General features: G+C 62.6%; 106 protein-coding genes and 1 pseudogene (2 of these 107 running past the window's edge). 62 read left to right on the forward strand and 45 right to left on the reverse strand.

Going from position 1 to position 115343, the window contains the following annotated elements; translation table 11 throughout:
* Positions 1-2444 carry the 3' portion of a DNA polymerase III subunit alpha gene (gene dnaE, locus RQ479_RS04720; RefSeq protein WP_376704274.1) on the forward strand. It extends 1084 nt beyond the left edge of the window, so the window shows 2444 of its 3528 coding nt (coding positions 1085-3528); the start codon falls outside the window, past its left edge; it ends in the stop codon at positions 2442-2444.
* A gap of 14 nt (positions 2445-2458) precedes the next feature.
* Here dnaE and RQ479_RS04725 read toward each other — a convergent pair whose 3' ends face one another.
* Positions 2459-3340 carry a DMT family transporter gene (locus RQ479_RS04725; protein WP_376704275.1) on the reverse strand — a complete coding sequence of 294 codons (882 nt, stop codon included), beginning with the start codon at positions 3338-3340 and terminating at the stop codon, positions 2459-2461.
* Between the two features lie 173 nt (positions 3341-3513).
* Between RQ479_RS04725 and RQ479_RS04730 the strand changes: the two genes are divergently transcribed.
* A complete protein-coding gene (locus RQ479_RS04730; RefSeq protein WP_376704276.1) occupies positions 3514-4020 on the forward strand; it encodes a hypothetical protein in 507 nt (168 codons plus the stop codon).
* Positions 4021-4169: 149 nt separating this feature from the next.
* Here RQ479_RS04730 and RQ479_RS04735 read toward each other — a convergent pair whose 3' ends face one another.
* Positions 4170-5498, reverse strand: coding sequence for a DNA polymerase IV (locus RQ479_RS04735; protein ID WP_376704277.1), 1329 nt, complete (start codon positions 5496-5498; stop codon positions 4170-4172).
* A 68-nt stretch (positions 5499-5566) separates the two neighbouring features.
* On the opposite strand from RQ479_RS04735, the gene RQ479_RS04740 reads away from it, so the two are divergent.
* Both RQ479_RS04740 and RQ479_RS04745 read left to right on the forward strand, forming a co-directional pair.
* Positions 5567-6142, forward strand: coding sequence for a GNAT family N-acetyltransferase (locus RQ479_RS04740; RefSeq protein ID WP_376704278.1), 576 nt, complete (start codon positions 5567-5569; stop codon positions 6140-6142).
* Positions 6143-6225: 83 nt separating this feature from the next.
* Positions 6226-7764 carry a hypothetical protein gene (locus tag RQ479_RS04745; protein WP_376704279.1) on the forward strand — a complete coding sequence of 513 codons (1539 nt, stop codon included), beginning with the start codon at positions 6226-6228 and terminating at the stop codon, positions 7762-7764.
* Between the two features lie 87 nt (positions 7765-7851).
* On the opposite strand, the gene RQ479_RS04750 is transcribed toward RQ479_RS04745, so the two are convergent.
* Positions 7852-8151, reverse strand: a complete 300-nt coding sequence (locus RQ479_RS04750) for a DUF3572 domain-containing protein (protein ID WP_352448688.1) — start codon at positions 8149-8151, stop codon at positions 7852-7854.
* 171 nt (positions 8152-8322) lie between these two features.
* On the opposite strand from RQ479_RS04750, the gene RQ479_RS04755 reads away from it, so the two are divergent.
* From RQ479_RS04755 to RQ479_RS04790, 8 genes are all read left to right on the forward strand, one after another.
* Positions 8323-8739 carry a response regulator gene (locus tag RQ479_RS04755; RefSeq protein WP_348625950.1) on the forward strand — a complete coding sequence of 139 codons (417 nt, stop codon included), beginning with the start codon at positions 8323-8325 and terminating at the stop codon, positions 8737-8739.
* A gap of 33 nt (positions 8740-8772) precedes the next feature.
* Positions 8773-10146, forward strand: coding sequence for a PleD family two-component system response regulator (locus RQ479_RS04760; protein ID WP_376704280.1), 1374 nt, complete (start codon positions 8773-8775; stop codon positions 10144-10146).
* A 464-nt stretch (positions 10147-10610) separates the two neighbouring features.
* Positions 10611-11345 (forward strand): FadR/GntR family transcriptional regulator, encoded by a 735-nt coding sequence (locus RQ479_RS04765; RefSeq protein ID WP_352466359.1) that lies wholly within the window; start codon positions 10611-10613, stop codon positions 11343-11345.
* Positions 11342-12529, forward strand: coding sequence for a PLP-dependent transferase (locus RQ479_RS04770; RefSeq protein WP_376704281.1), 1188 nt, complete (start codon positions 11342-11344; stop codon positions 12527-12529). The genes RQ479_RS04765 and RQ479_RS04770 overlap by 4 nt, the downstream gene beginning before the upstream one ends.
* Before the next feature lie 30 nt (positions 12530-12559).
* Positions 12560-13837 carry an ABC transporter substrate-binding protein gene (locus tag RQ479_RS04775; protein WP_376704282.1) on the forward strand — a complete coding sequence of 426 codons (1278 nt, stop codon included), beginning with the start codon at positions 12560-12562 and terminating at the stop codon, positions 13835-13837.
* Between the two features lie 173 nt (positions 13838-14010).
* A complete protein-coding gene (locus tag RQ479_RS04780) occupies positions 14011-14934 on the forward strand; it encodes a carbohydrate ABC transporter permease (protein ID WP_376704283.1) in 924 nt (307 codons plus the stop codon).
* Positions 14934-15782 carry a carbohydrate ABC transporter permease gene (locus tag RQ479_RS04785; RefSeq protein WP_352466363.1) on the forward strand — a complete coding sequence of 283 codons (849 nt, stop codon included), beginning with the start codon at positions 14934-14936 and terminating at the stop codon, positions 15780-15782. The genes RQ479_RS04780 and RQ479_RS04785 overlap by 1 nt, the downstream gene beginning before the upstream one ends.
* Before the next feature lie 4 nt (positions 15783-15786).
* Entirely contained in the window at positions 15787-16854 is a 1068-nt protein-coding gene (locus tag RQ479_RS04790; RefSeq protein ID WP_376704284.1) for an ABC transporter ATP-binding protein, read from the forward strand.
* A 68-nt stretch (positions 16855-16922) separates the two neighbouring features.
* Here the strand turns inward: RQ479_RS04790 and rpmG are convergent, their stop codons facing one another.
* The 9 genes from rpmG to RQ479_RS04835 form a co-directional block, all read right to left on the reverse strand.
* Positions 16923-17090, reverse strand: coding sequence for a 50S ribosomal protein L33 (gene rpmG, locus RQ479_RS04795; protein ID WP_006201775.1), 168 nt, complete (start codon positions 17088-17090; stop codon positions 16923-16925).
* A 319-nt stretch (positions 17091-17409) separates the two neighbouring features.
* The gene (locus RQ479_RS04800; RefSeq protein ID WP_376704285.1) at positions 17410-17778 is read right to left on the reverse strand and encodes a YybH family protein; all 369 of its coding nucleotides are present in this window, start codon (positions 17776-17778) and stop codon (positions 17410-17412) included.
* Between the two features lie 52 nt (positions 17779-17830).
* Positions 17831-18292: a hypothetical protein gene (locus RQ479_RS04805; protein ID WP_376704286.1), complete on the reverse strand. Its 462-nt coding sequence runs from the start codon at positions 18290-18292 to the stop codon at positions 17831-17833.
* A 110-nt stretch (positions 18293-18402) separates the two neighbouring features.
* On the reverse strand, positions 18403-19578 hold the full coding sequence (locus RQ479_RS04810) for an MFS transporter (RefSeq protein WP_292657806.1): 1176 nt from the start codon (positions 19576-19578) through the stop codon (positions 18403-18405).
* Positions 19579-19594: 16 nt separating this feature from the next.
* Positions 19595-20329, reverse strand: coding sequence for an NUDIX hydrolase (locus RQ479_RS04815; RefSeq protein WP_376704287.1), 735 nt, complete (start codon positions 20327-20329; stop codon positions 19595-19597).
* Positions 20330-20402: 73 nt separating this feature from the next.
* The gene (locus RQ479_RS04820) at positions 20403-20855 is read right to left on the reverse strand and encodes a DUF983 domain-containing protein (protein WP_376704288.1); all 453 of its coding nucleotides are present in this window, start codon (positions 20853-20855) and stop codon (positions 20403-20405) included.
* The gene (gene rnr, locus RQ479_RS04825) at positions 20855-23161 is read right to left on the reverse strand and encodes a ribonuclease R (RefSeq protein ID WP_376704289.1); all 2307 of its coding nucleotides are present in this window, start codon (positions 23159-23161) and stop codon (positions 20855-20857) included. The genes RQ479_RS04820 and rnr overlap by 1 nt, the downstream gene beginning before the upstream one ends.
* A 6-nt stretch (positions 23162-23167) precedes the next feature.
* Positions 23168-25783 carry a type I DNA topoisomerase gene (topA, locus tag RQ479_RS04830; RefSeq protein WP_376704290.1) on the reverse strand — a complete coding sequence of 872 codons (2616 nt, stop codon included), beginning with the start codon at positions 25781-25783 and terminating at the stop codon, positions 23168-23170.
* A 446-nt stretch (positions 25784-26229) separates the two neighbouring features.
* Entirely contained in the window at positions 26230-26607 is a 378-nt protein-coding gene (locus RQ479_RS04835; RefSeq protein ID WP_376704291.1) for a hypothetical protein, read from the reverse strand.
* Between the two features lie 232 nt (positions 26608-26839).
* Here RQ479_RS04835 and RQ479_RS04840 point away from each other — a divergent pair, with 232 nt between their 5' ends.
* Positions 26840-27586 (forward strand): cytochrome c biogenesis CcdA family protein, encoded by a 747-nt coding sequence (locus RQ479_RS04840; protein ID WP_376704292.1) that lies wholly within the window; start codon positions 26840-26842, stop codon positions 27584-27586.
* A gap of 66 nt (positions 27587-27652) precedes the next feature.
* On the opposite strand, the gene RQ479_RS04845 is transcribed toward RQ479_RS04840, so the two are convergent.
* Positions 27653-28546, reverse strand: coding sequence for an SDR family oxidoreductase (locus tag RQ479_RS04845; RefSeq protein ID WP_376704293.1), 894 nt, complete (start codon positions 28544-28546; stop codon positions 27653-27655).
* A gap of 129 nt (positions 28547-28675) precedes the next feature.
* On the opposite strand from RQ479_RS04845, the gene RQ479_RS04850 reads away from it, so the two are divergent.
* A complete protein-coding gene (locus tag RQ479_RS04850; protein WP_376704294.1) occupies positions 28676-29623 on the forward strand; it encodes an AraC family transcriptional regulator in 948 nt (315 codons plus the stop codon).
* 130 nt (positions 29624-29753) lie between these two features.
* Entirely contained in the window at positions 29754-31115 is a 1362-nt protein-coding gene (glmU, locus tag RQ479_RS04855; RefSeq protein ID WP_376704295.1) for a bifunctional UDP-N-acetylglucosamine diphosphorylase/glucosamine-1-phosphate N-acetyltransferase GlmU, read from the forward strand.
* A gap of 1 nt (position 31116) precedes the next feature.
* Here the strand turns inward: glmU and RQ479_RS04860 are convergent, their stop codons facing one another.
* Positions 31117-31470, reverse strand: coding sequence for an ADP-ribosylation/crystallin J1 (locus RQ479_RS04860; protein ID WP_376704296.1), 354 nt, complete (start codon positions 31468-31470; stop codon positions 31117-31119).
* 227 nt (positions 31471-31697) lie between these two features.
* Between RQ479_RS04860 and glmS the strand changes: the two genes are divergently transcribed.
* Positions 31698-33521, forward strand: a complete 1824-nt coding sequence (glmS, locus tag RQ479_RS04865) for a glutamine--fructose-6-phosphate transaminase (isomerizing) (RefSeq protein WP_376704297.1) — start codon at positions 31698-31700, stop codon at positions 33519-33521.
* Positions 33522-33601: 80 nt separating this feature from the next.
* Entirely contained in the window at positions 33602-34354 is a 753-nt protein-coding gene (locus tag RQ479_RS04870; RefSeq protein WP_292657831.1) for a DUF502 domain-containing protein, read from the forward strand.
* Here RQ479_RS04870 and recG read toward each other — a convergent pair.
* Positions 34306-36414, reverse strand: coding sequence for an ATP-dependent DNA helicase RecG (gene recG, locus RQ479_RS04875; RefSeq protein ID WP_376704298.1), 2109 nt, complete (start codon positions 36412-36414; stop codon positions 34306-34308). The genes RQ479_RS04870 and recG overlap by 49 nt on opposite strands.
* Positions 36415-36505: 91 nt before the next feature.
* Here recG and RQ479_RS04880 point away from each other — a divergent pair, with 91 nt between their 5' ends.
* The 6 genes from RQ479_RS04880 (at position 36506) to RQ479_RS04905 (ending at position 43467) form a co-directional block, all read left to right on the forward strand.
* Entirely contained in the window at positions 36506-36793 is a 288-nt protein-coding gene (locus tag RQ479_RS04880) for a succinate dehydrogenase assembly factor 2 (RefSeq protein ID WP_352491635.1), read from the forward strand.
* 13 nt (positions 36794-36806) lie between these two features.
* On the forward strand, positions 36807-40304 hold the full coding sequence (mfd, locus tag RQ479_RS04885; RefSeq protein WP_376704299.1) for a transcription-repair coupling factor: 3498 nt from the start codon (positions 36807-36809) through the stop codon (positions 40302-40304).
* Positions 40305-40483: 179 nt separating this feature from the next.
* Positions 40484-41857 carry a class II 3-deoxy-7-phosphoheptulonate synthase gene (locus RQ479_RS04890; protein ID WP_352466380.1) on the forward strand — a complete coding sequence of 458 codons (1374 nt, stop codon included), beginning with the start codon at positions 40484-40486 and terminating at the stop codon, positions 41855-41857.
* Between the two features lie 125 nt (positions 41858-41982).
* A complete protein-coding gene (locus RQ479_RS04895) occupies positions 41983-42402 on the forward strand; it encodes a GFA family protein (protein WP_376704300.1) in 420 nt (139 codons plus the stop codon).
* 77 nt (positions 42403-42479) lie between these two features.
* Entirely contained in the window at positions 42480-42839 is a 360-nt protein-coding gene (locus tag RQ479_RS04900; RefSeq protein WP_352466382.1) for a diacylglycerol kinase, read from the forward strand.
* 40 nt (positions 42840-42879) lie between these two features.
* Positions 42880-43467 (forward strand): hemerythrin domain-containing protein, encoded by a 588-nt coding sequence (locus RQ479_RS04905; protein WP_376704301.1) that lies wholly within the window; start codon positions 42880-42882, stop codon positions 43465-43467.
* A gap of 3 nt (positions 43468-43470) precedes the next feature.
* On the opposite strand, the gene RQ479_RS04910 is transcribed toward RQ479_RS04905, so the two are convergent.
* Together RQ479_RS04910 and RQ479_RS04915 are read right to left on the reverse strand one after the other, a co-directional pair.
* On the reverse strand, positions 43471-44058 hold the full coding sequence (locus tag RQ479_RS04910; RefSeq protein ID WP_376704302.1) for a DedA family protein: 588 nt from the start codon (positions 44056-44058) through the stop codon (positions 43471-43473).
* Positions 44055-44618, reverse strand: coding sequence for a DUF1003 domain-containing protein (locus tag RQ479_RS04915; RefSeq protein ID WP_352491628.1), 564 nt, complete (start codon positions 44616-44618; stop codon positions 44055-44057). The genes RQ479_RS04910 and RQ479_RS04915 overlap by 4 nt, the downstream gene beginning before the upstream one ends.
* An 83-nt stretch (positions 44619-44701) precedes the next feature.
* Between RQ479_RS04915 and RQ479_RS04920 the strand changes: the two genes are divergently transcribed.
* The 5 genes from RQ479_RS04920 to gltX all read left to right on the forward strand — a co-directional run bounded on the left by RQ479_RS04920 (position 44702) and on the right by gltX (position 51308).
* Positions 44702-45415: a DNA-3-methyladenine glycosylase I gene (locus RQ479_RS04920; RefSeq protein WP_376705871.1), complete on the forward strand. Its 714-nt coding sequence runs from the start codon at positions 44702-44704 to the stop codon at positions 45413-45415.
* A 65-nt stretch (positions 45416-45480) separates the two neighbouring features.
* A complete protein-coding gene (locus tag RQ479_RS04925; protein ID WP_376704303.1) occupies positions 45481-47163 on the forward strand; it encodes an NAD+ synthase in 1683 nt (560 codons plus the stop codon).
* Between the two features lie 26 nt (positions 47164-47189).
* On the forward strand, positions 47190-47603 hold the full coding sequence (locus RQ479_RS04930; protein ID WP_376704304.1) for a GNAT family N-acetyltransferase: 414 nt from the start codon (positions 47190-47192) through the stop codon (positions 47601-47603).
* Between the two features lie 392 nt (positions 47604-47995).
* Entirely contained in the window at positions 47996-49801 is a 1806-nt protein-coding gene (locus tag RQ479_RS04935) for an ABC transporter ATP-binding protein (RefSeq protein ID WP_376704305.1), read from the forward strand.
* A 133-nt stretch (positions 49802-49934) separates the two neighbouring features.
* Complete coding sequence (gltX, locus tag RQ479_RS04940) at positions 49935-51308, forward strand: glutamate--tRNA ligase (RefSeq protein ID WP_376704306.1); 1374 nt, start codon at positions 49935-49937, stop codon at positions 51306-51308.
* Here the strand turns inward: gltX and RQ479_RS04945 are convergent.
* Entirely contained in the window at positions 51226-52428 is a 1203-nt protein-coding gene (locus tag RQ479_RS04945) for a DUF2865 domain-containing protein (RefSeq protein WP_376704307.1), read from the reverse strand. The two genes, gltX and RQ479_RS04945, sit on opposite strands and share 83 nt — an antisense overlap.
* A 263-nt stretch (positions 52429-52691) precedes the next feature.
* Between RQ479_RS04945 and RQ479_RS04950 the strand changes: the two genes are divergently transcribed.
* The gene (locus RQ479_RS04950; RefSeq protein ID WP_376704308.1) at positions 52692-53312 is read left to right on the forward strand and encodes a DUF1287 domain-containing protein; all 621 of its coding nucleotides are present in this window, start codon (positions 52692-52694) and stop codon (positions 53310-53312) included.
* Positions 53313-53324: 12 nt separating this feature from the next.
* On the opposite strand, the gene RQ479_RS04955 is transcribed toward RQ479_RS04950, so the two are convergent.
* Positions 53325-55649 carry an NADP-dependent malic enzyme gene (locus RQ479_RS04955; RefSeq protein WP_376704309.1) on the reverse strand — a complete coding sequence of 775 codons (2325 nt, stop codon included), beginning with the start codon at positions 55647-55649 and terminating at the stop codon, positions 53325-53327.
* Between the two features lie 172 nt (positions 55650-55821).
* Entirely contained in the window at positions 55822-56601 is a 780-nt protein-coding gene (locus tag RQ479_RS04960) for an SDR family oxidoreductase (RefSeq protein ID WP_376704310.1), read from the reverse strand.
* A 118-nt stretch (positions 56602-56719) separates the two neighbouring features.
* Between RQ479_RS04960 and RQ479_RS04965 the strand changes: the two genes are divergently transcribed.
* Entirely contained in the window at positions 56720-57541 is an 822-nt protein-coding gene (locus RQ479_RS04965; protein WP_352720983.1) for a UDP-2,3-diacylglucosamine diphosphatase, read from the forward strand.
* A 127-nt stretch (positions 57542-57668) separates the two neighbouring features.
* Positions 57669-58886, forward strand: coding sequence for an MFS transporter (locus tag RQ479_RS04970; protein ID WP_376704311.1), 1218 nt, complete (start codon positions 57669-57671; stop codon positions 58884-58886).
* Here RQ479_RS04970 and dgcA read toward each other — a convergent pair.
* Positions 58857-59840 (reverse strand): N-acetyl-D-Glu racemase DgcA, encoded by a 984-nt coding sequence (gene dgcA, locus RQ479_RS04975; protein WP_376704312.1) that lies wholly within the window; start codon positions 59838-59840, stop codon positions 58857-58859. The two genes, RQ479_RS04970 and dgcA, sit on opposite strands and share 30 nt — an antisense overlap.
* Positions 59841-59918: 78 nt before the next feature.
* Here dgcA and RQ479_RS04980 point away from each other — a divergent pair, with 78 nt between their 5' ends.
* The 4 genes from RQ479_RS04980 to RQ479_RS04995 are packed head-to-tail and all read left to right on the forward strand — an operon-like array spanning position 59919 to position 64004.
* Positions 59919-61103 (forward strand): ABC transporter permease, encoded by a 1185-nt coding sequence (locus RQ479_RS04980; protein ID WP_292660916.1) that lies wholly within the window; start codon positions 59919-59921, stop codon positions 61101-61103.
* A gap of 1 nt (position 61104) precedes the next feature.
* The gene (locus tag RQ479_RS04985) at positions 61105-61923 is read left to right on the forward strand and encodes an ABC transporter ATP-binding protein (protein ID WP_292660913.1); all 819 of its coding nucleotides are present in this window, start codon (positions 61105-61107) and stop codon (positions 61921-61923) included.
* 13 nt (positions 61924-61936) lie between these two features.
* Entirely contained in the window at positions 61937-63310 is a 1374-nt protein-coding gene (locus RQ479_RS04990) for an MlaD family protein (protein WP_353025418.1), read from the forward strand.
* 37 nt (positions 63311-63347) lie between these two features.
* Positions 63348-64004 (forward strand): ABC-type transport auxiliary lipoprotein family protein, encoded by a 657-nt coding sequence (locus RQ479_RS04995; RefSeq protein WP_376704313.1) that lies wholly within the window; start codon positions 63348-63350, stop codon positions 64002-64004.
* A 41-nt stretch (positions 64005-64045) separates the two neighbouring features.
* Here the strand turns inward: RQ479_RS04995 and RQ479_RS05000 are convergent, their stop codons facing one another.
* On the reverse strand, positions 64046-64501 hold the full coding sequence (locus tag RQ479_RS05000) for a macro domain-containing protein (protein ID WP_376704314.1): 456 nt from the start codon (positions 64499-64501) through the stop codon (positions 64046-64048).
* A 136-nt stretch (positions 64502-64637) separates the two neighbouring features.
* Positions 64638-71219, reverse strand: a complete 6582-nt coding sequence (locus RQ479_RS05005) for a kinesin (RefSeq protein WP_376704315.1) — start codon at positions 71217-71219, stop codon at positions 64638-64640.
* Positions 71220-71504: 285 nt separating this feature from the next.
* Here RQ479_RS05005 and RQ479_RS05010 point away from each other — a divergent pair, with 285 nt between their 5' ends.
* The 3 genes from RQ479_RS05010 to RQ479_RS05020 all read left to right on the forward strand — a co-directional run bounded on the left by RQ479_RS05010 (position 71505) and on the right by RQ479_RS05020 (position 73402).
* Positions 71505-71873 (forward strand): Hpt domain-containing protein, encoded by a 369-nt coding sequence (locus tag RQ479_RS05010; protein WP_292660938.1) that lies wholly within the window; start codon positions 71505-71507, stop codon positions 71871-71873.
* A gap of 97 nt (positions 71874-71970) precedes the next feature.
* Positions 71971-72291, forward strand: a complete 321-nt coding sequence (locus tag RQ479_RS05015; RefSeq protein WP_023674833.1) for a 2Fe-2S iron-sulfur cluster-binding protein — start codon at positions 71971-71973, stop codon at positions 72289-72291.
* A gap of 82 nt (positions 72292-72373) precedes the next feature.
* Positions 72374-73402: an NAD(P)/FAD-dependent oxidoreductase gene (locus RQ479_RS05020; protein ID WP_376704316.1), complete on the forward strand. Its 1029-nt coding sequence runs from the start codon at positions 72374-72376 to the stop codon at positions 73400-73402.
* 27 nt (positions 73403-73429) lie between these two features.
* Here the strand turns inward: RQ479_RS05020 and RQ479_RS05025 are convergent.
* Positions 73430-74901, reverse strand: a pseudogene (locus RQ479_RS05025) (MDR family MFS transporter).
* A gap of 197 nt (positions 74902-75098) precedes the next feature.
* On the reverse strand, positions 75099-75716 hold the full coding sequence (locus RQ479_RS05030) for a DUF922 domain-containing Zn-dependent protease (RefSeq protein ID WP_376704317.1): 618 nt from the start codon (positions 75714-75716) through the stop codon (positions 75099-75101).
* Between the two features lie 96 nt (positions 75717-75812).
* Here RQ479_RS05030 and folP point away from each other — a divergent pair, with 96 nt between their 5' ends.
* The 3 genes from folP to folK are packed head-to-tail and all read left to right on the forward strand — an operon-like array spanning position 75813 to position 77529.
* Entirely contained in the window at positions 75813-76658 is an 846-nt protein-coding gene (folP, locus tag RQ479_RS05035; RefSeq protein ID WP_376704318.1) for a dihydropteroate synthase, read from the forward strand.
* 3 nt (positions 76659-76661) lie between these two features.
* Positions 76662-77021 carry a dihydroneopterin aldolase gene (folB, locus tag RQ479_RS05040; protein WP_023674838.1) on the forward strand — a complete coding sequence of 120 codons (360 nt, stop codon included), beginning with the start codon at positions 76662-76664 and terminating at the stop codon, positions 77019-77021.
* Entirely contained in the window at positions 77005-77529 is a 525-nt protein-coding gene (gene folK / locus RQ479_RS05045; protein ID WP_352466407.1) for a 2-amino-4-hydroxy-6-hydroxymethyldihydropteridine diphosphokinase, read from the forward strand. Before folB ends, folK begins: the two co-directional genes overlap by 17 nt.
* 24 nt (positions 77530-77553) lie before the next feature.
* Here the strand turns inward: folK and RQ479_RS05050 are convergent, their stop codons facing one another.
* Both RQ479_RS05050 and RQ479_RS05055 read right to left on the reverse strand, forming a co-directional pair.
* Positions 77554-78105: a DUF924 family protein gene (locus tag RQ479_RS05050; RefSeq protein WP_376704319.1), complete on the reverse strand. Its 552-nt coding sequence runs from the start codon at positions 78103-78105 to the stop codon at positions 77554-77556.
* 17 nt (positions 78106-78122) lie between these two features.
* Entirely contained in the window at positions 78123-79958 is a 1836-nt protein-coding gene (locus tag RQ479_RS05055) for a monovalent cation:proton antiporter-2 (CPA2) family protein (RefSeq protein ID WP_352466408.1), read from the reverse strand.
* A 228-nt stretch (positions 79959-80186) separates the two neighbouring features.
* On the opposite strand from RQ479_RS05055, the gene RQ479_RS05060 reads away from it, so the two are divergent.
* Complete coding sequence (locus RQ479_RS05060) at positions 80187-80453, forward strand: hypothetical protein (protein WP_352466409.1); 267 nt, start codon at positions 80187-80189, stop codon at positions 80451-80453.
* A gap of 63 nt (positions 80454-80516) precedes the next feature.
* Here RQ479_RS05060 and RQ479_RS05065 read toward each other — a convergent pair whose 3' ends face one another.
* The 4 genes from RQ479_RS05065 to RQ479_RS05080 form a co-directional block, all read right to left on the reverse strand.
* Positions 80517-81071 carry a hypothetical protein gene (locus tag RQ479_RS05065; protein ID WP_376704320.1) on the reverse strand — a complete coding sequence of 185 codons (555 nt, stop codon included), beginning with the start codon at positions 81069-81071 and terminating at the stop codon, positions 80517-80519.
* Positions 81072-81158: 87 nt separating this feature from the next.
* Complete coding sequence (locus RQ479_RS05070; protein ID WP_376704321.1) at positions 81159-82253, reverse strand: YcjF family protein; 1095 nt, start codon at positions 82251-82253, stop codon at positions 81159-81161.
* Positions 82250-83728 carry a YcjX family protein gene (locus tag RQ479_RS05075; RefSeq protein ID WP_376704322.1) on the reverse strand — a complete coding sequence of 493 codons (1479 nt, stop codon included), beginning with the start codon at positions 83726-83728 and terminating at the stop codon, positions 82250-82252. The genes RQ479_RS05070 and RQ479_RS05075 overlap by 4 nt, the downstream gene beginning before the upstream one ends.
* Positions 83729-83790: 62 nt before the next feature.
* Positions 83791-84294 (reverse strand): histidine phosphatase family protein, encoded by a 504-nt coding sequence (locus RQ479_RS05080; RefSeq protein WP_292653433.1) that lies wholly within the window; start codon positions 84292-84294, stop codon positions 83791-83793.
* Positions 84295-84554: 260 nt separating this feature from the next.
* Here RQ479_RS05080 and dksA point away from each other — a divergent pair, with 260 nt between their 5' ends.
* Entirely contained in the window at positions 84555-84971 is a 417-nt protein-coding gene (dksA, locus tag RQ479_RS05085; protein WP_023717816.1) for an RNA polymerase-binding protein DksA, read from the forward strand.
* Positions 84972-85054: 83 nt separating this feature from the next.
* Here the strand turns inward: dksA and RQ479_RS05090 are convergent, their stop codons facing one another.
* Positions 85055-85801: a hypothetical protein gene (locus RQ479_RS05090; RefSeq protein ID WP_376704323.1), complete on the reverse strand. Its 747-nt coding sequence runs from the start codon at positions 85799-85801 to the stop codon at positions 85055-85057.
* A 203-nt stretch (positions 85802-86004) separates the two neighbouring features.
* Between RQ479_RS05090 and cckA the strand changes: the two genes are divergently transcribed.
* Both cckA and RQ479_RS05100 read left to right on the forward strand, forming a co-directional pair.
* Positions 86005-88578 carry a cell cycle histidine kinase CckA gene (gene cckA / locus RQ479_RS05095; protein WP_376704324.1) on the forward strand — a complete coding sequence of 858 codons (2574 nt, stop codon included), beginning with the start codon at positions 86005-86007 and terminating at the stop codon, positions 88576-88578.
* A gap of 81 nt (positions 88579-88659) precedes the next feature.
* On the forward strand, positions 88660-89370 hold the full coding sequence (locus RQ479_RS05100; protein ID WP_376704325.1) for a purine-nucleoside phosphorylase: 711 nt from the start codon (positions 88660-88662) through the stop codon (positions 89368-89370).
* A gap of 49 nt (positions 89371-89419) precedes the next feature.
* Here the strand turns inward: RQ479_RS05100 and RQ479_RS05105 are convergent, their stop codons facing one another.
* Positions 89420-89815 (reverse strand): hypothetical protein, encoded by a 396-nt coding sequence (locus RQ479_RS05105; RefSeq protein ID WP_352466416.1) that lies wholly within the window; start codon positions 89813-89815, stop codon positions 89420-89422.
* Between the two features lie 300 nt (positions 89816-90115).
* Between RQ479_RS05105 and urtA the strand changes: the two genes are divergently transcribed.
* The 6 genes from urtA to RQ479_RS05135 all read left to right on the forward strand — a co-directional run bounded on the left by urtA (position 90116) and on the right by RQ479_RS05135 (position 96310).
* Positions 90116-91426, forward strand: coding sequence for an urea ABC transporter substrate-binding protein (gene urtA / locus RQ479_RS05110; RefSeq protein ID WP_376704326.1), 1311 nt, complete (start codon positions 90116-90118; stop codon positions 91424-91426).
* A gap of 100 nt (positions 91427-91526) precedes the next feature.
* Positions 91527-93143 (forward strand): urea ABC transporter permease subunit UrtB, encoded by a 1617-nt coding sequence (gene urtB / locus RQ479_RS05115; protein WP_376704327.1) that lies wholly within the window; start codon positions 91527-91529, stop codon positions 93141-93143.
* On the forward strand, positions 93140-94372 hold the full coding sequence (gene urtC / locus RQ479_RS05120; RefSeq protein ID WP_376704328.1) for an urea ABC transporter permease subunit UrtC: 1233 nt from the start codon (positions 93140-93142) through the stop codon (positions 94370-94372). Before urtB ends, urtC begins: the two co-directional genes overlap by 4 nt.
* Positions 94373-94379: 7 nt before the next feature.
* The gene (urtD, locus tag RQ479_RS05125) at positions 94380-95126 is read left to right on the forward strand and encodes an urea ABC transporter ATP-binding protein UrtD (protein ID WP_352466419.1); all 747 of its coding nucleotides are present in this window, start codon (positions 94380-94382) and stop codon (positions 95124-95126) included.
* 70 nt (positions 95127-95196) lie between these two features.
* Complete coding sequence (urtE, locus tag RQ479_RS05130; RefSeq protein WP_376704329.1) at positions 95197-95892, forward strand: urea ABC transporter ATP-binding subunit UrtE; 696 nt, start codon at positions 95197-95199, stop codon at positions 95890-95892.
* 217 nt (positions 95893-96109) lie between these two features.
* Entirely contained in the window at positions 96110-96310 is a 201-nt protein-coding gene (locus RQ479_RS05135) for a hypothetical protein (protein WP_352466420.1), read from the forward strand.
* 46 nt (positions 96311-96356) lie between these two features.
* Here RQ479_RS05135 and RQ479_RS05140 read toward each other — a convergent pair whose 3' ends face one another.
* The 9 genes from RQ479_RS05140 to RQ479_RS05180 all read right to left on the reverse strand — a co-directional run bounded on the left by RQ479_RS05140 (position 96357) and on the right by RQ479_RS05180 (position 104015).
* Complete coding sequence (locus tag RQ479_RS05140; RefSeq protein ID WP_376704330.1) at positions 96357-97163, reverse strand: DUF72 domain-containing protein; 807 nt, start codon at positions 97161-97163, stop codon at positions 96357-96359.
* A 28-nt stretch (positions 97164-97191) separates the two neighbouring features.
* Positions 97192-97662 carry a GNAT family N-acetyltransferase gene (locus tag RQ479_RS05145; protein WP_376704331.1) on the reverse strand — a complete coding sequence of 157 codons (471 nt, stop codon included), beginning with the start codon at positions 97660-97662 and terminating at the stop codon, positions 97192-97194.
* A complete protein-coding gene (locus RQ479_RS05150) occupies positions 97659-98069 on the reverse strand; it encodes a DUF302 domain-containing protein (RefSeq protein WP_376704332.1) in 411 nt (136 codons plus the stop codon). Before RQ479_RS05150 ends, RQ479_RS05145 begins: the two co-directional genes overlap by 4 nt.
* Positions 98069-100990, reverse strand: a complete 2922-nt coding sequence (gene uvrA, locus RQ479_RS05155) for an excinuclease ABC subunit UvrA (RefSeq protein ID WP_376704333.1) — start codon at positions 100988-100990, stop codon at positions 98069-98071. The genes RQ479_RS05150 and uvrA overlap by 1 nt, the downstream gene beginning before the upstream one ends.
* A 699-nt stretch (positions 100991-101689) precedes the next feature.
* Positions 101690-101983 (reverse strand): hypothetical protein, encoded by a 294-nt coding sequence (locus tag RQ479_RS05160; RefSeq protein ID WP_352466425.1) that lies wholly within the window; start codon positions 101981-101983, stop codon positions 101690-101692.
* A gap of 93 nt (positions 101984-102076) precedes the next feature.
* Positions 102077-102682, reverse strand: coding sequence for an ATP-dependent Clp protease proteolytic subunit (locus tag RQ479_RS05165; RefSeq protein WP_254817374.1), 606 nt, complete (start codon positions 102680-102682; stop codon positions 102077-102079).
* Between the two features lie 26 nt (positions 102683-102708).
* The gene (locus RQ479_RS05170; protein ID WP_352466426.1) at positions 102709-103233 is read right to left on the reverse strand and encodes an SRPBCC domain-containing protein; all 525 of its coding nucleotides are present in this window, start codon (positions 103231-103233) and stop codon (positions 102709-102711) included.
* The gene (locus tag RQ479_RS05175; protein ID WP_376704334.1) at positions 103230-103544 is read right to left on the reverse strand and encodes an ArsR/SmtB family transcription factor; all 315 of its coding nucleotides are present in this window, start codon (positions 103542-103544) and stop codon (positions 103230-103232) included. The genes RQ479_RS05170 and RQ479_RS05175 overlap by 4 nt, the downstream gene beginning before the upstream one ends.
* Positions 103545-103625: 81 nt before the next feature.
* Positions 103626-104015, reverse strand: a complete 390-nt coding sequence (locus RQ479_RS05180) for a cupin domain-containing protein (RefSeq protein WP_376704335.1) — start codon at positions 104013-104015, stop codon at positions 103626-103628.
* A 209-nt stretch (positions 104016-104224) separates the two neighbouring features.
* Between RQ479_RS05180 and RQ479_RS05185 the strand changes: the two genes are divergently transcribed.
* Both RQ479_RS05185 and RQ479_RS05190 read left to right on the forward strand, forming a co-directional pair.
* Positions 104225-104740 (forward strand): single-stranded DNA-binding protein, encoded by a 516-nt coding sequence (locus RQ479_RS05185; RefSeq protein ID WP_376704336.1) that lies wholly within the window; start codon positions 104225-104227, stop codon positions 104738-104740.
* Between the two features lie 123 nt (positions 104741-104863).
* Positions 104864-105289, forward strand: a complete 426-nt coding sequence (locus tag RQ479_RS05190; RefSeq protein ID WP_376704337.1) for an OsmC family protein — start codon at positions 104864-104866, stop codon at positions 105287-105289.
* A gap of 8 nt (positions 105290-105297) precedes the next feature.
* Here RQ479_RS05190 and RQ479_RS05195 read toward each other — a convergent pair whose 3' ends face one another.
* Together RQ479_RS05195 and RQ479_RS05200 are read right to left on the reverse strand one after the other, a co-directional pair.
* Entirely contained in the window at positions 105298-105927 is a 630-nt protein-coding gene (locus RQ479_RS05195; protein WP_352720147.1) for a MarC family protein, read from the reverse strand.
* A gap of 74 nt (positions 105928-106001) precedes the next feature.
* The gene (locus RQ479_RS05200) at positions 106002-106532 is read right to left on the reverse strand and encodes a hypothetical protein (RefSeq protein WP_376704338.1); all 531 of its coding nucleotides are present in this window, start codon (positions 106530-106532) and stop codon (positions 106002-106004) included.
* Between the two features lie 86 nt (positions 106533-106618).
* On the opposite strand from RQ479_RS05200, the gene RQ479_RS05205 reads away from it, so the two are divergent.
* Positions 106619-107446: a helix-turn-helix transcriptional regulator gene (locus RQ479_RS05205; RefSeq protein WP_376704339.1), complete on the forward strand. Its 828-nt coding sequence runs from the start codon at positions 106619-106621 to the stop codon at positions 107444-107446.
* A 148-nt stretch (positions 107447-107594) separates the two neighbouring features.
* Positions 107595-110405: a DNA gyrase subunit A gene (gene gyrA, locus RQ479_RS05210; RefSeq protein ID WP_376704340.1), complete on the forward strand. Its 2811-nt coding sequence runs from the start codon at positions 107595-107597 to the stop codon at positions 110403-110405.
* A gap of 56 nt (positions 110406-110461) precedes the next feature.
* Here gyrA and RQ479_RS05215 read toward each other — a convergent pair whose 3' ends face one another.
* Positions 110462-110614 carry a hypothetical protein gene (locus tag RQ479_RS05215; protein WP_376704341.1) on the reverse strand — a complete coding sequence of 51 codons (153 nt, stop codon included), beginning with the start codon at positions 110612-110614 and terminating at the stop codon, positions 110462-110464.
* A 196-nt stretch (positions 110615-110810) separates the two neighbouring features.
* Here RQ479_RS05215 and coaD point away from each other — a divergent pair, with 196 nt between their 5' ends.
* The 7 genes from coaD to tgt form a co-directional block, all read left to right on the forward strand.
* Positions 110811-111311 (forward strand): pantetheine-phosphate adenylyltransferase, encoded by a 501-nt coding sequence (gene coaD, locus RQ479_RS05220; protein ID WP_292653457.1) that lies wholly within the window; start codon positions 110811-110813, stop codon positions 111309-111311.
* A 135-nt stretch (positions 111312-111446) separates the two neighbouring features.
* Positions 111447-111977, forward strand: coding sequence for a peptidylprolyl isomerase (locus RQ479_RS05225; protein WP_376705872.1), 531 nt, complete (start codon positions 111447-111449; stop codon positions 111975-111977).
* A 28-nt stretch (positions 111978-112005) separates the two neighbouring features.
* Positions 112006-112518, forward strand: a complete 513-nt coding sequence (locus RQ479_RS05230) for a peptidylprolyl isomerase (RefSeq protein WP_023717788.1) — start codon at positions 112006-112008, stop codon at positions 112516-112518.
* The gene (locus RQ479_RS05235) at positions 112515-112913 is read left to right on the forward strand and encodes a hypothetical protein (RefSeq protein WP_352899008.1); all 399 of its coding nucleotides are present in this window, start codon (positions 112515-112517) and stop codon (positions 112911-112913) included. The genes RQ479_RS05230 and RQ479_RS05235 overlap by 4 nt, the downstream gene beginning before the upstream one ends.
* Positions 112914-112925: 12 nt before the next feature.
* Positions 112926-114011 (forward strand): tRNA preQ1(34) S-adenosylmethionine ribosyltransferase-isomerase QueA, encoded by a 1086-nt coding sequence (queA, locus tag RQ479_RS05240; RefSeq protein WP_352466433.1) that lies wholly within the window; start codon positions 112926-112928, stop codon positions 114009-114011.
* Entirely contained in the window at positions 114001-114270 is a 270-nt protein-coding gene (locus tag RQ479_RS05245) for a hypothetical protein (protein ID WP_352466434.1), read from the forward strand. The genes queA and RQ479_RS05245 overlap by 11 nt, the downstream gene beginning before the upstream one ends.
* Before the next feature lie 8 nt (positions 114271-114278).
* Positions 114279-115343: the 5' portion of a tRNA guanosine(34) transglycosylase Tgt gene (tgt, locus tag RQ479_RS05250; RefSeq protein WP_292653462.1), read on the forward strand. 66 nt of this gene lie beyond the right edge of the window; the window shows 1065 of its 1131 coding nt (coding positions 1-1065); its start codon is at positions 114279-114281; its stop codon lies off the right edge, out of view.

Raw genomic sequence — 115343 nt, forward strand, 5'->3', positions numbered from 1 at the left:
TGGATTTCGAGCTCGGCGTCATCGAGAAGATGAAATATCCCGGCTATTTCCTGATCGTTGCCGACTTCATCAAATGGGCCAAGGCACAAGGCATTCCGGTCGGGCCGGGCCGCGGTTCGGGCGCCGGCTCGCTGGTTGCGTATTCGACGACCATCACCGACATCGACCCGCTGCGTTTTTCGCTGCTGTTCGAGCGCTTCCTCAATCCCGACCGCGTGTCGATGCCCGACTTCGACATCGACTTCTGCCAGGACCGGCGCGAGGAGGTCATCCGCTACGTCCAGCAGAAATACGGCCGCGACCAGGTCGGCCAGATCATCACCTTCGGCACACTGCAGGCGCGCGCGGTGCTGCGCGACGTCGGGCGCGTGCTGCAGATGCCTTACGGCCAGGTCGACAAGCTGAGCAAGATGGTGCCGTCGAACCCGGCCAATCCGGTCAAGCTCGCCGACGCCATCGCCAACGAGCCGCGCTTTGCCGAAGAGGCGGAGCGTGAGCCGATCGTGCAGACGCTGCTCGACACGGCGCAGAAGCTGGAAGGTCTCTACCGCCACGCCTCGACGCACGCCGCCGGCATCGTCATCGGCGACCGGCCGCTGTCGGAGCTGGTGCCGATGTACCGCGATCCGCGCTCGGACATGCCGGTCACGCAGTTCAACATGAAGTATGTCGAGCAGGCCGGGCTGGTGAAATTCGACTTCCTTGGCCTGAAGACGCTGACGGTGCTGGACAGGGCGGTCAAGCTGATCCGCCGCCGCGGCATCGAGATCGATCTCGCCCACATTCCGCTCGACGACCCCGATACCTACGCCATGCTGTCGCGCGGCGAGGTGGTCGGCGTGTTCCAGGTGGAAAGTGCCGGCATGCGCAAGGCGCTGATCGGCATGCGGCCCGACTGCATCGAGGACATCATCGCGCTGGTTGCGCTCTACCGGCCGGGGCCGATGGAGAACATCCCGACCTACAATGCCAGAAAGCACGGCGAGGAGGAGATGGCGTCGATCCACCCGAAGATCGACCATCTCGTCAAGGAGACGCAAGGCGTCATCGTCTACCAGGAACAGGTGATGCAGATCGCGCAGGAGCTCTCCGGCTATTCGCTGGGCGAAGCCGATTTGCTGCGCCGCGCCATGGGCAAGAAGATCCGCGCCGAGATGGACAAGCAGCGCGAGCGCTTTGTTTCCGGTGCGGTCGAGCGCGGCGTCGGCAAGCCGCAAGCCGACTTCATCTTCGACCTGCTGGCAAAGTTTGCCGACTATGGTTTCAACAAATCGCATGCCGCCGCCTATGCCGTCGTCTCTTACCAGACCGCCTATCTGAAGGCGCATTACCCGGTCGAATTCCTGGCGGCATCGATGACGCTCGACATGGGCAATACGGACAAGCTCGCCGATTTCCGCCAGGATGCGCTGCGCCTCGGCATCGAAGTGGTGGCGCCGTCGGTGATGACGTCGTTCCGGGATTTCGAGGTCGGCGAGAACCGCATCTTCTATTCGCTGGCCGCGCTCAAGGGCGTCGGCGACGCGGCGGTCGAGCACATCGTCGCCACGCGCGGCGAAAAACCGTTCAAGAGCCTCGCCGATTTCTGCGAGAGGGTCGATCCGAAGATCGTCGGCAAGCGCGTCTTCGAAAGCCTGATTATGGCCGGCGCGCTCGACTGCTTCGGTCATGACCGCGCGGCGATGATGGCCGGCGTCGAGCGGATGATGGGGCTGGCGTCGCTGGCGCAGCAGAATGCAGTCACCGGCCAGCATGACATCTTTGGCGCCTCGCTCGGCGCACAATCGCAGGCGCTCTACCTGCCGGCGACCGATCCCTGGCTCGCCGCCGACCGCCTGCACCGTGAATTCCAGGTGGTCGGGTTCTATCTCTCGGCGCATCCTCTCGACGAATACAAGGCGGCGTTGCAGAAAATGCGGGTGCAGACCTGGGGGGAGTTTTCGGCCGCCGTCAAACGCGGTGCTGCCGCCGGCCGGCTCGCCGGTACCGTCACCACCAAGCAGGAACGCAAGACGCGCACCGGCAACAAGATGGGCGTCGTGCAGTTTTCCGACACGTCGGGCCAGTATGAAGCGGTGCTGTTTTCCGAGGGGCTGGCGCAATACCGCGACCTGCTCGAGCCCGGCCGCTCTGTGGTGATCACCGTTTCGGCCGAGGACAGGCCGGAAGGCGTCAATCTGCGTATCCAGACCGTGCAGTCGCTGGAGGACGAGGCAAGCCGCATCCAGAAGGCGTTGCGCATCTTCGTCAGGAATGACGCACCGGCATCGACAATCCAATCGCAGCTTGGCCAGCGCGGCGACAGTCAGGTGAGCATCATCGTTATCAAAGAAGGCGGCGAGGGCGAGGTCGAGATCGAGTTGCCCAACCGCTACCGCGTCTCGCCGCAGATCGCGTCGGCGATGCGCGCGGTGCCGGGCGTGGTTGAAGTGGAGCTGGTTTAAGAGTTAGCGCACGCTTATGAAGCGGCGATCTCCGCTGGTTGCGGTGCTCTCCGCTGCAGGTTGAGCAGATTACCCATGAGGATCAGCAGGGCGCCGCCGGCGGTGAAGGCGTCGATCTGCTCGTGATAGAGCAGCCATCCGATCACCGCCGACAGCGGCACGCGCAAAAAGTCCATTGGCGAGATGACAGTCGCATCGGCATGGACAAGGGCACGGGCCATGCAGAAATGCGACGACATGCCGGTGAAGGCGATCAGCAGGATCCACGGCCAGAGCTCGAGCGGCGGGTTGCGCCATTCGTAAAGCGCCGGGACGAGGCCAAGCAGCGACTGGATGATCAGCATCCAGAAGATGATGCGCACGACGCTGTCCGTCCGCGTCAGCGACTTGACGAGGACCACCGAGACGCCGAAGCAGACCGCGGCTCCCAGCACGATGACATGTCCCGGATTGACCGCGCCCACGCCCGGACGCACGATGATCACAACGCCGATCAGCCCGAGCACGATCGCCGCGAGCCGTGGCCGGGAGAGCCTTTCGCCGAGGAAAGCGACCGCCAGCAGGGCGGTCCAGATCGGCGTCGTGAATTCGATCGAGATCAGCACGGCAAGCGGGATGAGCGTCAGGGCGTAGAGCCAGGCAGCCTGGCCGGTATAGTGGACGACGTTGCGGGCGATATGGGCCAGCGGACGCCCGGTGCGCATCGCCGCAAAACCGCCTGACATCACGACCAGCGGCAACAGGATGAAAAAGCCGATCACCGAGCGCAGCTCGAGGACCTGGAAGACGTTGAGTTCGGCCGTCGTGGCGCGGCCAGCCACCGACATCGCCAGGAACGAGGCGATCGACAGCGCCATCCAGAACGCGGCCTTGGGGATCGAGGGTGCGGGTGCCATGCGCGCTATGTCGCAAGCCGGGGCTTTCATCGCAACCGCTAGCCGACGCATTCGACTGGGCCAGCCGTGAAGCGTTGCAAACAGTGATGTTGAAGCCGGAACCCGCCGCTGGGGGAAGCGTTGGTCCGTCAGTGTTTGCGTGCTGGTTTTGGATACCGATGAGGAGCGGTCCGATGAAATCACTTGCACGATTTGTACTTGCCGGCTGCCTGACGGCCGGGGCTGGCGCAGCGCATGCCGACGATCCGGATTTTCTTCGCTCATTCCAGGGGAATTTCGCCGGCAAAGGCATCGTCAAGGTCACCACCGATGCGCCGACGGTGAATGTCTCCTGTCATTTCAATTCCGACGCGACGTCGAGTTCGCTGTCGCTCGACGGCAGTTGCCGCGGTCTTATCGTGGTAACGCGCGCCATCAGCGCGGATCTCAAGTCCAGCGGGACGAAATACAGCGGCACCTATGTCGGATCGCGCACCGGGCCGGCGAAATTGAGCGGCAGCCGCTCCGGCAACGCGATCAATCTCGGCATCCGTTGGGCCAAGGAGGTCAATGGTGATCGCACGGCGCAAATGACGGTCGAGAAGACCGGCGAGGATGGCATGCGGCTGATCGTAGTCGATACCGATCCGAAAACCGGCAAGAGTGTGGTGACCACCCGGATCGATCTGCGGCGCACGTGACTGGGGTATGTTGAGATTCAGGTCAGGCCGAGTCGAGAAGGGTGGTTTCCGAGAACCGGAGCGGAGCGTACTTGTGAGTACGTGAGCACCGGAAGCGCAGGAAACTGCCTTTCGCAGGCCGGCCTCACCTGAATATCAACTTGCCCGTATCATTCCTCGACCGGTTCGGGCGGGTGCGCATCGCGGCCCTTGCCGAAGGTATAGCCGGTTTCCACCGCCCTGCGGCCGAACTTGCCGCGCAGGGTGTCGATGGCGCCTTCGGCCATGGCGCGCTTGCGTGACTGGACGTCGACCAGGTCGGGCGGGTCCGCCCGGTTATCGTCGGACAGATCGCTGACGCCAATGCCGAGCAGCCGGTATTTCGTGCCATCCGCCTCCTTGCGCAGCAGCTCGAGCCCGGTCTGAAAGATGCGGTCGGCCAGCCGGGTCGGATCGCCGAGCTGGCGATTGCGCGTGCGGATCTTGAAATCCTGGGTCTTCAGCTTGAGGACGACGGTGCCTCCGGCAATGCCGGATTTCTTCAGCCGGGCCGACACTTTTTCCGACAGCGCCCTCAGCACCGAAACCAGTTCGTCGACGGAGGCGATGTCGGTGTCGAAAGTGGTTTCCGCCGAGACGCTTTTCGCGTCCTGGTCGGGAACGACGCGACGGTCGTCCTCGCCGCGCGAAAGCCGGTAGAGCCGGTCGCCCATCACGCCATAGCGGCGCATCAGGTCGCCGCGTTCCATGCGCTGCAACTGGCCGATGGTGCGGATGCCGTCGCGCTCGAGCGTGACGGCAAAGGCCTTGCCGACCCCCCAGATCAGCGTCACCGGCTGCTCGGCCAGGAAGCCGATAGCCTCGGCCTCGCCGATCACCGAAAAGCCGCGCGGCTTGCGGAAGTCCGACGCCACCTTGGCCAGGAACTTGCAGTAGGAAAGGCCGGCCGAAACGGTGATGCCGATCTCCTTTTCCACGCTGAGAGCGAAGCGCGCCAGCACGACCGCAGGAGGCAGGCCATGCAGGCGCTCGGTGCCGGCGAGGTCGAGAAAGGCCTCGTCGATCGAGAGCGGCTCGACCAGCGGCGTCAGCGCCTGCATCATGGCGCGCACCTCGCGGCCGACGCGGACGTATTTTTCCATGTCCGGCGGGAGGACCACCGCTTCCGGGCAGGCTTCGAGCGCCTTGAACATCGGCATTGCCGAGCGCACGCCGTGGATGCGGGCGATGTAGCAGGCGGTGGATACGACGCCACGCTTGCCGCCGCCGATGATCAATGGCCGGTCCTTCAACGCCGGGTTGTCGCGCTTTTCGACCGCCGCGTAGAATGCGTCGCAATCGATATGGGCAAGGCGCAGCCGGTAGAGCTCCGGATGGCGGGCGAGCCGTGGACTGCCGCAGCGCTCGCAACGGCGTGCCTCGCTGCGCTGAAAACTCAGGCAGTCGCGGCAAAAACCGTGTTCGGGATTGTTGACAGGGGCCGCCATCACTGCGAACATAAAGAGAACAAATGCAATGGTACGTCAGGACGGACGCCACGACAAGGCGGTGGGCCGGGAGAGAGCTCATGAATACGACCATAGCGCCGCTAGTGCCCGAGCTTTGGGCGGATTTCGAAGATCTTTTCGGCAAGCAAGGCGCCTGCTACGGCTGCTGGTGCACACATTTCCGGCTGGCGCCGGCAGTGCGCCGCGCGAGCAACCGGGAGCGCAACAAGGACCACATCAAAGCCCGGATCGAGGCCGGACCGCCACCTGGTCTGCTGGCATTCGAGGACGGCAAGGCAGTCGGCTGGATGCAGATCGGTCCGCGCGCCGACGTGCCCGAGTGGAACAATAAGGGCAGGGGGTCGGCTCCCGTCGACCCAGCCGATGCGACCGATCCGGGTGTCTGGGCGATCTCCTGTTTCTTCATCCGGGCCAAGGCGCGGGGTAGGGGCGTGTCGCACCGTCTGGTCGCGGGCGGCATCGAGTTCGCACGGGAAAATGGCGCGCGGCTGATCGAGGCCTGCCCGATCGACCTGTCGAAGGATTCGCGCTCGATCGGGCTGTTCGTCGGCTCGTCGCGGGTCTTCGAAAAAGCCGGGTTCCAGCGATTGGTCGAGCGCAAGCCGGGCCGGCCGCTGGTGCGGCTGGTGCTTTAGCTGGTTGTGTTGTGGCTGTAACGATATTTTCCTGTCAATGCTCGAAGCGGCTTTGAGTTCAGTGATCGAAAATGGGGGTTAGCATGAAGCGTGTTTTGCCATTTGTTTTGATGCTTGCATTCGGTACGCCAGCCTGGGGGCAGGTCGTCGACAGTCCGGGTGCGAAGCAACTGTCGGATGATCTGTCGCGTTACATTGGCAAGAAGGCGCTCGACAGCGGCATTCTGAAGATCTCGGCCGACGGCGATGCCTATCGGATAGCCTTCGACTTCAACGCACTCATTAGGGCAAATCCCAGCAAGGACCCTCTGACATTCAATCTCGCACCCTTTGCGATGCTGATCAAACCGCGCAGTGACGGAAGCTGGAGCGTGTCGTCAGATTTGGCGCCCAACGCCTTCGTCGATGTGGCGGGACCGCGGGGGGTGCGTTTCTCCGTCTCCGGCTCCGCGTTCAGCGGCATCTACGATCCGGGACTGACGGCGTTCACCAGCGGAGCCGGCTCGATGGCCGGCATGCAAGTGAGGTCCAGAGATCCCAAGGAGCCGATGGACCTCAGCGTTGGCGCCGGCACGTCGACCTTGAATGCCAGCAAATCCACAGGCGGCGGCGTCGATTTTGCCATGACGCAGACGATCGCTGATTTCGTCGAAACGGCTATTGTCGACGGAGGTGAGACGGGGCTGAAAGTGCCAGTCACGATGAAGTCACCGAGGGTGTCGGCCGAGATTACCGGGAATGGCGTGCGTACGAAGGCGTTCCTCGATCTTCTCGGTTTTGCCATCGCCAATCAGGACGAAGCTTCACTAAAGGCAAACCAGGCCGAGCTCAAATCTCTACTCACAAGCGCATTGCCCCTATGGGAGCGATTAGAAGAGTCCTATCGCTTTGAGGGCCTGACCTTTGCAACGGCAGTGGGTGATTTCGGGCTCGGTGATTTGAGGGCAACAACCAGCATCGGCGGCATCTCTCGCGATGGAAAGATTGACTACAACATCAGGGCGGCAGGGCTGACTGTTCCTCAGCAGCTCTTACCAAGCTGGAGCGTCGCCTTGCTGCCAACCGATCTCGAATTGAACATCGGAGGCGACAACATTGATCTCGACACGATGGCAAAGAAAGCGATCGAAGCCTTTGATCTCAATAAGGATCCGGCGCTGTCGGACGAGTTTGGTGATGCCCTGGTCGCCGATTTCATGGCCAACAACCCGAAGATCGTGCTCAAGCATAGCATAGTCAAGAATGGCAACGTCGAACTTGCCGTGGAAGGGGAGATGACGTTCCCGGGCGAGAAGCCGGAGGCGACGATGACGGTAAACGTCGCGGGCTACGACAAAATCGTGCAGGCTGTTCAAGCGGCCGCCAAGACTGACCCGCAGGCTGCACAGATTTTCCCGGCCGCGCTCGCCATAAAAGCATTTGCCAAAACGCTGCCGGACGGCCGGTTAGAATGGGTGATCGACGCCAACACTGACGGCTCGGTCACGGTCAACGGCGCCATGCTGAAGCCGGCCGATGCCGTTCAGGATAATCCGATTATGGACCCAAGCGATGCTACCGTTCCGGATCATGGCTCGGGCGAGAATGACAATGGCGGGGCAGGGGCGAAGCTAAAACCTTGAGCCGGGCTTAGAAGCGGCTGGCGTCAAAGCCCGAGTGCGCTCACGATTTTCGGCGGGGCGATCTGCCCGCTGTCTCGGGATCGCCGCTTATATCGAATGCTCATGATTGTCGTCGCCGAGCGGCAGCGCCCGCAATGCCTTGCCGACTGCGGCGGGCGGCGTTCCGGTCTCCTCGGAAAAACGCATCAGCGTCGGCTCGTGGGCAAGGATGAACTGCAGCACGCCGGCGAGGAATCCCGGCTCGCCCGCCGCCTGGCGGATGGAATGGGCTTCGATGCCGGTGATCGCCAGGAAGCGGGGCAGAAGTTCCGGATCGGCGGCGACGAAGCCCAACGCCTTTACGGCAATCGTTTCGGCTTCCTCGCGCATTGACGCTGCGTTTGCCATCGCTACCTTCCTTCGTGGGCGGAATCGTTCTGTTTTCGCAGTAGTGGCAAGTGTCGCCGGCAGCAAGCTCGCCGACCTGGAATCCGAACGCTTTTCGGGCGGCCGGTTTCCGTTTCGTCAATCATATTGCCGTATAGTGGGAACAGGTTTGGTGCGTGCCGACAAGGGCGCATGACGGCACCCTTCGAGTGGAAGGCCAGCCGGGACGGGAAATCGATGCCTAAAAAGGTTATGATCGTCGAGGACAACGAGCTCAACATGAAGCTCTTTCGCGACCTGATCGAAGCGAGCGGTTACGAGACGGTGCGCACACGCAACGGCCTGGAAGCGCTGGATCTGGCGCGGCAGCACAGGCCGGACCTCATCCTGATGGACATCCAGCTGCCGGAAGTGTCGGGCCTCGAGGTCACCAAATGGCTGAAGGAGGACGATGATCTCCACGTCATCCCGGTCATCGCCGTCACCGCCTTCGCGATGAAGGGCGACGAGGAGCGCATCCGCCAGGGCGGCTGTGAGGCCTATATCTCCAAGCCGATCTCGGTGCCGCGTTTCATCGAGACCATCAAATCCTACCTAGGCGATGCCTGATGCGCCTTTCCAGCCGAGCCGGAGCTTTGTGAAATGACCGCGCGGATCCTCGTCGTCGACGATATCCCAGCAAATGTCAGGCTGCTGGAGGTTCGGCTGCTTGCCGAATATTTCGAGGTCCTGACCGCCACCAACGGGCCGGATGCGATCGAGATCTGCGAGAACGGCAAGGTCGACGTCGTGCTGCTCGACGTGATGATGCCCGACATGGACGGGTTCGAGGTCTGCCGGCGACTGAAGGGCGACCCGGCGACATCGCACATCCCGGTCGTGATGATCACCGCGCTCGACCAGGTTTCGGATCGGGTGCGCGGCCTCGAGGCCGGCGCCGACGATTTTTTGACCAAGCCGGTCAACGATCTGCAGCTGATGACGCGCGTCAAGAGCCTGGTCAGGCTGAAGTCGCTGACCGACGAGCTGCGGCTGCGCGCCTCGACGACACGCAATATCGGCATCGAGGAGCTTTTGAGCCGCAACTTCGCTACCGATGACGCCGTGCCGAAGGTGCTGCTGGTCGACGAACGCAAATCCTCGTTCGAGCGCATCCAGAAGATGCTGCGCGGCAGTGCCGATCTCGACGTCGCCAACGATCCGCATGCCGGCTTCTTCCAGGCCGCCGAGCAGCCGTATGAATGCGTGATGATTTCGACGGCCTTCGCCGATTTCGACCCGCTGAGGCTCTGCTCGCAATTGCGCTCGCTCGATCGCACCCGTTTCCTGCCGATCATCCTTCTGGCGGATGAGGGCGAGGAGGGGCGCATCATCCGCGGCCTCGAACTCGGCATCAACGATTACCTGATGCGGCCGATCGACCAGCAGGAGCTGACCGCGCGGCTGCGCACGCAGGTGCGCCGCAAGCGCTACAACGACCAGCTTCGCGCCAGCGTTACCCAGACCATCGAGATGGCGGTGACCGATGCCCTGACCGGCCTGCACAACCGCCGCTATCTCGACAGCCACCTGCAGACGCTGTTCGACCGCGCCGTGGCACGGCGCCGGCCGCTGTCGGTGATGATCACCGATCTGGACCGCTTCAAGAGCATCAACGACGCGCATGGCCATGACGGCGGCGACGACGTGCTGCGCGAATTCGCCCGGCGGCTGCGCAAGAATGTGCGCGGCATCGATCTAGCCTGCCGCTTCGGCGGCGAGGAGTTCGTCGTGGTCATGCCGGACACCGACGGCGCGGTAGCCGAAAAGGTCGCCGAGCGCATTCGCGCCGAAATCGCCCAATTGCCGTTTGCCGTCGGCACCGAAGGCAAGGCCGTCGAAGTCACCGTCAGCGTCGGCGTGTCGTCGGTCCTGAAAGGCGTAGACACGGTCGCGGCGCTGATGAAACGCGCCGACCTCGCGCTCTACGAAGCCAAGAGCGGCGGCCGCAATCGCGTCGTCGCCAAGGCGGCTTAGCACCGAACACCAATTGCCTGGTCAACGCGACAAGGTTACGAATTTACCTTAATCCAAGCGATTTGCGAGGCTTGGTTAAGAAACGGTTGATTTCCATAAGTTGTTGCGCAAATGTGCAGCCCTTAGACGTAACCGGCACGAGGCTAGATCGCCGGTTCGACCCGAAGAATACCCCATGATGCTCAGGTCCGCCGCATCTCCTGGGTCCGTGGGGTCGGCCGGCCGGCGCTGGCACATAGTGGCCTCCTCGTACCGCTGCCAAACGCCGGCCGGCCCCCAATTTTCAAAACACATCAGGATTCTGCGCCAATATGCGGAAAACGTTTGCTTTTTTGTTGTGGCAGATAGACCGCCCCTTGATCCGCACACTGGGGGCGGGTGCGAATGTGCCTGCAGCCGATTGACAGGGCCTGTCTTCTATGCCGAAATTGGTTGGACCATTGAGCCATTTGTGACCCGTTGGCATGACCGAATTCGGCCTTTCCCCCATACAGGCAACTGCTCGCGACGACGCGGTGCTCAAGGCGCTGGCCGGCTTTGTGATGCGCGAAGCCCTCGGGCCCGGCCAGAGACTGCCGACCGAACGCATCCTTGCCGAGCGCCTCAAGGTGAGCCGCAACACCGTGCGCGAGGCGCTGACGCGCTGGGAAGGGCTCGGCCTGGTCGAACGGCGGCAAGGCAGCGGCACCTATCTCAAGGGAGTGGTCTCGCTGGACATGCTGCACATGCCGCTGACGCTGGCCGGCGGCAATGATTTCACCAGCCTGATGCAGACGCTGGAAATCCGCCGGGCACTGGAAGCGGAAGCCGCCGCCCTGTGCGCCGTTCGCGCGGGCCAGGCCGAGATCGCCGAGATCGCGCGTAAGCTCGACATTATGGAGCAGGCCTTCCACGCGCGCGCCGGCATGTCGGCGGAGGAAGATTGGGAATTCCACCAGTCGATCTATCGCACGTCCGGCAATCCGCTGTTCGAGCAGATCATCGCCGCCATGCACGAACTGTTCCATCGTTTCTGGGAGCATCCGCTTGGCGTGCGTGATTTCGGCCACGCCAGCTTTCCTTACCACCGTACGATCTACGAACGCATCGCCGCGCACGATCCGGAGGGAGCCCGGGCCGAGGCGCTCAAGCTGATCGCCACCGTCGAGGACGATCTGAAGCGCGGTGCGGCCAAACTCAAACTTTCAGGCGAGAAATGAGCGACCATTCCGCCGGTTTCGAAAACGACTATCTCGCCGAGGCGGCGACGCTTCTCGCCCATGACGAGCCTTTCCCCGGCGGTGCGGTGGTACCGCCGATCTACCAGACCTCGCTCTTCACCTTCGCCAACTATTCCGAGATGGCCGACACATTCGCCGGCAGGCGACGCCAGCCGATCTATTCGCGCGGCGACAACCCGACAGTCATGGAGTTCGAGGCGCGTGTCGCCGCTCTCGAAGGCGCGGAGGCCGCGCGCGGCTTTTCCAGCGGCATGGCAGCGATCAGCGCCACGGTGCTTGCTTTCGTCGGTGCCGGTGAGCGCATGGTTGTCGTGCGCAATTGCTACGGCGATGCCTATAGGCTGTTCGAACGGCTGTTGCCGCGGCTCAACATCAAGGTGGACTATGTCGACGGTTCCGATCCGGACGCGGTCGCGGCAGCACTTCCTGGCGCCAAGCTGCTCTACCTGGAAAGCCCGACGTCGATGATGTTCGAGCTTCAGGACATAACGCATCTGGCACGGCTGGCCAAAGAGCAGGGCATCGTCACCTCGATCGACAATTCCTGGGCGACCCCGGTGTTCCAGAAGCCGATTTCGCACGGTGTCGACCTGGTGCTGCATTCGGCTTCGAAATATCTCGGCGGCCACAGCGATACCGTCGCCGGTGTGGTGGCCGGTTCGGCGGCCCATATTCGACACATCAACGAGCAGACCTATTCCTATCTTGGCGGCAAACTTTCGCCTTTCGAGGCCTGGCTGTTGCTGCGTGGCCTGCGCACATTGCCGCTGCGGTTGCCGCATCACATGAAGAGCGGGCTGACCATCGCCGAACGGCTGAAGGCGCATTGCAATGTCGAGCGGGTCAACCACCCGGCCTATTCCAACCATCCAGGCAAGGCGACGCTTGCCGGCTATGCCGGGCTGTTCTCATTCGAGGTGACGGAAGACGTTGACATCCCGGCTTTCGTCGATGCGCTGAAACTCTTTCGCATCGGCGTCAGTTGGGGCGGCCATGAGAGCCTGGTCGTTCCGGCAAAGGCCTCGCTCGAGCAGACGCCGGGCCTGAATTCGATGGCGCGCTTCGGCGTCAGCCCGCGAACCATCCGCTTCAGTGTCGGATTGGAGAGTGTCGAAGACCTGTGGGCGGATGTCGCCCAGGCCTTCGACAGAGCAAAAAGATAAAAGGAGCCGTTCAAAATGGGAGTGCTGAACATGAAGAAACTGAGCATCCTTCTTGGTGCCGTCGCGGGTCTGGCGATTTCCGCCGGCAGCGTGCTGGCCGATTCCACGATCAAGATGGTCGAGGTCATCACCAGTCCGCCGCGTACCGAATTCCTCAAGAAGCAGATCGCCGAGTTCGAGACGGCCAATCCGGGTGTCAAGGTCGAGCTGGTGTCGCTGCCCTGGGGCCAGGCGTTCGAGAAGTTCCTCACCATGGTGCAGGCCGGCGACACGCCCGACATCGTCGAGATGCCGGAACGCTGGATGGGTCTCTATGCGACCAACGGCCAGCTCGAGGATCTCGGGCCATACATGGCCAAATGGGACGATGCCAAAACGCTGGGCGAGCGTGCCAAGCAGTTCGGCTCGACGGTCGACAACAAGCAGTACATGATCCCTTACGGCTATTACCTGAACGCGCTGTTCTGGAACAAGAAGCTGTTCAAGGAGGCCGGCCTGGACGGTCCGCCGGCGACGCTCGATGAATTCGTCGAAGACTCCAAGAAGATCTCGGCGATACCGGGCAAATATGGCTATTGCCTGCGCGGCGGCCCGGGCGCCTTCAACGGCATGCACATGTTCATGAACATTGCCGCCGGCAAGGGCGGCTATTTCAACGAGGACGGCACCTCGACCATCAACGAAGAAGGATCGGTCAAGGGCCTGCAGATGCTTGCCGACATGTACAAGAACGGCCTGGCGCCGAAAGATGCGGTGAGCTGGGGTTTTAACGAGACCGTCACCGGCTTCTACAGCGGCACCTGCGCCATGCTGAACCAGGATCCTGACGCGCTCCTCGGCATCGCCGATAAGATGAGCGCCGACGACTTCGCCGTGGCGCCGATGCCGGTCGGGCCGAGCGGCAAATCCTATCCGACGCTCGGTTATGCCGGCTGGGCGATGTTCGCCAATTCCCAGCACAAGGACGATGCGTGGAAGCTGATGGCGACGCTGTTGTCGCCCAAGGACAATCTGGAGTGGGCAAAGGAAGTCGGCGTCATTCCGATCCACAACGGCGCCGACCAGGACGCCCACTTCAGGACCGAGCAGTTCAAAGGCTGGTTCGAGGAACTGAACAACGGCGACAAATACGAGATGGTGACGCCGCCGACGCATCTGGAAAATCTCGGCAATTTCGTCGACCAGGTGGCGATCAAGAATTTTCAGGAAGTGCTGCTTGGCCAGAAGGCGGCCAAGGACGTGGCCGACGAATGGGCCAAGTTCCTGACCAAGGAACAGCAGGGCTGGATGGCCAAGAACAAGAAATAGCTTTTCTCCCTTCTCCCCGTTCACGGGGAAAAGGTGTCACGAAGTGACGGATGAGGGGCGGCGCCAACCCGACTTGGCTCGCGCTGCTTCTCATCTGCCTGCCGGCATCTCCCCGTAAACGGGGAAGGCGCTGTCGCCAGTCCATGCTTGCTCCAGGAGACAATCCGGCACCAATGACCTACGCCGTGTCCGAAATACGATCCGCCGGCAGGCCGCGAAAGAATCGGCTATCCCATGCCGCGATCGAGCCCTGGCTCTATCTCAGCCCGGCGATCGTGCTGCTGGTCGTCGTGCTGCTGGTGCCGCTGGTTATCGGTATCGGTTACTCGTTCCGCAAATTCTCCGCTTTCAAATCCGAATATGTTGGGCTTGGGCAGTATCAGGCGATGCTGTCGGATCCCGTGCTCGGGCAGGCGCTCGTCAACACGCTGTGGTGGACGGCAGCCAGCCTGTTCTTCCAATTCTTCCTGGGACTTGGCCTGGCGCTGCTGCTCGACACACCGTTCCGGGGCAGAAAGATCGTACAGGCCGTAGTCTTCCTGCCCTGGGCGGTGCCGTCCTTCCTCTCCGGCCTGACCTGGGCCTGGCTGTTCAATCCGATCATCGGGCCGCTGCCGCATTGGCTCTACGCATTGGGGCTGAAAGCCGAGCCTACCAACGTGCTCTCCGATCCGTCGACCGCCATGTGGGGGCCGATCGTCGCCAATGTCTGGTTCGGCATTCCCTTTTTTGCCATCACGCTTTTGGCGGCGCTGAAGTCGATCCCGTCGGAATTGCATGAGGCGGCGGCGATCGACGGCGCCTCGCCGTGGCAGCGCTTCACCAAGGTGACGCTGCCGTTCCTGGCGCCGACCATCGTCATTACCGTCATGCTGCGCACGATATGGATCGCCACCTTCGCCGACCTGATCTTCGTCATGACCGAAGGCGGGCCTGCCGGGTCGACGGCCACGGTGCCGGTCTATATCTATGTCAGCGCGTTCAAGTCGCTGGACAAGGGCTATGCCTCCGCTGTGGCGGTGCTGTTACTCGTGCTGCTCATCGTCTATGCGGTTGCGCTGATCGGCATCCGCCGTTCGCTGGTAAGGCACGTCTGATGATTGCCGGACGCTCCGTCTCCTCGCGCATTCTCGGCGGCATCGGCCTTTACGGCGCCATCGGTGCCTATATGGCCTTCGCGCTGTTCCCGATCTTCTGGACGCTGAAGATCTCGGTCACACCCGAGCGGCTGCTCTATTCCGAAGGCATCACTTTCTGGCCGTCACAAACGACGCTGCAGAACTTCATCACCGTGCTCGAAGCCACCGATTTCCCGCGCTACTTCCTGAACAGCGTGATCGTTTCGGTGTCGACGGCAGCCTTCGTAACGGTCATTGCCACGCTTGCCGGCTACGCCATGTCGCGTTTTTCCTTCCGCGGCAAGGCGACCTTGGCCATCCTGCTTTTGCTCACCCAGACTTTTCCGCTGGTGATGGTCATTCCGCCGATCTACCGCATCATGGGGCAGATCGGCCTCATCAACAGCCTGACCGGCCTCGTCATCATCTACACCGCCTTCAATACGGCCTTCGCGACCTTCCTGATGCAATCCTTCTTCGACGGCATCCCGCGAGACCTGGAAGAAGCGGCGATGATCGACGGCTGCACGCGCCTGCAGGCGATGCGCAAGGTGATCGTGCCGCTGACGCTGCCCGGCATGGGGGCGACGCTCGGTTTCGTCTTTACCGCCGCGTGGAGCGAGTTGCTGTTTGCGCTGATGCTGATTTCCAGTGACGACCAGAAGACTTTCGCGGTCGGCTTGCTCACCTATATCGGCAAATTCGCGGTCGACTGGGGACAGATGATGGCGGCTTCCATCCTGGCGCTGATCCCGGTCTGCGTCTTTTTTGCCTTCCTGCAACGCTACCTCGTCACCGGCCTTACCGCCGGTGCCGTCAAGGGATAGATCGATGGCCTCCGTCACACTCGACAAAGTCCGCAAAGACTATGGAGCCGTGCGCGTCCTGCACGCGGTCGATCTCGAAATCGCCGACGGCGAGTTCGTCGTCCTGGTCGGCCCGTCCGGCTGTGGGAAATCGACCCTGCTGCGCATGATCGCCGGGCTGGAGGAGGTCTCCGACGGCGAAATCCATATTGGCGAGCGCCTGGTCAACGACATCGCGCCAAAGGACCGCGACATTGCCATGGTATTCCAGTCCTACGCGCTCTATCCGCACATGGATGTGTCGAAGAACATGGGTTTCAGCCTGATGCTGAGGAAGGCCGGCAAGCCAGCGATCGATGCAAGGGTGGACGGTGCCGCCAAGCGGCTTGGGCTCGATACGCTTCTGCAACGCTTGCCGCGGCAATTGTCCGGCGGCCAGCGTCAGCGCGTCGCCATGGGCCGGGCCATCGTGCGCGACCCGAAGGTCTTTCTCTTCGACGAGCCGCTTTCCAACCTCGACGCCAAGCTGCGCGTCCACATGCGCGCCGAGATCAAGGCGCTGCACCAGCAATTGAAGACCACTTCGGTCTATGTCACCCATGACCAGATCGAAGCGATGACAATGGCCGACCGTATCGTCGTCATGCATGACGGCCTCGTCCAGCAGGTTGGCGCGCCGCTCGATCTGTATGACCGGCCGGTCAACATGTTCGTCGCCGGTTTCATCGGCTCGCCCGGCATGAATTTTCTGCCTGCCGTCGTTGAAAAGGGCGCCAAGTCGGATGCCGTGCTGGCCGACGGCCAGAAGCTGCGGCTGCCGGACGACTTGCCGCTCAGGGATGGCGATGCGATCACCGTCGGCTTACGGCCGGAGCATATCCGGCTTGCCGACAATGGCGCGCTGAAAGGAGAGGTGGGCGTGGTGGAGCCGCTCGGCCTGTCGACCCAGTTCTATACCAGGCTTGCCGGCCAGCAGGTCTGCGTCTTCGCCATGGGTCGGGCCAGTGTGAAACCGGGTGAGGCCGTGCGCCTGTCGGCCGACCCGGCATCGCTGCATCTGTTCGATCCGGCTAGCGGCGGTCGCATCGGCTAGTCCTGTATTCCCGAAACGAAAAACGCCGCCCGGAGGGCGGCGATTCGGTACTGCGAGAGAAAACCCGATTACTTGATCTTGGTTTCCTTGAATTCGACGTGCTTCTTGGCGACCGGATCGTATTTGCGGAACGACAGCTTGTCCGTCTTGGTGCGGCTGTTCTTGCTGGTCACGTAGAAGAAACCGGTGTCGGCGGTCGACAGAAGCTTGATCTTGATGTTTGCGGCTTTGGCCATGATGTTCGTCCGTTAATGTTCGTGGAGTTTTGGCCGCTGGAGCACGGGGAAACACCCGGACGCGGGAAACTTGCCGCGACACATAAAGAACGCGCCCGGAAAGTCAACCCTTGTCCAAGTTCTGTGTCGTGAGCAGATGAGTTGTCCGGATTAGAGTTGTCCGGGTTTGTTGCTAGCCGATGGAGGCTGGGGATGAAGCGGACAATTGATGTGCTACCAAAACCCGACAACTTGATTGGCTGCCGACGGCCGCGGGAGGCTCCTGTGTGCCTCCGGCCGTCCTAAGCAGGCTCCGGGTGCGTCTCAGTTTGAATGCTGGCTATGAGTATCGAGCGATGGACGGCTGATCGATCACCCAAAGCCAGTTCCCGTCACTTTGCCGGCGAGCGATTTCCGCAGTCACGGTGCCATCGGCAAGGCGCGTGGACGTGAGCGCCAAATCTCCGTTGACGATAGCCGGACGCTGATCTCCGAGATCAAACTTTCGTCCCGCTGCCACCAACTTGGCGTAAAATCGGCGGATGGCGTCTCTGCCGCAGGCCAACTGTCCGTTGCCGGTATCGAGGGTGGCACCGGGTTCGTAAAGAGCAGCCATTCCTTCCGCGTCTCCCGCTTGCTCGCGAAAAACCAATAGCCGCGCCAGATCCTGGGGATCGCTTGCCGATTTGCGGTTTGCTTCATCATTCATTGGCAGCCTTCCTGACAGCCAAAATTCAAACCGAGATACGATCAGGTTCCGGTCACTCCGCCGCGACGGTTTCCGGCCGCATCGCCTTCTTCCAATCTCCGGTCGTGTTCCACCAGCGGTTCGGGTTGGCGCGGTCGTCGAGACCCTTGGAGCGGCTGGCAAGCAGTGGCTGGATGCGGATCACCGGCTCCTGATAGCTGTGAACCTGGTAAATCGCTTCGACGACGCGAGCGGCGAGCTTCTGGTCGTCAGGCAGTTCGAACGACACCTCGACAGTGCCCGGCCGCCTGCGTAATTCCGTTTCGGCGCCGGCGGCGGCACCTTCAAGTGGCCGGTAGCGTTCGATGCCGTCCGCCGACTGAAAGGCATTGCTGTCATATTTGCCCATTCTGAGCGGTGCGATCGCGACGACCGCCCCCATAATGCGGTCGACATCGGCTGCCGGTGCCTGAAAGGTCACCAGCAGCAGCAATTCCATCCGCAGCGATTTCGTTTCAAAGCCACTGTCGATCATCCGAGGTCTCCCTGCTTACGCACTTTGAGGGAGCATATACTCGAGCCCTCCTGACATGGTTGTGTCAGTAGTTGGTCAGCAGTGGGAGCGATGTCGGTAGCGGGGCCGACTCAGAGGATTTTGCGGAGCAGCCTGGTGCCGACCAGCACGATATAGCAGGCGAAGAACAGGCCGAGCGCCCAGCCGAAGCCCGACGGCCCGAAAGCGTCCATGCCGATGCCGATTGCCTGCGGGCCAAGCACCATGCCGACGCCGTAGCAGAGAACGAAGGCGGCGTTGGCGGAGGCCAGTTCGTGGCCGGAAAGCTGCGAGCCGAGATGCGCCAGACCGATAGTGTACATGGCAGCGACCACACCGCCCCAGACGAACAGAAGCGCTGCCATCAAATGCCAGTTCTGCGCGAAGAACGGCATGAAGACCGTGCCGGCAAGCCCGACAGTGGCACAGGCCATCAGCAGATAGCGGCGGTCGCTGACGCGGTCGCTGATCATGCCGATGGGGATTTGCAACAGCACGTTGCCGAGGCCGATCATGGTGAGCAACAGGGCTGCGTCCGCCTCGGAGTAGCCGATGCGGTTGCCGTAGACCGGGAACAGGGCAAAGCCGCCGGTCTCGACCGCGCCGAACACCAGCACGGCGGCAGTCGCCGTCGGCACCAGCCAGATGTAACGCAGGAAATTGCTGGTTTCGCCGTCCGAGATGATCGTCGGGCTCTCGTTGCGTGCCGCCAAGACCGGTATGGCAGCGAGCGTAACCAGCGCGATGGTGACGCCGAAGGGGAGAAAACCACTGCTGCCGAGATGGGCGAACAGCCAAGGCCCGGCGGCAAAGCCGAGAGACAGCACGGTGGCATAGATGCCGAGCACCAGCCCGCGACGGTGTGGCGGCGCCGAGGTGCTGATCCAGAATTCCGACAGGATGAACAGCACCGTCAGCGCGATATGCAGCAGCACGCGCAACGGAAACCACATCCAGAAGGCTGGTGCGAAATGGAAACCGACAAAGGCCAGCGCCCCGGCCGCAATCATGGCAAGCATCGTCCAGGCGACCCCGAACCGCATGGCGAGCGGGGTGGCGAGCGGCGCGCCGGCGATCGAGGCGAGGCCGGCGACCGCGGTGTTGAGACCGATCATCGACGCGGAGTGGCCACGCGTTTCCAGGATCACGCTGAGCAGTGGCATGCCGAGGCCGATGGCAATGCCGACGACGCTGATCGACGAGATCGCCGCGACCATCGGCAGCCAGTGTACGCGTTCCTCGACCTCTCGCTGGGTATCCACTGTCATGAAATGCCTGGCTGCTCTAGAGAATTTCGCGGACGAAGCGATTGCGGACAAGCCGGTAGAACGGCACCGGACCGCCGGGGCGCAGCAGCGGATCCCGGGCGAGCCGCGTTTCCAGCTCCTCCAGGATCGTGCGCGTGATGTCTGGAATATCGGCTTGCCTGGCCTTGGCCAGCGGCAGCCAAACGACGTCCTCCAACTCGTTGGTCGGACCGCCATCCGGCAGCTCTACGGCGACGTCGTCGCGCCACGCGGCGAGAAAGCGCGTATCGAAGCGGCGCACCCGATTGGGCGGTGTGATGGCGCGGGCGATGAAGCGCAGCGCTTGCAGCGACGGCATGACGCCGTGCTCGACAAAGCCCTGCCAGTCGCGCTTGGCGCTCGCGAAGGCGCCTTTTTGGCCGATCAGCAGGCCGGCCTCCTCATAGGTTTCGCGGATCGCCGACAGAGCAATGGCGCGGGCGCGGGCAGGGCTGGTGCGGCCGCTGCCCGCGGTCAACCTCGCTTCGTCCTCGGGATGAAGTGCGCTGGCTACGGGGATGCGGCTGTCGGCCGGATCGGTGCGGCCGCCCGGAAACACGAATTTTCCCGGCATGAAGGCATGACGGGCGTGGCGCCGGCCCATCAGCACCAGGAACTCGTCGCCCTTGCGGTCGAGCAGGATCAGCGTCGCGGCGTCGCGCGGGCGTATAGGCTTGGCATCGAGCGCGATCCGCTCAAGCTTGTCGATTTCCGCCTTGGTCATAACGTCCATGCGCTCGACCTAGCGGAATCTTCGCCGATGCGGAAGTGGCGTCCAGCCATGCCGATTTGCGCCAGCCTCGGTTTCAAGCCTCGGGATGCGACTCGATCAGATCTTCTTCACCGCCAAAGCCGTGCATATAAAACGCCCATTGCAGGCCGATGACAGCGCCCTTGACCGGCTGCAGCAGGACGACGGCGAGAATGATGGTCAATGGCACCCAGATGGCGATGTGCTGCCAGGTCGACAGCGTCGAGGTCGCCTCGACGCCCATGAAGGCACCGAGCACGATGTGGCCGACAATGACCACCACAAGATAGGCCGGCAGGTCGTCGGCGCGATGGTGGTGTAGCTCCTCGCCGCAATGATCGCATTTGTCGACGGTCTTGACGAAGGCGCGAAACAGCTTGCCCTCGCCGCAATGCGGGCAGCGGCCGAGCATGCCGCGCTTCATTGCCGTCCAAAGCGGCCGGGCGGTCCGGCCCGAGTGATGTTCGCCGCCGAAAACCCGTTCTTCCACGTGCAGTTCTGTTGGCATTACCGTCTCCTGCCGCGCGAGCCTGGACGCGATTGCGACGCCCGGGCGCGGCCTTTGGCCTTGTGGAACGACCGTTTGGAGCCGGGCAGCGGCTTTGGCTCGGTCAGCATCTCGAAACGCATCGCGCCGGCCATCGGCGCCACCTCGATCAGGCGAACCTCGACGCGATCAGCAAGCTGATAGCCCTTGCCGGTGCGTTCTCCGAAAAGCGATCGAGCAGTTTCGTCGTATATATAGTAGTCGCCGCCCAGGGTTGAAACCGGAATGAAGCCATCCGCGCCATACTGCGGCAATTGGACAAACAGGCCCGATTTGGTGACGCCCGAGATACGGGCGTCGAAACGGTCGTCGATGCGCTCGGCGAGATAGGCGGCGATCAGCCGGTCGACTGTGTCGCGCTCGGCGGCCATCGCGCGCCGCTCGGTCGCCGAGATCAGCGCCGAGACCTCTTCCAGCCGTTCCGCCTCGTCCTTCGCCAGTCCGCCCGGACCAAGGCCGAGTGCGGCAATCAGCCCACGATGCACGATCAGGTCGGCATAGCGGCGGATCGGCGAGGTGAAATGCGCGTAGCGCTTAAGATTGAGGCCGAAATGGCCGATATTGGCGGGCGAATATTCGGCCTGGCTCTGCGAGCGCAGCACCACTTCGTTGACCAGCCCCTCATTGTCGGCGCCGCGCACGCGAGCGAGGATGCCGTTAAACTGGTTCGGCCGCATCTGTGCACCGCGCGCCAGCGACAGGCCGAGCGTCTGCAGGAATTCACGCAGCGATTCCTGCTTGGCGAGCGAAGGCGCATCGTGGATGCGGTAAACCAGCGCCTGCCGCTTCGCCTCCAGCGTCTCGGCGGCGGCGACATTGGCCTGGATCATGAACTCTTCGATCAGTTTGTGCGCGTCGAGCCGCTCCGGCACGACGACCTTGTCGACGGTGCCGTCCTGCTTGAGAAGGATCTTGCGCTCGGGCAGATCGAGTTCGAGCGGCTGGCGCGTGTCGCGGCCGCGCTTCAGGATCGCGTAGGCGTCCCATAGCGGCTTCAGCACCGCATCGAGGATCGGGCCAGTCGTGTCGTCCGGTGCGCCGTCGATCGCCGCTTGCGCCTGCTGATAGGCGAGTTTCGCCGCCGACTTCATCATGACGCGATGGAAGGAATGTCTGAGTTTGTGGCCATCGGCCGAGAAAGTCATACGCACCGCTATCGCCGGACGATCCTGGCCCTGGCGCAGTGAACAGAGGTCGTTCGAGATGCGCTCCGGCAGCATCGGCACGACGCGATCGGGGAAATAGACTGAATTGCCGCGCTTCAGCGCTTCGCGATCGAGCGCCGTGCCATAGCGCACGTATGCAGCGACATCGGCAATGGCGACGGTGACAACCACGCCGCCGGCGTTCTTCTCGTCGGTGTCGGGCATGGCGAACACCGCGTCGTCATGATCCTTGGCGTCGGCCGGATCGATGGTGAGCAGTGGCAGCTCGCGCCAATCCTCGCGGCCGGCAAACGTCGCTGGCTTGACCGCCTCCGCCTCGGCGATGACGTCGGCGGGAAAAATATGCGGAATGTCGTGTGCGTGGATGGCGATCATCGAGACCGCCTTTTCGCTGGTCAGCGACCCCAACACCGCCAGAACCTTGGCTCTCGGCAGGCCGTAGCGGGAGGCCCGCGCCGGCTCGACCTCGACCAGGTCGCCGTTCTTGGCGCCGTTCTGGAATTCCTTGTCGACGACCAGCTCCGGCTGGCGCCTTTCCACCGGCTCGATGCGGAACGTGCCGTCCTTCAGCACACGGAAAACGCCGAGAACCGCATCGGTGCGCTTCTCGAATATCTTCATCACCCGGCCGGTATAGGCCGGGCCTGCCGGATCGTCGGTCGGAAAGGTCTTGGCCAGCACGCGGTCGCCGATGCCCGGCGTCGGGCCATTGCCGCCGCGCGACACGCGGATCGCTATGACCGGAGGTTCGCCATTGCCCACGGCTTCGGTCGGGTGCGCCAGCAGCACACCGTCGGCGTCACGGCCGAAGATGTCGAGCACCGCGACGTGGGGCAGGGCGCCGACACGGGCAAGCCGCTTGCGCTCCTTGGTCAGCAGGCCTTCATCCTGCAGGTCGCGCAAGACGTCCTTCAGCCAGATACGGTCTTCGCCGCGCAGCGCAAACGCCTTGGCGATGTCGCGTTTTCCGGCGCGGTCCGGATTTTCGGCGATGTAACGCAGTATCTCGTCGCGTGAAGGCCGGTAATTGTCCCTGACCTTGGCACGGGTATCGGCGGTGCGCAGATCGCCGTGGCTTCTTCCGGAGACTTTGCGCGCCAACCCGTCCTATCCCTTTTTCCTGGCCGCCGGTTTTTTGGCCGCAGCCGGTTTCTTGGCAGGCGCAGCCGCTTTGCGGAAGGGCTTCCTGGCGCCATTGCCGCCCTTGGCTTCCTTTTCCGCAATGAGCGCAACCGCATCCTCGATCGTCACCGATTGCGGATCCTTGCCCTTCGGCAGCGTCGCATTGACCTTGCCGAAATTCACATAAGGCCCGTATTTGCCGTCGCGCACGACGATCTGGCCGCCGCCGGCAGGATGCTCGCCAAGTTCCTTGAGCGCAGCGGCTGTGCCGCCATTGCGGCCGCCTTTACCCTTCAATTGCTTCTCGGCGATCACCGAGACGGCGCGATTGAGGCCGATTGAGAACACGTCGTCGATGCTGTCGAGATTGGCGTAGGTGCCGTCATGCAGCACGAACGGCCCGTAGCGCCCCAGCCCGGCCGAAATCATCTTGCCGGATTCCGGATGCTTGCCGACGTCGCGCGGCAGCGACAACAAGGCGAGCGCCTTTTCATGATCGATCGAATCGACAGTCCAGCCCTTGGGCAGGCTGGAGCGCTTGGCATCCTTGCCGTCGCCGCGCTGGATATAGGGGCCGAACCGGCCATTGCGCAGCGTGATCTCCTCGGCGGTATAGGGGTCCTTGCCGAGCACCTTGGTGCCGTCTTCGCCACCGCCGTTCTCGCCATTGGGATTGGCGGCGTCGCCGAGCTGGCGGGTGAAGGAGCATTCGGGATAGTTCGAACAGCCAACGAAGGCGCCGAACTTGCCGAGCTTCAGCGACAGGTTGCCGGTGCCGCATTTCGGACAGATGCGCGGGTTCGAACCGTCTTCCCGCGCGGGAAAGACCAGCGGCGCCAGTTCCTCGTTCAATGCATCGAGGACATCGGTTACGCGCAACTCCTTGATGTCGGCGACGGCGCCGGAAAAATCCTTCCAGAAATCGCGCAGCACGTCCTTCCATGCGAGCTTGCCGTCGGAAATCTCGTCGAGCTTTTCCTCCAGCGAAGCGGTGAAGTCGTACTCGACATAACGCTCGAAGAAGCTTTCGAGGAAGGCCGACAATAGCCGGCCCTTGGCCTGCGGCACAAGCTTGCGCTTGTCGATGGTGACGTAATCGCGATCCTCGAGCGTCTTCAGGATCGCCGTATAAGTCGACGGCCGGCCGATGCCCAGCTCTTCCAGCTTCTTGATCAGCGAAGCTTCCGAATAACGCGGCGGCGGCTCGGTGGTGTGCTGGGTGGCGTTGATCGCCTCGCGTGTGAGCTGCTCGCCGGCACGGATCTCGGGCAGGCGGCGGCTCTCTTCGTCTTCCGAATCTTCTTCCTTCTGCTCGATGTAAGCGGCAAGGAAGCCGTCGAAGCGAACAACCGAGCCGACAGCGCGAAGCTCGGCGGTGCGCGGGCCGTTGACTGCCTCGATCTCGACCGTGGTGCGCTCTATCTCGGCCGGCTGCATCTGGCTGGCGATGGCGCGTTTCCAGATCATCTCGTAAAGCCGCGCCTGGTCGGCGTCGAGATACTGCCTGACGGAAGCCGGCGTGCGCATGAAATCGGTCGGACGGATCGCTTCGTGCGCTTCCTGGGCATTCTTGGCCTTGGCGGAATAGACGCGCGGCTTTTCAGGCAGGTATTTAGGGCCGAATTCCTTGGCAATCGCATCGCGTGCGGCAGAGATCGCCTCCGGTGCCATCTGCACGCCGTCGGTTCGCATGTAGGTGATCAGGCCGGTTGTCTCGCCGCCGATCTCCATGCCCTCATAGAGCCGCTGCGCCACCTGCATGGTGCGGTTGGCCGAAAAGCCGAGACCCGATGAGGCTGCCTGCTGCAGCGTCGAGGTGGTGAAGGGCGGGCCGGGATTGCGCCTGGTCGGCTTGGCTTCGACCGACACTGCCTTGAAGCTGGCGCCTTCGAGCATCGCCTTGATGTCGTCTGCCTGCGCCTTGTTGGAAATGTCGAGCTTTTGCAGCTTCTTGCGCTCGAAGGCGGTCAGCCGCGCCTCGAAATTTTCCTTGCGCGGCGTGCCGAGGATAGCGGCGACCTGCCAGTATTCCTCGCGGATGAAGCGCTCGATCTCGGATTCGCGGTCGCAGACCAGACGCAGCGCCACCGACTGGACGCGGCCGGCGGAGCGGGCGCCGGGCAGCTTGCGCCACAGCACGGGCGACAGCGTGAAGCCGACCAGATAGTCGAGCGCGCGGCGGGCGAGATAGGCATCGACCAGCGGCGCATCGATCTGGCGCGGATTGGCCATTGCCTCCAGCACTGACGCCTTGGTGATGGCGTTGAAGACGACGCGGCTGACCGGCTTGTCCTTCAACGCGCGCTTTTGCTTCAGCACTTCGAGGACATGCCAGGAGATCGCTTCGCCCTCGCGGTCCGGATCGGTGGCTAGGATCAGCCCGTCGGCGTCCTTGACCGCCTTGGCGATATCGGCGAGACGCTTTCCAGACGCGGTGTCGACGGCCCAGGACATGGCAAAGTCCTCGTCCGGACGCACCGAGCCATCCTTGGCCGGCAGATCGCGGACATGACCAAACGAGGCCAGAACCTTGTAGTTCTTGCCGAGGTACTTGTTGATTGTCTTCGCCTTGGCCGGCGATTCGACGACGACGACGTCCATACGGTCTCATATCAGTTGTGATGCGGCAGAAGAATTCCGCTGCGCGCGACGAAATCTCGTTCAATGTGTCGCTCACATGGCCGCGCGTTTGCATCCGGTCAAGGCCAAGCAGTCAAAATGCGGCCCTGTACCGAATGCGCAACCCAACGGCGCGCCATGCGATCTTCCGCAATCCTGGACAAGGGAAATGGCCAGCCTATCGCTGAACAAACCCGGCAATTGATCCTGGAGAACGGACGAACTCTCCCGCGGATATAAGAGAAACATCGAGCACGCGCCAGCCCTGCTTGAACAGATGCTGTGAAGCGCGCATTCGGTAGCCCGGCATTTGCCCGGATAGTTGCAAGGAATTGGCGTGCTGAAAAGCTGGCCGCCGGGGCGGTTGGGTCGAGTTCCCAGCGACCAGCCGTGTTACCGCCTGTTACAGCGGATCAGAAGCTCAAGGCTTAGTCGGCCTTGGCGATATGCCAGACGCCGCCGACACCCTCGCCGGTGACATCGCCGGCCTTCTTGTCCTTGATGAACGTGTAGAGCGGCTTGCCTTCATAGGCCCACATCCTGGTGCCGTCGGTGCGGTCGACGATCGTCCATTCGCCCTCGGCCTTGGCGTTGGCTTCAGCTTTCAGCGGCGGCCAATTGGCGGCGCATTTGTCGTAGCAGTTCGACTTGCCGGCCTCGTCCTTGTCGTAGGTGTAGAGCGGCATGCCGCTGGCGTCGGTGTAGATCTTGGTGCCGCCTACCTCCGCTTCCTTCCACGCCTCGGCGGCGAAGGATGCGGCAGTGCCGAGCAAAAGCGCGGCCATGCCAATTGCGATCGTTTTCATGGACTTCTCCCCTGGATCGTTTCGAAAAAGCGCGCGGAACCGCGGCTTCGTTGTGATCAACGCTGCCTGGCGGCCCTTTCTTCCCGGGCTGCTTTCCCGTCGATCAGGCGAGGGCGACGACTTGCCACACGATAGTGACGGGGGCCAGGCTATAGTGATGGGGCCACGCGATGGTGATTGGCGGACGGCCGTTGTCGCGGCTATATGGCTGCGCAGTCATCTGGAGACGGAAATGGCATTGGACGTCGGCTATGTCAGCGCGATCGGGGCGGGAGCAATTTCGTTCCTGTCACCCTGCGTGCTGCCGCTGGTGCCGCCTTACCTGTGCTACATGGCCGGCGTGTCGGTCGACGATTTCCGCGGCGAGGCCGGCATTACGGCAAAGGCCGGTGCGCGAGGCGCGCTGGTTAATTCCTCCATCGCCTTCGTGCTCGGCTTCTCGACCGTCTTCGTCGCGCTCGGCGCCGGCGCCTCGACCATCGGCCGTCTGCTGCGGGTCTGGCAGGAGCCGCTGGCAATGGCGGCCGGCGTGCTGATCATCCTGATGGGGCTGAATTTCCTCGGCGTACTGCGCATCCCTTTGCTTTCACGCGAGGCGCGCTTCCATGCACAAGGCAAGCCGGCCAGCCTGGTCGCCGCCTATGTCATGGGCTTGGCCTTCGCCTTCGGCTGGACGCCCTGTATCGGCCCGGTGCTGGGGCCGATCCTGACGCTTGCCGGCGGCCGCGAGACGGTGGGCGAGGGAGCGCTGCTGCTTGCCGCCTATTCGCTCGGCCTTGGCATACCGTTTCTGATCGCTGCGCTGTTTTCCGGCGCCTTCATGCGCTTTCTCGGAAAATTCCGCGTCCATCTCGGCCGCGTCGAAAAAGCCATCGGTGCGCTGTTGGTGGTCGCCGGCGTGTTTTTCCTGACCGGCGGCGTGCAGGCGGTGTCCTACTGGCTGCTCGAGAATTTTCCGGTGCTGGGGCAATTGGGTTAGGTTTGTCGCCCGGCCGAAGCGCGAGGCCGCCGCTGCGGCGCAAGGCACCGCAGCTACATGGTCCGTTCAACCTTCGAAATAGCCCGGTTGGTCGATATCGGCGATGAGCCCGGGTCCGCTCGGCGCCCACCCCAGCAGCGCGCGAGTCCGTTCGCTCGAGGTCGGGACATCCATCGCCGCGAACATCGCGAACCAGCCAAAATGATCGGCGGCTTCTTCCGCGGACTTGGCGACGACCGGCACGTTCAGGCGCCGGCCGATCACGCCGGCGATGTCTTTGAACGGCACACCTTCTTCGGCGATCGCGTGATATCGCCCGCCACCGGCTCCATGCTCGAGTGCAAGCCGGTAGACGCGGGCGGCATCGAAGCGATGCACGGCGGGCCAGCGATTGAGCCCTTCGCCGACATAGGCCGACACGCCGTTCTTGCGAGCAAGGTCGACGAGGATCGGAACAAAGGCGTGGTCGCCCTGGCCATGGACCGACGGTGGAAGGCGGACAACCGACGCGCGCACCCCGCGTGCCGCCAGCGCGGCGGCTGTCGCTTCGGAGGCGCGGGGATACGAGGCGGAAGCGGGAACAGGCGCATCTTCCTCTGTCGCGATACGGCCCCGCGCCTGGAGCGCGGTTCCGGAGGTGACGAGCAGGGGGCGCTCGGAGCCTTCGAGTGCTCCGCCCATCGCCTCGATGGCACGCCGGTCCATCTCGCAATTTTGCGCGAATTTCGAGAAGTCATGGTTGAACCCGGTGTGGATCACCGCATCGGCGGCTGCCGCGCCCCTGCGCAGGCTCTCGAGGTCTTCCAGGTCGCCTCGATGCACCTCGGCTCCCGCGGCGGCAAGCGACTTGGCCGATGCCTCGGAGCGGGCGAGGCCGAGCACCCGATGGCCGGCGCCGATGAGTTCTTGAACGATGGCAGAACCGACGAATCCGGTCGCTCCGGTAACGAAAACACGCATCACGACTTCTCCTTGTTCATTTCTGACCACGACCATTTCCGCGGCTCAGTTGTGTCGTGATAGGCGCTTGAGAAAATACGATCTATGCGGTAAAGTCCGTATTATCTTCGCAATCGTCCGGAATGACCCGTGGATCCTCTTTCAGATGTGCTCTCGCTGCTGAAGCCGCGAAACTATATGTCGGCTGGTTTCGATGCTGGTGGTGAATGGTCGATCCAGTTCCCCGACCAGCAGCAAAGCATCAAGACCGGAGCGGTGGTCTCCGGCCGGTGCTGGCTATCTGTGGAGGGCGTTGCTGACGCAGTGCGCCTTGAGACGGGAGACTCCTTCCTGCTGCCGAGTGGACGGCCTTTCCGCCTTGCAAGCGACATCAGCTTGGCGCCTGTTGAAGCCGTCAGGATTTTTCCGCCTGCGCGAGCCGGCGGTGTCGTGACCCACAATGGCGGTGGTGATTTCTTTCTGGTCAGCAGCCGCTTCGCGCTTGGCGGCAATCATGCCGGCATCCTGTTGCGGATGCTGCCAGCCATTGTGCATATCCGCAAAGAGTCGGACCAGTCGGCGCTGCGCTGGTCGGTGGAGCGGATGATGCAGGAGCTGCGCGAGCCGCAGCCGGGCGGCTTTCTGGTGATTCAGCACCTCGCCCACATGATGCTGGTTCAGGCGCTGCGGCTGTATCTTTCGGAAGGATTGAAAGGTGGCATCGGCTGGCTCTTTGCCCTCGCGGACAAACAGATCGGCACGGTGATCAGCGCCATGCATGACAATCCGGCGCATGGCTGGACGTTACAGGAGCTGGCGGAACGGGCCGGCATGTCGCGATCGACCTTTGCGCTCAGATTCAAGGAGACGGTCGGCGCGTCGCCGATGGACTATTTGACGCGCTGGCGAATGCTGCTGGCCGGCGACCGGCTGACGAATTCCAGCGATCCCGTCGCCGTCATCGCGCTGTCGCTCGGCTACGAATCCGAAAGCGCCTTCAGCACAGCCTTCAAGCGGGTCATGAATTGTTCGCCACGGCAATACGGCCGTGGCCGAGCCCCCAGCTTCGTACCACGCAACGAGGCGGAAGCCGCCTGAGCCGATCTGCTTGAGCGTGTCGCGGGTTGGAGGTTCCACCGTCTCACCGGAATTTAACCGCATTGGTGCAGCATGGCGCCGGTGCTACTAACGCTTCGATTCCAGACCCCTTTCAACGGTTGCTGTCCCCATGAGCCAGAGATCCTGCCTGTCCATCATCCTCGCCGCTGGCGAAGGCACGCGCATGAAGAGTGCAGTGCCGAAAGTGCTGCACACAATCGCCGGCCTGCCAATGGTTGCCCATGTCGTCAAGGCGGCCGAAGCCGCCGGCAGCGGCGATCTGGCGCTGGTGATCGGCCATGGCGCCGATGAGATGCGCAAGGCAGCACTCAAGTTTGCGCCCAAGGCCGAGGCTTTCATCCAGGAAAAACGTCTCGGCACCGCGCACGCCGTGCTTGCCGCACGCGCAGCAATATCAAAAGGTTACGACGACATCTTGGTGATGTTTGGCGACACGCCGTTGATTGATCCGGAAGCGCTCGCGGCGGCGCGGCTGAAGCTGGCCGAAGGTGCGGCCGTCGTCGTGGTCGGCTTCCGTACAGAGAATCCTTCGGGCTACGGCCGGCTTATCGAAAGGGCCGGCAAACTCGTGGCCATCCGCGAGGAAAAGGACTGCTCGGACGAGGAGAAGAAAATCACCTTCTGCAATGGCGGGCTAATGGCGGTCGCCGGCAGGCACGCGCTGAAGCTGCTCGATGAAGTCGGCAGCAAGAACGCCAAGGGCGAGTATTATCTCACCGATATCGTCGAGATCGCCGCTGCGCAGGGACTTGATGTCGTCGCCACCGAAGCCAGTTTCGAGAACGCGCTCGGCATCAACAACCGTGCCGAGCTTGCCCAGGCGGAAGGTATCTGGCAGACGCGCCGGCGGCGCGAGGCGATGCTTTCCGGGGTGACGCTGATTGCGCCTGAAACCGTGTTCTTCTCGCACGATACCGAGATCGGTGCCGATACGATCGTCGAACCCAATGTCTGGTTCGGGCCGGGCGTGAAAATCGCCACGGGCGCCAAGATCCATGCCTTCAGCCATATCGAAGGCGCCACCATCGCGTCGAATTGCGACGTCGGGCCGTTCGCGCGGCTGCGACCAGGGGCGGATTTGAGAAACAAGGCCAAGGTCGGCAATTTCTGCGAGGTAAAGCAGGCGATCGTCGAGGAGGGCGCCAAGGTCAACCATCTGACCTATATCGGCGATGCCCGCATCGGCGCGGGCGCCAATATTGGCGCCGGCACCATCACGTGCAATTATGACGGTTATTCGAAATTCTTCACCGATATCGGCGAGGGTGCCTTCATCGGCTCGAACTCCTCGCTGGTGGCGCCGGTGTCGATCGGCAAGGGCGGCTACATCGCTTCGGGCAGCGTCATCACCGAAAGCGTACCCGACGATGCATTGGCCTTCGGCCGCGCCCGCCAGCGGACGCTGCCCGGCAAGGGCAAGGAGTTGCGCGAGCGTTTTGCTTCGGCCGCGGCGGCCCGCAAAAAAGGGTAGCCTAACGGAACTCGGCGACAAGCTCAATTTGGCCGACGATTGTATCGTTGAAGGCGGACAGGTCTTCGGCCGGGATCCAGTATTCCAGATGCGCCCGGCTGCCGGCATGCTGGACGCTGTAACGGTTCAGAAAGCTGCGACGCACCTCGAAACGCGTCACGAAACCTGATCCGCTCGCGGGCACGTTCCAGTCCCGGGCGATCTGGGTGGCATAGGCCTCGCTTGTAACCGGATAGAAGATCGGCTGATCGGCAAGTCGAGGCGGAAAGGCGCGCATCCCTGACTTCTGGATCAACTCCAGTTCGCGTGGCCCAACCGGACGCCAAAGCGTCACCGTCTCAATTCGTTCGTTCATGGCCGCATCGTGTCTTTGGCTGATTTCAGGAGCCGTTGAGCCGAGATAGGATACATAAGCGGAGAAACTGAGCAATTGCAGTAACCTGATTGCAAGTGGGCCCTGTCATGGTGCATCTGTGCAGGATAGTCCGGCTGATACCGGACGAAATGGAATGTGATTTTTCGCGGCAACCCGGCAGTCTCTAAATAGCGCCGGTTTGAGGTCGGAATTGGGGGCAAAGCGCCATGTGCGGTATCGTTGGAATTGTCGGTAACTCGCCGGTCGCGCCGCTTATCATCGATGCGTTGAAAAGGCTCGAATATCGCGGCTATGACTCGGCCGGCGTCGCCACGATCGAGCACGGCAGGCTTGACCGTCGTCGTGCCGAGGGCAAGCTGGTCAATCTCGAGCGCCGGCTGAGGGACGAACCGCTCGACGGCATGATCGGCATCGGCCACACACGCTGGGCCACGCATGGCGTTCCGAACGAGAGCAATGCGCATCCGCATTTTTCCGACGGCGTCGCCATCGTCCATAACGGCATCATCGAGAATTTCGCGGAATTGCGCGACGAGCTGATGCGCGACGGCTACAGCTTCGCCTCGCAGACCGATACCGAAGTCGTCGCACATCTGGTGGCGCGCGAACTGGCCAAGGGGCTGAAGCCGGTTGAGGCGGCGCACCAGGCCCTGAAGCGGCTGGAAGGCGCCTTTGCGCTCGCGATCATGTTCAAGGGCGACGAGGATTTGATCGTCGGCGCGCGCAATGGCCCGCCGCTCGCCGTCGGTCATGGCGACGGCCAGATGTTCCTTGGCTCCGACGCCATCGCGCTTGCCCCGTTCACCAATTCGATCACCTATCTGGAAGACGGCGACTGGGCGGTGGTGCGCCGCAACGAGGTCGATATCTTCGATATGGGCGGCAACAAGGTCGACCGCAAACGCCAACAGTCGCTCAGCACGAGCTTCATGGTCGACAAAGGCAACCGCCGCCATTTCATGGAAAAGGAAATCCATGAGCAGCCGGAAGTGATCTCGCACACGCTGGCGCATTATGTTGATTTCGTCGGCGGCGTCTCGAAGCCGCTCGACCTGCCGTTCGATTTCGCCAAGATCGACCGGCTGGCGATTTCGGCTTGCGGCACCGCCTATCTCGCCGGGCTGATCAGCAAATATTGGTTCGAGCGCTATGCGCGGCTGCCGGTCGACATCGATGTCGCCTCGGAGTTCCGTTACCGCGAGATGCCGCTGTCGAAGACCGATGCCGCTTTCTTCATCTCGCAATCGGGTGAGACCGCCGACACGCTGGCGTCGCTGCGCTACTGCCGCAAGGCCGGCATGAAGATCGGCGCGGTCGTCAATGTGCGCGAATCGACCATGGCGCGCGAATCCGACGTCATCCTGCCGACATTGGCCGGCCCGGAGATCGGCGTCGCTTCGACCAAGGCGTTCACCTGTCAGCTTTCCGTGCTGGCCTCGCTGGCGGTGCGGGCGGGCGTGGCGCGCGGAACGATTTCGCATGAGCAGGAGAAAACGTTGATACGCGAGCTGTCGGAAGCGCCGCGTTATGCCAACCAGGTGCTGAAGCTCGACGGCCAGATCGAAAAGATCGCGCGCGACCTCTCGCACTACAAGAACGTGCTTTATCTCGGCCGTGACACCAATTTTCCGCTGGCCATGGAAGGCGCACTGAAGCTCAAGGAAATTTCCTATATCCACGCCGAAGGCTATGCCGCCGGCGAGTTGAAGCACGGCCCGATCGCGCTGATCGACGAGAACATGCCCGTCATCGTCATCGCGCCGCATGACCGCATCTTCGAAAAGACCGTGTCGAACATGCAGGAGGTCGCGGCACGCGGCGGCAAGATCATCCTGATCACCGACAGCAAGGGCGCCGCACACGCCACGGTGAAGACGATGGAGACGATCGTTTTGCCGGACGTGCCGGAAATCATCTCGCCGATCATCTACGCGCTGCCGATCCAGATGCTCGCCTACTTCACCGCCGTGTTCATGGGCACGGATGTCGACCAGCCTCGCAACCTGGCGAAATCGGTAACGGTGGAATAGGTCTCGTTTAAAAACTTCGCCATTCCAAAGCGCCTTCGGGTTCAGTAGTGTCGCGCTGCAAACACACGCTGCGGTGAACCATGTCGGATGCTCTCAAGACCTCAGGCATGACCCGGCTGAGAAACTATTTCCTGACCGGCTTCGTCGTTTGCGCGCCGCTGGCGATTACTGCCTACATTGCCTGGTCGCTGATCGGCTGGGTCGATTCCTGGGTGAAACCCTACATTCCGGTACGCTACAATCCGGACACTTACCTGCCGTTTCCAGTGCCGGGTTTTGGGCTGATCGTTGCCCTGATCCTCATCACCTTCATCGGCTTTATGACCGCCAATATCGTTGGCCGCGCCATCGTCAACTTCGGCGAGCGCCTGCTTGGCCGCATGCCGCTGGTGCGTGGCATCTACCGTTCGCTGAAGCAGATTTTCGAGACCGTGCTGTCGAACAAGGGCGACATGTTCCGCCAGGTCGGGTTGGTCGAATATCCGCGCAAGGGGGTCTGGTCGCTGGTCTTCGTCGCCAGCGAGAAGGAAACCGAGATCAACCAGAAGCTCGACCGGGAAGGCGATCCGCTGATTGCCGTATTCATGCCATGTACGCCCAACCCGACGACGGGCTTTCTGATGTATGTGCCGAAATCCGACATTGTGCTGCTCGACATGACGATCGAGGACGGAGCCAAGCTGATCGTGTCGGCCGGCCTGGTGGCGCCAGCTGTCAAAATGGTGACGGTGAACGGCGAGCAGATCCACGCCGCGCTTGCCAATCCTCCGCTCGACACGATGCCTCAGCCGGCACGCAGGAGCCGCACGGCCTCATCACGGCCGAACAGATAGAGCAGCAGGCGCAGCGCAGCGCCGCGTTCGGACTGCAGTTCGGGATCGCGCGACAGGATCAGCCGCGCATCGTCGCGAGCGGCCTCGAGCAGGTCGGCATGCGCCTCGATGCGCGCCACCTGGAAGCCCGGCGTGCCGGACTGGCGGGTGCCGAGCAACTCGCCTTCGCCGCGCAGCTTCAGATCCTCTTCGGCGATGCGGAAGCCGTCCTCGGTCTCGCGCATCACCGACAAACGGCGTTTTGCCGTCTCGCCAAGCGGGTCCTTGTAGAGCAGCACGCAGGATGAAGGCTTGTCTCCACGCCCGACCCGGCCGCGCAATTGGTGCAACTGGGCAAGGCCAAAACGCTCGGCATGCTCGATGACCATGATTGTCGCATCAGGCACATCGACGCCGACCTCGATCACCGTGGTGGCGATCAGGATACGGGTGCCGCCTTGCTTGAAGGCGCGCATCGCCTCGTCTTTGTCGGCGCCTTTCATGCGGCCGTGCACCAGGCCGACGCGGTCGCCGAACAGCGGCTTCAGCGAGGCAAAACGGTCCTCGGCCGACATCAGCTTGATCTCCTCGGATTCCTCGACCAGCGGACAGATCCAGTAGATTTTCTGGCCATCGGCGACGGCGTCGAGCATGCGTCGAATCAGTTCGTCGAGCCGTTCAAGCGGTAAGGTGACGGTGCGGATCGGCTGGCGGCCGGCCGGCTTTTCCGTCAGCTTCGACACGTCCATGTCGCCGAATGCAGTTAGCACCAGCGTCCGCGGTATCGGCGTTGCAGTCATCACCAGCATGTCGGGCGCATCGCCCTTGGCGGTGATTGCAAGGCGCTGGTGGACGCCGAAACGGTGCTGCTCGTCGACGACGGCGAGCACGAGGTCATGGAACGTCACGGTTTCCTGGAACAGCGCATGGGTGCCGACAACGATGTCGATGTCACCATTGGCCAGCCCGGTCAGCGTGTCGGCGCGCTCGCGGCCCTTTTCGCGGCCGGTGAGGATGGCGACGCGCAAGCCGGACCGTTCCGCCAACGGCGCAATCGTTGCGAGATGCTGGCGCGCCAGGATTTCGGTCGGTGCCATCAATGCCGCCTGGCCGCCGGCCTCGACGGCACGCGCCATGGCAAGCAGCGCGACCACCGTCTTGCCGGAGCCGACATCGCCCTGCAAAAGGCGCAGCATGCGTTCGGGGTCGCCGAGATCGGCGTTGATTTCGGCAAGCGCCATTTCCTGCGACATGGTCAGCGAATAGGGGAGTGCCACGCGCAGTTGTTCGACTATGCGGCCGTCGCCGAAGAGTGGCCGGCCCGATAATCGCCGGACCTTGGCCCGCACCAGCGCCAGCGATACCTGGCCGGCCAAGAACTCGTCATAGGCAAGGCGCCGCCACGCTGCGCCGTCGACGGAGACGTCGATCGGGTCGGCTGGATTGTGGATGCGGTTGAGCGCATCGCTGAAAGCAGGAAAGGCGTGGCGGCGCCGGAACTCGCCGTCCTGCCATTCGGGCAGGACCGGCAGGCGGGCCAGCGCCTGGCCGATGGCCCGGCGCAGCACCTTGCCCGAGAGCCCGGCGGTCAGCGGATAGACCGGCTCGACCAGCGGCAGGCTTTCCGCGTCGCCGGCAAGTGCGATATGGTCGGGGTGAACCATGGTCGGGCGGCCGTTGAACCATTCCATGCGGCCTGAGACGACGACATGCTCGCCGACGGGCATTGCTTTTTCGAGATAGGCAGCATGGGCATGGAAGAAGGTCAGCGCGATCTCGCCGGTGTCGTCATGGGCGTAGACCCGGTACGGGACCGACCTGTTGCCGCGTGGCGGCGGCTGGTGGCGGTCGATGCGTACGTCGAGCGTAACGATGGCGCCCTCGGCCGAACCGGCGATGCCCGGCCGGTTGCGGCGGTCGATGACAGTATGCGGCAGCACGAACAAGAGGTCCCCGGCGCGCGCGTCCCGGTCGCCGAGGTCGGCTGCTACGACTTTTTCGATCAGGGTGCCAACTTTTGGCCCGACCCCGGCAAGCGAGGTGATCGGGACAAACAGCGGATCGAGGAGGGAGGGACGCATGATGTCAGCTTATGTTGCGGCGACTGTAGCGCAAGGCTGACACCGCCTTCTATCCACGCTATATGCGCCGCCTGGGCAAGGATGCTGCACGATGACGGGAACGAAACGATCAAGCGAGGGCCTCGATGCCCGCCGCCGCAAGCTTCTGTTTCGTTCGTGGCACCGCGGCATGCGCGAGATGGACCTTATACTCGGCAGCTTCGCCGACGCCGAGATCGGCGCCTTGACCGGCGACGAAATCGACCAATATGAGAGGCTCCTCGACATTCCCGACACCGAATTCCTTCCTCTCGTCACCGGCGAACGCCCGGTTCCGGCGGATGTCGACTGTGCCGTCCTGCAAAAAATCCTGGCTTCGCGCCGGGAGATGACCTTCTGAACAACGTGTAGCCATGAGCCTTATCCCTACGATCGGTCTGCCGAAAGGCCGCGCAGGCCAGTTCATCGTCGATGGCGTCGCCGACGGCTACGAAGCCTTTGCGCTGGTGCAGGCTGCGCACGAGATCGCACCGGACAAGCCGGTGCTGTTCGTGGCGCGCGACGGCCAGCGTCTGCCGGCGATCGTCGAGGCGCTTGCCTTTGCCGCGCCGGGCCTGCCTGTGCTGGAACTGCCGGCCTGGGACTGCCTGCCTTACGACCGCGTCTCGCCCGGCGCCGACGCCGCCGCAAAGCGGCTCGATGCGCTGGCAGCGATGATCGCGCTGGCGAAGAAGCCTCACCGCGCCGTCATTCTCACCACCGCGAATGCCTTGCTTCAACGCATTCCGCCGGCGGAACTCGTCGAGGCGCAGACCTTTCACGCCAAGCCCGGTAACCAGATCGACATGAACGCGCTGGTGTCGCGGCTTGAGACTTCCGGCTTCGAGCGGGTGCCGACGGTGCGCGGCATCGGCGAATTTGCGGTGCGCGGCGGTATTCTCGATCTCTACGCGCCCGGATGGGCGGAGGCGCTGCGCCTCGATTTCTTCGGCGATACGCTGGAATCGATCCGCGTCTTCGATACCGCAACACAGCGCACCACCGGCCAGCGCAAGTCGATGGCGCTACAGGCGATGAGCGAGGTGGCGCTGACGCCAGAGACGATCAGCCGCTTCCGCCGCGCCTACATCGAAGCCTTTGGCGCGCCCTCGCGCGACGATGGGCTCTATGCGGCGGTCAGCGAGGGCAGGCGGTTTGCCGGCATGGAGCACTGGCTGCCGTTCTTCTACGAGCGGCTGGAAACCGTATTCGATTACCTGCCGGATGCGCCCGTGGTGTTTGATCATCTGGCGCATGAGGCACTGGCCGAGCGCCACACTCTGATCCTCGATCATTACGAGGCGCGCAAAAAACAGGCCGACGGCGCCTTGAAGGATGCCGTGCCCTACAAGCCGGTGCCGCCGGATTTGCTTTATCTGTCGCCCGAGAACCTGATTGCCTCGCTTGGCCCGCGCGAAGCGATCGACTTCACCTCCTTCGACGCGCCCGATGCCGGTGCGAAAAAGGTGTTCCATGCCGGCTCGCGCCATGGTCGCAGCTTCGTCGAGGAACGCGCCGACCCTAACGCCAACGTCTTCGACGTCGTCGTAAAACACATTTCCGACGAGCGCGCTGCAGGCCGCCGTGTCATCGTCGCCGGCTGGACTGAAGGTTCGCTCGACCGGCTCGGCCAGATCCTGGCCGAGCATCACCTTGGCAATCTGAAGCCGGTGGCGACGCTTGCCGAAACCGGAAAGCTTGAGCCAGGGCAGGCGGGACTGGCCGTGCTGCCGCTCGAATCCGGCTTCGAGACGGAGAAACTGGTCGTCGTCGCCGAGCAGGACATTCTCGGCGACCGGCTGATCCGGCGCTCGAAGCGCAAGAAGCGCGCGTCCGACTTCATCGCCGAGGCTTCGGCATTGGCCTCAGGCGATATCGTCGTCCATGCCGATCATGGCATTGGCCGCTTCATCGGGCTCCGCACCATCGAGGCGGTCGGTGCGCCGCACGATTGCCTCGAAATCCACTATGCCGGCGACGATCGGCTGTTCTTGCCGGTGGAAAACATCGAGCTGCTGTCGCGCTATGGCTCGGATTCGGCCGAGGCGACGCTCGACAAGCTTGGCGGCGGCGCCTGGCAATCGCGCAAGGCGCGGCTGAAGAAGCGCCTGCTCGACATGGCCGGACAGCTGATCCGTATCGCCGCGGAGCGGCAGATGCGGGCCGCACCGACGCTGGTGCCGGCGGAAGGCCTCTATGGCGAGTTTGCAGCGCGTTTCCCCTATGAGGAAACCGACGACCAGCAAACGGCGATCGATTCGGTCATGGATGATCTGGGCGCTGGAAAGCCGATGGACCGGCTGATCTGCGGCGATGTCGGCTTCGGCAAGACCGAAGTCGCGCTTCGTGCCGCCTTCATCGCGGCGATGGAAGGCTTTCAGGTCGCGGTGGTGGTGCCGACGACATTGTTGTCGCGCCAGCATTTCAAGACCTTCTCGCAGCGCTTCTCCGGCCTGCCGATCCGCGTCGCCCAGGCCTCGCGGCTGGTCGGCGCCAGGGAACTGGCCGAGACCAAGAAGGGCGTCGCCGAAGGCCAGGTCGACATCGTCATCGGCACGCACGCACTGCTCGGCTCCGCGATCTCGTTCAAGAATCTCGGCCTGCTGATCATCGACGAGGAGCAGCATTTCGGCGTCAAGCACAAGGAGCGGCTGAAGGATCTCAAGACGGACGTCCACGTTCTGACGCTGTCGGCGACGCCGATCCCGCGAACGCTGCAGCTTGCCTTGACCGGGGTGCGTGAGCTGTCGCTGATCGCCACGCCGCCGGTCGATCGCATGGCCGTGCGTACCTTCATCTCCCCCTTCGATCCGCTGGTCATCCGCGAGACGCTGCTGCGCGAGCGCTACCGTGGCGGCCATTCCTTCTATGTCGTACCGCGCATCAGCGATCTCGCGGAAATCCATGATTTCCTGCGCGAATCCGTGCCTGAGCTGAAAGTGGCCGTGGCCCACGGCCAGATGCCGCCCGGCGAACTCGACGACATCATGAACGCCTTCTATGACGGCCAGTACGATGTCCTTTTGTCGACCACAATCGTCGAATCCGGCCTCGATATACCGACCGCCAATACGCTGATCGTGCACCGCGCCGATATGTTCGGACTGTCGCAGCTCTATCAGCTGCGCGGCCGTGTCGGCCGTTCGAAGGTGCGCGCCTACGCGCTGTTCACGCTGCCCGCCAACCGCAAGCTCACCGATACGGCCGAGCGTCGACTGAAAGTGTTGCAGTCGCTCGATACGCTCGGTGCCGGTTTCCAACTGGCCAGCCACGACCTCGATATCCGCGGTGCCGGCAATCTGCTTGGCGAAGAGCAGTCGGGCCACATCAAGGAGGTCGGCTTCGAACTCTACCAGCAGATGCTGGAGGAGGCGGTGGCCGAAGTGAAGGATTCCGGCGAGGTGCAGGACGGCGGCTGGTCGCCGCAGATCGCCGTCGGCACAGCGGTGATGATCCCGGAAAGCTACGTCCCGGATCTGCAGCTCCGGCTGGCGCTCTATCGCCGTCTTGGCGATCTCGAAAATACGGAAGAGATCGATGCTTTCGGCGCTGAGCTGATCGACCGGTTCGGGCCGCTGCCGGAAGAGGTAAAACATCTGTTGAAGATCGTCTTCATCAAGGCGCTTTGCCGCAAGGCCAACGTCGAGAAGCTCGACGCCGGGCCGAAAGGCGTCGTCGTCCATTTCCGCAAGCGGGAATTCCCCAATCCGGTCGGGCTGGTCAAGCTCATCGGCGAACAGGGCTCGCTGGCCAAAATCCGACCCGACCAGAGCGTCGTCTTCAGCCGTGACTGGGCGACGCCCGAAAAGCGGCTGGCAGGCTCAGCGGTTGTCATGACGCAGCTGGCGCGGCTGGTGGAGAAGGCGGCGTAGCCGGGTGTCGCTGGTGCTCTGGACAACAACCGCGCCGGCACTTTCGCCGCCGGCCGTCATTCGCCAGCGCTGAGATTCCGGTCTAGAATAGGAAATCGGCTTCGTGTATGGAGCCGCGACCCCATATGGGGCGGATTGGCGGGCGATGGCGTCCGCCTGAAAGAGCGTTGGGTGCTTCGATGACGAAATGGTCGCCGAATTCGTGGAGAGCTAAGCCGATCCAGCAGGTTCCTGCCTATCCGGACCTTGTCGCGTTGAGGAACACGGAAACCCAGCTCGCTACCTTTCCGCCGTTGGTTTTTGCAGGTGAGGCACGCAAGCTGAAGAAGCAGCTTGCAGCCGTCGCTGCCGGTGACGCATTTCTTCTGCAGGGCGGCGATTGCGCCGAGAGCTTCGCCGAGCATGGCGCGGATAACATCCGCGACTTCTTCCGCGTCTTCTTGCAGATGTCAGTGGTGCTGACCTTCGCCGGCGCCCAGCCGGTGGTGAAGGTCGGTCGTGTCGCCGGCCAGTTCGCCAAGCCGCGCTCGTCCGACAATGAGACCAAGGGCGGTGTGACGCTGCCCAGCTATCGCGGGGACATCATCAACGGCATCGAATTCGATGCCAAGTCGCGCATTCCCGATCCTGCAAGGCAGGAGATGGCGTACCGCCAGTCGGCAGCGACGCTCAACCTTTTGCGTGCCTTCGCCCAAGGTGGCTACGCCAGCCTGGAGAACGTGCATCAATGGATGCTCGGCTTCGTCTCCGACAGCCCGCAGGGGGAGAAATACGAATCGCTCGCCAACCGCATTACCGAGACGATGGACTTCATGAAGGCCGTCGGCATCACCTCGGAGACCAATTACGCGCTGCGCGAGACCGATTTCTACACCAGCCATGAGGCGCTGCTGCTCGGTTATGAAGAGGCGCTGACCCGCGTCGATTCGACTTCGGGCGACTGGTACGCCACCTCCGGCCACATGATCTGGATCGGCGATCGCACGCGCCAAGCCGATCATGCGCATGTCGAATATTGCCGCGGCATCAAGAACCCGCTCGGTCTGAAATGCGGGCCGTCGCTGACGCCGGACGGCCTGCTGCAACTCATCGACCTGCTCAATCCGGAGAACGAGCCCGGCCGGCTGACGCTGATCGCGCGTTTCGGCTCCGACAAGGTTGCTGACCACCTGCCGAAGCTGGTGCGCGCGGTGCAGAAGGAAGGCCGCAGCGTGGTGTGGTCGTCGGATCCGATGCATGGCAACACCATCGAAGCCGCTGGATACAAGACACGGCCGTTCGATCGCATCCTGAAGGAGGTGCAGACCTTCTTCGAGGTGCATCGCGCCGAAGGCACGCATCCCGGCGGCATCCACATCGAGATGACCGGCAAGAACGTCACCGAATGCACCGGGGGTGCCCGCGCCATCACCGCCGAAGAATTGCAGGATCGCTACCACACCCATTGCGATCCGCGCCTCAACGCCGACCAGGCGATCGAGTTGGCGTTCCTGGTGTCCGATCTGCTCAAGAAGAGCCATCCGGTTCAGCACAAGCAGGCCGTCAACGGCTGATTAGAACGTATTCGATCATCGAGCTGGTCAGCGAAACGCGTCCGGCCGGTGTCGCATTTGCTCGTGCCTAATGCGAGCAAAACTGGAATCCTGCGAAGCGATGGCAATAGCATCGGGAGGCCGACATGGCTGACACTCACACCGGATCATGCTTGTGCGAGGCAGTGCGGTTCCAGACACTAGGACCGCTACGCGGTGTCATCTACTGTCATTGCTCGCAGTGCCGGAAGCAGAGCGGGCATTTTTATGCGGCGACCAACGTTGCCGCCCGAGACATCACAATCACTGGCACGGAGAGCATCACCTGGTACGAGGCTTCTTCGTTCGCCAGGCGTGGCTTCTGCAAGACATGCGGCTCTCTGCTGTTCTGGAGGCCGAGCGACGATGGCTATGTTTCGGTCATGGCAGGCCTGTTCGACGCGCCAACCGGGCTTCAAGGAGAATGCCATATCTTCGTCGGCGACAAGGGCGACTATTACTCCATCGACGACGGGCTGCCGCAGTTCGAGAAGTCGACGCCGTCGATCAAGGTGGCAGGCGACTGATTTTTGAAGAGGTCGCCTTATTCCCTTGGTCCAGCCATTGCGCTAATCCCCTGCCGGTGATTCCGAAGGGTTTTGGCATGCAGCGGCTGATCGACGCTTTTTACAATTCGGTGCGGGCATTTCGCAAACTGGCCGCCAGCGAAAAGGCCTTCCAGCAGGAACTGATGCTGCTCGTGCTTGCCTTGCCGCTCGGCTGGTTTGTTTCGATATCGTGGCGCGGCTATGCGCTGCTGATCGGCGCGGTGCTGCTCCTGATCATGGTCGAAGTGCTGAACACCGGCATCGAGGCGGCGTGCGATGCGTTCAGCCGGGAGTTCAACGTCGATATCCAGCTCGCTAAGGATTGCGGCTCGCTGGCGGTGCTTATTTCGGTGGTGATCGTCGCCGGCGTCTGGGGCATCGCCGTCATCGAGCGGATCCTCGGGGTACCGATCTGACGTCTCAGACACTACATGCCGGTTGATTGAGGAAACCGACATGGCCGATATCGCCGGATTTCTGCTGCTTGAACGTGAGGGCCTGCCGGACGATCTGCGCTGGCTGGTCGAAAAATATCCGCGCGAGGACTGGCAGGCGCACGCCAACATCCACGGCACGGCCAATATGTGGCTGCAGCGGCACGACAGGTTCCGCGAGCTTGGCGGCATGCTCACCAATGGTATTGGCGATTATCGAGAAGGTAGGCTGAACGCGCCGGAGTTCGCGCGCTGGTTCGCGCCGCGCCTCAACCATTTCCTCGGCAATCTCGACGGCCACCACAATGTCGAGGACCATCATTATTTCCCGGTCTTCGCAAGGGCCGAGACCCGTCTGAAGCGCGGCTTCGAGATTCTCGATGCCGACCACCACACAATCCATGAGGGACTGGAGCGCAATGCCCAGGCGGCAAATGCCTTCATCCGCACGCTTCAGGAGAGCGAAGACAAACAGCGTTTCGCCGCCGATGCCTATGCTGACGAGAACAGCCGGCTGATCGCCATGTTGACCCGGCATCTTGCCGACGAGGAAGACCTCATCATCCCGCTGATCCTCGAGAAGGGCGACCGCGCGCTCGGCATTGATTGACGATCAGCTTCCCTTGTGGAGTTCCTTCTTGGCGACGATATGGGCCGCGAGCCAGCCGAGGATGGCCACAACGAGGCCGATTGCCAGAGCGATCAGCAACCGCTCGTGGCGGGCCAGCGCCTGGCCGACGATGTGCTCCGCGCCCAGCCCGAAGACATAACCGACAGTGCAGAACAGTGCCGCCCAGACTACCGACGAGATGGCGTTGAGGATGATGAAGCGCGCCGCGGCGATGCCCGACAGCCCGGCCGCGATTCCGCCGACCAGGCGCAGGCCATAGATGTAGCGGTTCGACAGCACGAAAATGTTGGGATGAGAGGTGACAAGGCGGTAGGCGTGGCTGAAGCCCGGCCGGGCTCGGAGCCTGATCACGAATTTATGATCGGCGAAGCTCCGTCCCAGGATGAAGAAGAACGTGTCGCCACCGAAGGCGCCGAGCGCGGCTGCGAGAAACGCCTGCCACGGGACGAAGACATGCTGATGCGCAAAGAAACCGCCAAGGATGGCGGCGCTTTCGCCCTCGGCGACGCAGCCCAGAAAAACCGCGACCAATCCATATTGCTCAATGAGACGATGGATGACTTCCGTCATGAAGACGTTCGCTGCTTCGACAGAATGTCGTCGATGCGCTTCACCTGCTCGGCCAGCCGGGCGATCTCGTCTCGCATGCCGATGATCTGGCTGTGGCGCAGTTCATCGAGCTTCTCGTGTAACGCCATGATCTCGATCTCGGCCTTGAGATTAACCTCATAGTCGTGGGCGGCGTCGATTCGATCGCGCTCCGTCTGGCGGTTCTGCGCCATCATGATCACTGGCGCTTGCAGGGCGGCGACCATGGAAAGTACGAGATTGAGGAAGATGAAGGGATAGGGATCGAAGGCGGCGCGCGACAAGAGCCAGACGTTGCCTGCCGTCCACAGGATCAGGAAGCCAATGAATGCCAGGATGAAGGACCACGAGCCGCCGATCCGGGCGATGGTGTCGGCCAGGCGATCTCCAAACGTCTGGTGAAAGGCGACGGCCTTGTTGGTGTCCTTGGAGATCGTGGTGCGCTCGAGCGTAGATTGCAGCACCCGGCTTTCGAGCGCGCTGAGGCCGTCCGGCTTTCGCTTCAGCCAGCGGTTTGCCATGTCCTCGATCGTTTTATTCATCGTCGCCTCCGTCGTCAGCGATAGAGGTAGAAGCTGCCGGTTCAAACGGGAAGTGGTAGATTGACGCGATGGGTCAGGAAACAATGGTGGATTTTCGGAAAATTCGCGCCCGTGCAGCGAAACGCAAAGGCGGTGAGGCAGCGCTTACGTCGCTGCTGGGCCACATGCCCGACAATCCCGCGGTGGCAAAGATTGCGGACGACCGGATCCTGTCGACCATGGCCGAGCGGGTCTTTGCCGCCGGCTTCGTCTGGCGTGTTATCGAGCAGAAATGGCCGGGTTTCGAGGAAGCGTTTCTTGGCTTCGAGCCGAAGCGGCTGCTGTTCCAGCCTGACGATTTCTGGCACGATCTCACCGCTGACAAGCGCATCGTCCGCAATCCGCAGAAGATCAAGTCCGTACGCGACAACGCAGCCTTCGTCGAGCGCGTGTCGAAGGAGCATGGCAGCTTCGGCAAGTTCCTGGCCAATTGGCCGGCGGATGACCAGGTCGGGTTGATGGCCTATCTCGGCAAGCACGGCAGCCGGCTCGGCGGCAATACCGGCCAGTATTTTCTGCGCTGGCTGGAGTGGGACGCCTTCATCGTCTCGGCCGACATGGCGGCAGCGCTGCGCGACGCTGGGCTCGACATTGCGGAGAGCCCGACATCGAAGAAGGACCTGGGCAGGATCCAGGTGCAGATCAACGCCTGGGCGGCGGAAACCGGGCTGCCGCGCCGACACATTTCGCGCATTCTGGCAATGTCGATCGGCGAGAACCATCCGCCGGAAGCCTTGCGCGAATATATGGGCGAATAGGACCGATTGGTTGGTCCAAACGAACGCCATTGCCCGACGAATTTTGCCGCGCTAAACCCACGGGCATGACCGACAAGACCGCTCCAGACATATTGCGCATCGCCGTTGCCCAGCTCAACCCGACAGTCGGCGACGTCGCCGGCAATCTTGCCAAGGCACGCGAAGCGAGGGTGGATGCCGCCCGCCAGGGCGCCGACCTCGTGCTGTTCACCGAGCTTTTCCTTGCCGGTTATCCGCCTGAGGATCTGGTGCTGAAGCCCGCCTTCCTGAAAGCCTGCGAACGGGCGGCGGAGGATTTCGCCGGCGATACCGCCGACGGCGGCCCGGGTTTCATTATCGGCACGCCTTTGAAGCGCAAGACCGGCACCCACAATTCGATCATCTTTGCCGATGGCGGCAAGATCCTTGCCGAACGCTACAAGCTCGATCTGCCGAATTACGGTGAGTTCGACGAGAAGCGCGTCTTCCAGGCCGGCCCCGAGATCCAGGGGCCGATCAATTTCCGCGGCGTGCGCGTGGGAGTGCCGATTTGCGAAGATATCTGGGGCGAGGTTGCCGTCTGCGAGACGCTGGCCGAAAGCGGCGCGGAAATCCTGCTGGTCCCGAACGGCTCGCCCTATTATCGCGGCAAGGTCGATGTCCGCCACCAGATCGTCATCCGCCAGGTCATCGAATGCGGACTGCCGATTATCTATGCCAACCAGCTTGGCGGCCAAGACGAGCTGGTCTTCGATGGCGCATCGTTCGCCATAGGCGCTGACAAGACGCTGGCCTTCCAGATGAGCCAGTTCGAGGAGACGGTCAACGTCACCACCTGGAAGCGAAAGAATGACATCTGGGTCTGCACTGACGGACCGATGTCGAAAATCCCGGAGAAGGAGGAGGCCGACTATCGCGCCTGCATGTTGGGCCTGCGCGACTACGTCAACAAGAACGGCTTCAAGAATGTCGTGCTCGGCCTTTCCGGCGGCATCGATTCGGCGATCTGCGCGGCACTTGCCGTCGATGCGCTCGGCGAGGAACGGCTGCGCGCCGTGATGATGCCTTACCGCTACACTTCGACGGACTCGCTCAAGGACGCCGAGGACTGCGCCCGCGCGCTCGGCTGCCGCTACGATATCGTGCCGATCTTCGAGCCGGTCGAGGGCTTCCTGCACACACTGACGCAGCTTTTCGAGGGCACCAAGGAAGGCATCACCGAGGAAAACCTGCAGAGCCGGGCCCGTGGCACCATCCTGATGGCGATTTCCAACAAGTTCGGCTCGATGGTGGTCACCACCGGCAACAAGAGCGAGATGTCGGTAGGCTACGCCACGCTCTATGGCGACATGAATGGCGGCTTCAACCCGATAAAGGACCTCTACAAGATGCAGGTCTATGCGTTGTCGCGCTGGCGCAACGCGCATGTGCCGCCGGGCGCGCTAGGCCCGTCCGGCGAGGTGATCCCGAACAACATCATCGACAAGGCGCCCTCGGCGGAGCTCCGTGAGAACCAGACCGACCAGGATTCGCTGCCGCCCTATCCAGTGCTCGACGACATATTGGAGTGTCTGGTCGAAAACGAGATGGGCGTCGACGAGATCCTTGCGCGTGGCCATGACCGGGCGACGGTGACGCGCGTCGAGCACCTGCTTTACGTCGCCGAATACAAGCGCCGGCAGGCGGCGCCCGGCGTGAAGATCACCAGGAAGAATTTTGGCCGAGACCGCCGCTATCCCATTACCAACCGGTTCAGGGATGGCGGGTAGGCGATTGGCTGCATAACGGTTTAGCCATGGCCAACTTTGAGATCAGCTTCGACCTGTCGCAGATCGACTTCCGGGCGACGTCCGACATTTTGAAGGAGAGCTATTGGGGCAGCGGCCGCAGCGATGAACTGCACCGCCGCGCCTTTGCCAACTCACTGTGCGTCGGCGCCTATGTCGGCGGCAATCAGGTCGGCTTCGGCCGGGCGATCACCGACCGTACGGTATTTGCCTATCTCGCCGACATCATTGTCTGGCCCGGGTATCGCGGGCAAGGCATCGGAATCCGGCTTGTCCAGGCGCTTATCGGTCATCCGGATTGCAAGACTGTCACGCATTGGAGCCTGTCGACCAACGACGCCCACGCGGTTTACGAGAAGCTCGGCTTCAGGCCTTCCACGGACGGCCGCTACATGCGGCTTGACCGTGTCGTGGCAACCTGAACAGAGGCAGCGCACAACCGGCCGTTGTTGCAAAATCGTCTCACTGCTTGGACCAGATGCGTTTTCGGCTATCTACTGACTTGGCGCGGCATTGAGGCGTCTCTATAAACGCCTCTCCGCGATTCCCCTTCAGGAGGAACCGAATGCCAGGATTTGACATCGTCATGCGAGGCCGCGAAGCCTAGGTCTCAATCGGCAAGCCAGAAGGTTCTTACCTTTGCGGCGAAGCCGAGCTGAGAACAGGCGTTCGTCGATGCCGGTCGCCGCCCGTATTCGGGCGAGCCGCCAAATGTGCCGAACCTCCGCATTCCTTTGTTGTTAATTCGCCCGACGCGGTTTTTTCAATTTTCGACCTTTTCCGGGATCGGGCTCGTTTGCGCCCGAATGACATCATGGCTCGTTTTCGAATAGATTTGCGCGCGGGCGCATTTCGCAGCGTTCTTGGCTTCACGCTCAGCCATTGGCGGCGTCAGCCGTGGCGGCTTGCCGGCATTATGGGCGCGTTCCTGCTGTCGACCTTGGCCGACGTGCTGACGCCGCTCTATTCCGGCCGGCTGGTCGACGCCGTTGCCAGCAGTGCCGCGGCCGACGATGTCGCATGGAATGCGGCGATGGCTGCCTTTTCGATGCTGGTTGCCCTGGCGCTCACCGGTGTCGTGCTGCGCAATCTCGCCTTCATGGCCATTGTCGAGCTGACGTTGAAGATGATGGCGGATATCGCCGCCGACGCCTTCTACCGCGTCCAGCGCTTCTCCACCGATTGGCACGCCAACAGCTTCGCCGGATCGACGGTGCGCAAGATAACGCGCGGCATGTGGGCGCTCGACCTGCTCAACGACACGATCCTGATCGCGCTGCTGCCGTCGGTCGTCATGCTCGTCGGCTCGACGCTGCTGCTTGGCTGGTTCTGGCCGCTGATGGGCGCGATCGTCGCCACCGGTTCGGTTCTGTTCATCGCGGTGACGACGATGCTGTCGCTTGGCTATGTCGCGCCTGCGGCAAGGCTTGCCAACGCGTGGGATACACGGCTTGGCGGCTCGCTGGCCGATGCGGTGAGCTGCAACGCGGTGGTCAAGGGTTTTGGCGCCGAGGAACGCGAGGAGACACGGCTTGCCGAGGTCGTCGCCAAATGGCGCGGCCGCACGCGGCGCACCTGGGTGCGCGGCACCGTCAACGGCACCACGCAAGGCACGATGCTGCTGCTTTTGCGGGCAGCGGTCATCGGGTTCTCCCTGCTTTTGTGGTCGTGGGGGCAGGCAAGTGCCGGCGACGTCGCCTTCGTGCTGACCTCATTCTTCGTGCTGCAAGGCTATCTGCGCGACATCGGCACACATATCCGCAATCTGCAGCGCTCGATCAACGACATGGAGGAACTGGTCGACTTCCAGTCCGAACCGCTCGGCATCGAGGATCGGCTCGGCGCCAAACCGATCCGGATCACCGATGGCCGCATCACCTTCGACAACGTCACGTTCCACTACGGTAGCCACCGCTTGCCGCTGTATCGTGACTTTTCGGTGGATATCGCGCCGGGCGAGCGGGTCGGGCTGGTTGGCCATTCAGGCTCCGGAAAGACGACGTTCGTCAAGCTGATCCAGCGCCTCTACGACGTGACTGCGGGAAATATCCTGATCGACGGCCAGGATATTGCCGATGTGGCGCAGGCGTCGCTGCGCGCACAGATCGCGATCGTCCAGCAGGAGCCGATCCTGTTCCACCGGTCGCTGGCCGAAAACATCGCCTATGCCCGGCCGAGCGCCACTCAGGCCGAGATCGAGCACGCGGCGCGGTTGGCCAGCGCGCATGACTTCATCGCCAATTTGCCGAAAGGCTATGGCACGCTGGTCGGCGAGCGTGGCGTAAAGCTGTCGGGCGGCGAGCGTCAGCGCGTTGCAATCGCACGCGCCTTCCTCGCCGATGCGCGCATTCTCATCCTGGACGAGGCAACGTCGAGCCTCGATTCGGAATCGGAGGTGCTGATCCAGCAGGCGATGGAGCGCTTGATGGTCGGCCGCACGACGCTGATCATCGCCCACCGGCTGTCGACGGTGCGCGCGCTGGACAGGCTTCTGGTGTTCGATCGCGGCCACATTGTCGAGGAGGGCTCGCATGACCAACTGATCCGGCTGCAAGGCGGCATCTACCGTAGGCTGTTCGAACGCCAAGCGCTTGAGCTGACCAAAGGCCTGGTGATCTGACGGTTACGGCGCCGCGCGCCTTAATAGACGCGCGGCGCTGCCGTCTTTTCTTCGTCTTCGTCATGTTCTATGTCTGCCGCAGAGCGCGGGGGCGCGTCTTGTCAACAGCAAAACCATCCGGTACGCCCCGCTCATGACAGTTACCGTCCGTTTCGCCCCGTCACCGACCGGCCGCATTCACATCGGCAATGCGCGCACGGCTTTGTTCAACTGGCTGTTCGCCATCAAGAACAAGGGTCGCTTCATCCAGCGCTTCGACGACACCGACATTACCCGTTCGACGCAGGAATTTTCCGACGCCATCCTTTACGACCTGCATTGGCTGGGCATCTTCCCCGATGCCACGGAGTATCAGTCGCGGCGGGTCGAAATCTATGATGCCGCACTGGAAAGGCTGAAGGAGGCCCGCCTCGTCTATCCGTGCTATGAGACGCCTGAAGAGCTCGACCTGAGGCGCAAGGTGCGCCGCACGCGTGGCCTGCCGCCAGTCTATGGCCGCGAGGCGCTGACGCTGACGCCTGAGCAGGTCGCGGAATATGAGGCCGATGGCCGGCGGCCGCACTGGCGCTTTCTGCTACCCAACTTCACCGGCGATCCGCTGCAGCCGGAGCGCACCGAAATCCACTGGAACGACCTGGTGCGCGGCGAGGAGACCGTCGACCTCGCCTCACTTTCAGATCCGGTTCTGCGGCGCGAGGATGGCACCTACCTCTACACGCTGCCTTCGGTGATCGACGACATCGAGATGGGTGTCAGCCATGTCATTCGTGGCGACGACCACGTCACCAATACCGGCGTCCAGATAGCCCTGTTCCGGGCGCTCAGCGCCGAGCCGCCGGTGTTCGGCCACCACAATCTTCTGACAACAGCATCAGGCGAGGGGCTTTCCAAGCGGACCGGCGCGCTGTCCATCCAGAGCCTGCGTGAGAGCGGCATAGAGCCAATGGCGGTCGCTTCGCTGGCGGTGCTCGTCGGCACCTCGGAAAACGTCGTGGCGGTGCCGACGATGGCTGAACTTGCCGAGCGCTTCGATCCGGCGGCAACATCGAAATCCGCCGCCAAATTCGATCCGGACGAGCTCTTCGTGCTCAACCGCACGCTGCTGCACCACATGCCGTTTTCCGAGGCGCGCGACCGGCTGATCGTGCTCGGCATCTCTGGCGAACAGGCCGAGCCTTTCTGGGTGGCGGTGCGCGGCAATCTCGACAGGCTGGCCGATGCGGCGATCTGGTGGCGTACGCTTCGAGACGGTCCAGAGGAGCCGGCGGAGTTTTCCGACGATGACCGCGATTTTCTTCGCCAGGCGTTCGAACTGCTGCCGGAGGAACCTTGGAACGGCACCGTCTGGAAAGACTGGACCGGCAAAATCCGAGCGGCGAGCGGCCGCAAGGGCAAGGCGCTGTTCATGCCGCTGAGGCTGGCGCTTACGGGACAGCCTTCGGGTCCGGAGCTTGCAGAGCTGTTGCCGCTGCTGGGTCGGGAAGGAACGTTGGCCCGACGACCCTGACCTTGCGCTGTTCCGGCGGCGGCAGGGACGTCGGCGAGGGCACGGGTTTGACGGCAAGGCGTCTGATCGCCTCACGGTCGAGGCCGCCTTGCGCATTGGCCAGGGTCTCCGGGTCGGCGCCCGGATCAGGCTTGGCAACCGGCAGCGGAATGAACGAGGTGGTCTCCACATTCGCTTCGGATCGTTCCGGGCTGGGCGGGTTGCCGGCGATAATTTCGAAATTCTGCGCGGCGTTGCAGCCGCAGGCCGGCGGCCGCGGCATGTCGGACTGCTTGTAGAGGTAGGCCGTCGGCAGTTCGATATAAGGCCTGCCGGTCACCGAAGACGTCATCGACGCCGAATCGCCGTTCATGCCGCGCGTGTAGAAAACCTGCATCTCGGTGCCGGGGCAGCTCGATTCGCAATTCTTCCGATCGCGCTCGAAATCGCCCAGCGAGGCCGCATTCGACATTGGGAAGAAATAACCGTCGCAGGTCCGCACGCACATGGTGCGGAATTCGCCTCGGGGCTGGCCCAACTCGTCGGCGTTGTTGAGCATGCTGCGGATGTTGCGCGGCTGACTTAGTTCTTCAGCCTGGTCGGGCTCGTCAGGCTGGTCGGGCGCACCGGGTTCACTGCCCAAAAGCTGGTCGAGCAGGTTTCCGTTGCCGTTTTCACCGCTGGCTTCGCGAACCGGTGCGAGCGTCGGCGGCGCCGCATCATCGCGGCAGCCATTGGCATCAAGCAAGGTCAATATGCGCGCGCGATCGCGTCGCGAACCACCGCCGGCAAGGTCGGCGCGCTTGGCCTGCAAGACGTCGAGATTGGCTGCCATGCGATCGATGGTCGCGTCGAGTGCTGCGCATGCGTTGGCGTTGCGGCGAGACAGCGAAAAGCCGCAGCCGGCGCTGCTGGACTGGCTGACGGCTTTTGAAATCTGCTGGCGCTGCCAGACGATCGCGTCGTCATATTTCCTGAGCAAGGCCGGCTTGCCGCCGCCACGTGAAGCGGCCGCAAGATCGGCTTCAAGTTGGCGGCAGAGGCGCGAAGCGGCCTGCGCCTGAGTGACGGCAATACCGCATAGTAGCAGGGCGCCGAGCAGCGCGGCGGCCCGCGTCAGCTTGCAACTTGCGCCCGTCATCCCTCCGAAACTCCGCCTGCCTGTCGTTCAGAAAGCTACCGCGCTTGCGTTAACCGTTTGTTTAGCATACCGCCGATTCCGGCTTCAGCCCAAATGCGCGATGGCTTGCCTGTGCGCGGCTTCGACCACGACCAATGCTGTCATATTGACCACGCCCCACGACGTATTCGGACAGAGCCAGAACCGCGACATCCTGGCGTTGCACGAAAAAGGCGTATTCGCCCAGAAGAGTGCCTGGATCCAGCAATGCCCGGAGGCTTGGCATGACCGCGATTACCCGTCGAGCCGCACTGCAATTTGGTCTTTTGTGCCTGGCGATGCCGGTTGCCATGGCGCAGGAAAAGCCCATCACGCCGGATTGGGGCACCAAATTGGTCGAAGCCGCCCGTGAGCAGATCGGCGTCACCACGCTCTACGATCCGACCTATACACGGCTGGCCTATCCGGGCGGGGACGTTGAGCCCGAGCGAGGTGTGTGCACGGATGTCGTGATCCGCGCCTATCGCCGCGCCTTCGATCTCGATCTGCAAGAATTGGTGCATGAGGATATGCGGGCCAATTTTGCCGCCTATCCCAAGGCTTGGGGCCTGAAAGCGCCGGATCGCAATATCGATCACCGCCGTGTGCCCAATCTTGCGGTCTATTTCGAGCGGCGCGGTGCTGCCTTGCCCGTCAGCCAAGACCCCGCCGACTATCGGCCTGGGGATATCGTCGCTCAGATGCTGCCCGGCAACCTGTCACATATTGCCATCGTGTCGTCCAATCGCTCCACTTTGGTGCCGACAAGAAGGCTGGTCATTCACAATATCGGCAGCGGAGCAAGGGAAGAGGACACTTTGTTTGCCTTCAGGCAGACAGGGCATTTCCGGTTCAAGCCAGTCTGAGAAAGCCCGCGGCTACCCCAGATCGACGATGGCTTGCGCCTTATGCGCGGCTTCGACCACGGCCAGTGCCGTCATATTGACGACACCGCGCGACGTCACCGACGGCGTCAATATGTGCGCCGGGCTGTCGGTGCCGAGCAGGATCGGGCCGACATGCAGCGCGTCCATCATCGTGCGTAGCGCGGTCAGCGTGATGTTCGCCGAATCGAGATTGGGGAACACCAGCAGATTGGCTTCGCCTTTCAGCCGCGAATGCGGATAGACGCGCTGGCGCAGCTGTTCCGACAGTGCCGAGTCGGCATGCATCTCGCCGTCGCATTGCAGGTCGGGCGCGATGCGCGCCAAGATCGCCGCCGCCTGCCGCATCTTCATGGCGCTTGGCGAATCGCGGGAGCCGAAATCAGAATGCGACAGCAGCGCTGCCTTGGGCTCGATGCCGAAACGCTGAATTTCCTCGGCCGCCAAAACGGTCATTTCCGCAATTTCTTCGGCGGTCGGGTCGACGGAGACATGGGTGTCGGTGAGGAAAATGATGCCGCGCTGCGAGATCAGCATGGAAAGCGTCGACAGGTCGCGATCCCTAATACCGGCGCGCGGTCCGATGATCAGCGTCACGTTGCGCAAATGGCGCTCGAAACGGCCTTCGAGGCCGCAGACCATGGCGTCGGCGTCGCCGCGCTTCAGGGCAAGGGCCGCGATCACCGTATTGTCGGTGCGCACCATGGTGCGCGCCGCTTCCGTCGTCACCCCACGCCGGCCGGCAAGCTCGATCAAAAGGTCGACATAGTGGCGGTAACGCGGATCGTCTTCCGGGTTGATCAAGCCGAAATCGACGCCCGGCTTGATGCGCAGCCCGTAGCGCTTCAGCCGCACCTCGATGACATGCGGGCGGCCGATCAGGATCGGTTCGGCAATGCCTTCCTCGAGCACGACTTGCGCGGCGCGAAGCACGCGCTCGTCCTCGCCGTCGGCGTAGATGACGCGCTTGGCGCTCGACGTCTTAGCCATCGAAAACACCGGCTTCATGACCAGGCCGGAGCGGAAGACGAAGCGGTTCAGCTTGTCGATATAGGCGGCGAAATCGGTGATCGGCCGGGTCGCGACGCCGGTCTCGCAGGCTGCCTTGGCGACGGCAGGGGCGATGCGCAGGATCAGCCGCGGATCGAAAGGCGAGGGGATCAGGAACTCCGGACCGAAGATCGGCGTCTCGCCGGAATAGGCACGCGCGGCGACGTCGGACGGCTCTTCGCGGGCAAGTGCTGCAATCGCTCGCACCGCCGCCATCTTCATCTCTTCGTTGATGGCGCTTGCGCCGCAATCCAGCGCGCCACGGAAGATGTAAGGAAAACAGAGTACGTTATTGACTTGATTGGGGAAATCGGAGCGGCCCGTGCAGATCATCGCGTCGGGCCGTGCTGCCCGTGCTGCTTCCGGCATGATCTCGGGATTGGGGTTGGCCAACGCCAGGATCAGCGGCTTGGGCGCCATGTGGTGAAGCAATTCCGGCTTCAGCACGCCGGCGGCAGACAGGCCGAGAAACACGTCGGCGCCGGGCAGAACGTCGGCCAGCGTGCGCGCTTCGGTATCCTTCACATAGGGGTCTTTCCAGCGGTCCATCTCCTCGACGCGGCCCTTATGGGCGACGCCGAACCGGTCGGTGACCCAGATGTTTTCGACCCGCGCGCCGAGCGAGACCAGAAGGTTGAGGCACGCAAGCGCCGCAGCACCTGCGCCCGACGTGACGATCTTGATGTCGGAGATGGACTTGCCGGCGAATTCCAGCCCGTTGAGCACGGCGGCGGCGACGATGATGGCGGTGCCGTGCTGATCGTCATGGAAGACCGGTATGCCCATGCGGGCTTTCAACTGCTCCTCGACTTCGAAGCACTCGGGCGCCTTGATGTCCTCCAGGTTGATGCCACCGAAGGTGGGCTCCAGAGCGGAGATCGTCTCAACCATGCGCTCGATGCCCGGTGCATCGATCTCGATGTCGAAGACGTCGATGCCGGCGAACTTCTTGAACAGTACGGCCTTGCCTTCCATCACCGGCTTGGAGGCGAGCGGACCGATATTGCCGAGGCCCAGCACCGCCGAACCGTTGGTGACGACGCCAACAAGATTGGCGCGGGCTGTATAGTCGGCGGCGGTTGCCGGATCGTCGCGGATTTCAAGGCAGGGGGCGGCGACCCCCGGCGAATAGGCAAGCGCCAGGTCGCGCTGATTGCCGAGCGGCTTCGTCGCCTGGATTTCAAGCTTTCCGGGACGGGGGTGCTTGTGGAAATAGAGCGCTGCTTCGTCGAGGTCGGATCGCGCCGCCTTCTTGCTTTCGCTTGTCATGACGGGCCTCCCTGCGATCCTGCCTTGAAGCCTTTTAGCATGCAGCATTGGTTTTTCACGACGCCAAATGACGCAACCGCCATTTTGCTTTGCGAAACGAGTAAAATCGATTTGTTTCAGTTAGTTGTGCTAAAATCCTGCCGTGCTATTCAAGTGGTTTCCTCTCCGCCGTTCAGAACGCGCTGATGTAGAGGCCGCCGTCGACCGGTATGTTCTGTCCGGTCAGGTAACCGGCGTGAACCGAGCACAGGAAGGCGCAGATCTGCCCGAATTCCTCCGGCGTGCCGAGTCGCTTGGCCGGAACATTGGCCGCTGCTTGCGCCTTGCGCGCGGCGGCGGCGGCCGGATCTTCGGGTGTGCCGGCCTCGTGCGGGCCGCGTAGCCGGTCGGTATCGAGTTTTCCCGGCAGCATGTTGTTGATCGTTACATTGCGGTCGATCACCGTCCGCGCGACGCCGGCGAGGAACGAAGTGAGGCCGGCGCGGGCGCCGGACGACAGATCGAGGCCGGGGATGGGAACGTAGACCGACAGCGACGTGATGTTGACGATGCGGCCGAAGCCGCGCGCCGCCATGCCGTCGATCACGGCCTGAACCAGCTCGACAGGGGTCACCATGTTCTGAGTGACGCCTTCGAGGATCTTTTCGCGGTCGAGCGCACGGAAATCGCGGAACGGCGGACCGCCATTGTTGTTGACGAGGATGTCGGGATCGGGGCAGGCGGCAAGCAGCGCCTTCTGAACGTCGGGCTTCGATATGTCGCCGACGATCTCGGTCACCCTGACGCCGAATTTCTCGCGCAGTTCGGCGACGGTTTTGGCCAGCACGTCGGCGTTGCGGCCGTTGACGACCAGATCGCAGCCTGCCTCGGCCAGTGCCATGGCGCAGCCGCGTCCCAAGCCTTTGCTCGAAGCGCAGACGATGGCCTTCTTGCCGCGAATGCCGAGATCCATGGTGATTTTCTCCTCTGATTGCCGCGGCAACCTAGCCGTATGGCTGGACCAATCGCAACCGTCATACGGTTGTTGCATGAATCGGGGCATAGCCTCACCGAAAGCAACGGTGACAATGATGTCCGGCGCAGAGCCCCGCACTTTCCGCAGCATGTTCATCTCCGACGTCCATCTCGGATCGAAGGCGGCGAAGGCCGAGTTCCTGATCGATTTCCTGCGCCATCACGATGCCGATATCATCTATCTCGTCGGCGACATCGTCGACGGCTGGCGCCTGAGACGGAGCTGGCATTGGCCGCAGAGCCACAACGACGTCGTCCAGAAATTGCTGCGCAAGGCGCGCAAGGGCGCCAGCATCACCTACATCGCCGGCAACCATGACGAGTTCGCGCGCCAGTTCCAGGGCGTTCATTTCGGCGGCATTGTCGTTGCCGATCGTGCCATCCACGAGACCGCCGATGGCAAACGCCTTCTTGTCATCCATGGCGACCAGTTCGACACAGTCGTCCATAATGCGCGCTGGCTGGCCTATCTCGGCGACTACGCCTATGACGCGGCCATGCTGCTCAACCGTGTCATCACGCGCCTGCGCCAAGTGCTTGGCCTGCCTTACTGGTCGTTCTCGTCGTGGGCCAAGGTCAAGGTCAAGAAGGCGGTGAACTTCATCGGCTCGTTCCAGACCGTGCTGACCGAGGAGGCGCGCCGCTCGCATGTCGACGGCGTGATCTGCGGGCACATCCACCATGCCGCGATCGAAAGCTATGAGGACGTGCAATACATCAACACCGGCGATTGGGTGGAGAGCTGCACGGCGGTGGTCGAGCATTTTGACGGCCGGATGGAGATACTGCACTGGGCGCATGTCCTACCGGAGACTCCGGTCGGCAGCGAGGTGCTCGTGCCGATCGACATCAAGGGCAGGGCAGTCCAGGCGGCTTGACCAGATCCGGCCTCATCTCGCTTTAATCGGTTAGTCCAGCGGTTTCATCGACTTTTTCGCCGTGTTAAGCAGCGGCAGGTGTGGTGGGCCGGCCCGGCTGAATGCCGTGCCGACGGATTGCCTGCCAATGTCCTCGCTGCCGCCGCTTTCGCCCGAACAGCTCGTCAAGCCACGTCATTTCGAACTGCGCATGAGCTTGATCTTCTTCACGCTCTTCGTTCCGCTCGGAACGCATGTGCCCTATTTCCCGCTGTGGCTGCAGGCGAAGGGGTTCCACGCCGAGCAGATAGCCGTGATCCTCGCCGCACCGATGTTCCTGCGCGTGGCGACGACGCCTTTCCTTACCGCGCTGGCGGACAAAGCGAGCGACCGCGCCAATGTCTATGTTGCGCTGGTCGCCGCATCGCTGATCCTGTCTGCCGGCTACTTCCTGCCGCCGACCTACGCAACGGTACTTGCCGTATCCCTGGCGCTGACGGTCGTCTGGACGCCGTATTCGCCGATTGCCGATTCGCTCGCCCTTTCAGGTGTTCGCCGCTTCGGCTCCAACTACGCGGGCATGCGCAAATGGGGCTCGATCTCCTATCTCTGTGCCAATCTCGCCGGCGGTTTCATCCTCTCGGCAAGCGGTGCGCAGGCTGTTCCGGTGATCATCTTCGCGGCGCTGTGTGCCGCGCTAGCCGCCGGACTGATCGCGCCGCGCCTCGGCCGGCCACGCCGCGCCTCGCCGCTTTCGGCCGCCGATATCCAGCAATCGGCACCGAAACTCCTCAACCGGTACTTCCTCTATTTTTCGACAGGAGTCGGCGTCATCACCGCCAGCCACGCATTTCTCTACGGCTTCGTGTCGATCTACTGGAAGTCGATCGGCATCACTGATTCGGTTGTCGGGCTGCTGTGGGGGTGGGGCGTCGTCGCCGAGATATGCATGTTCGTCGTCTTCACCCGGGCTTTCGCCTCCTTCTCGGTCGTCTCGATCATGCTGATTGCCGGGATAGGCGCGATCATGCGCTGGATCGCTTTCCCTCTGATCTGGCCGCTTGGGCTTGGCGTTGGCGGGTTTTTCGCGATCCAGACACTGCACGCCGTCTCGGTGGCACTGGTGCTGATCGGCCTGCAAAAGATGATCGGTGAGACAATCGCGGAAGAACGCACCGGGGCGGCGCAAGGCATCGCCTATTTCTCCAATGGTTTCTTCATGGCGGTGGCAACGCTGATTTCAGGTCCTCTTTACGATCGCTTCGGCGCGAATGGCTTCTTTGCGATGATCCCCATCGCCCTGACGGGCCTGGCGCTGATCGGGCTTGCGGCGCGTTCAGCCCCACAGCGCCGGCTCGGGCGGTGACACCAGCGAACCTTGGTAGACCAGACCGGGAACGCGGTCGCGGGCTAGCAGCAACGGACCGTCGAGATCGACGAAATCGGCATCCTGCGCCAACAGCACGGCCGGCGCCATCGCAAGCGATGTGCCGACCATACAGCCGACCATGACGCCAAGACCCAGTTGGCGGGCGCGGTCGCGAAGCACGAGTGCTGCGGTCAGGCCACCGGATTTGTCGAGCTTGATGTTGACGGCGTCATAGAGGCCGACAAGCGCTTCAAGATCCTTCGCCTCGTGCACGCTTTCATCGGCGCAGATCGGCACCGGATGCGCGATGTGGCGAAGAATACCGTCATGTCCCGCCGGCAGCGGCTGTTCGATCAAAGCGATACCGTGCTCGGCGGCAAAGGCGAGGTTTGCGACGATATTGTCGTCATTCCAGCCCTCATTGGCGTCGAGAATGATTCGGCTGTCAGGTGCCGCCGCCGTCACTGCACGGATGCGTGCGATGTCGTTGTCGCCGCCGATCTTGACCTTGAGTAGCGGGCGCTGGGCGTTGACGCGGGCTTGCGCCGCCATCGCCTCCGGCTCGGCGAGCGACAGTGTGTACGCCGTCTCAAGCGCCCGTAACGGAACGGTTCGTATCGTATGCGCCACCGGTGTTCCGGTGATCTTCGCTTCAAGGTCCCAGAGCGCGCAGTCAATGGCATTGCGTGCCGCACCCGCAGGCATGGCACCGAGCAGGGCGATGCGGCTGATGCTGTGCGCGATCTCACTGCGCATCGCCTCGATCGCGCCGCGCACACCCTCCATGGTCTCGCCATAGCGCTTGTAAGGGACGCATTCGCCGCGCCCTGTACGGCCGTTTTCGGCAATGGCGCAGGAAATCACCTCAGCTTCGGTCTTCGAGCCGCGCGAAATGGTGAATGTCCCGGCGATGGGAAAGCGCTCGGCCTCGACCGAAATGACACGCGCCATATTTTTCTGCTCCGGCTGTGCAACAAGGAGGATGTCGGCAAATCGACAGGTCGGCCCCGTCAGGCTAAACAGGACGCCATGTTGACCATCCGCAAACGCGACGCAAGCGGCCCTGCCAAGGAGCCCGACCACCAGCCGCGCATCGCGATCGGCGAGGAGGGCGACGTTCTCGGCTGCGCTTTCTCGGGAACCTGGACGACACGCACAGTGGCGCTGGTCGACGCCGAGATGCGCAAGATCGAGAAGCGCAGCGGCTTCAAGACGCTGGCGCTAGACCTTTCACAAATCGAGAAGATGGACACTGCCGGGGCCTGGCTGATCGACCGCCTGGTCAGCAGCTTCGAAAAGAAGGGCGTCGAGATCACGACGCAGGGGCAAAGCGAGATTGCCTCGATCCTGCTTGGCGCCGTCGGTGATGCGGTTCGACGCGAGCCCGAATCAGGTCCGGCAAAGCCGCCCAACTTCATCATTCGTGGGCTCGAGGCGGTTGGCCGGCGTGTTTATGAGATGCGCGACGATTTCCTGGCCGCAATGAACATCCTCGGCGCCACGATACGCGGCTCGCAGATGAAGCTTGGCCGCGGCCATGGCGTCAATATGGCGGCGATCTTCAACCAGATCGATCGCATGGGCGTCGGCGCCATACCAGTGGTGGTGCTGATGTCGGCTATCGTTGGCGCAATCGTTGCCCAGCAAGGCGCCTATCAGCTCAGCTATTTCGGCGCCGACATCTTCGTCGTCGACCTGGTCGGCGTGCTGATCCTGCGCGAGCTCGGCGTGCTGATGACGGCGATCATGATCGCCGGCCGCTCCGGTAGCGCGATCACCGCCGAGATCGGCTCGATGAAAATGCGCGAGGAGGTCGATGCGCTGAAGGTCATTGGCCTCAATCCCATCGGCGTGCTGGTGTTTCCGCGGTTGGTCGCGCTGGTGATCGCACTGCCTTGCCTGACGATCATCGCCAACTTTGCCGCGCTCGGCGGCGGCATTCTGGCTGCATGGCTCTACTCCGATATTGCACCGGCAGCGTTCATCGACCGGCTACGTGTCGCAATCGACCTCAGCACCATCTTTGCCGGCCTGATCAAGGCGCCGTTCATGGCCATGATCATCGGCATAATTGCCTCGGTCGAGGGCATGAAGGTTGGCGGCAGCGCCGAATCACTTGGCCAGCATGTGACCGCCTCAGTGGTGAAGTCGATCTTCGTGGTCATTATCCTCGACGGGCTTTTCGCCATGTTCTATGCAGCGATCGAGTTCTGACATGGCGCTGCCGGGCACAAACACGACCAAGGTGGCCGAGAAAGCCAAAGAAGACGAGATCGTGCTGTCGGCGCACGACATCACGGTGTCGTTCGCCGACCAGGTCGTTCTCGACAAATTGACGCTCGATATCTGGCGCGGGGAGATTCTCGGCTTCGTCGGTGCCTCCGGTGCGGGCAAATCTGTTCTCTTGCGCACCATCCTTGGCTTGACGCGCAAGCAATCGGGAACAATCAAACTGTTCGGGGTCGACGTCGAGAAGGCAACCGAAAGGGAGCGCCTTCGCATCGACATGCGGCTTGGCGTGCTGTTCCAGCATGGCGCCCTTTTTTCAGCGCTGACGGTCCTCGAAAACGTCCAGGTTCCGATGCGCGAATATCTCGATTTGCCGAAGAAGCTGATGGACGAACTTGCCATGCTCAAGGTCGAGCTGGTCGGATTGCCTCCGGATGCGGCGCAGAAATTCCCCTCCGAGCTCTCCGGCGGCATGATCAAGCGTGCTGCGCTGGCGCGCGCCCTGGCGCTCGATCCGGATATCGTTTTCCTCGACGAGCCGACGTCCGGGCTCGATCCGATCAGCGCGGCTGAGTTCGACGAATTGGTCGTCAAGCTGCGCGATACGATGGATTTGACCGTGTATATGGTCACGCACGATCTCGACACGCTGTTTACGGCGTGCGACCGCGTGGCGGTGCTTGGCAACAAGAAAGTGCTGGTCGAGGGCACGATTGACGACATGCTCAGGAGCGAGGAACCTTGGGTAAAATCCTATTTCCGCGGAAAACGCGCCCGGCAACTTGATCTTGCGACGCGCGCATAGCCATAAGTGAGCAATGGAAACCAGGGCCAACTACGTCATTGTCGGCATTTTCACGCTGGCCGCGATCCTGGCGGCCTTCGCGTTCGTCTATTGGACGGCCGCGATCGGTGACAGGGGTGAGACGGCGATGCTGCGTGTGCGCATTCCAGGCTCGGCTTCCGGTCTTGGCCGCGGCAGCTTCGTGCTGTTCAACGGCGTCAGGGTTGGTGAGGTCAAGCGTGTCTATATCGACCTTGACAATCCGACTGCGGCCATCGCCGACGCTGAAATCGGCAGGAATACGCCGATCACCAAGTCGACGCAGGCCGATATCGGGATCGTCAGCCTCGCCGGCCAGGCCAGTATCGAACTCAAGGGCGCCGACCCCAAGGAGCCCAAGCTCCTCGACGAGGCGGAAAAGCAAGGCCGTGTCGCCGAGATCGTTGCCAACCCGTCGGCGGTCACCAATCTGCTGCAGACAGCGCAGAACATCTTCACCCGCGCCGACAAGGTCCTTTCGGAGCTCGAAGGCTTTACCAAGGATGTTCGCGGGCCGCTGACGCAGACCGTCGCCAATGTCCAGACCTTCTCCGATGCACTGGCCAGGAATTCCGACGGCGTCGACAAGTTCCTGGCCAGCGTCAGCTCGCTGGCCGACGAATTGAAGGGTGTTTCGGGCAAGCTCGACGGCACCCTGAAGGCGGCGGAAGGGCTACTCAACGCCGTCGACAAGGACCAGATCAAGAGCATCGTCGCCAACGTCGACACGGTCACCGCCAATCTCAAGGAAACCAGCAAGCAGTTCGACACGGTCATCAAGAACGTCGACACGGCGGTCGGGTCGATCAACGACTTCGCCCAGAAGACGCAAGGCACGCTGGCCAAGGTCGACGGCGTGCTCGACGGCATCGATCCGGCCGAGGTTCGCACCGCGCTGGCCAATATCCAGAAGGCCAGCGAAAACGCCAACGAGGCTGCCGCCGATATCGCCAAGGTGACCAACAAGTTCGCCAACCGAGCCGACGACATCGACGAAACCATCAAAGACGCGCACCAGCTCGCAGGACGCCTCAACGATGCCTCGGTGCGAGTCGACGGTATCCTTGCCAAGGTCGACAAACTGCTCGGCTCCGGCCAGGCCGACGGCGTCATGGCCGACGCGAGAGCGACGCTGAGATCATTCAAGCAGGTCGCCGACACGCTGAACGCCCGCCTCGGTACCATCACCGACAATCTGGCGCGATTCTCGGGACAGGGGCTGCAAAACGTCGAAGCGCTGGTCCAGGACAGCCGTCGTTCGATCACCCGCATCGAAGAGGCGGTAACCGATCTCAGCCGCAACCCACAAAGGATCTTGTCCGGCGGCGAGGGCGAGGTCCGGCAGTTCGACGGCAGGGTGCGCCGTTGACTTCGATCCCCGACCACCGCAAGAACATAGCTTGCAGATGCGCGTTGTTTCCACGATCCGGGGGGGATCGCGTTTGAAGTCGATCAGTTCAGGCAGCATCACATCGGGTGGGTCTAAGGTTTGGGCGGTGTTGCTGGCGCTTTCGCTAGCAAGCTGCGCGGCCTTGCCTGGCGGCAGACCGGCGCCGCTGGATACGTTCGAGCTTTCGGCGCCGTCGCTGGAAGCGCGTGCCCACAGCCGTCGCCAGATCCTCATCGCCCAGCCGTCGGCGCTCAAGGCGCTGGATAGCCAGAACATCGTCATCAAGCCATCGCCGCGCTCGATCCAGTATCTCAAGGGCGCGCAATGGGCCGACCGGCTGCCGATGATCGTACAGGCGCGGCTGGCAGAGACGTTCCAGCGCTCGGGCAGCTTCACCGGCGTCGGCAAGCCAGGCGAGGGGCTGGCGATCGACTATCAGGTGATCGTCGAGATCCGCTCGTTCGAGGTGCGTGTCGATGGCGGCGAACATGCCGAGGTCGAGCTGTTCGTGCGCCTGTTGAACGACCGCAACGGTGAAGTGCGCGCTTCGAAGACGTTTAGCGCCCTCGCGCCCGTTTCGGGCGGCGGCAACCAGGCCTATGTCGGCGCGCTCGACGCCGCGTTCGGCGATGCGGCCGGGCAAATCGTCCGCTGGACCGACACTGTGATCTAAACCGGGCTAGCTGCTATGAAGCGGCCAAAGACCGAAGCAACTCACGGAGCATATTCGACGAGCGTGTGATCTTCGCCCGCAAGCTCGTCATCGATGATTGAGCCTATGATCTCCCAATCACCTCCAGCCAGCCCCGCACCAACTTTCGGGTAGCCGATTCTTTTGCCCGCGAATCTGCCTTTGACCGCCTGCATGACTTTTCGGATTGCCTGGTAGTCAGCCTTCACGCCTTTGCCCTGCCAATGGAACTGGGTGTAGCCGTTGACGACCTGGAAAGTGCGGCTGCCTCGCTTGATTTCGGCAACGGATATGCTTCCCAGCTTGGCTGGGTCGCCCTTCAATGTCGCGCAATCCGCAGCATATGCTTCGGGAAAACGCTGCTTTATGGAAAGAGCAATTCCTTTGCCCATTTGGCACTGGCAGTTGCATCCATGCACAATGACATCGAACGTTCCGTCGAGCGCAAGCTGAAGCAGATCACCGCGAACTGTCTGCATTGCCACGACATCCCGGCCTCAGCTCCTGCGCGTAAACATCCGACCAGATCAGATGATTTGCGCAGTGGGACTATCATTTCAGCATCGGGTTCAAACGGAAAGGGCAGAACGCCCTTTCAGTTTTCCTGTCGCCCGCTTAGTGCAGGCGGCCGCTGGCGTGGGCCAGCATGGTGTAGACCTTGCCGGTATCCGAGGTCAGGTAGGTCTGTGCCATGATGTTGTCGCGGTCGTTGCGCGACACGTCCTTGAGCAGCTTTTCGAAATCGTCGCAGTAACGATCGACAGCAGCGCGGAACTCCGCCTCCGACTGATATTTGCGGCGGATCTCGTCGAACGTCTGCTGGCCCTTCAGCGTGTAAAGTCGGCGCGTGAAGACGTCGCGCTCGCCGCGCCGGTAGCGGTTCCACAGCTCGATCGAGGCATCGTGATCGATGGCGCGTGCGATATCGACCGAGAGCGAGTTCAGCGATTCCACGACATGAAGCGGCGAACGCGCAGCGGGTGCCGGGCGCGGCGCTTCGGCAGGCGCTGCCGGCTTGGCGTCGTCTTCGCGCGATGCACCGGTCAGGAGGTCACGCACCCAACCGCCCTGCGGCGTGCGGTCGTTGGGGTCGCGCTGGCGCGGCGCTTGGTCTGCGGGACGTTCGAGGTCGAGCGTACCGCGAAGCGCCGTCTCGCCCGCAGGTGCCTGTGGTGCACGGCGCTGTTCGGGAGCCGGAGCCGGGCGACGTGGCGGTTCGGCGGCGCGTGCAGTAGGCGCTTGCGGCGCCGGACGCAGGTTGCGCTGTTCCGAACTGTCGGTGCTGCGGCCAGATTTGGCAACGATTTCAGAAAGTTCCTTCAGCGCGTTGATCTGCTCGGAAACGGCACGGCGGATAGCCGTGGTTGATTCCTTTGCCTCTTCCGGCATCTCGATGACGCCTTTCTTGAGCTCGGCCCGGGTGAGGTCGAGCTCGCTCTTGATCGAGCCGGCGGTACGCCGCATCTCCTCGGTCGCATCGGCAAAGCGCTTGGTGGCCGAATCGACCACTTCGGAAATCGCGGTACGGATCTTGTCGGCGGATTCCAGCGTCTTGCCTTCGGCGTTCTGCAGCGTCTGGCCGACCAGATTCTCGAACGAGCGCATGACCCTTTCGAGATCTTCCGACTTCTTGACAAGGCCGACGGCGAGGTCCTCCAGCGACGATTGCCTTTCGAGCGTGTGCTCTAGATTGCTCTGGGCCGAGCTCAACAGGTCCGAGGCACTGGAAAGTAACCGGCTGTGCTCGTCGAACTTGGTGGCGATTGAAGCAACCTCGCGCAAGGTCGACGACGACAGCTCGGTGAGCCGCGTCGTGTTCGAATCGACCAGGCGCGCCGAACTGGCGAAGGTCTGCGCGGTCTTTTCCGTGGTCGCGGCGAAGCTTTGCGTGCTGCCGGTCAGGCGTTCGTCGACCTGGCCGAGATTGGTCGCCGCCTGCTCGATCAACTGACCGAGCTGCGAGCTGGAGGTGGTCATGCGGCCGATGAGGTCGGCAACGCTGTCGGCAAGCGTCGAGCGCGCACCTTCGACGGCCGACAGGGTTTCGGCCGTACGGCTGGCGAGGGCGTCGACGAGGGCAGCGTTTTGAGTGCGCAGCTTCTCGGTCGCACGTTCGGTGACCTCTTCCATGCTCTTTTGCAGCTCGGAGCCGCCCTGGGCGAAGCGCTCGACCAGAGGCCGTGCCGTCTCGTCCAGGATTTTCGATATTTCGGCCGAACGTGCCGCAAGCATCGTACTGAGCTCGCGAGTATTGGCACCGATGGTCTTTGCAGCGTCGTTGGTGCTCTGGCCGATATGCTGGCCGACCGCGGTGAAGGTTTCGGCGATCGTGTTGGCACGCGAGACCAGCTGCGCCTCGGCATTCGAAACCTGTTCGTTGAGCTTTTGGCCCATTGTCTCGGCGGAGTAGGCGAGGCGGTTCTCGACGCTGGCGACCTGCTCCTCGACGCGGGCGGCTGTAACAGCAGCACTCGATGCCAGGCGTTCGTCGGCACCGGCAAGCACCTGCTCGATTTCACGGGCATGGACGGCGAGTTCCTGGCCAGTCTGCCTGGCGCGTTCGGCAACCCGCTGCTCGGTGCTGGTGAAGGCGCCAACAATGGTGTCGGCATGTTCGCCGATGGCGGTGCTGCTGTCGGCGATACGGGACACCAGGCGATGATCCGCCTCCTCGAAGATGCGGCCGATCTCGGACGCGCGGGCCGAAAGTGCTTCGGACCCTTCGGCAATGCGCGAGATAAGTTGCTGGTCGGCGGCATCGAAAATGCGACCGAGGTCCGACGCGCGTGCCGCGAGCGCTTCGGCGGATTCGCCGATGCGCACGCCCAGCCGCTCGTCGGCTGTTTCGAAATTGCGTAGGATGTCGCCGGCACGTGCAGCCAGCGACTGGGCCGTTTCGATGGCGCGAGAGACCAGCCTGTGGTCCGCCGCGTCGAAGGTGCCGGCAATCTCACTTGCTCTGGCTGCCAGCTGATCGGCCGTCTCCTGGGCACGCGCGAGCAAGGTGTTCGACGTGTCGTCGACGCGGGCAATCAGTGCGCTCGACGTATCCTCGGCGCGCGCGGCAAGGCGACGATCCGCATCTTCAAAGGTGCGGGCGATGTCCTCCGCCCTGGCGAGCAGAGCCGCCGAGGTCTGCTCGGCGCGCTCGGCGATCTTGCGGTCGGCATCGCTGAATGCCGCGCCCGCCTGCTCATGCAGTGCGCTGGTGACTTCCATGACCTTTTCGCGCAGCGCCCCGGCGACGAAGACCGCGCTTCTTTCGAGCACACTGCGAACGTTGTCGACACCCGTCGACAGCGCCCGCTCCATGGTGCTGGCGCGCTCCTCGATGACGCCTGTCTGCCGGCTGAACACCTGCTCGATCTTTTCTACGTCGGCAGCGATTGCATCGGAGATGTCGGTGCTCCTGGCGGCGATCTGGTCGATATGGCCGGACAGCGAACGGTCGACATCCTTGCGCGTTTCGGCGAGCCTGGAGAGATCGTCCTGCAATGCGCGGGTCAGCATGTCGCGGCCCTCGCTCAGCTTGCCGACATGACCGGCGACGATCTCGTCGACCTCGCTGCGGCTCATTGCAAGCCTTTCCAGGTCGGCTTCCAACGCGCGCCTGAGGATGTCGCGGCCTTCCGCCAGTTTCTCGACCTGGCCGGCAACCAGCCCATCGATGCTCGAGCGGCTTTCGGCCAGCTTGGCGAGATCGTCCTCGAGCGCCTTCGACAGCGTCGAGCGGTCCTGGACAAGCTTCTCTGCGTGGGTTGCGACAAGGTTGTTGACATTGCCGAGATCGGCTTCTAGGGCACGCGAAAACTGTGCGCGATTGTCGGTCAATAGCTGCGACTGGTCGGCGATGGCGCCCCTGATCGTGCTGAGATCGGCCTCCAAGGCCCGCTTGAGAATGTCGCGGCCTTCGGCCAGTTTCTCGACTTGGCCGGAAACCAGTCCGTCGATGCTCGAGCGGCTTTCGGCCAGCTTGGCAAGGTCGTCTTCGAGCGCCTTGGTCAAGGTTGAGCGATCTTCCGCCAGTTTCTCGGACTGGCCCGCAATAACATCCTTGATGGTGTTGAGATCGGCCTCCAAAGCGCGCTTGAGAATGTCACGGCCTTCGGCCAGTTTCTCGACTTGACCGGAAACCAGTCCGTCGATGCTCGAGCGGCTTTCGGCCAGCTTGGCAAGATCGTCTTCCAGCGCGCGCTTCAGGATGTCGCGACCCTCGGCCAGCTTCTCGACCTGGCCGGAGACCAGCCCGTCGATGCTCGACCGGCTCTCTGCCAGCCTGGCGAGATCGTCCTCGAGCGCCTTCGAAAGGGCCGAACGGTCCTCGGCGAGCTTGTTCATATGATCGGAGACGACGCCCCGCACGGCCTCGAGATCGGTCTCCAGTGCCCGCGACAGCTGACCGCGATCCTCCGCCAGCTTCTCGGATTGACTGGCGATGACGCCCTTGACAGTGCTCAGATCGGCTTCGAGCGCGCGCTTGAGGATGTCGCGGCCCTCTGCCAGCTTTTCGACCTGTCCGGCAACCATCACATCGATGCTCGAGCGGCTTTCGGCCAATTTGGCGAGATCGTCTTCGAGCGCTTTCGAAAGGGTCGAACGGTCTTCGGCAAGCTTGTTCATGTGATCGGAGACAACGCCCCGCACAGCCTCCAGGTCGCTCTCCAGTGCCCGTGACAACTGGCCACGGTCTTCCGCCAGCTTGTCGGACTGGCTGGCGATGACGCCCTTGATCGCGTTCAGGTCCGATTCAAGTGCACGCTTGAGGATGTCGCGGCCTTCCGCCAGCTTCTCGACCTGGCCGGCAACCAGCCCATCGATGCTCGACCGGCTTTCCGCCAACTTGGCAAGATCGTCTTCAAGCGTCTTCGAGAGCAGGCTGCGGTCATCGGCGAGCCTGCCAGAATGATCGGCGATCAGGCTCCTGATGTCGGACAGGTCGTTATCGAGTGACTGGGAAAGGCCGCTGCGGTCTTGCGCCAATTTCGCCGAATGCGCCTCGATGAGGCCATTGATGCCGGCGATGTCGGCTTCCAGCGCACTGGCGAGTATGGCGCGACCCTCGGCGATCTTTTCGACTTGACCGGCGACGAGGCCGTCGATGCCGGCGCGACTCTCTGCCAGCTTGCCGAGGTCGGCCTCCAGCGCGCGCGAAAGGATGCTTCGGCCTTCGGCGAGCTTGCCGACGTGCCCGGCAACCATTTCATCAATTATCGTACGAGCTTGCACGAGTTTTCCAGAGTCTTCGTTCAAGGCCTGGGCAAGCCTGTTGCGACCCTCTTCAAGGCTTTCGAGATGGCTGCCCAGCGAAGCGTCGATCGCTGCGCGCGATTCGTTGACCTTGCGCAGATCCTCCTCAAGGGCGCGCGAGATAAGGCTGCGGCCTTCGGCAAGCTTCTGCACCTGGTTGGCCACCGCTGCGTCGATTTCGGCGCGACCCTCGGCGAACTTCGCCAGATCGGCCTGCATTGCCGCCGCCATCCGGTCGCGGCTTTCGGAAAGCTTGTGGCTGTGGTTTTCGACGGCTTCCTCGATGCCGGCGCGAGCCTCGGCAAGCCGCTGGATGTCCGTATCGAACGAACGCGATACGACATGGCGCGCCGCCTCCATGCGCCCGGCGAAATCGCCGGCGCGGGCCTCAAGCATCGTCGAGGTCGATGAAATGATGTCGGCCATGTCGGCGCCGATCTGGGTCTTGCCCTGATCAATCATCGCCGACAGCGTCTCCTTGCTATCCTGGAAGGTGTGGGCGATTTCGCGCGCGCGCTCGACCAGCGTCTCGTTGATCTGGCGTGCGCGAGCCTCCAGCGCGGCGTTGAGCTTCTGCGTACCGGTGTCGAGCGCCTCGGCGCGGGTCTGGAACTCGCTGATAAGCGCCTGGCCACGTTCGGCAAGCGTCCGCTCGATGCCGTTGAGGCTGGCTTCGAATTCGGAATTAAGTGTGCGGGCAGCACCGCCGAGCAGCGACACCATGCCGCTCGTGCGGTCGTCGAGCAGGTCGGTCAGCGACCGCGTCAGGCCATCGGTGGTGTCCGTCAGCTTGGCGATGCGGGTGTCGAGCAGGCTGGCGAAGGCCTCGCCCGACGTCGACAGCCGATCGGTGATCGATTCGAGCCGGCCTTCCACCGAATCGAAGATCGACATCGAGCTTCCGTTGATCCTGTCGATCAGCGTGTCGCCGGATTCGTTGATCGTCATCGACAGCTTGGTCGAGGCGTTGAGAATGCTGTCGCGAATGATATCGCTGGCGGCGTTGATCTCGTCTTTCAGCGTCTCGTGGGCGCCGGTGATCGAGGCGCGCACGCGCTCGGCATGGGTGACGACCGCTTCGCGCTCGCTGCCCAGCCCGTCGACCAGCGAGCGGATGCGCGACTCGTTCTCCGAATAGGAGCGCTCGATCTGGTTCACCTCGCTGTGAACCAGCGTTTCAAGCTCGACGGCACGCGCAAGCGTGCGTTCGATGCCTTCGCCCATGGCCGCCACCTCGCGGCGAACCGCTTGGCCGATCATCATGACGCGATCCTGGGCAAGATTTTCCGGCTCGGCCAGACGGAAGGCCACCTCGGTCATCGACTGCGCGGCAAGGCGCATCTCCTGAGCGCGGCGAATCATCACTGCGAATGCCCAGAACAGGATGACGGGCACGATTGCCGCGACCGCCAGGCCGATCAGCTCGGGACGGGCAAAAAACTGATCGAAGGTGCGGATGTTCCAGATGCCAGGTCCGAACAATAGGTTCGCAAGGCCGCCGGCGCCGGCGATCCAGGCCAGCGAAACGAAAGCCACGACCCAATAGATCGTGTTCGAGGCGCGCCGATTGAGGGTGTGCAGGAGCGTCTTATAGTCTTTTTGACGGTCGTCGTTGGCCGGCGAGAAAGCTGCCGGCTGCGAGCCATTGCGCGTTGCGACAGGACGCAACTCAGCCGGCTTGGCCTTTGGCGCGGGATTTACGCTCTGGCTTTGATTGGCGGCTGGTGCCGCGTTCTGGGTCTGGTCCGGGGCAGGCGGTTCGTTCTGGCTGCGACCTTCGCGCGCCAGCTCGTCGGCGGCCTGCGATATTTGCGCTTCCAGATCTTCCATGGATGCCGCCATGTCGAAGTCGCCGCCGGCATCGCCGCTCAGATCGATATCAAGTGCCTTTTCGAGTTCTCTGGCTACGTCGCTGTCGAGCGTTCTTGTCGTCGTTGGTTTCTTCGCCATGCCTTCGCTACCCTGTACAAGCTGCGGCGGGACTTATGGTTCTGCTTATTGATTCTGCCTAGCGTGTCCCGCGCAGGAGGCTGAAAATGGACCTGTCGTATCGTAATGACACAGCCGGGTAAAGAAAACATGCATTCCGGCCGATACGTAAAACTTTAAATATAAGGTTAACACAGCCGTGATTCCGGCGCCGTTATCGCGACATTTTTCCGGGCCAATCATTAACCCGTTGTCCACCGGATACGCCTAGTTTTTGCGGCGGTCGAAGAACGGAGTCTCAAAGTGATACGTGGCGAAAACGGCATTGCCTTCTCGATGCCCGGCGGCGACGTGTCGGGGACAGCCGGGGCGCGGCCGATCGACCTGGCGCATCTTGCGCGCCAGACGATGGGCGATCGGAGCCTCGAGCAGGAGGTGCTGGCTCTGTTCGTGCAGCAGGCGCTGTCGGTGCGCGACAAGATCGTCGATGCGGATGTTAGGCAGCGGCTGCTATTGGCACACGGGCTCAAAGGCTCGGCGCGCGGGGTCGGCGCCTTTGCCATTGCCGATTGCGCCAGCGCGATCGAATGCCGGCCCGAAGACGCCAGCACGCTGAAGCGGCTTGGGTCGCTGATCGAAGAAGTGCGGGATTTCGTCGCCGCCATCAGCCGATAGGACTTATCTCCAAAACGCCACGCAGCGGCGCTTTCGCGCCGCAGTTGACTTGTCCGGCAGAGTGATTATGTCGGCTCAGACTCCCTTCAGGTGACAAATGACCAAGCTGACCTTCATCGCCCATGACGGCACGCATTTTGACGTGGATGCCGAAAACGGCTCGACCGTCATGGAAAATGCGATCCGCAATGCGGTGCCGGGAATAGAAGCGGAATGCGGCGGCGCCTGCGCCTGCGCGACCTGCCATGTTTATGTCGACGAAGCCTGGACGGCGGAGGTCGGCGAGCCGGAAGCCATGGAAGAGGACATGCTGGATTTCGCCTACGAGGTCCAGCCGAACTCACGGCTGTCATGTCAGATCAAGGTGCGCGACGCCCTCGACGGGCTGGTCGTGCGCGTGCCGGCCCGCCAGGGCTGATGCCGATTTTTGCCGCTGCCGCTTGGCAGCGGGCCAATGGTCATGCAGTGTCGCGCCGTTTTCCCATAAAGGCGCATGCTTCATGACCGCTATCACCAAGACGGACGTACTCATTGTCGGGGCAGGGCCTGTCGGCCTGTTTGCGGTGTTCGAGCTCGGCCTCTTCGACATGAAGTGCCATCTGATCGACATACTCGACCGGCCCGGCGGGCAGTGCGCCGAACTCTACCCGGAAAAGCCGATCTACGACATTCCGGGCTGGCCCTCGATCTCGGCGCAAGGTCTGGTCGACAAGCTGCTTGAACAGATCGCGCCGTTCAAGCCCGAATTCACCTATAACCGCATGGTTTCGAGCCTGGAAAGACTGGAGGACGGCAGCTTCCGCGTCACTTCCGACGAAAACGAGGTGTTCGAAGCCAAAATTGTGGTGATCGCCGCTGGCGGCGGCTCTTTCCAGCCGAAGCGGCCGCCGATTCCGGGCATCGAACCCTATGAAGGCAAGAGCGTGTTCTACTCGGTGCGCCGGATGGAGGACTTTCGCGGCCATGACCTCGTCATCGTCGGCGGCGGCGATTCGGCGCTCGACTGGACGCTGAACCTGCAGCCGGTGGCCAAGAGCGTGACACTGGTGCATCGGCGGCCCGAATTCCGTGCAGCGCCCGACAGCGTCAACAAGATGTATGCCATGCAGGAGATGAAGCAGCTGGAATTCCAGGTCGGACAGGTGACCGGCCTGACCGGCGCCGACGGCCAGCTCGCCTCCGCCATCATCAAGGGGCCGGAGGGCGATATCGAAGTGCCGTGTACGCGGATGCTGCCATTCTTCGGCCTGACAATGAAGCTCGGCCCAATCGCCGAATGGGGCCTCAACCTTTACGAGAACCTGATCCCGGTCGACACCGAAAAATTCCAGACGTCGGTGCCCGGCATCTTCGCCGTCGGCGACATCAACTGGTACCCCGGCAAGCTGAAGCTGATCCTGTCGGGCTTCCACGAGGTCGCCTTGATGGCGCAGGCAGCCAAGCGCATCGTCAGCCCCGGCGAGCGCATCGTTTTTCAGTATACGACCTCGTCGACCAGTCTGCAGAAGAAGCTCGGCGTGGTCGGCTGAACCTCGCCATATTTTCGTCAGGCCGGTCTACTCCGCCAAGGCTGGGGCCACAGCCTCTGCATGGCCGCGAAGCGTTTTTTCCGGCATCAGCCAGAGCGTGATGAGCGACAACAGCAAGATCGCGGCCGCTGCAAGAAAGATCATCACGAACGGCATGGCCGAGGCGATATGGCCGGCCGGCTGCGTGCCTTCGCTGGCCAGCGGCAGCCCGTATCCAAGGGCGACGGCACCGAGCATAGCGACGCCAAGCGCGCTGCCCAGCGAGCGCAGGAACGTGAGCACGCCGGTCGCCACGCCAAGGTGCATACGATCGACGGCGTTCTGGACCGAGACAGTGGCAACCGGAAAGGTCGTGCCTGTGCCCAGCCCTATGCAGGTCGTCAACACCTCGACGACTAACAGTGAGGCATGCCCGGCGACCAGGCTGAGCACGCCGAGGCACAGGATCGAGAAAACAGTTCCGATCATGGCAATGCGCTTATAGTGGAAAAAGCGCGGGATCATTCGCGCGCTGAATGTCGCACCGGCCACCGTGCCGAGCATCAGCCCAAGCAACGCGGTGCCCGATTCGCTGACCGACAGGCCGACGACCGATTGCAGGTAGACCGGCAGATAGACGGACAAGCCGACATTGGCGGCCTGCAGCAGGAACATCGACAGCGTGCCGGCGAGAACGATCGGATTGCCGAGCACTTCGAGCGAGATCAGCGGTTCGGCCGCGCGCATCAGCCGCAGCGCGAACGCGCTCCAGAACACCGCCGAGCAGGCGAGCAGTCCAAGGATTTCAGGCGACAGCCACCGATACTCGCTGCCGCCCCAGTTCAAGGCAAGCAGCAGCAGCGAGGTGGCCGCGACCAGAAGCAGCGCGCCGAGGCCGTCGATGCGGTGATGTTTTGCGGCGATCGGCAGCTTCTTGAGCGGGTTGTTGATGATCGCCATCGCCAGCAGGCCGAGCGGAATGTTGATCCAGAAGATCAGCGACCAATGCAGATGTTCGGCGAAGGTGCCGCCGAGCAGCGGCCCGGCGATGCTGGCGACGGCCCAGGTGCCCGAGATCCAGGCGGCGTAGCGAGCCCGCTCGCGCGGCGGCACGAGGTCGCCGATCACCGTCGGCGTCAGGGCGAAAAGACCGCCGCCACCGGCGCCCTGGATCGCCCGGCCGACAACCAGGACCAGCATGTTGGGGGCCGTGGCGCTGACCAGCGAGCCGGCGAGAAAGATCAGGATTGCAGCATAGACGGTCGGCCGGCGACCATAAATGTCGGAGATCTTGCCGTAGAGCGGCGCCACGGCGGTCGCGGTCAGAAGATAGCCGGTCACGATCCATGGCAGATATTCGGCATGCGTGCCATCGTCGGCATCGCCGGCGCGACGATGGTCTGGTCGAGCGCCGCCAGCAGCATCGACAAAAGCACGCCGCCGATGATGGCGTTTTTCTCGGTTTCGGTCAGCGGCGCGCTGGTTTCCACCATCGCTTGCTTGTCGACAGCCTGGTCCATATCCGTTCATCCATTATGCCTGCGTGCACTTCCGCGACGGGCTGGGAAGCATCCAGTACGTTGGCGTTTGCCGGAGGCTGATCCCTGCGAACCTGGCATATGTCGTTCGCTATAGGCCGATTTCGACAGCGGCTCGAAAGTTTTCCGAAGCTGGCACTATGTTTCGGCAAAATTGGCTTTGTCCAACGACGCGGAGTTCAGCCGGGTGCGAGCCGGCCGTTCTCAATGCGCTCGACGCGATAGTGCAAAAGCCGCAGGATGCGGCTTTGGAAATTGACGCTTTCCACACGATCGAAGCGCATCTGGTCCTGGTCGTGCTTGGCGAGCATGGCCGCCGTGATTTTCGCGGCCTTGGCCTTGGCCAGTTCGCAGGTCTTTTCCGGGTAGCTCGCCTTCAAGGCGTCTTCGAGTTCGCGGCCATGGTTCTTGGCAATCTCGACGTGGCGTTCCTCATGGCGCTTGATGTCGGCGGACAACGTATCCCAGAACAGCCTGACGCCGGCATCGGCTTTGCGCGGGCGGCGCCACTCGGGAAGGATCACCTTGACCTTGACGGTGACGACAGCGTCGGCAATCCAGCACGAGCCCGGCTTTTGCGCATAGCTGACGCGGGTGGTGAACGCCATCTGGGTAGCGCCCGGATGCCGCGACCCGGTGCTTTTCACCTGGGGCCCGAGTTTCGACAGCTGGGTCTCGATGTCGTCGAGCGTCCTGCCGCCAATCGGGAAATAACTATATGTCTTGACGAGAGTTGCAGCGCCGGCCGGGAATGCGGTCAGAGCGAGCATCAGGGCGCAGAGGAGGGATCGTTTCATCGTGTTGCCTCTTTCGCCACCTTGCTTTACCGCCGTCCTCGGCGCAACGGAATTGATACCCGGCCACGCCGCGGGATTGAACATGGTTGATGGGCAATGATGACAGGGCGATGGCAGCTGGCGCATGGGCGCCATCTCGACCTTGGCGGCAAGGCCGTGGTCGTCGGCATCCTCAACATCACGCCTGACAGTTTTTCCGACGGCGGCCTGTTCGATGTGCCGGAAAAAGCGGTGGCCCAGGCGCGCCGCATGGTGGAGGAGGGCGCCTCCGTCATCGACATCGGCGGAGAATCGACACGTCCCGGGGCGTCTGCGGTCTCCGCAAAGGAAGAGCAGGCCCGCATATTGCCGGTCATCGAGGCGCTCGCGACGTCTGGCGGAACGCTGATCTCGGTAGATACCTACCGCGAGGACACGGCCCGGCTTGCCGTCCAAGCCGGCGCACATATCGTCAATGACGTCTGGGGCCTGCAGCGCGAACCGGGCATTGCCCGCGTCGCAGCCGAAACCGGCGCCGGGCTTGTCATCATGCACACGGGACGGGACCGACAGAAACTGCCCGACGTGATTGCCGATCAGCTTTTCTTCCTCAGGAAGTCGCTGGAAATTGCGCGGCGGAGCGGTGTTGCCGACGATCATATCGTGCTCGATCCGGGCTTCGGCTTCGCCAAGGAGACGGCCGCGGAAAATCTTGACCTGATGGCACGGTTTTCCGAGCTTCGTGCGCTAGGTTTTCCACTGATGGCAGGCACATCGCGAAAGCGCTTTATCGGCACCGTCACCGGCCGCGACGCAGCCGCAAGAGGCGCCGGAACCGCGGCCACCAGCGTAATCCTGAGGCTCAAAGGCGCGCATCTTTTTCGCGTACACGATGTCGCAATCAACGTGGACGCGTTGGCCATCGCCGATGCTATGCTGGCACGTGAGATCGGGGAAAGCTGAGCCATGTATGTCATCCGCATGAAGAACTGCGCCTTCTTTGCCCGGCACGGTGTGCTGGACGAAGAAGAGACGCTCGGCCAGCGCTTTTATGTCGATGCGGCACTCACGGTGGATCCCGGGCGGGCACTGGTCGAGGATTCCATCGAGGACACCGTCAATTACGGCATCGCCTTTGCGGTCATCGAGAAGATCATTACCGGCGAACGGCGCTTTCTGATTGAAGCGCTGGCGCTCGAAGTGGCGAGGGCGCTGACGGCGCGGTTTCCGCAGATCAAAAAGGCCGAGATCACGGTGCGCAAGCCGAACGCCCCGGTGCCGGGTGTGCTCGATCATGTCGAGGTGACCGTTGTCTGGCCAGAATAGTAACAACAACAACACCGTCTATCTCAGCCTTGGCGGCAATCTCGGCGATCCGGCGAAGTCGATGGCTGCGGCACTGGGCATTCTGGATGCCGACGAGAGCACGCGCGTCATTGCCGTTTCGTCGCTCTACCGCACGCCGCCCTGGGGCAAGCTCGATCAGCCGGATTTCCTCAACGCGGCGGCCGAAATCTCGACCGCGCTCGCGCCGCGGGCTTTGCTCGACCTTTGCCTCGACGCCGAGCGAAAACTGAAGCGGGTGCGCGAGGAGCGCTGGGGTCCACGCCTGATCGATATCGACATTCTGGTGTTCGGCGACCGCATCATCCACGAGACCGGACTGGAGGTGCCGCATCCGCGCATGCTGGAGCGCGCCTTCGTGCTGGCGCCGCTGGCAGAAATTGCGCCGGAGCTTGTGGTCGACGGCAAGAGCGTGTCGGAGCGACTGGCCGCCGTCGACACATCGGGCATTGAACGGCTGCCGTCGGGCCGGGATTGGTGGAAGGCCTGACGCTGCCGCCATCGGTGCCCGAAGTCAGCCGGAAAACCCACCTCCGTCGAGGAACAATTGTTCGTCTGGTGTCGTCTCGCGGCCAAGCATCCTGTTTCGATGCGGAAAGCGGCCGAAGCGCTGGATGATGTCGCGATGCTCGATCGCATATTTCAGGTAGGAGGGGGCTTTGGCGGCGGTAAGCTCCATCGATCTGAGCTGATCGGCGAGGTCCTCCGAATGCTCGTAGGGCAAATAAAGAAAGACGCGGAGGTTTTCGTCGAGCGCCAGGTCATGGCCGGCGGCGATCGCTTTCCCGGCGAAATGCCGCGCCAGCGGGTCCGTGGCGTACATGTGGCCGGTGCCGCGAAAGCAGTTTCGCGGAAACTGGTCGAACAGGATCATCAGTGCCAGCGACCCTTCGGCGTGTTCAGACCAGCCGTCGCATTCGCGGCGGGCGGCGGCGAAGTGCAGATCGAAAAACCGGGTGCGAAAGTCGATATCAAAGGCGTCGTTCTTCTCGAACCACGCGTCCTCCCCCGCGTCGCGCCAGAATCCGGTGACGGAGAGAGCGCGCTCGTCCAGTTCGTTCATCATTCGCGTCGTTCCAAGGTTTAATCGGCCGGTTCGGATTTCTGCAGCACGCCGGCGGTCTCCTCGTTGAGCGCCTGGCCCGCGCGCCGTGGCGTGCTGAGCGGCGTCGGGATGGGCGTGCCGATATTGCCTTTGAGGAAGCGCCGTCCGGCGCGGATGCCTTCGGCCTGTTGAAGCTCGAAACGGGCAGCGTCGCGGCGGCGGACGTCCTCGACTACCTCGGCGACTTCTTCCGGGTCGACGCCGAGGGCTTCCAGGGTCGAGCCGCCGAAGACAAGCGCCGATTCGAACGTCTCGCGGAGCTGATAGTCGACGCCGGCACGAATGAGCTGCAACGCCGTGCCGCGGTCGAAGGCCCGTGCCAGCACTGTCAGCAAGGGAAACTCCGCCTTGATCAGTTCCGCGATGCGCACGGCGGCATCGGGCTTGTCGACGCAGATCAGCACGGCGCGTGCCCGCCCGGCTCCCGCGGCCCGCAGGATATCCAGCCGCGTGCCATCGCCATAATATACCTTGAAGCCGAAATCGGCTGCCGCCTGGATCATTTCGACCTCATTGTCGATGATCGATACGTCGATCCCGCGCAACAAAAGCGGCTGGCTGGCGATCTGGCCGAACCGGCCAAAGCCGATGATCAGCACGCTGCCGGTCAGGCCCTGCGCGACATCGACGCCTTCAAGCGACTGCTCGTCGCGCGGCGTCAGATACCGCAGGACTATGATCGCCAACGGCGTCAGCACCATGGAAATGATGACGATGGCGGTCAGCATCGCATTGGCCTGGCTATCGATGATCCCGACCGCCGCCGCTGCGGAATAGAGGACGAAGGCGAATTCGCCGCCTTGCGCCATGAAGACCGCGCGCTCGAGCCCTTCCCGGTGGCCGGTTTTGAGAATGCGGGCAACGATATAGATGCCGATCGCTTTCATCACCATGTAGGCGACGACATAAATGGCAATGAGTTGCCAGTTGATGACGACCACATGCAGGTCGAGCGACATGCCGACGGCGAGGAAGAACAGCCCGAGCAGAATACCGCGGAACGGTTCGATGTCGGCCTCCAGCTGGTGGCGGAAGGTCGATTCCGACAAAAGCACGCCGGCCAGGAAGGCGCCCATCGCCATCGACAGGCCGGAAAGCTGCATGGCAAGCGCTGACCCGAGAACGACCAGAAGGGCGGCAGCGGTCATCACCTCACGGGCGCGCGCATCCGCCAGGATACGGAAGAACGGATTGAGCAGATAGCGTCCTGCAAGCACCAGCCCGATGATCGCGGCAAGGCCGATGCCGACCTCCGTCAACCGATCCGACAGGCTCATATCGGCGCCGCCCGGCGCGAGGAAGGCGATCAGCGCCAGCAATGGCACGATGGCCAGGTCTTCCAAAAGCAGGACCGAAACGATGCGCTGGCCCTTGGGCGTGGCCAGTTCGCCGCGTTCTTCCAGCAATTGCATGACGATGGCCGTCGAGGTGAGCACGAAACCGGCGCCGGCGACGAAGGATTGCGCGATAGGAAAACCTCCCGCCAGCCCGACGCCGGTCAGCAGGACCGCGCAGACGCCGACCTGCAGCGCGCCAAGCCCGAAAATCTCGCGGCGCAGGCCCCATAGCCGTGACGGCTGCATCTCCAGCCCGATGATGAACAGGAACATGACGACGCCGAGTTCGGCGACATGAAGAATGGCTTCCGATTCGGAAAAAATGCGCAGTCCGAACGGGCCGATCACGACACCGGCCGCCAAATAGCCGAGGATGGAGCCGAGTCCCATGCGCCTGAAGATCGGTACCGCAACGACGCCGGCGGCAAGCAGCGCCACCACCTGGATCAGATCGCTGTTCGATGCCTCTGCCGCCATGCCTGCCGTTCCGCTCTCTTGCAACAAGCGGCCAAGATAGGGGGTTCGAGGCGGATCGAACAGTGCGAATGCGGCGCATTGTGAAGGCGATATTGCAGGCGCACTGCACAGGATAATGGGGTGCCTGGCGTTGCTTGTTCCAGCGATCCGGCGCTAAGGACGCCCGGCTTCGGCCAGTGGAGGGTGAGCGACGATCAAGTCGCAGCCCTTTTTGAGGAGATGACTGACATGAAGACGTTTTTGCTGGTTGCCGTTGGCATCGCGGCGCTTGCCGGCTCGGCCTGCTCGAAGGCACCCGAGTGCACGACGGAGATACTGACCAAGAAGGCCCAGGACATGACTGCGGCACTTCAGGCTGCGATTACCAAGGATCCAGCCAAGGCAGCCGACCTCGCGGCCAAGGTCCAGGCGGTCACAACCAAATATCAGGGCGGCACGACAGCGGCCGAGGCCTGCAAGGCCTATGACGAGGTGATTGCCGCGATCAAGGGCTGAGCACTTAATTGCAAATCAAATGAGGGCGGCGCCGTCTGGCCGCCGCCTTTCTCACGCTGAAAGTCAGTTCGGAGTTATGGAGCCGACCTCGACTGCATCGATCCGCTTCAACTTCATGCCGATGACCGGTACCAGCTGCTGGTCGACGCGCACGGCAACGGTCACCGTCATCGAATTGTCATCGGGGACAAGCGCCTGCATAACGCCGCGCAACTGATTGCGATTTATCGTGAAAACCACCTTGTGCGCATCGACGACATTGCCACCGATAATGTCGAGGCCGGAGCCGGCGGCCCCGCCCATAAAGCTGCCCTTGTAGCCCAGCCGGCCCTTGTGTTCGATCGTTGCCGACATCTGCTGGGTGAACATGCCTACCCGGCAGCCGCCGTCGAGCGACATGCCAACCTTGCCGTCAGGCGTCGAGCCGATGAAGCTGCAGGTGAATTTCGTGCCCTTGTATTTGCCGGCAACGATTTCCCCTGGGCCGACCCATTTTCCTTCGACCGATCGAAAGAACTGCTTGTCCGGTTCCGCCGCCGAGGTCTTTCCGGCAATGCCGACGGTTGCGACAAGCGCGAGCGCCACGGGCAGCCCGCTGGACAGAATAACGCTTTTCATCGACGACACCCGGCAACAAAGAGACTGGTTTGGACGCTTCCGACCATGGACAAGATTGGTTAATGCTTTGTCACCCCAAGGCGATAGTCACGTTCCGGAAGCGGATGTTTCTTTTTCTTTCTTTGCAGCAAAGGAGGTCAGCGCGGAGAGGAAATCGCCCAATCCGGGCCGCCTGACAGCGTAAAAGGGCAGGGGCCTTGCGGTTTCCATCGCTGCAATGCCGATGCGCGCAGTCATCATGCCGTTGACGACGCCTTCGCCGAGCTTGGCCGAGAGCCTGGCGGCAAGGCCGTGGCCAACAATCTGCTGGACGAAACTGTCGCCGACGGCGATCGACCCGGTGACCGCGAGATGGGCGAGAACGCTGCGCGCCAGGCGAAAAAAGCCAAGCGTGCCGGGGCGACCGCCATATAGCTCCGACAGGCGGCGAATCAGCCGGCCGGCTTCGAACACGACGTAAGCGACGTCGACCAGGGCGCGGGGGCTGACCGCGGTCACCAGGGAGACGCGCTTCGCCGCTTCGAGAATCATCACCCTGGCGCGGGCATCGAGCGGGCCGAGGATCTCGGTCTCGGCCAGCCGCACCAGATTGCCGCCGTCAATGATCTCGCCGCGCAATTCGGCCAGCGAGCGCCTGCCGGCCGCGGTTTCGGGCTTGGCCGCGACAAATGCCGACAACTCGTCGACCACGGCGCGGGCGGCCTTCGGATCGTCGCGGGCAATCGCATCGAGCGCCCGCTTTTGCAACTTTTCGACCTCGGCAAGGCGGGCAATCGCCATGAACTCGCGCACGAGGATGATCAGAAGCGCCAGGATGGCGATCGCGGCCATACCGGCAGCCAGCCAGCCCAGCCACTCGGCGCGCTCGAACAGGTCGCGAATCAGCTGGTCGGTCCAGAGGCCGACGGCGAGCGAAACCAGAACGCCCAGCGCGCCGAAGAACAGGCTGCCAAGCAGCGAACGTTTTCGCGGCGCAATCGCCGGCGGCGGTTCGGCAGCGACGATATCAGGCTCGTCGAAGACGTCGATCTCCGCCGGTGTGACCACGGCTAAATCCGCCTTCACGGTACGCGGCTTTCGCGCCGGCGCGGCCTCGGACGCAGCATGGCGAGCCGTCGAATCTTCCTTTTGCTGGGGCTCCGGCTCGATGCGAAAGGCCGCCGGTCTGCGGGGCGCACTCATGCGAGATGATCTCCAATCAGGAACTGCAGCGCGCGGTCGAGCCTGATATGCGGCAGCGACAGTGTCACGCCCTCGGCGGTGCGCTCGAGTTTCGGCGGGCGAAAGCGCACGAAGCGGATCGCGGGGTCGTCATTGTTCTGGCGGCGAGCCGATTCGGAAAGGTCGAACACCGCATTAACTTTCTCTGGCAAGTCACCGGGAAATATGGCTGTTTCGGTCTTTCCGTCAAAGGTTTCGCCATTGATTTTTTCGCCACGCAATGGCGTGCCGATAATGACCGGCAAAGTCTCGCGGCCCTGCTTGACCGTGCCTTCACGGGTCGCGCGCATGGCCGCCATGGCCACGACGTCGACGTCGGCGCCGGTGAAATTCGCTCGCGCCACGGCGCGGTCGGCTAGCCGCCGCACGATCGCCTGCAGCCGGTCGTGGCTTTCGTGGTGCAGATGGTCGGCCTTGGTCGCGGCCACCAATATGCGGTCGATGCGCCTCGAAAACAGGTCGGTGAGGAAATTGCCCCGGCCGGGGCGGAAACAGGACAGGATTTCGGTGACCGCACGTTCCAGATCGGCCATCGCGCCGGGGCCGGCGTTCAATGCCTGCAATGCGTCGATGAGCACGATCTGGCGGTCGAGACGCGTGATGTGTTCGCGAAAGAACGGTTTGACGACATGCGTCTTGTAAGCCTCGTAGCGCCGCTCCATCATCGCCTGCAGCGATCCCGAGCGGGCGCGCCCGGAGCCGAGCTTCGCAAGCGGCGCGAAGGTGAGAGCGGGCGAGCCTTCAAGATCGCCGGGCATCAGGAAGCGGCCGGGCGGCAAGGTCGAAAGAGCCCGCTCGTCGAGCTTGCAGGCCTTGAGATAGGCCGCGAAGCTCTCAGCGAGACGGCGCGCCGTCATCTCGTCGGCCTCGGCGTTGGGGTCGACCGGATTGGAGAGAGCCCGCCATTCCCGCGAAAGATCGACACGCACCGGCAACACGGCCATCTCGAAGGCCTCACGCGAAAAATCGGCGTAGGACTTGCCGAGCAGCGGCAGGTCGAGCAGCCATTCGCCGGGATAATCGACGATGTCGACCGACAATTTGCCGGCGGAAAACATGCGGCTCCAGCCAGAGGCCGATTCGTATTCGATGGTGAGCCTCAGTTCGGAAATCGCACGCGTCGAATCCGGCCAGACCCGATCGTCGACAAGAGCCGCGATGTGATCCTCGTACTGGAAGCGTGGTACCGCGTCGTCCGGCTGCTCTTCGAGAAAAGCGCGGGCGATGCGCCCCGATTTTTGTGCCTCAAACAGCGGCAAGCGTCCGCCATGGACCAGATTGTGCACCAGGGCCGAGATGAACACCGTCTTGCCGGCGCGGGACAGCCCAGTCACGCCAAGGCGCAGCGACGGAGCGAAAAGCCCGGCAGCGCGGCCTGACAACGTATCCAAGGCAATCTTCGCCTCGTCGGTAAAAGTCGTCAGCGATGATGCCAAATCTGTTCTCGCGGGCCGGTCAGGATCCGATATAGGCTTTGATGCGCGGCTTTGAAATGGCCTCAGATATCGGCAGGCGTCAGGAAGGCTTCGAGATAGCCGGCGCCCGGCGCAGCCTCGGCAAGACTGCCGTTGAACCGGACCGCCGCAAGTGCGGAGGCCGGGAAGCCGTGGTTCAGCATAGCCCGCGCGGTCTCCTCGCCGTCGCCTGAGAGCGCCATGGCGAGATCCTCAATCATCGGATTGTGGCCGATGACAAGCAGGGCATCCAGCCCGCCATTCTGCCGGATGGCAGCGAGGTACGCGGCGGCATCGTCGCTGTAGAGCGTGTCAAGGAACAGCACCCGGCCCGTGTCGGTGTGGCCAGCCAAGCTTTCCAGCGTCTGGCGGGCGCGCCTGGCGCTTGAGCAAAGGGTGAGGCCCGGTGCGTATTTGCGGGAACGCATCAGCGTGCCCATCGCTTCGGCATCGGCGAAGCCGGATGCATCGAGCGGGCGGTCGATGTCAGCCACGCCAGGCAGTGCCCAGCCGGCCTTCGCATGCCTCAGCAGGTAAAGTCTGGTCACCGGATCCCCGTTGTGCCGGGCACCGAACCCGTCAACACGCCGCAGGATTTGCCATCAGAAGAGCTCCGTGCGCAATGGCAAGCGCCCCTCAAGCATAGCGAATCATGTACGGATTCGGTCGTATTCTTCGCAAAAAGGGCATCGCAGATGCTGGTTTGTCCGGGACTAACAATTGCGTGAAACTGTCGTCGATTGATCTTGTGCAGTTTTCGGTCCGCGAATATATAGGCGCCAAATTTGGGGTTTGTTGGGTGAGTCGAATGAACGACATCGTTACCGCCGATTACGTACCCTCCGAAGACGAGCCGTTCATGAACGAGCGGCAGAAATCCTACTTTCGCCTGAAGCTCGTCACCTGGAAGAACGACATCTTGCGCGAAGCGCGCGAAACTCTCGAAATCCTGCAGCAGGAAAACGCTAACCACCCCGACCTCGCCGATCGCGCCTCCTCGGAAACCGACCGCGCCATCGAACTTCGCGCCCGCGATCGCCAGCGAAAACTCATCTCGAAGATCGATTCTGCCCTCCAGCGCCTTGACGAAGGCACTTACGGTTATTGCGAGGAGACGGGCGAGCCGATCGCACTGAAGCGGCTCGACGCGCGCCCGATCGCCACGTTGTCGATCGAGGCACAGGAGCGCCATGAGCGGCGCGAGAAGGTCTACCGCGACGACTGAGTCGGCGGGAAAATCAGCGGCATCGGTAAAGCGTTCAAAATGGCCGGTTTTCCGGCCATTTTCATTGGCCGGTCGCTATCGGCCTATCTTTTCTGATTGGACAACTCGCCGAGGAGCTTCGTCATCTCGTCGTCGAGAGAGGGCGATGCCTTCGCCGCCGGCTTGCTCGGCGCTTGGCTGAAGCGTGGCTCGTCGAGGGAAACCTCCAGCTCTTTCATCAGCGCATCGTCGATCGACTCATGCTGTGCCGGCGGCTCGTATCTTGCCGGGGAGTCCTGTTTTGCCGGCGGCGGCGCATATCGCGAGGCATTGGCGTTGACGGATCCATAACTTGGCAACGGTGTGACGTTCGATGCCGGTTTCGGCGCCGGCATTGTTGCCGGCATCGTCGCCGTCTGGCGGGCTCGGACAGGGGTTGCGGCCACGCTTGCCGGCTGCGGCGGCGCTTGCCTCGCCGGCGCGGCTGTGGTCTGAGCTGGCCTTGCTGCCGGCTGGTGGCTGTTGTCTCCGGTCAATGCCGGGCGCCGCAGCGCCGAGAGCCTGATGTCGCGCTCGACGACGACGTCGGTCGGACCACCGATCAAGAGCAGGTGCTCGATGTCGTCGCGGCGCACCAGCACTAGCCGCCGGTGACTGTCGACCGCTGTGGCATCCATGACAGCCAGCCGCGTCTTGCGGTTCCTGCCGCCGGCGACGAATGTTCCGAATGTCAGGCTGCGGACAAGCCTGATGATAAGAAGAATGATGAGCAGAAGGACAAGTACTGCAAACGTCCATAGGATTGCTGCGGCATAACCAGGACCCGCCACGCCATCCAGCCATTGCAGCATTGGTTCCCCCAAAATCAGCTTTCGAAGAGAGGCGACACTAGACTGTTGCGGCAGGCGACCGCAAGTTGCCTTTCACGCTTCGTGAACAGCTCGAAACACCGGGAGCCGAACGGCGTCATTTTTAGCGGACATCTGCAGCCGGGCCTTTTCCCGACCCTGAGAATATGATTCAACCGACACCGGAATTCACGAGCAGGGGGCACATGGCCAAGGAAGCGCGCGGCGATTTCTATCCGGTACCTATCGTCGACCAGAACACGCGGCCGGGAGCGGTCACCCGGCTCATCGTCTTCATCGTCGTCCTGACAGGGGCAGCGATCGTCTTTGGCCTTTTCCGTGAGCGACTTGGCGATCCATTCCTGCTCGGCATGCTTGGCGTGCTGGCGATGATCGGTGTCGGCTTTCTATTCGCCACTGCAATCGGCTTCGTGCATATCACGCCGCGCTCGACAAGCGACGAACTGTCGAAAGCTTTCGTCGATTCGATGTCGCAAGGTCTCCTGGTCACCGACACCAAAGGCCGTATCATCTACGCCAACCGGACTTATGCTGATATGACGGGTGCCGAGTCGGCCGCCGACCTCAAGACGGTCGAAGGTTTGCTTTCAGACGTTCCCGAGGCCTCGGTGACCATATACCGGCTGGCGTCAGGCCTGCGCGACGGCCAGCCGGGCGACGGCGAGTTTCGGCTCGCGCAGTCCATTCGGCCAGGCGCCGAACCGGGCGCGCGCTGGTACCGCGTCCGGGCCCGCGCCTTCAGCGTTCCCGGCCAGCGGGTGCCGATGCTTGCCTGGCAGCTTGCCGATATCTCGCGGGAACGGGCCGAGCAGGAGCGGTTCTTTCTCGACCTGCAAAAGGCCATCGATCACCTCGACCATGCGCCGGCCGGTTTCTTTTCCGCCGACCAGGAAGGCCGCGTCACCTATATCAACGCGACCCTCGCGGAGTGGCTGGGCATCGACCTGGCCAGCTTCACCCCCGGCGCCATCACGCTGCCGGAGATCGTCGCCGGCGACGGCATGGCGCTGGTCCGTTCGGTCAAGGCCGATGCGGGTACCACGCGCAATGCTGTTATCGATCTCGATCTGACGACGATGACCGGCGAGGCGCTGCCGGTGCGCTTCATGCATCGTGTCTCGGCCAGTCGAGAGGGCCTCAACGGCCCGACTCGCACCATCGTGCTCAACCGGACGCAAGGCGAGGACGCTTCGGCTGACCTCCGCGCCTCGGAAATACGCTTCACGCGGTTCTTCAACTCGACGCCGATGGCGATAGCCGGCGTCGACCACGTCGGCCGCATCCTGCGCACCAATGCGCCGTTTCTGTCGCTGTTTTCCTCGGTCGTCGACCGCGACGCGGTCGATCGGCGTGTGCGGCTGGATACGGTGATCCACGAGCGCGACCGGCCGGCTTTCGCCGCGGCGTTCGAAAAGGCACGCCAGCAACAGGCTGACATCGAGCCGATCGATACGGTGCTGCCCGGCAATGAGGAGCGCCACATACGCTTCTACGTCAACGCGGTCGCAGACGGTACCGGCGGCGAAGGCGCCGAGGAATCGGCCATCGTCTATGCCGTCGAGACCACCGAGCAAAAAGCCCTCGAGGGCCAGATGGCGCAGAGCCAGAAGATGCAGGCGGTCGGCCAGCTCGCCGGCGGCATCGCGCATGATTTCAACAATGTGCTGACCGCCATCATCATGGCCTCGGACCTGCTGTTGACCAACCACCGGCCGTCCGATCCGTCGTTCCCGGACATCATGAACATCAAGCAGAATGCCAACCGGGCGGCCTCGTTGGTGCGGCAGTTGCTGGCCTTCTCGCGCAAGCAGACCCTGCGGCCGGAGGTGCTCAACCTGACCGACGTGCTCGCCGATCTCAGGATGCTGCTTGCCCGGCTGGTCGGCAACGACATCAAGCTCAAGATCGACCATGGCCGCGACCTGTGGCCGGTCAGGGTCGATATCGGGCAGTTCGAGCAAGTGGTGGTCAATCTGGCGGTCAATGCGCGCGATGCGATGCCGGCCGGCGGCGACCTCACCGTACGCACCCGCAACGTCAGCGCCGGAGAGTGCAAGACCTTTTCCTACCGCGAACTTACTCCGGCCGACTATGTGCTGGTCGAGGTCGAGGACAGCGGCAGCGGCATCGCGCCTGATGTGCTGAAAAAGATCTTCGAGCCCTTCTTCACGACAAAGGAGGTTGGCAAGGGAACTGGCCTCGGCCTGTCCATGGTCTATGGCATCATCAAGCAGACAGGCGGCTTCATCTTCTGCGATTCCGAAGTCGGCAAGGGATCCGTGTTCCGCATCTTCCTGCCGCGGCACATTGCGGAGGCAAGGAAGGCGGGCGAGGCTGGAGAAGTGCCGGCCGCCCCTGCCAAGATCGCCGACTCAGCCAAGGATCTGTCGGGCTCGGCCACGGTGCTGCTGGTCGAGGACGAGGACGCCGTGCGCATGGGCGGCATGCGGGCGCTGAAGTCGCGCGGCTACACGGTCCACGAGGCGTCCTCGGGCGTCGAGGCGCTTGAAGTTTACGAAGCGCTCGGCGGCAAGGTCGACATCGTGGTGTCGGACGTGGTGATGCCGGAAATGGACGGCCCGACGCTGCTTGGCGAATTGCGCAAACGGCAGCCCGACATCAAGTTCATCTTCGTGTCCGGCTATGCCGAAGACGCGTTCGCCAAGAACTTGCCGGCCGACGCGCATTTCGGCTTCCTGCCGAAGCCGTTTTCGCTCAAGCAATTGGCCACGATCGTAAAGGACATGCTGGAATCCTGACCCTTCCAATGCTCCGCTTGCGCAATGTCGTGAGACTGCCATGATTGCAGGCGAAACGGGCGACGGGTTGGAAAGCATGCCGTGACGCCACACAACGAGGCAAGCAAGGGCGACTACGCAAGCACGGTGCTGCTGCCGGGCGATCCGCAGCGCGCTGAATGGATGGCGCAGACTTTTCTGGAAGCGCCGCGCTGCGTCAACCGCCGCCGCGGCGCGCTCGGCTTTACCGGGTTGTTTCGCGGCAAGCCTGTCAGCATCCAATCCACCGGCATCGGCGTCTCTTCGTTCCTGGTCTATGTGCATGAGCTGCTGGACTTTTATGGTGCGGAAACGTTGATCCGCACTGGTACCTGCGGTGGCCTGACCGCCGAGATGGCGCTGCGCACCCTGGTGATCGCGCAATCGGTGCGCGGCGAAAATGCGGAGAGCGGCCAGGTTTTTGGGCTCTATCGTGCCGATGCCGGCCCCGATCCGGCATTGTTGGCCCAGGCGTTGGCCCGGGCTACGGAACTCGGCATCGACCATCGGGCCGGGCTGACGATCTGCAGCGATATTTTCTATCATCCGCTGGGGCGCGAACGCTTTGCCGAAGCACAGGCACAGGGCGCGCTCGCCGTGGATATGGAAACCAGCGCACTTTACCGCATTGCGGCCGATTTCGGCGCCCGGGCGCTGTCGATCCTGACCGTCGTCGACAATGTGGCAACCGGCGTGCAGACCGACTATTCCGAACGCCAGGGTCTTTTCACCGACATGACCCGGCTGGCGCTCGACCTGGCGGCGGAGAGTTAGGCGGCTTTCTGCTTCGGAGTACGGAACCTCGCCAGGTTCCGCGCTTTTTTCAACGCTTCGTGCAGGTCGAGGCGGTAAAGGCGCCGTCTGGCTGCTTCATGATGATGTCGAAGGACGGGGTGGTTCCGCTTTCCAGCGTCGCCTGCGTAAGCGAGATCGAGTTGCCGCCACTGGTGTAGCCGCCCAGCGGACCTAGCCAGGTGATCACACCGTCTGCATCCATCTGGTAATTGTAGCTCTGCGGCGCGATGCCGAAGCTCACCGGACCGCTATAGACGTTTCCCTTGATGGTGATGTCGCCGAGGCTGAGGAACATGCCAAGCAGGTAGACTTCGCAATGATAGGAGCCGTCCGGCAGCTTGCCGTCGCTGAAGCCGGCGCGCGCTACGGTCGTCGTCGCCAGCAGAAGCATGGCGGTGAAAATGCAAGAAGCTCTGAAGGCCATGGAGTCCCCCGTTAAGGGTTCGAACTTGCCTCATTTCGCTCCGGCGCTGCAATCCTCGCCAGCGCTCATATGATGATGCTCAAAATTAGGGCATTGGCCTATACGTGAGTAAAACTTAGGCTGATATGGGTGATCCTTTCTCGTTTCGAACATGCCAGGCGAGGTTCATCTCCTGCGGCTAATACATTAACCGACTGACAGAGCTGGGAAATCTCAAATCCTCCGACCTTGCTCCCGTGATTGGCACAGCCGTTGCATGGTCTGTTCCGATGCAGTTAACCAGCTTGGGAGTTTAAAAGTATGAGGGGTAGTTTCTCGACAATAGCAAAAATGTTTTCGGCCGGCGTGGTCACCGCCGGCCTGCTGATGAGCGTTCCCGCCAAGGCGGCCGACGACACCATCAAGGTCGGCATCCTCCATTCGCTGTCGGGAACCATGGCGATCTCGGAGACGACGCTGAAGGACGCCATGCTGATGCTCATCGAAGAGCAGAATGCCAAGGGTGGCCTGCTCGGCAAGAAGCTCGAGGCGGTGGTCGTCGATCCGGCTTCGAACTGGCCGCTGTTCGCCGAAAAGGCGCGCGAGCTGATCTCGAAGGACAAGGTCGCGGCGGTGTTCGGCTGCTGGACCTCGGTGTCGCGCAAATCGGTGCTGCCGGTGTTCAGCGAGCTCGACAACATCCTGTTCTACCCGGTCCAGTATGAGGGCGAGGAGAGCGAGCGCAACGTGTTCTACACCGGTGCGGCGCCGAACCAGCAAGCCATTCCCGCGGTCGACTATCTGATGAGCGAGGATGGCGGCTCGGTGAAGCGCTGGGTTCTCGAAGGCACCGACTACGTCTACCCGCGCACCACCAACAAGATTCTCGAAGCCTATCTGAAGGCGAAGGGCGTTGCTGCCGAAGACATCATGGTCAACTACACGCCGTTCGGCTTCTCCGACTGGCAGACCGAAGTCTCGGCGATCAAGAAGTTCGGCTCGGCCGGCAAGAAGACCGCCGTGGTCTCAACCGTCAACGGCGACGCCAACGTGCCGTTCTACAAGGAACTCGGCAACCAGGGCATCAAGGCCGAGGATATTCCGGTCATGGCCTTCTCGGTTGGTGAGGAAGAGCTTGCCGGTCTCGACACCGCGCCGCTGGTCGGCCATCTCGCCGCCTGGAACTATTTCGAAAGCGTCGATACGCCCGAGAACGAGAAGTTCATCGCCGACTGGCACAAGTTCATCAAGAACGACAAGCGCACCACCAACGATCCGATGGAAGCCCACTATATCGGCTTCAACATGTGGGTGAAGGCGGTCGAGAAGGCCGGCACCACCGACCCGGACAAGGTCATCGACGCCATGGTCGGCGTTTCGGTGCCGAACCTGACCGGCGGTTATTCGACCATGATGCCGAACCATCACATCACCAAGCCGGTGCTGATCGGCGAAATCCAGGCCGACGGCCAGTTCGAAACCGTCTCGCAGACGCCGGGCCTGGTGATGGGCGACGAGTGGTCCGACTACCTGCCTGACTCCAAGGACCTGATCTCCGATTGGCGCGCGCCTCTGTCCTGCGGCAACTTCAACGTTGCCACCGGCAAATGCGGCGGCAAGGGAACCAACTGATCCTCCCGGTCTGTCCTCCCAGACCCGCAAGCCTCCGGGCAGGTTCCTCCTCCAGCCTGCCCGGAGGCGACATTCAACCTTCAACAGCCACCAGAAACCAATGATCCTGATCCGCGCGATTGGCCTGATGCTGCTCCTCCTCCTGGGGACGCTGCCGCCGTCGAACGCTGCCGAAGCGGATCTGCGCGCCGTCATCGCCAAATTCGCCACCGCCACCAATTTTCCGGCGATCGAAGCCGTCGTGCGGGAGCTTGCGGCTTCCGGCGATCCGGCCGTAGAACGGCCGCTTGCCGCGCTTGCGGAGGGCAGCCTTTACGTCCGCAAGGCCGATTCACTGGTCTTTGTCGGCAAGGACAGCGGCGACAGCATCGAGTTGCTCGATGCGCTCACCGGCGAAAGATCGGGCGAAGTTGCCAAGGGCGACATCACCAAGATCAAGGTCAACAACACGCTGCGCCGCGTCATCCGCGACGCGCTGGGCACGCTGACGCTTGGCTCCAAGGATCCGGCCGTGCGCATTGCCGCCGCCGAGACCATGTTCAAGACGCCGGACGCGGCAAACATTGAGCCGCTCGACACCGCCATCGCCAATGAGAGCGTGGCAAGCGTCAAGGCGTTGCTCAAACAGGCCCGCGCCGCGTCGGTTCTCGTTTCAGACAGGCCGGAGGCCGACAAACTGGCGGCGATCGCGCTCATCGGCGCGCGCGGCGACCGCGATGCGGTGTCGCTGCTAACGTCGGTAGAGGCCAATTCCGAAGGTGCGGTGAAGGACGCGGCGACGGCGGCGATCGCCAACATCAATTCGACGCTGGCGCTGTGGGATGCCGGCCAGAATATTTGGTACGGCATATCGCTCGGATCGGTGCTGCTGCTGGCGGCGATTGGCCTGGCCATCACCTTCGGCGTCATGGGCGTCATCAACATGGCGCATGGCGAGATGGTCATGCTCGGGGCCTACACGACCTTCGTCGTGCAGGAGGTGATCCGCAGTTCCTTTCCCGGCCTGTTCGACTGGTCGCTGGTCATCGCCCTGCCGCTGGCCTTCCTGGTGGCGGCGCTCGTCGGCCTTGTCATCGAGCGCGGGCTGATCCGCTTCCTCTACGGCCGGCCGCTCGAAACCCTGCTGGCGACATGGGGTGTCTCGCTGATCCTGCAGCAGGCCGTACGCACCATCTTCGGGCCGACCAACCAGGAGGTCGGCAATCCATCCTGGATGTCCGGATCGTTCGATATCGGCCAGCTTGCCGTGACCTGGAACCGGCTCTGGATCCTGGTATTTGCGCTCGGCGTGTTCGCGGTGCTGCTCTACGTGATGAAACGCACGCCTTGGGGGCTGCAGATGCGTGCCGTCACCGCCAATCGCCGCATGGCCGCCTCGATGGGCATCAGGACGCCTTGGGTCGATGCGCTAACGTTTGCACTCGGCTCCGGCATTGCCGGCATCGCGGGTGTCGCGCTCAGCCAGATCGACAACGTCTCACCCAATCTCGGCCGCGGCTACATCATCGACAGCTTCATGGTCGTCGTCTTCGGCGGTGTCGGCAATCTTTGGGGCACGCTGGTCGGCGCTTTCTCGCTCGGCATCGTCAACAAGTTCCTCGAACCTTACGCTGGAGCGGTGCTCGGCAAGATCGTCGTCCTGGTGCTGATCATCCTGTTCATCCAGAAACGCCCGCGCGGGCTGTTCGCGCTCAAGGGCAGGTCGGTGGAAGCATGATCACGGGACGCTTCTTTGCTGCCGGCGCCGACCGCCGCGTCGCCATCACCATCTTCATCCTGCTGGCGGTTGCCATCGTCGTGCCGCTGCTCAATCTTGCGGTCTCGCCGACAAGTGCGTTTTACGTGCCGTCCTATATCGTCGCGCTCACCGGCAAATACCTGTGCTACGCACTGCTCGCCTTGGCGCTCGATCTCGTCTGGGGCTATTGCGGCATCCTCTCGCTCGGCCATGGTGCTTTCTTCGCGCTCGGCGGCTATGCGATGGGCATGTATCTGATGCGCCAGATCGGCTCGCGCGGCGTCTACGGCAATCCGCTGCTGCCGGATTTCATGGTATTCCTTAACTACAAGGCATTGCCGTGGTTCTGGTATGGTTTCGACCATTTCTGGTTCGCGGCGGTCATGGTGCTTGCGGTACCCGGCCTGCTCGCCTTCGTCTTCGGCTGGTTCGCCTTCCGCAGCCGCGTCACCGGTGTCTATCTGTCGATCATCACCCAGGCGATGACCTATGCGCTGCTGCTTGCGTTTTTCCGCAACGACATGGGTTTCGGCGGCAATAACGGCCTGACTGATTTCAAGGACATTTTAGGCTTCAACGTGCAGGCCGACACGACACGCTCGGCGCTGTTCGCGGCCAGCGCCGTCATGCTGGCGTTTGCCGTCTTCGTCACCTGGGCAATCGTCGGTTCCAAATACGGCAAGCTTTTGATGGCAGTGCGCGATGCCGAGAGCCGCACACGCTTCCTCGGCTGGCGGGCGGAGAACGTCAAACTGTTCGCCTTCACCGTGTCGGCGGTGATGGCCGGCATCGCCGGTGCGCTTTACGTGCCGCAGGTCGGTATCATCAACCCCGGCGAATTCGAGCCGTCCAATTCGATCGAGGTGGTGGTATGGGCGGCCGTCGGCGGGCGCGGCACCATCGTCGGGCCGATCATCGGCGCGCTTCTGGTCAATGGCGGTAAATCTTGGTTCACCGGCGTGCTGCCGGAATTCTGGCTGTTTGCGCTGGGCGGACTGTTTGTCGCCGTCACGCTGTTCCTGCCCAAGGGCATCATCGGCATGTGGGATTCCTGGCGCGGCAACGCAAAGGCGATGCGGGCAGCCTCGGCCGCCGAGGAAGCCGGCATCGATCCCGACGCGCCGGTGCCGCCGAAAATCGATCGCTCGGCGGCGAGAAGGCCGGGCGACTGGTCGGCCTCCGGCGCCGAACCGCAGCCGGCGGAGTGATGGCCTGATGTCGAAGAGCAACACCATCCTCTATCTCGACGGCGTGTCGGTTTCCTTTGATGGTTTTCGCGCCATCAACAACCTGTCGCTGGTGCTCGATAAGGGCGAGATGCGGGCGATCATCGGCCCCAACGGCGCCGGCAAGACGACGATGATGGACATCGTCACCGGCAAGACGCGGCCCGACGCGGGCGAGGTTTTCTTTGACGGCGAGGTCGACCTGACCAAACACGACGAGGCCGAAATCGCCATGATGGGCATCGGCCGTAAATTCCAGAAGCCGACCGTCTTCGAAAGCCACACGATCGAGGACAATCTGATGCTGGCGCTGAAAGGCCCGCGCTCGATCTTCCCGGCACTGTTCCATCGTCGCTCGGCCGCGGACGTGCGGCAGATCGACGACATTCTCGGCATCATCCGGCTTGGCGACAAGCGCGACGAGCTCGCCGCCAATTTGAGCCATGGCCAAAAACAATGGCTCGAGATCGGCATGCTTCTGGCGCAGGATCCGAAGCTGCTGCTGGTCGACGAACCCGTTGCCGGCATGACCGACGCCGAGACCGAAGAGACCGCGCGGCTGCTTAGGGATATCGCGCGCGACCATTCGGTCATCGTCGTCGAGCACGACATGCATTTCGTGCGCGAGCTCGGCGTCAAGGTCACCTGCCTGCACGAAGGCTCGGTCCTTTCCGAAGGTTCGCTCGATTTCGTTTCGGCCGACGAGCGCGTCGTCGAAGTCTACCTGGGGAGATGAACATGGTCTGGCGCGTTCCGTTCCATCATTTCGACCTTTCGTTCTTCAGGCGTTGGAGAAAGCACTGACCATGCTCGAAGTCTCCAATGCCACGTTGCATTACGGCGCTGCCCAGGCGCTGCGCGGCGTCTCGCTGAAGGCTGGCGCCGGCAAGATCACCTGCGTGCTCGGCCGCAACGGCGTCGGCAAGACCAGTTTGATGAGATCGATCGTCGGCCATCATCGGCTGACGAGCGGAAGTGTTGCCTTCGAGGGGAAGGCGCTCGACCGGAGCGCGGCGTATGATCGCGCCCGGTCGGGCATCGCATTCGTGCCGCAGGGCAGGGAGATATTTCCGCTGCTTACGGTGCGGGAAAACCTCGAATCGGGCTTCGCGCCGCTGAGGCGCGCCGACCGCAATATTCCCGGTCACGTCTTCGAATTGTTTCCGGTGCTGAAGCAGATGCTCGCGCGCCGCGGCGGTGACCTTTCCGGCGGCCAGCAGCAGCAGCTTGCCATTGGCAGGGCGCTGGTGATGCGGCCGAAGCTGCTGGTGCTCGACGAGCCAACCGAAGGCATCCAGCCGTCGATCATCAAGGATATCGGCGGCGCCATTCGCTATCTGCGCGACCAGGCCGGCATTGCCGTGCTTTTGGTCGAACAATATCTCGATTTCTGCCGGGAATTGGCCGACGAGGTCAATATCATGGACCGCGGCCAGATCGTCCATACCGGCCCCGCCGAGGATCTCGACCGGGCGGACGTCCGCAAATTCCTGACTGTCTGAATTCTTATTGATTCCATTACTTTGCAACTCTGGCGCGCTGGAGATTGCGTGCTAGATTTTGCTTGGCCTTGGTGAGTCGGCCGCTTTCCGTACCAGTTCCAACTTGGCAGATCAGGGGAAGGCGCGGGCCGCGTCGGCATGCTTGCGCGCAAGCCGCTCCCTTCCAGCGATCTGTTGTCGTCCAACATTTCGGGTGCTTGGGAGCTAGGGCCAGTCGATGGAGCGCTATGTCGAGGACTACCAGAAACGACGGCTCACGGAGCGCGTCGACATCCTAACAGCCATCAACATTCTGAAATCGCAGGGGTATGACCACGACGAACTCATCGCGGAGATCACAAAGGTCTTCTATGTCGATCTCGATGCTTTCAACGAGATCGTCAGGGTTGATCGGCGTTCGGACGAGCGCGCCGCATAGCCGGTAGTTTAGGACCCGGCCAGGCAGACCACCGACAGCGGGGGCGTCAGCCTGCGACCCGCTTCATCAGCGCGATGGCGCCGAATGGAGCGCGGACCTTGCCCTCGGTGATGAAGTAGACGAACACGTCGCGTGGCTTGACCGGCGCGTCGGTTGAAGGATCGGCACGCGGCAGGTCGGCCGGCACCTTGCCTTCCGCCCAGGTTTTTGCGCGCGCCGCCCATTCATCGAGCGCCTTGGGCGTGTAACAATCGGGATTGTGGTCGCTGCCGGTCTGCAGCCGCGCATAGATGAAATCGCCGGTGACGTCGGCAATCCCTGGATATTTGGCGTGGTCGGCATAGACGATCGCGACCTTGTGCTTTCGCGCCAAGGCTGCGAACTCCGGCACGACGAAGCTGTCGTTGCGCACCTCGACTGCGTGGCGCAGCGCAACGCCGTCCTGCTTTTCCGGCAACAGCTTTAGGAAGGCCTCGAAGTCGTCCGGGTCGAATTTCTTGGTCGGCGCGAATTGCCACAGGATCGGCCCGAGCTTGTCGCCAAGTGCCGCGACGCCCGACCCGAGAAAGCGCAATATCGATTCGCCTGCCTCGCCGAGCACGCGGCGGTTGGTGACGAAGCGGTTGCCCTTCAGCGAATAGACGAAACCATCCGGCGCTTCGTTCGCCCATTTGACGAAGGTCGGTTCCTTGAAGCTCGAATAATAGGTGCCGTTGACCTCGATAGTCGGCACCTGCCGGCTGGCATGATTCAGCTGCTTGGCCTTCGACAACTTGTCCGGGTAGAAGGACGTGTCCCACGGCTCGAAGGTCCAGCCGCCCATGCCGGCGCGGATTGTTCCTGATTGAGTCATGGTTGTCCTCCCGGTTTGCAGAAAAGGATCACGCGATGGCGGTCGTCTCGACGGCTTTCGCCATGTCGACGACCGTCCATCCTGGCCGATATGGATTGGGCCGGCGACCCGTTTCGCGAAAGCCGTACGCCTTATACAACGAAACGTTCCGTTCCATTCTGGCATTGGTGTAGAGTCGGATTTCAGGCAAGCTCCATAGGCGCGTCTGTTGCTCGGCCCAATCGAGCAGTCCGATGCCGAAACCCTTGCCCTGAGAGGCGGGCGCAACGGCGACGCTGAAGATCATTGTATGGTCCGCATGTCGTTCGAGAACGATCAGGCCAGCCGTCTGCCCGTCTTGCTCCGAAAGCCAGACCTCGCCGCGCTCGATGCGCGGCGCATAGTCTTCGGTAATCGGGATCGGCGGTGCTCCCAGCATCGCGGTGTAAGGCGCGTAGGCGGCTTCCGTCAGCGAGATCACCGTGGCGAGATCATCGGGACGAGCGGCTCTCATGATCAAAACTGGCCCGCGCCGGCGGCGGCCGCAATCACCTTGTCCATGCCGGCCGCTATCGCGGCGACGGCATTGCGACTGGCGTCGCCCAAGCCGTGGCGATCAGCCATCCAGTGCGCATCATTGTAGGAGAGCCAGACCTTGCCTTGCTCGTCCTCCCAAGCCAGTGCCTTGACCGGCAGATCGATGCCGGCAAGCTGCCGGTCCTGCATCAGTGGCGTACCGCCTTTCGGATTGCCGAAAATCAGGAGTTCGGTTGGACGCAGTGATGCTTCGACACTGCGCGCACCGGCGGCGTGATCGATGCGGGCGAAGACCAGCAATCCTGCACGTTCCACAGTCTCGACCAGGCGATCGATCGTTTCGGTCACGCCGAAGCGGCTTTGGACCCTGATGAGACCGTTCTTTGCCATCACTCCGCCGCTTCGCGCTTGCCTCCGGGGCGCCGCTCGAGCAATTCCCTCAGGAACTGCCCGGTATAGCTGCGTTTTTCGCGGACGATGTCCTCCGGCGTGCCGGACGCCACCAGCTCGCCGCCGCCGTCGCCGCCCTCGGGGCCGAGGTCGAGCACCCAGTCGGCGGTTTTGATTACCTCGAGATTGTGCTCGATGACGACGACCGTGTTGCCCTGGTCGACCAACTCGTGCAGCACTTCAAGCAGCTTGGCGACGTCGTGGAAATGCAGGCCGGTGGTTGGCTCATCGAGAATGTAGAGCGTCTTGCCGGTCGCCTTGCGCGACAGTTCCTTGGCAAGCTTGATGCGCTGCGCCTCGCCGCCCGACAAAGTCGTTGCCTGCTGGCCAACATGGATGTAGCCGAGGCCGACCCGTTTCAGCGTCTCCAGCTTGTCGCGCACGCCGGGCACGGCGGCGAAGAAATCGACGCCTTCCTCAACCGTCATGTCGAGGACGTCGGCGATCGACTCGCCCTTGAACAGCACGTCGAGCGTCTCGCGGTTGTAACGCTTGCCGTGGCAGACGTCGCAGGTGACGTAGACGTCAGGCAGGAAGTGCATCTCGATCTTGATGACGCCGTCGCCCTGGCAGGCCTCGCAGCGGCCGCCCTTGACGTTGAACGAAAAGCGCCCCGGCTGGTAGCCGCGTGCCTTGGCCTCCGGCAGGCCGGCGAACCAGTCGCGGATCGGCGTGAAGGCGCCGGTATAGGTGGCAGGGTTGGAGCGCGGGGTGCGCCCGATCGGCGACTGGTCGATGTCGATGACCTTGTCGAGGAATTCCAACCCCTCGATGCGGTCGTGATCGGCCGGATGTTCACGCGAGCCCATGATGCGGCGTGACGCCGCCTTGAACAGGGTCTCAATCAGGAAGGTCGACTTGCCGCCGCCGGACACGCCGGTGACGGCGGTAAACGTGCCGAGCGGGATTTCGGCGGTGACGTTCTTCAGATTGTTGCCGCGCGCGCCGACGACCTTCAGCCGGCGGTTCTTCTTGGCCTCGCGCCGCACGGCCGGCGTCGCCACTTCGAGTTCGCCCGACAGGTATTTTCCGGTGATCGAAGCGGGCGTCGCCATGATCTGCTGCGGCGTGCCCTGGGCGATGATGTGGCCGCCATGAATGCCGGCGGCCGGGCCGATATCGACAACGTAATCGGCATGCAGGATGGCGTCCTCGTCGTGCTCGACGACGATGACCGTGTTGCCGATGTCGCGCAGATGCTTCAGCGTGTCGAGCAGGCGGGCGTTGTCGCGCTGGTGCAGACCGATCGACGGCTCGTCCAGCACGTAAAGCACGCCGGTCAGGCCGGAGCCGATCTGCGAGGCGAGCCTGATGCGCTGGCTCTCGCCGCCCGACAGCGTGCCGGAGTTGCGCGACAGCGTCAGGTAGTCGAGCCCGACATCGTTGAGGAAGCGCAGCCGCTCGCGGATTTCCTTGAGCACGCGCACCGCGATCTCGTTCTGCTTGTCATTGAGCGAAGCAGGCAGGTCGGTGAACCACTGGTCGGCCTTGCGGATCGACAGCTCGGTGACCTCGCCGATGTGCTTGCCGGCGATCTTGACCGCGAGCGCCTCGGGCTTCAGCCGATAGCCGCGGCAGGCCGGGCAGGGCGTGGCCGACATGAAGCGCTCGATCTCCTCGCGCATCCAGGCGGATTCGGTTTCCTTCCAGCGGCGCTCGAGATTGGGGATGACGCCCTCGAAGGTTTTCGTCGTCTTGTAGGAGCGCAGGCCGTCATCGTAGTGGAACGTGATTTCGCGCTCGCCGGTGCCGAGCAGGACAGCTTGCCTTGCCTCCTCGCTCAAATCCTTGAACTTGTCGCCGAGCTTGAAGCCATAGGCAATGCCCAGCGCTTCCAGCGTCTGCGCATAATAGGGCGAGGTCGACTTCGCCCAAGGGCTGACGGCGCCAGCGCGCAGCGAGACATTCTCGTCGGGCACGACCAGGCTGGCATCGATGGCGCGTTGGCTGCCGAGCCCGTCGCAGGTCGGGCAGGCGCCGAACGGATTGTTGAAGGAGAACAGCCTGGGCTCGATCTCGGGAATGGTGAAGCCGGACACCGGGCAGGCGAACTTTTCCGAGAACAGCATGCGTTCATGCGTCTCGTTCTTCGACTTGTTGACCGAATCCTCGCCCGTCTGGCTGGCGTCGAGCGGCTTGTCGGCAAATTCCGCTACCGCCAGTCCGTCGGCCAGCTTCAGCGCGGTCTCGATGGAATCGGCGAGCCGCCTCGCCAGATCGCCGCGCACGACGATGCGGTCGACGACGACGTCGATGTCGTGCTTGTACTTCTTGTCCAGCGCCGGCACGTCGGCGATCTCGTAGAAGACGCCATCGACCTTGACGCGCTGAAAGCCCTTCTTCTGCAGCTCCAGCAATTCCTTGCGGTACTCGCCTTTGCGGCCGCGCACCATCGGCGCCAGAATGAACAGCCGGGTGCCTTCCTCGACTGCAAGCACCCGGTCGACCATCTGCGAAACCGTCTGGCTCTCGATCGGCAGGCCAGTGGCCGGTGAATAGGGTACACCGACGCGGGCGAACAAAAGCCGCATATAGTCGTAGATCTCGGTGACGGTGCCGACCGTCGAACGTGGGTTTTTCGAGGTGGTCTTCTGCTCGATGGAGATGGCTGGCGACAGGCCGTCGATCTGGTCGACGTCCGGCTTCTGCATCATTTCGAGGAATTGCCGTGCATAGGCCGAAAGGCTCTCGACATAGCGGCGCTGGCCCTCGGCGTAGATGGTGTCGAAGGCAAGCGACGACTTGCCCGACCCCGACAGGCCGGTCATGACGATCAGGCTGTCACGCGGCAGGTCGAGATCGACATTCTTCAGATTGTGTTCGCGTGCCCCGCGAATGGAGAGATATTTATGGTCGGCCATCGCCGGTCGCCGCCTCAGAATCTGGAATTCATGGGATGGGCGGGTTTTCCCGACCACCCCCTATGTAGGTAAATTTCGCCGCCTTTTCGAGAGACGCCACAACTCTCGACCAAAGCGTTTAACCGTCTTTCGCGCGAACGGGCAAGCGGAAAGAACAAAGGCCGAACACGCTCCTGACAAAAGCTGCCCGTGCGGCCGGCTTCACAAAGCGTCTCGCGATCACATTTTTCGGTAATCGGCTATTCAAGGTTGACGTCCATGCGTCACGGGGGCAGACTCCAAACGTCAACGAAGCTGGCCGTCTTTCGATGGCCTCGCGGCCTGGGGCTAGCCTGCGAGACGCCGCGGGTTATGCGATGAGCGCTTCGACGACGACAGTCGCAACGAACAGAAGGAGAGCAGAGGCATGACTCCACCGGATAGTTCCTTGAGGCTCCACGTGTCGCTGGAGCCGCGGCAGGTATAAGTAGCCAGGTCAGGCGTTTAGCGCTACCTGCCAACGTTGATCTGCCGATCCCCACAACAATCAGAGACTGCTAGTCGGATCGTCGGCTGAACGCCGCGAAGCATCCGAAATAAAAAGCCGGCAGTACACTCCCGGCAATTTGGATTTTAGATCCAAGAAGCCCCGTCAGTTGCAAAAGCAATGGCGGGGCTGTTCGTTTGAAGCGCAATATTTGTGGTTCACACCAGGCGAACTTAGCGGCTGGAGGGCCTGATCCCGCCGGTAGCGACATCGATGGTGATGCTGCCGGAAATCCGAACATCGGTATCGCCGATCTTGAACGTGCCGTTGCCGCTGCTTGGAACCGCGTCGTCGGGCTCGGGCTGCGGAGTTGGCTCGGCGATGCGATAGTCACTCGTCACACCGGGCAGGGCGCCCTTTTGCGAAGACGTCGAATTATCTTGGGCAAGTGCCATGCCCACCAGCATGTTCGTGCCCACAATGGCGGCAATGGCAAGGCATAGGCTGGATGAACGAATGGCGGTCATCACCTGACTATAGTGCGGCGATAGCGCCGAAGCCAGACCGGCGGCGCTGAGAGTTGCCGGCCCTCATATCGCTCAGTTCCGTTCGAAGGTGCTTCACGCGGCCTGCTTGCGAGTGTCGAAAACATGGTCGACGAGGCCCCAATCCTTGGCCTCCTGCGCAGTCATGAAAAAGTCGCGGTCGAGCGTGCGTTCCACTTCTTCGTAGGTGCGGCCGCAATGATGGGCGTAAAGATCGGTCATGCGCCGCTTGGTGCGAAGGATGCCCTCGGCATGGCGCTGGATGTCGGAGGCTTGGCCCTGGAAACCGCCGAGAGGCTGATGCAGCACGATGCTGGTGTTGGGTAGCGCGATACGCCGCCCTGGCGTGCCGGCCATCAAAAGAAACGAGGCCATCGAGGCGGCGAAACCCATACAAACGGTGGAGACCGGGCAACTGATATACTGCATCGTATCGTAGATGGCGAAACCGCTGGTCACCACGCCGCCCGGCGAGTTGATGTAGAGCGAGACCTCCTTGTCGGGATTGTCGGATTCCAGCGACAGAAGCTGGGCGCAGACCAGCGCCGAGGTGCCGTCATCGATCGGCCCGTTGATGAAGACGATGCGCTCGCGCAGCAGCCGCGAAAATATGTCGAAGGCGCGTTCACCGCGGCTCGACTGCTCGATCACCATCGGCACCAAATTGGCAAGGCCGCTCATCGTTTGTCTCCATTGACTGTTGTCGTTCAGGCCGCGCGCAGGAAGAGGCGCGGCGCGTTTGCGGCGATCTGCTTATGCTTGGGAGCGCGTGCTTCAAACGAAAGCCGGCAACCGGCACCTACCATCGCGATCTCCGGCATCGCTGCCCGAGCAAAACCATCATGGACGATGCGCAGATGCGTGCCGCCGGAAACGGTGCGGTCAAGCGTAAAGGTGACGATGCTGTCCACTGGGTTGTCGTTCTTTGGGCTGTCCAGGGGGTTGCCGGGCGGCACTTGCGTATCGCCGGGCGCCGCCCGCTCCCGCCAGGAATAGCGCAGCAGCCGTCCGGGATCCGCGTCGAGGATTTCGCACTCGATCGGCGCATTCGGCGCTTTAAAGGCAAAGCGGTTGCCGATTTCGGGCTTGATGTCGTTCGGCATCATCCAGGCCGCGAGCAGGTCCGGCACCGTCAGCGCCCGCCACACCTTTTCCGGCGGCTCGGGCAGCTCGCACTCGAACTCGATCTTGTCTGCCGCCATTTCCGCGCGTTCTTTGCCTCGGCTGGTCATTGGTCCATGTCCTTCAAAACCGTCTTGAGCCTTTCGATGCGCTCTGGCCAGAACGCACGGTAGCGTTCGATCCAGCCGAGCAGTGGCGCAAGCCCCTTCGGATCGGCGCGGTAATAGGCGTTGCGACCGGCCCGGCGCTCGACTACGAGGCCGGCGCCGCGCAGCACTGCGAGATGTTGCGATACCGCCGGCTGCGATACCGGCATGCCAGTGCGCAGTTCCGACACCGTCATCTCGCCGTCGGCGAGCCGCTCATAGACGGCGCGACGGGTTGGATCGGCCAGTGCCCGAAAAATATCTGCTTCGATCATTCCGAAAGCATAAGTCAATACTTATCGGTTTGGCAAGCCGTGTTTTTTGAGACAGGCGGTGTTTTTTAGACAGGCGAGGTTTTACAAACTCGCTGGAAGCCAGCGTCTCACCATGTCGGGGGATCCGTTGAACGTCGCCTCGAAAACTGGTGACGCGAGCACGGCATGAATATGAAGCGTTTCGGAGCCTACGTTTCGGAAGCCATGTTGCCTGCGCGCGGCAACAACAAGCGACTGTCCGGCAGTCAAGACGAGATGCTCTTCGTCGATCCACATCTCAGCCCTGCCGGCGATGACGGTAAGCACTTCCTCGACCGGGTGCCAATGTGTCGGGGCGCCAACCGCTGGTTCGACCCATTGTTCGAATATGCAAAGTTGAGTTGCGCCGTTGCGGGCCGAGACATGCATTCGGGTCTTTACTCCCGCCCGCCATTCTTCTTGCGGCTGATCGTCATGCGCAACCATCTTCATGCGTTCGCCTCGATCCCATGGTCTGTGGAAATTCGACGTCAAGACAACTACTTCTTACTGACAACTATTGACAGTGCAGGGCTTGTACTATAGAACGAAAAGAGAACAAAAACGTTGTGGGAAAAGGCAGCGACGGCAGGCAGGGATTATCCGTAGCCTGTAAGGTGCAGCGACAGAAATCTGGTTTCGGATGAGCGCGGAGAAGTTTCATGGCGGGTAGCGTCAACAAGGTCATTCTGGTGGGCAACCTCGGGGCGGACCCTGAAATCCGCCGCCTGAATTCGGGTGACCCGGTTGTCAACATTCGCATCGCGACGTCGGAAAGCTGGCGCGACAAGACATCCGGAGAGCGCAAGGAAAAGACCGAGTGGCACAATGTCGTGATCTTCAACGACCAGATCGCCAAGGTGGCCGAGCAGTATCTGAAGAAGGGCATGAAGGTCTATGTCGAGGGCCAGCTGCAGACGCGCAAATGGCAGGACCAGACCGGCAATGACCGCTATACGACCGAGGTCGTGTTGCAGAAATTCCGCGGCGAGCTGCAGATGCTCGATGCGCGGGGCGAGGGCGGCGGCCAGGTCGGCAACTATGCCGGTGGTGGTGGTGCGAGCCGCGGTTCCGATTTCGGCCAGTCCGGCCCGGGCGAAAGTTTCAATCGCGGTGGCGCCAACAAGGGCGGCGGTGGTGGTTCGTCGCGCGAGCTGGACGACGAAATCCCGTTCTGATTTCTCGGGGCGGACTGCCCTTGCGGCGAAAAGCGCCAGCACCTTGGCCACGAAATGGCGTCCCGAAAATCTGTCTTGGATTTTCGGGACGTTGTGCGTTTGAGCGGTGAAAGGACGTATCAAGTGAAAGCAAGGGTCAAATGGGTCGAGGAGCGCACTTTCGTTGGCGAGTCCGCCAGTGGGCACAAGCTGGTGCTAGGCACTGCGTTCGGGCCGGAGGGCAAGACGCCGGGGCCGAGCCCAATGGAACTGGTGCTGATCGGCACCGGCGGTTGCTCGGCCTATGACGTGGTCCATATCCTCGAAAAGGGGCGCGAGGCGGTTGACCATTGTGTGGTCGAACTCGATGCCGACCGTGCAGAAGCCGATCCCAAGGTGTTCACCCGCATCCACATGCATTTTGTCGTCAAGGGCCGGGCGCTGTCACACGACAAGGTGAAGCGGGCGATCGGGCTTTCGATCGAGAAATACTGCTCGGCCTCGGCAATGATGGCCAAGACCGCCGAGATCACCCACGACTTCGAAGTCATTGAAACGACAGCGAAGTAGGGCAGTTCCTACGTCGCCATCAGCGCCTTGATGCCGTCGGCCACGAACTGTACGGCGAGCGCCGCCAGGATGACGCCGAGCAGCCGTGTCAGGATCGAACGGCCGGTTTGGCCGAGGATACGGTCGATGCGCTCTGACAGCACGAACACCAGGTAAGTGATGACAAGGCAGATGGCGATGATGCCGACAAGTGCTGTCTGCGCGCCAAAACCCTGAAACGAGCTTGAGAGCAGGACGGTCGCCGAAATTGCGCCGGGACCGGCAATAAGCGGGATCGCCAGCGGAAAGGCGGCGATGTTGTGGATCATATCCCTGGTGATGGCGACGTCGCCGATCTTCTCCTTGCGGTCCTGCCGGCGCTCGAACACCATTTCGAAGGCGATGAAGAACAGCAGAAAGCCGCCGGCGACGCGAAAGGCCGGCAGGGTGATGCCGAAGACTGACAGGATCGACGCGCCGGCGATTGCGAACAACGCCATCACCAGGAAAGCGATGATCGAAGCGCGCACGGAGACCTGGTTGCGCTCCTTGCGGTTCATGCCGCGGGTCACGGCAAGGAAGAGCGGCGCCAGGCCGGGCGGATCGATCGTCACCAGTATGGTGACGAAGGCGTTGAACAGGCTGTCGAAGCTCGGCATGCTGACCCTCCCCGCCGGCAATGCCGGATAACGGGATTGGTAGAGCAAAGCGGAGCCAGTGGAAACCGTGCGGATCAGGGGCTCGCGGCGCGCCGCGCCAGAAACTCGACTTCGAGACGCCAGGTGGCGCCGTCGTCCTGCGAGCGTTCGCCCAGCCAGCGGAACGAATTTTCGGTGACCCGGGAAAAGCTCCAGCGCACAGCAGATCCGGTGCCGTCTGCGCCTTGCTGGATGATGGTGTCGCCCTCGGCACGGCCGAGTTGGCGGCTGTAGTACTGGCTGCGCGGATCGCTCCAGAAGATGTGCCAGGCGTCGACGCCGGGGTCGTAGACGCGCAAAGTCGTGCCATAAAAGGTCCATTTGCCGAGCGACGGCGAGGCGCCGGCGTCACGGGCGGGCAGGATCCATACGTCCTGGATGGCCCGGCCTTCGAGCACCCAGCCGAAATGCACTTCGCCGCGCCCGGTCAGCACCTGACCGTCCTCGAGATGGCGCGTGGCGTCGAACGTCCAGGCGCCAACGAAGCGGCCATAAAGATTCAGTTTCTCGGCAAGGGCCGGTACGGGCCCATCGCTGTGCAGGGCCTTGGCAAAGGAATTGGACATGGCTTCGCTCTCATCTTGTCAGGAGACCGGCAAGCATAGCGGCCGACAGGGGTTCTGCGCTTGGGAAAAGTTGCTATGTTTCGGCGATGACGACGAGCGCGCATAGGCTTGCGTCGGGCCGAGGCTGGCAGGTGTCGGATGTCATCTGCACCGCCAGCGCCGCCGACAGGCCATTCGAGGAGGAGCATCGGGATTTCTGCGTCGCCGCCGTAACCAGCGGCACCTTCCGCTATCGTGCCCGCCAGGGCACGGCGATGCTGGCGCCGGGAGCGCTCCTGCTCGGCAATCCCGGCACATGCTACGAATGCGGCCATGAGCATGGCGCCGGCGACCGTTGCCTCTCCTTCCATTTCGGACCGGCCTATATGGAGCGGATCGTCGCCGACGTGCCGGGCGCGAAGCAGCTTGATTTCCGCACGCCGCGCCTGCCGCCCTTGCCGGCGCTGGTGCCGCTGCTTGCCGAAGCGGAGGCGGCGCGCGAGATGGCCGACACTGGCGCGTTCGAGGAACTCGCCCTGCGCATTGCCGGTGCGGCGGTGACAACGACTTGCAGCGCTACGGAAGGACAGAGCGCGCCGAGCCGCCGTGACCAGAAGCGCGTCGCCGAAGCGGTGCGGCGCATCGAAGTCGATGCCGACCGGCCGATCTCGCTTGCCGAACTCGCCGACGAGACCGCCACCAGCCCCTACCATTTCCTGCGCACCTTCCGGCACGTTGCCGGCATGACGCCCTACCAATTCCTGCTGAGAGCGCGGCTGCACCGGGCAGCCGTGCGGCTGCGGACGTCGGATCAGGCGATTTCGGCGATCGCCTTTGCGGCGGGGTTCAACGATCTGTCGACCTTCAATCGCCGTTTCCGGCGGCTGATGGGCGAGGCGCCGGGTACTTATCGCGCCCGCCGGCGACGCTCGTGAAAGCGAGCCACGGCCATATCGTCGCAATTGGTGTATCCTTTTGAATTTGCCGCTAAAAACGACACTGGAAAACTGCCGCGATTGTTGGAGTTTCGGGCCGGCTTCCTATATAAGCACCAAGTGATTCCTGATTAGATTGTGATCCGATTTGACCGACCAAAAGACACCGCGCGGCGCCGACGGCGGCCCCACCGGCATCGAGCCGATATCCATCATCGAGGAGATGCAGCGCTCCTATCTCGATTACGCCATGAGCGTGATCGTCAGCCGCGCGCTGCCGGACGTGCGCGATGGCCTCAAGCCGGTGCATCGCCGCATCCTCTACGCCGCCCATGAGAGCGGCTATCACTGGAACCGCAAATATGTGAAATCGGCACGCCCGGTCGCCGACGTGATGGGTAAATACCATCCGCATGGCGACGCCTCGATCTACGACGCTTTGGTGCGAATGGCGCAGGACTGGTCGCTGCGCGTGCCGCTGATCGACGGGCAGGGCAATTTCGGCTCGATCGACGGCGATCCGCCGGCGGCGATGCGCTACACGGAATCGCGGCTGACCAAGGTCGCGCATGAGTTGCTGGAAGACATCGACAAGGACACCGTCGATTTCCAGGACACTTACGATGCGTCGGGCAGCGAACCGAAAGTCCTGCCGGCGCGCTTTCCGAACCTGTTGGTCAACGGCTCCGGCGGTATCGCCGTCGGCATGGCCACCAACATTCCGCCGCACAATCTGGGCGAGGTCTGCAACGGCGCCATTGCCCTCATCGACAATCCGGCGATTGATCTGCCGGCACTGATGGAGATCATTCCGGGGCCGGATTTCCCGACCGGCGGCATCGTGCTCGGCCGCTCCGGCATCTACAGCGCCTATTCGACCGGCCGCGGCTCCATCGTCATGCGCGGCCGCGTCAACGTCGAGGCGCGCGGCAACGACCGTGAATCGATCGTCATCACCGAAGTTCCCTATCAGGTGAACAAGGCGTCGATGATCGAGAAGATGGCCGAGCTGGTGCGCGACAAGCGCATCGAAGGCATTTCCGACATTCGCGACGAGAGCGACCGCCAGGGCTACCGCGTCGTCATCGAACTGAAGCGCGACGCGGTCGCCGATGTCATCCTCAACCAGCTCTACCGCTTCACCCCGCTGCAGACGTCCTTCGGCGCCAACATGGTGGCGCTGAACGGCGGCAAGCCGGAATTGCTGACGCTGACCGACATGCTGAAGGCGTTCGTCGCCTTCCGTGAAGAGGTGATCAGCCGGCGCACGAAATTCCTGCTGCGCAAGGCGCGCGACCGCGCCCATGTGCTGGTCGGCCTTGCCATCGCCGTTGCCAACATCGATGAAGTCATCAAGCTGATCCGCAGCGCTCCGGACCCGCAGACGGCACGCGAGCAGTTGATGGAGCGGCGCTGGCCTTCGGGCGACGTGGAATCGTTGATTCTTTTGATCGACGACCCGCGCCATCGCATCAACGAGGACGGCACCTACAATCTCTCCGAGGAACAGGCGCGCGCCATCCTCGAACTGCGCCTGCAGCGCCTGACCGCGCTCGGCCGCGACGAGATCGCCGACGAACTGAACACGATCGGCGACGAGATCAAGGATTATCTCGATATCCTGTCGTCCCGCGCCCGCATCCAGCAGATCGTCAAGGACGAGCTCATCGCCGTGCGTGACGAATTCGGCACGCCGCGCCGCACCGAGCTCGCCGAGGGCGGGGCGGACATGGAAGACGAGGATCTGATCCAGCGCGAGGACATGGTCGTCACGGTGAGCCATTCCGGCTATATCAAGCGCGTGCCGCTGTCACTCTACCGGGCGCAGCGCCGCGGCGGCAAGGGCCGCTCCGGCATGTCGACCAAGGAAGAGGATTTCGTCACCCGGCTGTTCGTCGCGAACACGCACACGCCGGTGCTGTTCTTCTCCTCGCGCGGCATCGTCTACAAGGAAAAGGTCTGGCGCCTGCCGATCGGCAACCCGCAATCGCGCGGCAAGGCGCTGATCAATATGCTGCCGCTCGAACAGGGCGAGCGCATCACCACCATCATGCCGCTGCCGGAGGATGAGACGAGCTGGGGCGAGCTCGACGTGATGTTTGCCACCACGCGCGGCACCGTGCGCCGCAACAAGCTTTCGGACTTCGTCCAGGTCAACCGCAACGGCAAGATTGCCATGAAGCTGGACGAGGAAGGCGACGAGATCCTCGGCGTCGAGACCTGCACCGACAATGAGGACGTGCTTTTGACGGCAAGTTCCGGCCAGTGCATCCGCTTTCCGGTCAGCGACGTGCGCGTCTTCCAGAGCCGCAATTCGGTCGGCGTGCGCGGCATTGCGATGGCCGATGGCGACAGGGTGATCTCGATGGCGGTGATCGAGCATGTCGATGCACCGCCGGCGGAGCGTGCCGCCTACCTCAAGCGGGTGGTGGCCGAACGCCGGCTTGCCGCCGACATCGCGGCCGGCGAGGAGGAGGAAATCCAGCTCACCAATGAGGAGGTCGGCGAAGAGGCGGAGCTTTCCGACGAGCGCTACGAATTCCTCAAGGCACATGAGCAGTTCGTGCTGACGGTGACGGAATATGGCTACGGCAAGCGTTCCTCGTCCTATGATTTCCGTCTGACCGGCCGTGGCGGCAAAGGTATTCGCTCCACCGACGTGTCGAAAACGGCCGAAATCGGCCGCCTGGTGGCGACCTTCCCGGTCGGCAATGACGATCAGATCATGCTGGTTTCGGATGGCGGCACCGTTATCCGCGTCCCGGTCAACGGCATTCGTTTCGCCAGCCGCGCCACCAAGGGCGTTACCATCTTCAATACCGCAGAGGGCGAGAAGGTCGTTTCGGTGGAGCGGATTTCAGAGCCGCAAGCGGACGAGGAGATCGAAGAGAGTGTCGAGGTTGAAGGTGGCGCAGCTACCGATGCCGAAGGTGGGGGGCCTGACACTACCGTAGAGTGACTTTGCCACGACGGCGCCAGCCCTATTGGCCGGCGTTGTCAAGAAACCCCGGCAATCTAGAAGCGGCGATAAGGCTTGCGGCTGCCGAAACCTTCGAACCGCTTGGTGTTGGCCTTGGCGCGAACGCGCTGTGCTTCCTGATGCAACCCGAATACGGTAGCGATCAGCATGGCGACGGTCATTGCGGTGGCAAGCATGTAGATCAGCATGTGCGTGTTCTCCTGCGCCTAACAACGATTAGATGGGTGTTTGGTTTCATCTTCTGCAGCTGCAAACTTAGTGAACACTGCGTGAAGCCGTTGTGAGCGGCACATTCATCTGTCGTTCACGTCGCCAAAAGGTTCATGGGGCGGGCCTGCCGATCGGATTTGCCTTTAGGGGAGAGGCTCGCTAGAAGCACCTGCCATGACCGAACGCATCGCCCTTTATGCCGGCTCTTTCGACCCGCTGACCAACGGCCATCTCGACGTGCTGAAGGCGTCGCTGGCCGTGGCGGATACCATCTATGCGGCGATCGGCATCCATCCCGGCAAGAAGCCGCTGTTTTCCTTCGAGGAACGGGTCGATCTTATCGAAACGGCCGCGAAGGCGGAATTCGGCAGCGACGGTGCGCGTATCAAAGTAGTCGACTTCGACGGGCTGGTCATCGACGCAGCCAGGAAGCATGGCGCCTCGATCATGATCCGCGGCCTGCGCGACGGCACCGATCTCGACTATGAGATGCAGATGGCCGGCATGAACGAGACCATGGCACCGGAGCTGCAGACGGTTTTCCTGCCCGCCAGCCCCTCGGTGCGCACCATTACCGCCACACTTGTGCGCCAGATAGCTTCGATGGGAGGCGACATCCGCCCCTTCGTGCCGGCGGCCGTGGCCGGCGCGCTCACCGCCAAATTCGCGAAATAAATGCATGTCGCCCAAAAGTGGAACCCGGCTTTGGGTAGCGACATGCATGAAGGATGATATTCGGAGAAAGATCCCATGCAGCTGAAAAAGCTTGCCTTCTTGCTTGCCGTGCTTGCCGGTCTTGTGACCGCATCCATGTCGGCCTTTGCCGCCGATCCGGAAAACACCATGATCGTAACGCTGAAGGACGGCGACGTGACCATCGCGCTGAGGCCCGACCTTGCGCCGAAGCACGTCGCGCAGATCAAAAAGCTGGTGCGCCAGGGCGCCTACGACAACGTCGCCTTCCACCGCGTCATCGACGGCTTCATGGCACAGACCGGCGACGTCAAGTTCGGCAACATGAAGAGCGGCTTCAATGCCGACGCGGTCGGCACCGGCGGCTCCGATCTTCCTGACCTGCCGGCCGAATTCTCCAGCACCGAGCACTACCAGCGCGGCGTGGTCGGCATGGCCCGCTCCGACGATCCGAATTCCGCCAATTCGCAATTCTTCATCATGTTCGCGCCGGCACCGCCGCTCGATGGCCAGTACACCATCGTTGGCAATGTCGTCAGCGGCATGGAGCTGGTGGACCACATCAAGAAAGGCGAAGAGGCGCAGAACGGGACGGTGACCGACCCCGATCGCATGATCAAGGTGCGCATCGCCGCCGACGGCAAATAAACCCAAGTTTCAAAAGGATATTTCTGACATGGCCGAGATCAAGGACCGCGAGAACGCGCTCATCATGGACACGACCAAGGGCAAGGTCGTCATCGAATTGTTTCCAGACCTGGCGCCCGGCCATGTCGGCCGCATCAAGGAGCTGGCGCGCGAAGGCGCCTATGACGGTGTGGTCTTCCACCGCGTCATCGACGGCTTCATGGCGCAGACCGGCGACGTGAAATTCGGCAATTCCAATAAGCCGTCTTTCGCACCGACCCGCGCCGGTACGGGCGGTTCCGACAAGCCCGACTTGAAGGCCGAGTTCTCCAACGCCAACCACGGCCGCGGCACCTGCTCGATGGCGCGCTCGCAGAACCCGAACTCGGCCAATTCGCAGTTCTTCATCTGCTTCGACGATGCCGCCTTCCTCAACCGCCAGTACACGGTATGGGGCCAGGTCATCGAAGGCATGGACAATGTCGACAAGATCAAGCGCGGCGAACCGGTGCAGGATCCCGACAAGATCGTGTCGCTCAAGGTCGCGGCCGACGTGAAATGACCGGCCGGGCTGTCGCGGCCATCGCATTTGTGCTCGTCGCGGCGGCCACTCCGGCGCTGGCGACGGAATCGATCGTTTGCAGCGCCGACGGCGGCGCGGCATCGATCGACGTTTTGATGGGACACACAGCCGTCATTGCGGTGGCGCGCGTGTGGCTGGATGCCGGCGGTAAGACATGGACGACGGACGGCCAGCCGGGTTCAACGAAAGTCATCGTCGGACAGGCATTCGAAGACGACGAGCGTATGCTGATCGATCTCACTGATGAGGGCCTCAGCTCGATCGTCGCCAAATTGCGGCTGGTCAAAGCCAGCGAGCAGTCCAGTTTCGCGATGGGCGGCACGCTGAGCATAGACGGTGTCGGCGCCTGGGCGGTGACCTGCCCGGAACCTTGAGGCGGGGATTTCTTGCGCGTCGATCTTTTCGACTTCGATCTGCCGGAAGAGCGCATCGCGCTTCGCCCAGCCGAACCGCGCGACAGCGCCAGAATGCTGGTGGTCAGGCCGGGTGAGGGGCTCGAGGACCGGACGGTGCGCGACCTGCCGTCCCTGCTCAAGGCCGGTGATGTGCTGGTCTTCAACGACACCAAGGTCATTCCGGCGCAGCTGAAGGGCATCAGGCGGCGCGGCGAGGCGGCGGCGCAGGTCGAAGCCACGCTGCATATGCGGACGGCGCCCGACCGCTGGCTCGCCTTCATGCGTCCGGGCAAGCGCGTCGCCGCCGGCGATCGCATCCATTTCGGTCATGACGCCAATTCCTGCTTTCTCGGCCAACTCGATGCGACCGTGATCGAGAAGGGGGAAGGCGGCGAGGTGCTGCTCGGCTTCGACCTGTCAGGTCCGTTCCTCGACGAGGCGCTGCATGCCGTCGGCCACATCCCGCTGCCGCCCTACATCGCCTCCAGGCGCGACGACGACGAACGCGACCGCAGTGATTATCAGACCATTTATGCTAGGGAGGAGGGTGCCGTCGCCGCGCCGACGGCAGGGCTGCATTTCACGCCGGAGCTGTTTGCGACGCTCGACGCCAAGGGCATAGAGCGCCGTTTCGTCACGCTGCATGTCGGCGCCGGCACGTTTTTGCCGGTGAAGGCGGACGACACCGCCGACCACAAGATGCACGCCGAAACCGGTTCGGTCAGCCCGGAAACCGCCGAGGCGCTGAATGCGGCGAAAGCAAAAGGAGGGCGCATTATCGCTGTCGGCACGACATCGCTGCGCTTGTTGGAGAGCGCGGCTGGCGAGGACGGCAGGCTGGCAGCATGGTCAGGCCCGACCGACATCTTCATCACGCCCGGCTATCGCTTCAAGACCGCAGACATGCTGATGACCAATTTCCATCTGCCGCGTTCGACGCTGTTCATGCTGGTTTCGGCCTTCTGCGGTTTGCAGACGATGCGCGCGGCCTATGCGCATGCGATCGAGAACCGCTACAGGTTTTATTCCTATGGAGACGCAAGTCTTCTGTTCAGGAAGGATACCGATGGACGATGACCTTGAAACCTTCGACCGCGAAGCCTTGATCGCCGAGGTCAGGAAACTGCGCGCCGGCATCCGCCAACACCGCGACGCCACCGGCCACGATCTGTGCTGGCATCATCCCGACCTGTGGTCGCTTTTGCCCGAAGAGACCGAGCCGGCGATTGCCGTGCCGCCGTGGCCGAAATTCATGCGCGGCTGCATCCGCTACCGCCAGTCGCTCGATAAGCAGGCTCCGGACGCGCCGGTATTCGACAAGGAGTTCGATGGCTAGGGAATTCAATGACTAACGCATTCACCTTCACGGTGCTGGCGACCGACGGCAGGGCGCGGCGTGGTGTAATCACCATGCCGCGCGGCGAAATCCGCACGCCTGCCTTCATGCCGGTCGGCACCGGCGGCACGGTGAAGGCCATGTATATGGATCAGGTGCGCGGCGTCGGCTCGGACATCATCCTTGGCAATACCTATCACCTGATGCTGAGACCCGGCGCCGAGCGCGTGGCTCGGCTCGGCGGCTTGCATGAATTCGCCTGCTGGCCGTATCCGATCCTCACCGACAGCGGCGGCTTCCAAGTGATGTCGCTGTCGAAGCTGCGGAAACTGACCGAGAATGGCGTGACCTTCCGTTCGCATATCGACGGCGGCGCTTACGAGATGTCGCCGGAGCGTTCCATCGAGATCCAGGGGCTGCTCGATTCAGACATCCAGATGCAGCTCGACGAGTGCACGGCGCTGCCGGCCAAGGAAAAAGAGATCGAGCGCGCCATGGAACTGTCGCTGCGCTGGGCCGAGCGCTGCAAGGCGGCATTCGGCGAGCAGCCCGGCAAGGCGATGTTCGGCATTGTGCAAGGCGGCGACGTGCCGGATCTGCGGCTGCGCTCGGCGCAGGCGCTGAAGGCAATGGAGCTGAAGGGCTATGCGATCGGCGGGCTGGCTGTCGGCGAGCCGCAAGCGGTGATGCTGGAGATGCTCGACATCACTTGCCCGGAGCTGCCGGCTGACCGGCCGCGCTACCTGATGGGTGTCGGCACGCCGGACGATATCTTGAAGTCGGTGGCGCGCGGCATCGACATGTTCGACTGCGTGATGCCGACGCGGGCAGGGCGCCATGGCCTTGCCTACACACGGCGCGGCAAGGTCAATCTACGCAACGCCCGCCATGCCGACGATCCGCGTCCGCTCGATGAGGAAAGCGACTGCCCGGCCGCACGCGACTATTCGCGGGCCTATTTGCACCATCTGGTGCGCTCGCAAGAGGCGCTTGGGGCGATGCTCCTGACCTGGAACAATCTGTCCTATTACCAGCAGTTGATGCGCGACATTCGTGAAGCGATCGAGGCTGGC

The organism is Mesorhizobium sp. ISC25 (assembly GCF_042295465.1).
Classification (GTDB): domain Bacteria; phylum Pseudomonadota; class Alphaproteobacteria; order Rhizobiales; family Rhizobiaceae; genus Mesorhizobium.

Coding starts and splice junctions, on each gene's coding strand:
- RQ479_RS04810 (WP_292657806.1), bottom strand. CDS start 19,578: ATGACAGTGGATACCCAGCGAGAGGTCGAGGAACGCGTACACTGGCTG.
- RQ479_RS05005 (WP_376704315.1), bottom strand. CDS start 71,219: ATGGCGAAGAAACCAACGACGACAAGAACGCTCGACAGCGACGTAGCC.
- glmU (WP_376704295.1), top strand. CDS start 29,754: ATGAGCCAGAGATCCTGCCTGTCCATCATCCTCGCCGCTGGCGAAGGC.
- RQ479_RS04965 (WP_352720983.1), top strand. CDS start 56,720: ATGTCCGGCGCAGAGCCCCGCACTTTCCGCAGCATGTTCATCTCCGAC.
- RQ479_RS04840 (WP_376704292.1), top strand. CDS start 26,840: ATGGCATTGGACGTCGGCTATGTCAGCGCGATCGGGGCGGGAGCAATT.
- RQ479_RS04745 (WP_376704279.1), top strand. CDS start 6,226: ATGAAGCGTGTTTTGCCATTTGTTTTGATGCTTGCATTCGGTACGCCA.
- RQ479_RS04890 (WP_352466380.1), top strand. CDS start 40,484: ATGACGAAATGGTCGCCGAATTCGTGGAGAGCTAAGCCGATCCAGCAG.
- RQ479_RS05140 (WP_376704330.1), bottom strand. CDS start 97,163: ATGACTCAATCAGGAACAATCCGCGCCGGCATGGGCGGCTGGACCTTC.
- RQ479_RS05245 (WP_352466434.1), top strand. CDS start 114,001: ATGGACGATGACCTTGAAACCTTCGACCGCGAAGCCTTGATCGCCGAG.
- folP (WP_376704318.1), top strand. CDS start 75,813: ATGATGACAGGGCGATGGCAGCTGGCGCATGGGCGCCATCTCGACCTT.
- RQ479_RS05150 (WP_376704332.1), bottom strand. CDS start 98,069: ATGGCAAAGAACGGTCTCATCAGGGTCCAAAGCCGCTTCGGCGTGACC.
- RQ479_RS04980 (WP_292660916.1), top strand. CDS start 59,919: ATGTTGACCATCCGCAAACGCGACGCAAGCGGCCCTGCCAAGGAGCCC.
- RQ479_RS05175 (WP_376704334.1), bottom strand. CDS start 103,544: ATGATCGAAGCAGATATTTTTCGGGCACTGGCCGATCCAACCCGTCGC.
- RQ479_RS05030 (WP_376704317.1), bottom strand. CDS start 75,716: ATGAAACGATCCCTCCTCTGCGCCCTGATGCTCGCTCTGACCGCATTC.
- dgcA (WP_376704312.1), bottom strand. CDS start 59,840: ATGGCGCGTGTCATTTCGGTCGAGGCCGAGCGCTTTCCCATCGCCGGG.
- topA (WP_376704290.1), bottom strand. CDS start 25,783: ATGGACGTCGTCGTCGTCGAATCGCCGGCCAAGGCGAAGACAATCAAC.
- RQ479_RS04805 (WP_376704286.1), bottom strand. CDS start 18,292: ATGATCGACAGTGGCTTTGAAACGAAATCGCTGCGGATGGAATTGCTG.
- RQ479_RS04920 (WP_376705871.1), top strand. CDS start 44,702: ATGGTGGATTTTCGGAAAATTCGCGCCCGTGCAGCGAAACGCAAAGGC.
- urtA (WP_376704326.1), top strand. CDS start 90,116: ATGAGGGGTAGTTTCTCGACAATAGCAAAAATGTTTTCGGCCGGCGTG.
- RQ479_RS04860 (WP_376704296.1), bottom strand. CDS start 31,470: ATGAACGAACGAATTGAGACGGTGACGCTTTGGCGTCCGGTTGGGCCA.
- dksA (WP_023717816.1), top strand. CDS start 84,555: ATGAACGACATCGTTACCGCCGATTACGTACCCTCCGAAGACGAGCCG.
- RQ479_RS04970 (WP_376704311.1), top strand. CDS start 57,669: ATGTCCTCGCTGCCGCCGCTTTCGCCCGAACAGCTCGTCAAGCCACGT.
- RQ479_RS05225 (WP_376705872.1), top strand. CDS start 111,447: ATGTCGGCCTTTGCCGCCGATCCGGAAAACACCATGATCGTAACGCTG.
- gltX (WP_376704306.1), top strand. CDS start 49,935: ATGACAGTTACCGTCCGTTTCGCCCCGTCACCGACCGGCCGCATTCAC.
- RQ479_RS04775 (WP_376704282.1), top strand. CDS start 12,560: ATGAAGAAACTGAGCATCCTTCTTGGTGCCGTCGCGGGTCTGGCGATT.
- rpmG (WP_006201775.1), bottom strand. CDS start 17,090: ATGGCCAAAGCCGCAAACATCAAGATCAAGCTTCTGTCGACCGCCGAC.
- RQ479_RS04935 (WP_376704305.1), top strand. CDS start 47,996: ATGGCTCGTTTTCGAATAGATTTGCGCGCGGGCGCATTTCGCAGCGTT.
- RQ479_RS04915 (WP_352491628.1), bottom strand. CDS start 44,618: ATGAATAAAACGATCGAGGACATGGCAAACCGCTGGCTGAAGCGAAAG.
- RQ479_RS04905 (WP_376704301.1), top strand. CDS start 42,880: ATGGCCGATATCGCCGGATTTCTGCTGCTTGAACGTGAGGGCCTGCCG.
- RQ479_RS04725 (WP_376704275.1), bottom strand. CDS start 3,340: ATGGCACCCGCACCCTCGATCCCCAAGGCCGCGTTCTGGATGGCGCTG.
- uvrA (WP_376704333.1), bottom strand. CDS start 100,990: ATGGCCGACCATAAATATCTCTCCATTCGCGGGGCACGCGAACACAAT.
- RQ479_RS04955 (WP_376704309.1), bottom strand. CDS start 55,649: ATGACAAGCGAAAGCAAGAAGGCGGCGCGATCCGACCTCGACGAAGCA.
- RQ479_RS04995 (WP_376704313.1), top strand. CDS start 63,348: ATGCGCGTTGTTTCCACGATCCGGGGGGGATCGCGTTTGAAGTCGATC.
- RQ479_RS04790 (WP_376704284.1), top strand. CDS start 15,787: ATGGCCTCCGTCACACTCGACAAAGTCCGCAAAGACTATGGAGCCGTG.
- RQ479_RS04930 (WP_376704304.1), top strand. CDS start 47,190: ATGGCCAACTTTGAGATCAGCTTCGACCTGTCGCAGATCGACTTCCGG.
- RQ479_RS04945 (WP_376704307.1), bottom strand. CDS start 52,428: ATGACGGGCGCAAGTTGCAAGCTGACGCGGGCCGCCGCGCTGCTCGGC.
- RQ479_RS05205 (WP_376704339.1), top strand. CDS start 106,619: ATGACGACGAGCGCGCATAGGCTTGCGTCGGGCCGAGGCTGGCAGGTG.
- RQ479_RS05055 (WP_352466408.1), bottom strand. CDS start 79,958: ATGGCGGCAGAGGCATCGAACAGCGATCTGATCCAGGTGGTGGCGCTG.
- RQ479_RS04800 (WP_376704285.1), bottom strand. CDS start 17,778: ATGAATGATGAAGCAAACCGCAAATCGGCAAGCGATCCCCAGGATCTG.
- RQ479_RS04900 (WP_352466382.1), top strand. CDS start 42,480: ATGCAGCGGCTGATCGACGCTTTTTACAATTCGGTGCGGGCATTTCGC.
- RQ479_RS04730 (WP_376704276.1), top strand. CDS start 3,514: ATGAAATCACTTGCACGATTTGTACTTGCCGGCTGCCTGACGGCCGGG.
- glmS (WP_376704297.1), top strand. CDS start 31,698: ATGTGCGGTATCGTTGGAATTGTCGGTAACTCGCCGGTCGCGCCGCTT.
- RQ479_RS05000 (WP_376704314.1), bottom strand. CDS start 64,501: ATGCAGACAGTTCGCGGTGATCTGCTTCAGCTTGCGCTCGACGGAACG.
- recG (WP_376704298.1), bottom strand. CDS start 36,414: ATGCGTCCCTCCCTCCTCGATCCGCTGTTTGTCCCGATCACCTCGCTT.
- RQ479_RS04925 (WP_376704303.1), top strand. CDS start 45,481: ATGACCGACAAGACCGCTCCAGACATATTGCGCATCGCCGTTGCCCAG.
- RQ479_RS04950 (WP_376704308.1), top strand. CDS start 52,692: ATGACCGCGATTACCCGTCGAGCCGCACTGCAATTTGGTCTTTTGTGC.
- RQ479_RS05090 (WP_376704323.1), bottom strand. CDS start 85,801: ATGCTGCAATGGCTGGATGGCGTGGCGGGTCCTGGTTATGCCGCAGCA.
- cckA (WP_376704324.1), top strand. CDS start 86,005: ATGGCCAAGGAAGCGCGCGGCGATTTCTATCCGGTACCTATCGTCGAC.
- RQ479_RS05230 (WP_023717788.1), top strand. CDS start 112,006: ATGGCCGAGATCAAGGACCGCGAGAACGCGCTCATCATGGACACGACC.
- RQ479_RS04735 (WP_376704277.1), bottom strand. CDS start 5,498: ATGTTCGCAGTGATGGCGGCCCCTGTCAACAATCCCGAACACGGTTTT.
- RQ479_RS05195 (WP_352720147.1), bottom strand. CDS start 105,927: ATGCCGAGCTTCGACAGCCTGTTCAACGCCTTCGTCACCATACTGGTG.
- RQ479_RS05160 (WP_352466425.1), bottom strand. CDS start 101,983: ATGACCGCCATTCGTTCATCCAGCCTATGCCTTGCCATTGCCGCCATT.
- urtE (WP_376704329.1), top strand. CDS start 95,197: ATGCTCGAAGTCTCCAATGCCACGTTGCATTACGGCGCTGCCCAGGCG.
- RQ479_RS05235 (WP_352899008.1), top strand. CDS start 112,515: ATGACCGGCCGGGCTGTCGCGGCCATCGCATTTGTGCTCGTCGCGGCG.
- RQ479_RS05065 (WP_376704320.1), bottom strand. CDS start 81,071: ATGAAAAGCGTTATTCTGTCCAGCGGGCTGCCCGTGGCGCTCGCGCTT.
- RQ479_RS04755 (WP_348625950.1), top strand. CDS start 8,323: ATGACGGCACCCTTCGAGTGGAAGGCCAGCCGGGACGGGAAATCGATG.
- RQ479_RS05200 (WP_376704338.1), bottom strand. CDS start 106,532: ATGTCCAATTCCTTTGCCAAGGCCCTGCACAGCGATGGGCCCGTACCG.
- RQ479_RS04740 (WP_376704278.1), top strand. CDS start 5,567: ATGAATACGACCATAGCGCCGCTAGTGCCCGAGCTTTGGGCGGATTTC.
- RQ479_RS04820 (WP_376704288.1), bottom strand. CDS start 20,855: ATGCCAACAGAACTGCACGTGGAAGAACGGGTTTTCGGCGGCGAACAT.
- RQ479_RS05050 (WP_376704319.1), bottom strand. CDS start 78,105: ATGATGAACGAACTGGACGAGCGCGCTCTCTCCGTCACCGGATTCTGG.
- RQ479_RS04835 (WP_376704291.1), bottom strand. CDS start 26,607: ATGAAAACGATCGCAATTGGCATGGCCGCGCTTTTGCTCGGCACTGCC.
- RQ479_RS05180 (WP_376704335.1), bottom strand. CDS start 104,015: ATGAAGATGGTTGCGCATGACGATCAGCCGCAAGAAGAATGGCGGGCG.
- urtC (WP_376704328.1), top strand. CDS start 93,140: ATGATCACGGGACGCTTCTTTGCTGCCGGCGCCGACCGCCGCGTCGCC.
- RQ479_RS04985 (WP_292660913.1), top strand. CDS start 61,105: ATGGCGCTGCCGGGCACAAACACGACCAAGGTGGCCGAGAAAGCCAAA.
- RQ479_RS04765 (WP_352466359.1), top strand. CDS start 10,611: ATGACCGAATTCGGCCTTTCCCCCATACAGGCAACTGCTCGCGACGAC.
- RQ479_RS04750 (WP_352448688.1), bottom strand. CDS start 8,151: ATGGCAAACGCAGCGTCAATGCGCGAGGAAGCCGAAACGATTGCCGTA.
- RQ479_RS05020 (WP_376704316.1), top strand. CDS start 72,374: ATGACCGCTATCACCAAGACGGACGTACTCATTGTCGGGGCAGGGCCT.
- RQ479_RS05015 (WP_023674833.1), top strand. CDS start 71,971: ATGACCAAGCTGACCTTCATCGCCCATGACGGCACGCATTTTGACGTG.
- mfd (WP_376704299.1), top strand. CDS start 36,807: ATGAGCCTTATCCCTACGATCGGTCTGCCGAAAGGCCGCGCAGGCCAG.
- RQ479_RS05105 (WP_352466416.1), bottom strand. CDS start 89,815: ATGGCCTTCAGAGCTTCTTGCATTTTCACCGCCATGCTTCTGCTGGCG.
- urtD (WP_352466419.1), top strand. CDS start 94,380: ATGTCGAAGAGCAACACCATCCTCTATCTCGACGGCGTGTCGGTTTCC.
- RQ479_RS05170 (WP_352466426.1), bottom strand. CDS start 103,233: ATGACCAGCCGAGGCAAAGAACGCGCGGAAATGGCGGCAGACAAGATC.
- RQ479_RS05070 (WP_376704321.1), bottom strand. CDS start 82,253: ATGAGTGCGCCCCGCAGACCGGCGGCCTTTCGCATCGAGCCGGAGCCC.
- RQ479_RS04990 (WP_353025418.1), top strand. CDS start 61,937: ATGGAAACCAGGGCCAACTACGTCATTGTCGGCATTTTCACGCTGGCC.
- RQ479_RS05060 (WP_352466409.1), top strand. CDS start 80,187: ATGAAGACGTTTTTGCTGGTTGCCGTTGGCATCGCGGCGCTTGCCGGC.
- coaD (WP_292653457.1), top strand. CDS start 110,811: ATGACCGAACGCATCGCCCTTTATGCCGGCTCTTTCGACCCGCTGACC.
- urtB (WP_376704327.1), top strand. CDS start 91,527: ATGATCCTGATCCGCGCGATTGGCCTGATGCTGCTCCTCCTCCTGGGG.
- RQ479_RS04845 (WP_376704293.1), bottom strand. CDS start 28,546: ATGCGTGTTTTCGTTACCGGAGCGACCGGATTCGTCGGTTCTGCCATC.
- RQ479_RS05135 (WP_352466420.1), top strand. CDS start 96,110: ATGGAGCGCTATGTCGAGGACTACCAGAAACGACGGCTCACGGAGCGC.
- RQ479_RS04780 (WP_376704283.1), top strand. CDS start 14,011: ATGACCTACGCCGTGTCCGAAATACGATCCGCCGGCAGGCCGCGAAAG.
- RQ479_RS04760 (WP_376704280.1), top strand. CDS start 8,773: ATGACCGCGCGGATCCTCGTCGTCGACGATATCCCAGCAAATGTCAGG.
- RQ479_RS04770 (WP_376704281.1), top strand. CDS start 11,342: ATGAGCGACCATTCCGCCGGTTTCGAAAACGACTATCTCGCCGAGGCG.
- RQ479_RS05165 (WP_254817374.1), bottom strand. CDS start 102,682: ATGAGCGGCCTTGCCAATTTGGTGCCGATGGTGATCGAGCAGTCGAGC.
- RQ479_RS04870 (WP_292657831.1), top strand. CDS start 33,602: ATGTCGGATGCTCTCAAGACCTCAGGCATGACCCGGCTGAGAAACTAT.
- RQ479_RS04960 (WP_376704310.1), bottom strand. CDS start 56,601: ATGGATCTCGGCATTCGCGGCAAGAAGGCCATCGTCTGCGCTTCGAGC.
- RQ479_RS04910 (WP_376704302.1), bottom strand. CDS start 44,058: ATGACGGAAGTCATCCATCGTCTCATTGAGCAATATGGATTGGTCGCG.
- RQ479_RS05185 (WP_376704336.1), top strand. CDS start 104,225: ATGGCGGGTAGCGTCAACAAGGTCATTCTGGTGGGCAACCTCGGGGCG.
- RQ479_RS04895 (WP_376704300.1), top strand. CDS start 41,983: ATGGCTGACACTCACACCGGATCATGCTTGTGCGAGGCAGTGCGGTTC.
- RQ479_RS04880 (WP_352491635.1), top strand. CDS start 36,506: ATGACGGGAACGAAACGATCAAGCGAGGGCCTCGATGCCCGCCGCCGC.
- RQ479_RS04785 (WP_352466363.1), top strand. CDS start 14,934: ATGATTGCCGGACGCTCCGTCTCCTCGCGCATTCTCGGCGGCATCGGC.
- folB (WP_023674838.1), top strand. CDS start 76,662: ATGTATGTCATCCGCATGAAGAACTGCGCCTTCTTTGCCCGGCACGGT.
- RQ479_RS05215 (WP_376704341.1), bottom strand. CDS start 110,614: ATGCTGATCTACATGCTTGCCACCGCAATGACCGTCGCCATGCTGATC.
- RQ479_RS04815 (WP_376704287.1), bottom strand. CDS start 20,329: ATGGACGTTATGACCAAGGCGGAAATCGACAAGCTTGAGCGGATCGCG.